Annotated in this window: 105 protein-coding genes, 4 tRNA genes and 1 pseudogene (2 of these 110 running past the window's edge); 52 read left to right on the top strand and 58 right to left on the bottom strand. The window is 38.4% G+C overall.

The window, feature by feature from the left end; all coding sequences use genetic code 11:
• The 3 genes from ACPF64_RS17380 to ACPF64_RS17370 form a co-directional block, all read left to right on the top strand.
• Positions 1-1232 carry the 3' portion of an MFS transporter gene (locus tag ACPF64_RS17380; protein ID WP_045125780.1) on the top strand. The gene continues 7 nt to the left of window position 1, outside the view, so the window shows 1232 of its 1239 coding nt (coding positions 8-1239); its start codon lies off the left edge, out of view; the stop codon is at positions 1230-1232.
• A gap of 214 nt (positions 1233-1446) precedes the next feature.
• Positions 1447-2301 (top strand): sugar phosphate isomerase/epimerase family protein, encoded by an 855-nt coding sequence (locus ACPF64_RS17375; protein WP_045125779.1) that lies wholly within the window; start codon positions 1447-1449, stop codon positions 2299-2301.
• A gap of 414 nt (positions 2302-2715) precedes the next feature.
• A complete protein-coding gene (locus tag ACPF64_RS17370) occupies positions 2716-3696 on the top strand; it encodes an LLM class flavin-dependent oxidoreductase (protein ID WP_045125778.1) in 981 nt (326 codons plus the stop codon).
• Here the strand turns inward: ACPF64_RS17370 and ACPF64_RS17365 are convergent.
• Complete coding sequence (locus ACPF64_RS17365; protein WP_424612103.1) at positions 3688-4617, bottom strand: LysR family transcriptional regulator; 930 nt, start codon at positions 4615-4617, stop codon at positions 3688-3690. The genes ACPF64_RS17370 and ACPF64_RS17365 overlap by 9 nt on opposite strands.
• 619 nt (positions 4618-5236) lie before the next feature.
• Here ACPF64_RS17365 and ACPF64_RS17360 point away from each other — a divergent pair.
• The 4 genes from ACPF64_RS17360 to ACPF64_RS17345 all read left to right on the top strand — a co-directional run bounded on the left by ACPF64_RS17360 (position 5237) and on the right by ACPF64_RS17345 (position 8144).
• Positions 5237-5716 carry a hypothetical protein gene (locus ACPF64_RS17360; RefSeq protein ID WP_426454796.1) on the top strand — a complete coding sequence of 160 codons (480 nt, stop codon included), beginning with the start codon at positions 5237-5239 and terminating at the stop codon, positions 5714-5716.
• Positions 5717-6108: 392 nt separating this feature from the next.
• On the top strand, positions 6109-6762 hold the full coding sequence (locus tag ACPF64_RS17355; RefSeq protein WP_426454794.1) for a hypothetical protein: 654 nt from the start codon (positions 6109-6111) through the stop codon (positions 6760-6762).
• On the top strand, positions 6746-7546 hold the full coding sequence (locus ACPF64_RS17350) for a hypothetical protein (protein ID WP_426454792.1): 801 nt from the start codon (positions 6746-6748) through the stop codon (positions 7544-7546). Before ACPF64_RS17355 ends, ACPF64_RS17350 begins: the two co-directional genes overlap by 17 nt.
• Positions 7547-7631: 85 nt before the next feature.
• Positions 7632-8144 (top strand): phage antirepressor KilAC domain-containing protein, encoded by a 513-nt coding sequence (locus ACPF64_RS17345; protein ID WP_426454790.1) that lies wholly within the window; start codon positions 7632-7634, stop codon positions 8142-8144.
• A gap of 122 nt (positions 8145-8266) precedes the next feature.
• Here the strand turns inward: ACPF64_RS17345 and ACPF64_RS17340 are convergent, their stop codons facing one another.
• Positions 8267-9130, bottom strand: coding sequence for a hypothetical protein (locus ACPF64_RS17340; protein WP_426454788.1), 864 nt, complete (start codon positions 9128-9130; stop codon positions 8267-8269).
• Positions 9131-9785: 655 nt separating this feature from the next.
• On the opposite strand from ACPF64_RS17340, the gene ACPF64_RS17335 reads away from it, so the two are divergent.
• The 4 genes from ACPF64_RS17335 to ACPF64_RS17320 all read left to right on the top strand — a co-directional run bounded on the left by ACPF64_RS17335 (position 9786) and on the right by ACPF64_RS17320 (position 11977).
• Positions 9786-10001 (top strand): cold-shock protein, encoded by a 216-nt coding sequence (locus ACPF64_RS17335; RefSeq protein ID WP_003650532.1) that lies wholly within the window; start codon positions 9786-9788, stop codon positions 9999-10001.
• Between the two features lie 107 nt (positions 10002-10108).
• Complete coding sequence (locus ACPF64_RS17330; protein ID WP_003650533.1) at positions 10109-10336, top strand: hypothetical protein; 228 nt, start codon at positions 10109-10111, stop codon at positions 10334-10336.
• Positions 10337-10404: 68 nt separating this feature from the next.
• Complete coding sequence (locus ACPF64_RS17325) at positions 10405-10611, top strand: hypothetical protein (RefSeq protein WP_004643550.1); 207 nt, start codon at positions 10405-10407, stop codon at positions 10609-10611.
• A gap of 805 nt (positions 10612-11416) precedes the next feature.
• Complete coding sequence (locus tag ACPF64_RS17320) at positions 11417-11977, top strand: TetR/AcrR family transcriptional regulator (protein WP_426454785.1); 561 nt, start codon at positions 11417-11419, stop codon at positions 11975-11977.
• 33 nt (positions 11978-12010) lie between these two features.
• Here ACPF64_RS17320 and ACPF64_RS17315 read toward each other — a convergent pair whose 3' ends face one another.
• On the bottom strand, positions 12011-12868 hold the full coding sequence (locus ACPF64_RS17315) for a LysR family transcriptional regulator (protein ID WP_426454783.1): 858 nt from the start codon (positions 12866-12868) through the stop codon (positions 12011-12013).
• Between the two features lie 329 nt (positions 12869-13197).
• Here ACPF64_RS17315 and ACPF64_RS17310 point away from each other — a divergent pair, with 329 nt between their 5' ends.
• The 4 genes from ACPF64_RS17310 (at position 13198) to ACPF64_RS17295 (ending at position 16779) form a co-directional block, all read left to right on the top strand.
• On the top strand, positions 13198-13629 hold the full coding sequence (locus ACPF64_RS17310) for a DoxX family protein (RefSeq protein WP_198079677.1): 432 nt from the start codon (positions 13198-13200) through the stop codon (positions 13627-13629).
• A gap of 32 nt (positions 13630-13661) precedes the next feature.
• A complete protein-coding gene (locus ACPF64_RS17305) occupies positions 13662-14576 on the top strand; it encodes a glyoxalase (protein WP_426454781.1) in 915 nt (304 codons plus the stop codon).
• 109 nt (positions 14577-14685) lie between these two features.
• Positions 14686-16146 carry an alginate export family protein gene (locus ACPF64_RS17300; protein WP_426454779.1) on the top strand — a complete coding sequence of 487 codons (1461 nt, stop codon included), beginning with the start codon at positions 14686-14688 and terminating at the stop codon, positions 16144-16146.
• An 18-nt stretch (positions 16147-16164) separates the two neighbouring features.
• Positions 16165-16779 (top strand): M17 family peptidase N-terminal domain-containing protein, encoded by a 615-nt coding sequence (locus ACPF64_RS17295; RefSeq protein ID WP_426454777.1) that lies wholly within the window; start codon positions 16165-16167, stop codon positions 16777-16779.
• A 95-nt stretch (positions 16780-16874) separates the two neighbouring features.
• Here ACPF64_RS17295 and ACPF64_RS17290 read toward each other — a convergent pair whose 3' ends face one another.
• Positions 16875-17786 carry an ornithine cyclodeaminase family protein gene (locus ACPF64_RS17290; protein ID WP_426454775.1) on the bottom strand — a complete coding sequence of 304 codons (912 nt, stop codon included), beginning with the start codon at positions 17784-17786 and terminating at the stop codon, positions 16875-16877.
• Between the two features lie 115 nt (positions 17787-17901).
• A complete protein-coding gene (locus tag ACPF64_RS17285; RefSeq protein ID WP_426454773.1) occupies positions 17902-18870 on the bottom strand; it encodes a threo-3-hydroxy-L-aspartate ammonia-lyase in 969 nt (322 codons plus the stop codon).
• Between the two features lie 255 nt (positions 18871-19125).
• Here ACPF64_RS17285 and ACPF64_RS17280 point away from each other — a divergent pair, with 255 nt between their 5' ends.
• Both ACPF64_RS17280 and ACPF64_RS17275 read left to right on the top strand, forming a co-directional pair.
• Complete coding sequence (locus ACPF64_RS17280) at positions 19126-19749, top strand: helix-turn-helix transcriptional regulator (RefSeq protein WP_004643545.1); 624 nt, start codon at positions 19126-19128, stop codon at positions 19747-19749.
• 47 nt (positions 19750-19796) lie between these two features.
• Entirely contained in the window at positions 19797-20039 is a 243-nt protein-coding gene (locus tag ACPF64_RS17275; RefSeq protein ID WP_005039096.1) for a hypothetical protein, read from the top strand.
• A 34-nt stretch (positions 20040-20073) separates the two neighbouring features.
• Here the strand turns inward: ACPF64_RS17275 and ACPF64_RS17270 are convergent, their stop codons facing one another.
• Entirely contained in the window at positions 20074-20760 is a 687-nt protein-coding gene (locus ACPF64_RS17270; RefSeq protein ID WP_426454770.1) for a pirin family protein, read from the bottom strand.
• Between the two features lie 189 nt (positions 20761-20949).
• Positions 20950-22188 carry a L,D-transpeptidase family protein gene (locus ACPF64_RS17265; protein WP_151743314.1) on the bottom strand — a complete coding sequence of 413 codons (1239 nt, stop codon included), beginning with the start codon at positions 22186-22188 and terminating at the stop codon, positions 20950-20952.
• 301 nt (positions 22189-22489) lie between these two features.
• Between ACPF64_RS17265 and hemE the strand changes: the two genes are divergently transcribed.
• The 4 genes from hemE to ACPF64_RS17245 all read left to right on the top strand — a co-directional run bounded on the left by hemE (position 22490) and on the right by ACPF64_RS17245 (position 26938).
• The gene (gene hemE / locus ACPF64_RS17260; RefSeq protein ID WP_003650543.1) at positions 22490-23563 is read left to right on the top strand and encodes a uroporphyrinogen decarboxylase; all 1074 of its coding nucleotides are present in this window, start codon (positions 22490-22492) and stop codon (positions 23561-23563) included.
• A gap of 5 nt (positions 23564-23568) precedes the next feature.
• The gene (locus tag ACPF64_RS17255; protein ID WP_005039105.1) at positions 23569-24363 is read left to right on the top strand and encodes a DUF817 domain-containing protein; all 795 of its coding nucleotides are present in this window, start codon (positions 23569-23571) and stop codon (positions 24361-24363) included.
• 150 nt (positions 24364-24513) lie between these two features.
• Positions 24514-24984 (top strand): DUF3015 family protein, encoded by a 471-nt coding sequence (locus ACPF64_RS17250; protein ID WP_005039106.1) that lies wholly within the window; start codon positions 24514-24516, stop codon positions 24982-24984.
• A 61-nt stretch (positions 24985-25045) separates the two neighbouring features.
• Entirely contained in the window at positions 25046-26938 is a 1893-nt protein-coding gene (locus tag ACPF64_RS17245; protein ID WP_426454766.1) for a DUF4105 domain-containing protein, read from the top strand.
• Positions 26939-27006: 68 nt separating this feature from the next.
• On the opposite strand, the gene blaADC is transcribed toward ACPF64_RS17245, so the two are convergent.
• Together blaADC and folE are read right to left on the bottom strand one after the other, a co-directional pair.
• Entirely contained in the window at positions 27007-28158 is a 1152-nt protein-coding gene (gene blaADC, locus ACPF64_RS17240; RefSeq protein ID WP_426454764.1) for an ADC family extended-spectrum class C beta-lactamase, read from the bottom strand.
• Positions 28159-28309: 151 nt separating this feature from the next.
• The gene (gene folE / locus ACPF64_RS17235) at positions 28310-28858 is read right to left on the bottom strand and encodes a GTP cyclohydrolase I FolE (RefSeq protein WP_005039113.1); all 549 of its coding nucleotides are present in this window, start codon (positions 28856-28858) and stop codon (positions 28310-28312) included.
• A gap of 261 nt (positions 28859-29119) precedes the next feature.
• Between folE and xdhA the strand changes: the two genes are divergently transcribed.
• From xdhA to xdhC, 3 genes are read left to right on the top strand one after another with little or no spacing between them, the layout of a single operon-like run.
• On the top strand, positions 29120-30619 hold the full coding sequence (gene xdhA / locus ACPF64_RS17230) for a xanthine dehydrogenase small subunit (protein ID WP_426454762.1): 1500 nt from the start codon (positions 29120-29122) through the stop codon (positions 30617-30619).
• Position 30620: 1 nt separating this feature from the next.
• Positions 30621-32996 (top strand): xanthine dehydrogenase molybdopterin binding subunit, encoded by a 2376-nt coding sequence (gene xdhB / locus ACPF64_RS17225; protein ID WP_426454760.1) that lies wholly within the window; start codon positions 30621-30623, stop codon positions 32994-32996.
• 6 nt (positions 32997-33002) lie between these two features.
• Positions 33003-33992, top strand: a complete 990-nt coding sequence (xdhC, locus tag ACPF64_RS17220; protein ID WP_426454758.1) for a xanthine dehydrogenase accessory protein XdhC — start codon at positions 33003-33005, stop codon at positions 33990-33992.
• 10 nt (positions 33993-34002) lie between these two features.
• Here xdhC and ACPF64_RS17215 read toward each other — a convergent pair whose 3' ends face one another.
• The 6 genes from ACPF64_RS17215 to ACPF64_RS17190 all read right to left on the bottom strand — a co-directional run bounded on the left by ACPF64_RS17215 (position 34003) and on the right by ACPF64_RS17190 (position 40829).
• A complete protein-coding gene (locus ACPF64_RS17215) occupies positions 34003-34698 on the bottom strand; it encodes a Smr/MutS family protein (RefSeq protein ID WP_426454756.1) in 696 nt (231 codons plus the stop codon).
• 10 nt (positions 34699-34708) lie between these two features.
• On the bottom strand, positions 34709-35515 hold the full coding sequence (gene trpC, locus ACPF64_RS17210; RefSeq protein ID WP_017387943.1) for an indole-3-glycerol phosphate synthase TrpC: 807 nt from the start codon (positions 35513-35515) through the stop codon (positions 34709-34711).
• A 9-nt stretch (positions 35516-35524) separates the two neighbouring features.
• Entirely contained in the window at positions 35525-36574 is a 1050-nt protein-coding gene (gene trpD, locus ACPF64_RS17205) for an anthranilate phosphoribosyltransferase (RefSeq protein WP_005039127.1), read from the bottom strand.
• A gap of 9 nt (positions 36575-36583) precedes the next feature.
• Positions 36584-37168 carry an anthranilate synthase component II gene (locus ACPF64_RS17200; protein ID WP_003650566.1) on the bottom strand — a complete coding sequence of 195 codons (585 nt, stop codon included), beginning with the start codon at positions 37166-37168 and terminating at the stop codon, positions 36584-36586.
• A gap of 302 nt (positions 37169-37470) precedes the next feature.
• Positions 37471-39273, bottom strand: a complete 1803-nt coding sequence (locus ACPF64_RS17195; RefSeq protein ID WP_426454752.1) for an aminopeptidase P family protein — start codon at positions 39271-39273, stop codon at positions 37471-37473.
• Positions 39270-40829: a peptide MFS transporter gene (locus tag ACPF64_RS17190; protein ID WP_426454750.1), complete on the bottom strand. Its 1560-nt coding sequence runs from the start codon at positions 40827-40829 to the stop codon at positions 39270-39272. The genes ACPF64_RS17195 and ACPF64_RS17190 overlap by 4 nt, the downstream gene beginning before the upstream one ends.
• Before the next feature lie 818 nt (positions 40830-41647).
• Between ACPF64_RS17190 and glnA the strand changes: the two genes are divergently transcribed.
• From glnA to ACPF64_RS17165, 5 genes are all read left to right on the top strand, one after another.
• A complete protein-coding gene (glnA, locus tag ACPF64_RS17185) occupies positions 41648-43063 on the top strand; it encodes a type I glutamate--ammonia ligase (protein WP_003650573.1) in 1416 nt (471 codons plus the stop codon).
• 126 nt (positions 43064-43189) lie between these two features.
• Positions 43190-43699, top strand: a complete 510-nt coding sequence (locus tag ACPF64_RS17180) for a chorismate--pyruvate lyase family protein (RefSeq protein ID WP_017387947.1) — start codon at positions 43190-43192, stop codon at positions 43697-43699.
• A complete protein-coding gene (gene ubiA, locus ACPF64_RS17175; protein WP_005039137.1) occupies positions 43696-44574 on the top strand; it encodes a 4-hydroxybenzoate octaprenyltransferase in 879 nt (292 codons plus the stop codon). Before ACPF64_RS17180 ends, ubiA begins: the two co-directional genes overlap by 4 nt.
• A 114-nt stretch (positions 44575-44688) precedes the next feature.
• Complete coding sequence (locus ACPF64_RS17170) at positions 44689-46026, top strand: alpha/beta hydrolase family protein (RefSeq protein WP_426454747.1); 1338 nt, start codon at positions 44689-44691, stop codon at positions 46024-46026.
• A 106-nt stretch (positions 46027-46132) separates the two neighbouring features.
• Positions 46133-46333: a hypothetical protein gene (locus ACPF64_RS17165; protein WP_426454745.1), complete on the top strand. Its 201-nt coding sequence runs from the start codon at positions 46133-46135 to the stop codon at positions 46331-46333.
• Positions 46334-46343: 10 nt separating this feature from the next.
• On the opposite strand, the gene ACPF64_RS17160 is transcribed toward ACPF64_RS17165, so the two are convergent.
• From ACPF64_RS17160 to ACPF64_RS17135, 6 genes are all read right to left on the bottom strand, one after another.
• Entirely contained in the window at positions 46344-46787 is a 444-nt protein-coding gene (locus tag ACPF64_RS17160; RefSeq protein WP_416658539.1) for a DUF2726 domain-containing protein, read from the bottom strand.
• Between the two features lie 56 nt (positions 46788-46843).
• Positions 46844-46919, bottom strand: a tRNA-Asn gene (locus ACPF64_RS17155).
• 181 nt (positions 46920-47100) lie between these two features.
• Positions 47101-47176 (bottom strand) — tRNA-Asn (locus tag ACPF64_RS17150).
• A gap of 8 nt (positions 47177-47184) precedes the next feature.
• Positions 47185-47260: transfer RNA gene (locus tag ACPF64_RS17145), tRNA-Asn, on the bottom strand.
• Positions 47261-47407: 147 nt separating this feature from the next.
• On the bottom strand, positions 47408-48034 hold the full coding sequence (locus ACPF64_RS17140; protein ID WP_003650584.1) for a superoxide dismutase: 627 nt from the start codon (positions 48032-48034) through the stop codon (positions 47408-47410).
• 145 nt (positions 48035-48179) lie between these two features.
• On the bottom strand, positions 48180-48938 hold the full coding sequence (locus ACPF64_RS17135) for a Nif3-like dinuclear metal center hexameric protein (protein ID WP_426454742.1): 759 nt from the start codon (positions 48936-48938) through the stop codon (positions 48180-48182).
• 194 nt (positions 48939-49132) lie between these two features.
• On the opposite strand from ACPF64_RS17135, the gene ACPF64_RS17130 reads away from it, so the two are divergent.
• Complete coding sequence (locus ACPF64_RS17130; RefSeq protein WP_003650588.1) at positions 49133-50308, top strand: S1C family serine protease; 1176 nt, start codon at positions 49133-49135, stop codon at positions 50306-50308.
• Between the two features lie 42 nt (positions 50309-50350).
• On the opposite strand, the gene ACPF64_RS17125 is transcribed toward ACPF64_RS17130, so the two are convergent.
• The 6 genes from ACPF64_RS17125 to ahcY form a co-directional block, all read right to left on the bottom strand.
• The gene (locus tag ACPF64_RS17125) at positions 50351-51589 is read right to left on the bottom strand and encodes a multifunctional CCA addition/repair protein (RefSeq protein ID WP_080027522.1); all 1239 of its coding nucleotides are present in this window, start codon (positions 51587-51589) and stop codon (positions 50351-50353) included.
• A 91-nt stretch (positions 51590-51680) separates the two neighbouring features.
• Positions 51681-53951, bottom strand: a complete 2271-nt coding sequence (locus ACPF64_RS17120; protein ID WP_017391939.1) for an NADP-dependent malic enzyme — start codon at positions 53949-53951, stop codon at positions 51681-51683.
• 237 nt (positions 53952-54188) lie between these two features.
• On the bottom strand, positions 54189-57041 hold the full coding sequence (locus ACPF64_RS17115) for a putative bifunctional diguanylate cyclase/phosphodiesterase (RefSeq protein ID WP_426454738.1): 2853 nt from the start codon (positions 57039-57041) through the stop codon (positions 54189-54191).
• A 134-nt stretch (positions 57042-57175) separates the two neighbouring features.
• Entirely contained in the window at positions 57176-57898 is a 723-nt protein-coding gene (locus ACPF64_RS17110) for a 16S rRNA (uracil(1498)-N(3))-methyltransferase (protein WP_056481200.1), read from the bottom strand.
• Between the two features lie 18 nt (positions 57899-57916).
• Positions 57917-58753 (bottom strand): methylenetetrahydrofolate reductase [NAD(P)H], encoded by an 837-nt coding sequence (gene metF / locus ACPF64_RS17105; RefSeq protein WP_426454736.1) that lies wholly within the window; start codon positions 58751-58753, stop codon positions 57917-57919.
• Between the two features lie 74 nt (positions 58754-58827).
• On the bottom strand, positions 58828-60210 hold the full coding sequence (gene ahcY, locus ACPF64_RS17100) for an adenosylhomocysteinase (RefSeq protein WP_209734059.1): 1383 nt from the start codon (positions 60208-60210) through the stop codon (positions 58828-58830).
• Between the two features lie 223 nt (positions 60211-60433).
• On the opposite strand from ahcY, the gene ACPF64_RS17095 reads away from it, so the two are divergent.
• Entirely contained in the window at positions 60434-60970 is a 537-nt protein-coding gene (locus ACPF64_RS17095; RefSeq protein WP_426454733.1) for a cysteine peptidase family C39 domain-containing protein, read from the top strand.
• A 38-nt stretch (positions 60971-61008) separates the two neighbouring features.
• On the opposite strand, the gene ACPF64_RS17090 is transcribed toward ACPF64_RS17095, so the two are convergent.
• The 3 genes from ACPF64_RS17090 to lipA form a co-directional block, all read right to left on the bottom strand.
• A complete protein-coding gene (locus tag ACPF64_RS17090; protein WP_003650604.1) occupies positions 61009-61392 on the bottom strand; it encodes a carboxymuconolactone decarboxylase family protein in 384 nt (127 codons plus the stop codon).
• Positions 61393-61498: 106 nt separating this feature from the next.
• The gene (locus ACPF64_RS17085; RefSeq protein WP_426454731.1) at positions 61499-63961 is read right to left on the bottom strand and encodes an acyl-CoA dehydrogenase; all 2463 of its coding nucleotides are present in this window, start codon (positions 63959-63961) and stop codon (positions 61499-61501) included.
• Between the two features lie 280 nt (positions 63962-64241).
• Positions 64242-65255 (bottom strand): lipoyl synthase, encoded by a 1014-nt coding sequence (gene lipA / locus ACPF64_RS17080; RefSeq protein ID WP_003650609.1) that lies wholly within the window; start codon positions 65253-65255, stop codon positions 64242-64244.
• A gap of 196 nt (positions 65256-65451) precedes the next feature.
• On the opposite strand from lipA, the gene sthA reads away from it, so the two are divergent.
• A complete protein-coding gene (gene sthA / locus ACPF64_RS17075) occupies positions 65452-66864 on the top strand; it encodes a Si-specific NAD(P)(+) transhydrogenase (protein WP_003650611.1) in 1413 nt (470 codons plus the stop codon).
• Positions 66865-67107: 243 nt separating this feature from the next.
• Here the strand turns inward: sthA and ACPF64_RS17070 are convergent, their stop codons facing one another.
• From ACPF64_RS17070 to map, 4 genes are all read right to left on the bottom strand, one after another.
• Positions 67108-68322, bottom strand: a complete 1215-nt coding sequence (locus tag ACPF64_RS17070; protein WP_151743295.1) for an MFS transporter — start codon at positions 68320-68322, stop codon at positions 67108-67110.
• Between the two features lie 171 nt (positions 68323-68493).
• Positions 68494-69840, bottom strand: coding sequence for an MFS transporter (locus ACPF64_RS17065; RefSeq protein ID WP_426454728.1), 1347 nt, complete (start codon positions 69838-69840; stop codon positions 68494-68496).
• 415 nt (positions 69841-70255) lie between these two features.
• On the bottom strand, positions 70256-71374 hold the full coding sequence (locus ACPF64_RS17060; RefSeq protein WP_426454726.1) for an OmpW/AlkL family protein: 1119 nt from the start codon (positions 71372-71374) through the stop codon (positions 70256-70258).
• A gap of 206 nt (positions 71375-71580) precedes the next feature.
• The gene (gene map, locus ACPF64_RS17055) at positions 71581-72405 is read right to left on the bottom strand and encodes a type I methionyl aminopeptidase (protein WP_004643502.1); all 825 of its coding nucleotides are present in this window, start codon (positions 72403-72405) and stop codon (positions 71581-71583) included.
• A 210-nt stretch (positions 72406-72615) separates the two neighbouring features.
• On the opposite strand from map, the gene rpsB reads away from it, so the two are divergent.
• The 6 genes from rpsB (at position 72616) to ACPF64_RS17025 (ending at position 76990) form a co-directional block, all read left to right on the top strand.
• A complete protein-coding gene (gene rpsB, locus ACPF64_RS17050; RefSeq protein WP_002118204.1) occupies positions 72616-73368 on the top strand; it encodes a 30S ribosomal protein S2 in 753 nt (250 codons plus the stop codon).
• A gap of 137 nt (positions 73369-73505) precedes the next feature.
• A complete protein-coding gene (gene tsf, locus ACPF64_RS17045) occupies positions 73506-74381 on the top strand; it encodes a translation elongation factor Ts (protein ID WP_151743292.1) in 876 nt (291 codons plus the stop codon).
• Between the two features lie 65 nt (positions 74382-74446).
• The gene (locus ACPF64_RS17040) at positions 74447-74932 is read left to right on the top strand and encodes a DUF3465 domain-containing protein (protein ID WP_426454722.1); all 486 of its coding nucleotides are present in this window, start codon (positions 74447-74449) and stop codon (positions 74930-74932) included.
• 104 nt (positions 74933-75036) lie between these two features.
• Positions 75037-75861 carry a helix-turn-helix domain-containing protein gene (locus tag ACPF64_RS17035; RefSeq protein WP_426454720.1) on the top strand — a complete coding sequence of 275 codons (825 nt, stop codon included), beginning with the start codon at positions 75037-75039 and terminating at the stop codon, positions 75859-75861.
• 93 nt (positions 75862-75954) lie between these two features.
• A complete protein-coding gene (locus ACPF64_RS17030; RefSeq protein WP_092706270.1) occupies positions 75955-76671 on the top strand; it encodes an AzlC family ABC transporter permease in 717 nt (238 codons plus the stop codon).
• Between the two features lies 1 nt (position 76672).
• Entirely contained in the window at positions 76673-76990 is a 318-nt protein-coding gene (locus ACPF64_RS17025; RefSeq protein WP_045430063.1) for an AzlD domain-containing protein, read from the top strand.
• A 44-nt stretch (positions 76991-77034) separates the two neighbouring features.
• On the opposite strand, the gene ACPF64_RS17020 is transcribed toward ACPF64_RS17025, so the two are convergent.
• From ACPF64_RS17020 to ACPF64_RS16970, 11 genes are all read right to left on the bottom strand, one after another.
• Entirely contained in the window at positions 77035-77484 is a 450-nt protein-coding gene (locus tag ACPF64_RS17020) for a DUF962 domain-containing protein (protein ID WP_004643497.1), read from the bottom strand.
• Positions 77485-78054: 570 nt separating this feature from the next.
• Positions 78055-78666: a septal ring lytic transglycosylase RlpA family protein gene (locus tag ACPF64_RS17015; protein WP_151743288.1), complete on the bottom strand. Its 612-nt coding sequence runs from the start codon at positions 78664-78666 to the stop codon at positions 78055-78057.
• 289 nt (positions 78667-78955) lie between these two features.
• Positions 78956-79957: a lytic murein transglycosylase B gene (mltB, locus tag ACPF64_RS17010; RefSeq protein ID WP_092706268.1), complete on the bottom strand. Its 1002-nt coding sequence runs from the start codon at positions 79955-79957 to the stop codon at positions 78956-78958.
• A 19-nt stretch (positions 79958-79976) separates the two neighbouring features.
• Positions 79977-81119: a rod shape-determining protein RodA gene (rodA, locus tag ACPF64_RS17005; RefSeq protein ID WP_045430082.1), complete on the bottom strand. Its 1143-nt coding sequence runs from the start codon at positions 81117-81119 to the stop codon at positions 79977-79979.
• A gap of 127 nt (positions 81120-81246) precedes the next feature.
• Entirely contained in the window at positions 81247-81897 is a 651-nt protein-coding gene (locus ACPF64_RS17000) for a hypothetical protein (protein WP_419297057.1), read from the bottom strand.
• 23 nt (positions 81898-81920) lie between these two features.
• Positions 81921-82733: an NADPH-dependent 7-cyano-7-deazaguanine reductase QueF gene (gene queF / locus ACPF64_RS16995; RefSeq protein ID WP_151743287.1), complete on the bottom strand. Its 813-nt coding sequence runs from the start codon at positions 82731-82733 to the stop codon at positions 81921-81923.
• Positions 82730-83503, bottom strand: a complete 774-nt coding sequence (locus tag ACPF64_RS16990) for an ABC transporter permease (RefSeq protein WP_004791025.1) — start codon at positions 83501-83503, stop codon at positions 82730-82732. The genes queF and ACPF64_RS16990 overlap by 4 nt, the downstream gene beginning before the upstream one ends.
• Positions 83500-84435 (bottom strand): ABC transporter ATP-binding protein, encoded by a 936-nt coding sequence (locus ACPF64_RS16985; protein ID WP_003650650.1) that lies wholly within the window; start codon positions 84433-84435, stop codon positions 83500-83502. The genes ACPF64_RS16990 and ACPF64_RS16985 overlap by 4 nt, the downstream gene beginning before the upstream one ends.
• A 116-nt stretch (positions 84436-84551) precedes the next feature.
• Positions 84552-84628, bottom strand: a tRNA-Arg gene (locus ACPF64_RS16980).
• A gap of 101 nt (positions 84629-84729) precedes the next feature.
• Positions 84730-85362 carry a hypothetical protein gene (locus ACPF64_RS16975; RefSeq protein ID WP_426454714.1) on the bottom strand — a complete coding sequence of 211 codons (633 nt, stop codon included), beginning with the start codon at positions 85360-85362 and terminating at the stop codon, positions 84730-84732.
• A gap of 148 nt (positions 85363-85510) precedes the next feature.
• The gene (locus ACPF64_RS16970; RefSeq protein ID WP_426454712.1) at positions 85511-86197 is read right to left on the bottom strand and encodes a 3'-5' exonuclease; all 687 of its coding nucleotides are present in this window, start codon (positions 86195-86197) and stop codon (positions 85511-85513) included.
• Positions 86198-86443: 246 nt separating this feature from the next.
• Here ACPF64_RS16970 and ACPF64_RS16965 point away from each other — a divergent pair, with 246 nt between their 5' ends.
• The gene (locus tag ACPF64_RS16965; RefSeq protein ID WP_426454710.1) at positions 86444-87673 is read left to right on the top strand and encodes an alpha/beta hydrolase; all 1230 of its coding nucleotides are present in this window, start codon (positions 86444-86446) and stop codon (positions 87671-87673) included.
• A gap of 92 nt (positions 87674-87765) precedes the next feature.
• Here ACPF64_RS16965 and ACPF64_RS16960 read toward each other — a convergent pair.
• Positions 87766-87858 (bottom strand): annotated as a pseudogene (locus ACPF64_RS16960) (hypothetical protein); the annotation flags it as partial.
• 61 nt (positions 87859-87919) lie between these two features.
• Between ACPF64_RS16960 and glyA the strand changes: the two are divergent.
• The gene (gene glyA, locus ACPF64_RS16955; RefSeq protein ID WP_426454708.1) at positions 87920-89173 is read left to right on the top strand and encodes a serine hydroxymethyltransferase; all 1254 of its coding nucleotides are present in this window, start codon (positions 87920-87922) and stop codon (positions 89171-89173) included.
• A gap of 62 nt (positions 89174-89235) precedes the next feature.
• On the opposite strand, the gene ACPF64_RS16950 is transcribed toward glyA, so the two are convergent.
• From ACPF64_RS16950 to adeF, 3 genes are read right to left on the bottom strand one after another with little or no spacing between them, the layout of a single operon-like run.
• Positions 89236-90711 carry an efflux transporter outer membrane subunit gene (locus ACPF64_RS16950; RefSeq protein ID WP_426454706.1) on the bottom strand — a complete coding sequence of 492 codons (1476 nt, stop codon included), beginning with the start codon at positions 90709-90711 and terminating at the stop codon, positions 89236-89238.
• A gap of 12 nt (positions 90712-90723) precedes the next feature.
• The gene (gene adeG, locus ACPF64_RS16945) at positions 90724-93903 is read right to left on the bottom strand and encodes a multidrug efflux RND transporter permease subunit AdeG (RefSeq protein WP_080027504.1); all 3180 of its coding nucleotides are present in this window, start codon (positions 93901-93903) and stop codon (positions 90724-90726) included.
• A gap of 6 nt (positions 93904-93909) precedes the next feature.
• A complete protein-coding gene (adeF, locus tag ACPF64_RS16940; RefSeq protein ID WP_426454704.1) occupies positions 93910-95130 on the bottom strand; it encodes a multidrug efflux RND transporter periplasmic adaptor subunit AdeF in 1221 nt (406 codons plus the stop codon).
• A gap of 197 nt (positions 95131-95327) precedes the next feature.
• Between adeF and ACPF64_RS16935 the strand changes: the two genes are divergently transcribed.
• The 5 genes from ACPF64_RS16935 (at position 95328) to ACPF64_RS16915 (ending at position 99596) form a co-directional block, all read left to right on the top strand.
• A complete protein-coding gene (locus tag ACPF64_RS16935) occupies positions 95328-96356 on the top strand; it encodes a LysR substrate-binding domain-containing protein (RefSeq protein WP_426454701.1) in 1029 nt (342 codons plus the stop codon).
• A 174-nt stretch (positions 96357-96530) separates the two neighbouring features.
• Entirely contained in the window at positions 96531-97316 is a 786-nt protein-coding gene (locus ACPF64_RS16930; RefSeq protein ID WP_005046083.1) for an ABC transporter substrate-binding protein, read from the top strand.
• 91 nt (positions 97317-97407) lie between these two features.
• Positions 97408-98097, top strand: a complete 690-nt coding sequence (locus ACPF64_RS16925; protein WP_005039343.1) for an ABC transporter permease — start codon at positions 97408-97410, stop codon at positions 98095-98097.
• On the top strand, positions 98094-98807 hold the full coding sequence (locus ACPF64_RS16920) for an ABC transporter permease (protein ID WP_017387975.1): 714 nt from the start codon (positions 98094-98096) through the stop codon (positions 98805-98807). The genes ACPF64_RS16925 and ACPF64_RS16920 overlap by 4 nt, the downstream gene beginning before the upstream one ends.
• Positions 98808-98819: 12 nt before the next feature.
• Positions 98820-99596, top strand: coding sequence for an ABC transporter ATP-binding protein (locus tag ACPF64_RS16915; RefSeq protein WP_003650668.1), 777 nt, complete (start codon positions 98820-98822; stop codon positions 99594-99596).
• A 74-nt stretch (positions 99597-99670) separates the two neighbouring features.
• Here ACPF64_RS16915 and abeS read toward each other — a convergent pair whose 3' ends face one another.
• The 4 genes from abeS to ACPF64_RS16895 all read right to left on the bottom strand — a co-directional run bounded on the left by abeS (position 99671) and on the right by ACPF64_RS16895 (position 103395).
• Complete coding sequence (abeS, locus tag ACPF64_RS16910) at positions 99671-100000, bottom strand: multidrug efflux SMR transporter AbeS (protein ID WP_426454697.1); 330 nt, start codon at positions 99998-100000, stop codon at positions 99671-99673.
• A 247-nt stretch (positions 100001-100247) separates the two neighbouring features.
• Entirely contained in the window at positions 100248-100499 is a 252-nt protein-coding gene (locus tag ACPF64_RS16905) for a YfhL family 4Fe-4S dicluster ferredoxin (RefSeq protein ID WP_426454695.1), read from the bottom strand.
• 2 nt (positions 100500-100501) lie between these two features.
• The gene (gene yegQ, locus ACPF64_RS16900; protein ID WP_426454693.1) at positions 100502-101872 is read right to left on the bottom strand and encodes a tRNA 5-hydroxyuridine modification protein YegQ; all 1371 of its coding nucleotides are present in this window, start codon (positions 101870-101872) and stop codon (positions 100502-100504) included.
• 56 nt (positions 101873-101928) lie between these two features.
• Positions 101929-103395: a PLP-dependent aminotransferase family protein gene (locus ACPF64_RS16895; RefSeq protein ID WP_426456168.1), complete on the bottom strand. Its 1467-nt coding sequence runs from the start codon at positions 103393-103395 to the stop codon at positions 101929-101931.
• Positions 103396-103627: 232 nt separating this feature from the next.
• Here ACPF64_RS16895 and ACPF64_RS16890 point away from each other — a divergent pair, with 232 nt between their 5' ends.
• The gene (locus tag ACPF64_RS16890; RefSeq protein WP_426454691.1) at positions 103628-104497 is read left to right on the top strand and encodes a PhzF family phenazine biosynthesis protein; all 870 of its coding nucleotides are present in this window, start codon (positions 103628-103630) and stop codon (positions 104495-104497) included.
• Positions 104498-104550: 53 nt separating this feature from the next.
• Here the strand turns inward: ACPF64_RS16890 and ACPF64_RS16885 are convergent, their stop codons facing one another.
• Entirely contained in the window at positions 104551-105330 is a 780-nt protein-coding gene (locus tag ACPF64_RS16885) for a ferredoxin--NADP reductase (RefSeq protein ID WP_080027497.1), read from the bottom strand.
• Between the two features lie 101 nt (positions 105331-105431).
• Between ACPF64_RS16885 and tsaA the strand changes: the two genes are divergently transcribed.
• Positions 105432-106163: a tRNA (N6-threonylcarbamoyladenosine(37)-N6)-methyltransferase TrmO gene (gene tsaA / locus ACPF64_RS16880; RefSeq protein ID WP_426454689.1), complete on the top strand. Its 732-nt coding sequence runs from the start codon at positions 105432-105434 to the stop codon at positions 106161-106163.
• An 8-nt stretch (positions 106164-106171) separates the two neighbouring features.
• Here the strand turns inward: tsaA and ACPF64_RS16875 are convergent, their stop codons facing one another.
• On the bottom strand, positions 106172-107443 hold the full coding sequence (locus ACPF64_RS16875) for an MgtC/SapB family protein (protein WP_151743276.1): 1272 nt from the start codon (positions 107441-107443) through the stop codon (positions 106172-106174).
• A gap of 288 nt (positions 107444-107731) precedes the next feature.
• Here ACPF64_RS16875 and ACPF64_RS16870 point away from each other — a divergent pair, with 288 nt between their 5' ends.
• The 4 genes from ACPF64_RS16870 (at position 107732) to ACPF64_RS16855 (ending at position 112031) form a co-directional block, all read left to right on the top strand.
• On the top strand, positions 107732-109489 hold the full coding sequence (locus ACPF64_RS16870) for a GspE/PulE family protein (RefSeq protein ID WP_426454686.1): 1758 nt from the start codon (positions 107732-107734) through the stop codon (positions 109487-109489).
• 75 nt (positions 109490-109564) lie between these two features.
• Positions 109565-109924, top strand: a complete 360-nt coding sequence (locus tag ACPF64_RS16865) for a NirD/YgiW/YdeI family stress tolerance protein (protein WP_426454684.1) — start codon at positions 109565-109567, stop codon at positions 109922-109924.
• A gap of 107 nt (positions 109925-110031) precedes the next feature.
• A complete protein-coding gene (locus ACPF64_RS16860; RefSeq protein ID WP_004643474.1) occupies positions 110032-110694 on the top strand; it encodes a response regulator transcription factor in 663 nt (220 codons plus the stop codon).
• Positions 110691-112031, top strand: coding sequence for a sensor histidine kinase (locus ACPF64_RS16855; protein ID WP_151826463.1), 1341 nt, complete (start codon positions 110691-110693; stop codon positions 112029-112031). The genes ACPF64_RS16860 and ACPF64_RS16855 overlap by 4 nt, the downstream gene beginning before the upstream one ends.
• 71 nt (positions 112032-112102) lie before the next feature.
• Here the strand turns inward: ACPF64_RS16855 and hemP are convergent, their stop codons facing one another.
• Positions 112103-112273, bottom strand: a complete 171-nt coding sequence (gene hemP / locus ACPF64_RS16850) for a hemin uptake protein HemP (RefSeq protein ID WP_004643472.1) — start codon at positions 112271-112273, stop codon at positions 112103-112105.
• Between the two features lie 136 nt (positions 112274-112409).
• Between hemP and ACPF64_RS16845 the strand changes: the two genes are divergently transcribed.
• Positions 112410-113312 carry an NUDIX domain-containing protein gene (locus ACPF64_RS16845; protein ID WP_426454681.1) on the top strand — a complete coding sequence of 301 codons (903 nt, stop codon included), beginning with the start codon at positions 112410-112412 and terminating at the stop codon, positions 113310-113312.
• Positions 113313-113337: 25 nt separating this feature from the next.
• Here ACPF64_RS16845 and ACPF64_RS16840 read toward each other — a convergent pair whose 3' ends face one another.
• The gene (locus ACPF64_RS16840) at positions 113338-113889 is read right to left on the bottom strand and encodes a tetratricopeptide repeat protein (protein ID WP_151826465.1); all 552 of its coding nucleotides are present in this window, start codon (positions 113887-113889) and stop codon (positions 113338-113340) included.
• 21 nt (positions 113890-113910) lie between these two features.
• A protein-coding gene (gene mrcB, locus ACPF64_RS16835; protein ID WP_426454679.1) for a penicillin-binding protein 1B crosses the window boundary here: on the bottom strand, positions 113911-115343 show its 3' portion. 964 nt of this gene lie beyond the right edge of the window; 1433 of the gene's 2397 nt are visible here — the last part of the coding sequence; its start codon lies beyond the right edge, outside the window — the gene reads right to left on this strand; it ends in the stop codon at positions 113911-113913.

Below are 115343 nucleotides of genomic sequence, written 5' to 3'. Positions count from 1 at the left end.
CAGATATCAGAACTTTTTCACAAATCGTGAAAGAGGAGAAGAAAGTCGTTTCAACAAAAATTGCTTTCTATCTTGTAACAAGCTTATTTTTTATGTGGGGGTTCTCACATAGTCTTTTAGATGTACTAAATAAACATTTTCAAGATCTATTGCATATTTCACATGGTGAATCAGCATTTATTCAAACAGCTTATTTTAGTGCATATTTTTTGATTGCTTTGCCGATCGGTATGTTTATGCAGCGTTTCGGATATAAGGCTGGTGTAATCGTAGGTTTGGCTTTATTTGCACTTGGCGCTCTATTATTTCTACCTGCTGGATATATTGGAACCTTTAGTGCATTTTTATCAGCTATTTTTGTTTTAGCTTGTGGTCTTGCCTGTTTGGAAGTTGGGGCAAATTTATATGCGGCAGAACTTGGTGATCCTTCTACTGCTGCTCAACGCCTGACGTTAGCCCAAGGGTTTAATGGTTTAGGAGGCTTTTTTGGACCAATCGTTGGTGGGGCAGTTTTCTTTGCTCCTACTGGCCATTTCTTGGGAATTGAACTGGAGCCAACTTCATTAACATATGTAGCTTTAGCAATTGTTGTTTTCATCTTATTACTAGTTTTTGTAAAAGCAAAACTTCCTGTAATTGAATACCAAAAAGATGAAACACAAATTAGTCCTACTTCTAACCTTCAATTATTTAAAGTTGGTAGTTTCCGAGGGGCATTGCTTGCACAATTCTGTTATGTAGGCGCTTATTTTGCGATTGGTGCATTCTTTATTAATTTCGCTCTTGATCATTGGCAAGGTTTAACTACCCAAAAAGCTGCCTATATTTTATCTATTGGAATGCTAGCTTATATGATTGGGCGTTTCGGTGGTTCATTAATAATGAGATTTATTGATGCACGTAAATTGATGGTCTTTAATTGCCTAATGAGTATTATCTTGTGTGGTATTGCAATGACTGGTACAGAAATGGTTTCTATATTCGCCGTTGTTTCAATCTACTTATTTATGTCGACCATGTATCCAACTATCTTTGCTATGGGAGTAAGAAACTTAGGAACTAAGACAAAGTTAGCAGGTTCAATTTTAGTAATGATGTTAATTGGTGGTGCTGTAATACCTGTTGTTATGGGATATATGTCAGATATGTTCGGTACAGCCATCGCATTTATTGTACCTCTTGTTTGCTTCTTAGTCATAGGTATGTATGGCATAAGCCAAAAAAGCAAATAATTACATTAAGTAAATTAGATAGTAAGGGCACTTTAATAAGTGCTCTTTTTATTTGACTAAAAAACATAAATTAATATGAGTTTTTATCTCTAGGAGAGCTATATATTTAAGCTTTTGTAGAATTTTTTTCTACAATTTGGCAATTTTTAGTGTGTTTATCCTACTCAAAAGTCTCCATACAATAACTTTATTCTAAATCTACATGGTGATAAAGATGAATACCCAAAATATTGAATTACTTGCTGCTTATTGGACAGTTGCTGGTGATATATACCCTATGGGACCAACAGAAGTTAGCCCATTTTCTTTTAAAGATCGTGTTGAGGCTGCTGCAAAAGCTGGTTTCAAAGGTATGGGGTTTGTGCATGGGGGGCTAATGCCGAATGTTGATGAATTGGGCTATGAGCAAATGCGTGAAATTTTAAGGCAGAATGGAATTCAACATATTGAATTAGAGTTTCTTGTCGATTGGTATCAAATAGGTGAGCGCCGTCGACAATCGGATAAAGTACGTAGAGAATTACTTGAAGCTGCAAAGAGTTTAGGTGCTCGTGCTATTAAAGTCGGCCCTGGGATTGGCGAAGATATTGCTGATGTAGAACTTATGGCACGTGAGTTAAAACAGTTAGCACAGGAAGCTGCTGAGCATAATACTTCTATCGTTTTAGAGATTATGCCTTTTAGTAATATTAGAACTATTGGAACTGCACTATCAATTATAGAGGCCACTAATGAACCAAACGCTGGACTTTTATTAGATATTTGGCACTTATCTCGTGGGGGGATTTCATATGATGAAATTGCAAATATTCCCCCACATTTTATTAAATCTATTGAATTGAATGATGCTGATCGTTATCCAATCCAACCATTATGGCAAGATACAATCCATCGAAGACGCTTACCAGGCGAAGGTTATTTAGATGTGCCTTCATTTATTAAGGCTGTACAGGCAACTGGTTATAATGGGCCTTGGGGCTTGGAAGTACTTTCGGAAGTACAACGTAAACTCCCACTAGATAAAATGGCAAATGATGCATTCAAAGCTACGATTGCTCAGTTCGGTTAGTTCTTAATAAAACTTAAGACGATATTACCTACTTTACTGGATTCCTTGATATCAAGATTTTGAGTACACAAAGAATAATTACCAGTGAATTTTTTATGTATTTAATATTTACCAATAGGAAAATTCATAAATATTGCTTTTATGAATTTTCCTTCGCGCCTGTAATGACCGTAATTTAAATGCAAAGATGCTAAAAGTTGTTAAGGCAACTTTTAGCAGAATAAATTAATATTAATAAAGTAGAAGTTTATTCTATTTATATATAATAAAAACAATGTGTTATGTCTTAATTATTTGCTTGGGAAAATAATATATTTATTGGTGAATTTTATTCTACAGATAGTCTACTTTAGGTTTGTTTATCAACTTTTATCTTAATAGTAGAGTTGTTTTTTTATTTTGTAGAACCTTCTTATGACTGCAATTTCGGTACTTGATCTGGTTATGATGGGAGAGGGCAAGAATTTTTCCGACTCATTAAATGATATTACTATGCTTGCTAAACATGTCGAGCAATGTGGCTACAATCGATTTTGGATTGCTGAACATCATAATATGCCTGGGATAGCTTCTTCTGCTACAACAATTATTATGAGCCATTTAGCTTCACAGACTTCTTCATTAAGAATTGGTTCGGGTGGCATTATGATGCCCAATCATTCACCGCTCATAATTGCTGAGCAATTTGCTACATTAAATACATTATTCCCCAATAGGATTGATCTAGGCTTAGGAAGAGCGCCTGGTACAAATAGCCTCACAGTCCAAGCGATTCGTGGAACAAATATAACTTCTCGTGAATTGCAAGATGACGTGGTTACTCTACAAGATTACTTATTAGACAATCGAGTGCAACCAGTGCGCTCAATTCCAGAAAAACAAAATATACCTATGTGGATATTAGGCTCTGGTTTATATGGTGCTGATCTGGCGGCCAAAATGGGATTGCCTTTTGCATTTGCTTCACATTTTGCACCCTTTTACCTTGAGCAGGCAATATCACATTATAAAGAAAACTTTAAACCAAGTGCTTACTTGGAAAAGCCTTATGTAATGGTTGGTGTTAATGTATTTGCAGCAGATACATATGAGGAAGCACAGTATATCGCTAGCTCGCATCGTCAGTGGGTAGTCAATCGTAATTCTGGACAATCAGGTTTATTACCTAAGCCAGTGGAAAACTATATAAGTAAAATATCAAAAGAACAGATCCACGCAATGGAAGCTGAACTTACCTATACAGCTATTGGTAATAAGGAAGAAGTAGGTGCTTGGTTACAGCGTTTCATTAATTTTACGGGGGCTGACGAATTGATGATTGATGCAAGAATTTATGATCCTGTTGCACGTTGTCGTTCGTATCAACTAGCTGCCGAGTCTATTAATTTAACGTAGAATTCCGAAATATCCTTCGGAAGCCTTTAGGATCAGTTCATCAACGATCATACGAACTTTAGGTATAAGATGCTTTGTTCTCGGCCAGAGAATATGAAGCTCTGAAGGTAGTGGACTATAGTCTTCTAATAATAGTTTTAGAGTACCATTAGCAAGATATGAATTGACCATGGTTTCTGGGAATTGGGCTATTCCTATGCTACCAATACATGATTGTAATAAAGCATCTCCATCACTCACCTGATGGGAGTTCTGCGAAATATATTTGATCTCATCACCAGTTGGAGAGCATAACTTCCAAGCTAAAGGGGAGCCTCTCCGATACCCCATAATACAATGATGATTTTTTAGATCATCAGGAGAAATAGGTTCTCCATATTTTTCTATGTATTCTGGGGTCGCACATAAATAAAGGCGTTGACTACTAAGATATCGAGAAATTAACTCATCTGTATCTTGTAGTTCACCTAAGCGCAGAACAAGATCAAGCCCTTCTTCAAGTGGATCAATAAAACGGTCATTGAAAGTAAGCGTAAAACGGAGATCTGGATATTTTTTTGCAATTTCAATTAATAGAGGCATCATAAGACCTCTACCAAATGATATCGGCATATCAATTCTTACTTCACCAGAAGGCTTATCTTGACGTCTACTCAAGCTGTTTTCAGCTGCATCAAGAATTTCTAAGGCAGAAAGACAACTGACTAAGTAGGCTTCTCCATCACTGGTTAAGCTAAGCTTTCTTGTTGAGCGATGGAATAGACGAGTACCAAGTCTATCTTCAAGGCGTGCGATACTTTTGCCTACAGCTGATTTGGTAATTCCAAGTTTATCTGCAGCCTCAGTGAAGCTTTTGGATTTAGCTGTAATAACAAAATTGGTAATCCCTTTTAAAGATTCAACTGAGACAAAATTAGACATATTGTTGACTCTTAATAGTTAAGTGAAGTTCTACCAATAAGAGCTTTATAGTACCAGTTCATATGTATTGAGGTTAATAACTAGCTTGTACATTCCGTCAAATATATGGTGATAAGATTGACATTGATATGTAACCTCAGAATTCTGTAACCTTTGCATTTTCTAAAAAGGTTACGCCTTGAAAGCCTTGCCCTGTAAGTTTGTAACCCCAGTAACCTTTGTAACCTCTAAAATTTAGCTGTTTCTTAAATTAAAGTGAGAAGATAGGTATTGATATAAAGCTACAACAAAGACAGTAGAAGTATTTTTGTATCATGGCTTGTATCATTAATATAATTTAATTTATTAAATAGTTGTTTATCAGTAAGTTATGATTATGTTTGGTATTGGATATACCTACCAAGACATTAAAGTCATATAAACTCGAATAGCTTTACATGACTGAAAAAGCCCTAAACTATAATGGTTTAGGGCTTTTTTTATTGGTTTGTATAAACTTATAAAAGCACTACAGGCATATTCAAGAAAGGTGTTAAAGGTGCTTAGAATAAAAGAGTGTATTTTGAATAGCGAATAGAGATAATACAGTGAACCGATGAGATTGATAGGATAGTTGAAAATGGCTAAAGACTGGATGTTCAAAGGTTTTCTTGGGGATGCTACACCGGATGACGAAATACGTGCTTGCATAAATCAGGGCAAGTTTATGATCGAAATTGCAGAAAAAATAAAAAATAATGAGTTGTTAACTGAGTGGGAAAGGGAGTGGGCTGTAGGTATTGTGAAGGCTAGAGGTAAGGACCAAATAATAAATCCAACAAAATATATTTCTAAAGAAGAGAATGGAGCTCCCGCAGATCCTAGGAGGTATGAGGCGGTTCTAAGATATTATTGCTATCTAAAAATTCTAAAGGTCCAAAGAAGAGCGATTGAATTAGTTTGTTATTCCTATGAAGATATAACACCAGATAATTTAAAAAGTTGGATAAAACAAGAACGAGAAGCTGGGCAGCCAATTAAAAGGCAAGCCGATGGTATGGTTATTAATAATCCAGAAAGTATCATCATTAGTTATGAAAAAATAAAAGGGAAAAAGTAAAAAAAGTTTTTCCCTATTTTCTAAAACTACTATGTGAATAATTAAGTACATCCCTGTTAAATTCTAAAGGATGTATTTAGATGTTGAATAAAATTAAACAACCCAGAAAAATTGCTTCAGACTCAGTAAAGCCAAACTTTAAAACACTGTTAGATTTGCTAAATTCAATTTTGAAAATCATTCGTATTTTGCTTGAACTCATCAACATTTTATTTCTTTGGATTTAAAATACTTTGCGACACAGTTAGACGTATTACTTAACTTAATATCTTTATATATGAACTATTTTAGTTTAAATTCAGGTAGCTAAGTCTAGGTTAGCTACCGAAAGTCAGATACCCAATCTGATTGACTTAGCTCTTTCTAAATGGGAATTTTGTGCTGTGGGAGGCATGATGTATAACGATCATAATAATTGTTCTAGCTATTCAGAATATGCTGAATGGCTAAGGCTATCTGATATTCTAAATGAATGGTGTAAAGCAGATAGAACATGCCGAGAAGTCAAGCAACTTGCTATTCTTGGGGCTTGTGAGAATGGTGAAATAGCGTATACAAGAAGTGATGGCAAAACCTTTGATGACCCAGTTATAGATCTTCAAGGACGTGGGATACTTTTAATTAATAAAAGCTCATTTAATGAGTGGAAAATGAAAATAGAACAAAAAGAAAAAGTACCAATTCAAAAAAAAGTTGGAACAAACTTATTAGATTTCATAAATAATTTAGATGATGAATATATAAGCGTCGGAGACACTATTGATGCTATACATAAACATATTGGTTTGGATCAAGATATTAGTAAAGCTGTACAAATTTTAAATCTTGCTATTGGACAAGCTTTTACTCCTCCAAGGATCTATAAAAAAGATGATTTTAAAGGATGGATGCCTGTAATTTTGAAAAATGAATACAGTGGTGATTTTTTAGAATCTCCTAATCCACATAACCAAGCTAAACTAGAAATTATCCATTATTTAGTTAATAAAAATATGGAAGAAAGGGAAAGAAATAAATGGGAGTTAGAAGATGATCTACTGTTCTAAAGGATTAAAAACAAAAGATAATAATACTTTTTCATTTAAGAAATCTGAATTATTAGTAGTGTTACAAGCAATTGATAGTAGCTTTAACTTTGATTGTGGGGAAAGTAATTATATTAAGGAGCCGGAGAGCAATAATTTATCGCTTAATAACCTGCCTCATCACATCAAAGTATTAGCAATGAATGACTATTTCACTGTTGTAGAGTCAGCTTGCTTTATATCATTGGATGAACCCGAGAAAATACAATCGTACCTTGATAATGATGATTACACATATAATGCATGGAACTATGGTGGGCATATTCAGGCTGTAAAAGTAATTGAAGGCGGTATTAAAGCAAAACAATTAATTATAGATAGTGACGGCTTGATACCAAGAGCTTTATTGCAAAAATTTCTATTTGATCGAGATTGTATTATTGATGGCTTTAATAAAGATTTAAAGGAAAGATCAAATACTAATTTTTCAGATCACAAAACTGAGGTGAAAAGTAATGAAATTCAAAGGCTCAAAGCAGAACTTAGTGAGAAAACTAAACAATTAGAATCAATTCTAATCCAAACTAATAAGGACGAATCCAAACTAAGCAGTACTAGAGCTGAGAATAATGTGGCTAAATTAATTCTTGTATTAGCAAAAATGGCTAATATTGATGTTAGTAAGCCTTATGCAAACTATGAATCATTAAAAGTCACTGCTGAATTGTTAGGTATTGAGCGATTTCCAAGTGATGAGAATGTTGCATCATGGCTAAAAAAGGCAAACGCTCAAAATCCTAACTAGGATATAACCTCATCCTAACTAGGATTAATAAATAAAATCATAAACATACTAGCTCTACAACATAAACCTATGTGGAGCTAAATAAATGCAATTAAACCGAGTTATCTGCCATCAAGTTGGTGAACTATCAAGTATTAAGCGTAATGCTTTAGGTAAGCCTATTTTAAATGATCCAATTTTCTCTAAAGGGGATAAAGTGGTGGTAGATATTTCAAACCCTCATGCTTTACGCCGTGCTCTTTTAGACTATACAGAACAAGTAATTCATCTTAAAACTCAGAATCAGTTTTTAGAGCGAACGATCGACACCATTACTCAAACACCTACAGGAGTGAAATTTCAGCAAGTATGCAAAATCTTGAATATTAAAAGACAAATATTAGCTAGCTGGCTGCGGGAACATAATTGGGATCGTCACCTTAACAATGTGCGTACTTCAACTTACTATAGTCAGTCACGTGGTTATTGTGAAACCAAATATGAGAAAGTTGTTCGGGTTCGCCCTAATGGTGATCAGTATACTTTCACTATGATAGAGTTTTTCATCCTTCCTAAGGGGATGAGTATCTTGGTTAAAGCTTTTAGTAAGGATGTCTAAGATAATGAGTTTTAAAGGTGCTTAATAATCAATATAAGGTACCGTGAATGAGTGGGAAACTCTTAAAAAAGAGTTTCCACCATTTAAAGATACGGAATAGCACTTTTGTCACAGCAATATTATTAATAAGAGTTAATTATTTCATTAAAATCATTAAAACTTTTTAATAGGGAGGTTTTTATCATATTAGCTTTTAAACCTTTTTCTTTATCAAAAATTCCTATAGCGTAATCTTGACCTATATAACCTTCTTCCTCATTGAGCAAAGAAATAATATAGTTTTTTGCTTTTTTAATCTGTTCAAATTGAAATATTTCTTTCATTTCAATAAATATTCTAGTTATTGAATTAATAAGTTCGTTCAATACCGTGAAAACACAAAATGTTTCCTCTTTTAAGGATAACCTTTCTTTAACGGGGCCCCAACTATCATAATTTTTAATTAGATCATCTCTATTGAAATGAAATTTTGAAGAAACAGTGGGTTCATCTGAATTATTCCTTGAATATTCTAAAGAGAATTTTAAGCTGGGTGTGCTGCAATGTTGAATATAGTTTCTTAATTTGTAGCAGAAAGAATATGAAAAATTATTATCGAATTCATCTTTCTGAATTTTTTTAAAGAAATTAATTTCATTTGATTCTTCACCAAACTCTCTTTTTATACTAGTTTCAAGATGTTCCAACATAGTTTTAAATGCCGCTAATATATTTATTAAACCTCTGTTAAATATCCTATTGATTTTTATAAAATTAATACTTGCAATGTGTGATTCCTCAATCTTTATATCTTTTACAAATGAAGAAAGATCATCATTAAAAGAATTATAATTTTCTTGAATGCAATAAAATAAAAAAAATCTTTCATCAAATTTTCTTAAAATATTTTCATAGTTTTCAATTAACTTGATACTTGTTGCATTTAGTTCTTTAATCTCACACATATCTTTATCTTTAAAACTATATAATTTTAAAGTTTTGTTCATGCCTAAACCCTTGTTTTAACGAATTTAAATTTATTATACATGATTTTTTATTGACATTATTCTTGTAATAGAATTTATAAATTTATTTATTTTTTCGAAATTTTTTATTAAAATGATTCCATCAACTCGATATCTTTAGAGAATATTAAAGAAAGTTTTAATATATCACTCAAAGTTTATATTATATTGGATAAAAGCAATTTATAAGACTAAATATCTTCAATCATCCCTTTAAAAAGAGCGAAATTTGTTCACTCATTTATAAATCCCTATTTAACAATCATTTATTCATTATTTATCCTTACTTTTTAATGATCTAATTTAAAACAAATTTCATTTGCTTGACTGCAAAAGGGTAGAGCACTGTCCTTTGCCTGCCTGCATTGAGCATCCCCCTTATAAACACCTAGAATCCAGAACTTCACCTTATTTTATAAATAAAATAAATATATATATTAGAAAACTTGATTAATTTTATTTTTCGTATACAATGAACTTAACTAGAAAAAGTCATGTTTGGTAAATCTTCTCTAAGTACCGCAGTATTAGTCATAATCCTTCGTTTTTTTCAGATTTTCAGCTCCATTCTTTATTATTTCGATGTTACTCATAACCAATAAAATGGTTTAAATTTTTAAAAAAACTAGGATGTATTATGTCTAATTCAAATATCATGAAAGGTACTGTTAAGTGGTTTAACGAAGCTAAAGGTTTCGGTTTTATCCAACCAGAATCAGGACCAGACGTTTTTGCTCATTTTAGCGAAATCGCTAACTCAGGTTTCAGAACTCTTGCTGAAGGTCAACGTGTTGAATTCAGTGTTGCACAAGGCCAAAAAGGCCCAAATGCTGTAAATATTGTTGCTCTATAAATAATTATAAGCAGTCATAAATGAAAAGCACTAATGAGTGCTTTTCACTTTAAATTAATTTTAAAATTATTTTAAGATTATAAGTAAATTTTAATTTAGGATATAAATTGTTAAAAATAAATGATTTAATTGCAAAATCTAAAAATGGTACAGAAATTTTAGTGTCTTTAATTCCTCTAAATAGAATACAAAATACACGTGAAGGTTTTAAAACTGTTGAAGTTGGTAAAAGAGTTCTTCTTTCCTCTGGAATTGAAGTTGATTTAAATTTAGATGGTCGCACCTTTTATGCGTCTATAAATCAACTATTTAAATTAGATTATAGAGTTAGTTAAAACTCAGCTTGCTATTGGATATTTAGGCGGGTCCATTATTTCTGCCATAATTTTATTAGGATATCGTCATGCTTAAACAAAATATCAGTGTCAAAGACCAGTTTGGAATTAAATACGTCATTCAGGCAACAGTAGATAATTATTTCGCTAATACTCAATGTTTTTCTAATTTAAAATACATTACAGTTGAAGGTGAAGATATACGACCGGGTTTTGAAATGTTTTTTCAAAGTACTCTAAGTGGTAAAATTTTTAAAATTGATAAAATAAATTAATCTATCAACGCAGTATATTTATCGTTGCAGGATAGCGTTCTTTTAAAAATAGAAAACCCTCATAGCTTTAGGGCATATTGCAAATACTCAATTACACAATAACTTTAATAATAAAGCGCAGGTGGCGGAAGCCGCACTAGCGCATTTCTAGTTTCCTAAACCCCTATATCTCAAAATTCCGCAACTTTATAAACCCCAATTTAACAATAACTTATTCATTATTTAACCTTACTTTTTAATGATCTAATTTAAAGCAAATGTCATTTTGTGTGCTTGACTGCAACAAATGTGAAGCTTATCCTTTGCCTGCTGGCCACATTGCCAGCCGGCTTTGACAGGCTGAATATTATCTCCCGCATCAGAGTTATTTCTTCTGAGGAATAGCCTTGTGTGGTGTACCACTCGTTCCCTCCCGTAGCGGTAGGACGGGAGAGGGACACTTTCGGGTGTGCTAGTTTGAGATAATACTAGTCTGTCAACCTTCTTCCGTTCTGCCACCATAATTCTATAAATGTCTGGCAGGACTCCCAATAAAAAGGAGTTGGCTTTGCACATTCTTAATTTCTTGGCAGCCTTTGCCAAAAGCTATAACGACACAACTTAAAAATTTAAAGCAGCTTGATGACCTTTAAGGTTCTCAGGCTTTAAGTCATTACGACTCAAAAAACTTGCATTAACAATAAAACTTGAGATGTGCCAAGCACAGTCTTTATGGCTTTGCTATGCCTTTTTTTCTCCCAAAAAAGGGTGGCGGATTTTGTATCTCATTCATATACAAAAAAATTTAATTTATAACGGTAAAACTATGCCAAATTTAGTTCTCCCAACGCGTGCTATTCAAGTCATTCATACGTCGATTCATTTATTTCACCATCACGGATTTCATACGGTTGGGGTCGACAGAATTGTGAAAGAGTCTGAAATTCCAAAAGCGACTTTTTATCATTATTTTCACTCTAAAGAGCGGTTTATTGAAATCTGTTTGACTGTGCAGAAAGAACGGCTAAAAGAAAAAGTGATTTCAATTGCTGAGTGCGCTAACCACACAAGCGCGATTGATAAACTCAAGGCACTTTATTTCTTACATACCGATTTAGAGGGGCACTACTATTTATTATTTAAAGCCATTTTTGAAACGAAACTGACCTATCCAAAAGCCTACCAAACCGCAGTGAGGTATAGAACTTGGCTAATCAATGAAATCTACAGTCAGCTTAGATTGCTAAAAACTGATGTTTCATTTCAAGATGCCAAACTATTTCTATATATGATTGAAGGCGCAATTATTCAGCTTTTAAGCTCAGATGTGGCAATCGAGCGAGAGAAGGTGCTAGATTGTTTTTTGATGGGGATGAAAAACGCATAGCAGCATGTGATTGAAAAACTAAATTATAAAGCTTCAGTGATCGTTAGAAAAATGTTGCTTTAACGAGTCTAAGAAAAGCTCAACCTTTTTTGGAATTTTTGATCCATAAGGGGTGGTTGCATAAAAATGAAGTTTTGATGAAAAGATGTCTTGTGAGCAATTAATAATAACTCCGTCGTCTTCATATTTCTTTGCTAAAAAATCAGGTATAAATAAAATACTTTGATTTTTCTTGCATAAATCTAACAGGATTTCGATATTGTTGCAGATCAGTTGAGGGTGTGAATTAATAATTTTGTTTTTTAAATCTGACCCTGAATATAATAATATATTATGTTTTCTTAATTCCTCTATACTTTTAGGTTTTCCATGCTTATTTAAAAAAGTAGATGTTGCATAGAAATTTCTTTTATAGGTGTCTAGAATAAAAATATTTTCTTCTTTAATGTCTTCTTCAATTTTTAAAACAATATCAAATTTACTTTCATTGATATCTATTGTTTTTTCTGAAAATAAGAGGTCAATTTCTATGTTCGGATATTGAATTAGAAAATTAGAAATAATATCTGAAAAGCAAGTTTGAATAAAAGCATGAGGAGCGTTGATTTTTAATATACCCTCAGGGTACTTTTGATCATATATAAAGTCATTAGCGGCTAAATCTAGCTCTTCAACAATGACTTTACAACGTTGATAGAACTTCTCTCCTGAGCGGGTGAGGTCCATTTTTCGGGTATTACGAGTAAACAATGATGTACTAAATAGACTTTCTAAATAAAAAATTCTTTTAGAAACCTGATCTCTGCTGATTCCTAAATTTCTAGAGGCATTACTAAAATTTCCATTTTCGACAACGCTGATAAAAGTATTAATACAGTCTAGTTTATCCATTAAATTTTGAAAGGCTAAGTTGGCGTGTCGCTAAACTATATTATGATCTTATGGTTATCAATCATTGTATCTTTTAAGGATACAGTTTGTATTTAAATAAATATCTAGTAGTTTACATTTATTTTTGATTTTATATAGCCTAATGGTTTGTTTTGTTTTTGGTGGTAAGTGATATAAATAATATTTTATATATTTAAATTAAAATTAACTATTCTTGAGAATATTAATATGCACTTTAAAGAGTTAATTTTATATTTTTTAATTGATATTTTTAGTGTTTTATAAATTCATTGGGTATTAGAAAATTGAAATATCAATGAGGTAAATAGATGAGTGACTTGATTAATAATAATCCTGTATGGGTGAAAAAGATTTTATCAATTCATGGGTTGCTTCCACTTCTAAGAGTTGCATTAGTTTCGGCTTATTTAGTGGGGGGGATTAATAAATTCATAGGGTTTCATCTGGCAATTGAGGAGCAAGCAAGTTTTGGTTTACAGCCTGCTTGGCTCTGGGCAGCTACAGCGATTGTTATTGAAATTGTTGGTTCGCTCTTGGTTATTTTTAATCGGTTTGTCTGGCTAGGGGCTGGAGCTTTAGGCTGTCTAACCGCAATAGCGATGCTTGTTGCAAACGATTTTTGGAATCATACAGGTCCAGCATTCTTTAGTACGTTTAATAGTTTCTTTGAACACCTTGGTCTCATCGCTGCATTGGTTATGGTCACCATTCTTTCTAATCAAAAAACGAAGTCACAATAAGTTATAGCACCCAAAATAAACAGGAGTCTTTTATGCGTAAATCCTTATCAGCCTTGCTTTTAAGCACAATGCTAGTGGGCACAAATGTTGCCTTTGTTCCTCAAGTTTTAGCCAAAACAACAACGAGTGTAAAAAGTGAAGCGCCCGGTGTAGCCCCTCAATACGATACAACGCATGTTTATGTGAACCCCGAAGACTTTGATAAATTTACCGATAGCTTAGTGGCGACTTTTGGGGGAACGAAATCTAAACAGGGCGTTTTTCAGGTGACTCCAACACCAAGCCAGACCATGTCTCAACTTGTCTTGACTCCAGTTGGAACACTGTCTGTATTTGGTTTTAAAACTCCGGTTCCATATCCTTTTGGTTTGGAGCGAACAGGCTATTTAGTCAAAGATATAGATGCAGCCGTACAAGCAGCTAAAGCAAACGGTGCAGATGTGATTGTAGATGCATTTCCAGACCCAATCGGGCGTGATGTGGTCATTCAATGGCCGGGTGGCGTGAATATGCAGCTTTATTGGCACACGACTAAACCTAACTATAACAAGTTAGAAACTGTTCCAGAAAATCGTATTTATATTTCAAAACAAAGTACTGACTCTTTTGTTAAAAAGTTCGTCAATTTCTCGCACGGTAAAGTGGTTTCAGATAATCCAAAGGCTGCTGGTGTAGAAATTGGACGACCAAATGAAACGTATAGACGTATTCGCGTTGAATCTGATTTTGGCAAAATGACAGTGTTGGTCACCGATGGTCATCTTCCTTATCCATATGGGCATGATATGACGGGTTATGAAGTCAAAAATTTATCTGAGACTTTAGATAAAGCGACAAAAGCTGGTGTGACAGTTCTGGTCAATGCCTATAAATCAGAGGGTCGTGAGGCAGCGATGGTGCAGTTCCCAGGTGGTTATATTGCCGAAATTCATGCACCCATAAAGTAATTTATTGGCTTAAATGTTGATAGAAAACAACGTTCATATTGTCCAAGGGCAATGTGAGCGAAAAAGACTAAGTCTCTGCAATGACCTATTTATTACCATGGATAACAAGATGGCCCCGCATATTTCTAATCATAGAAACTATCGAATTAAGTGCTCAGAAACTTACCTTAAAATAATTAAAATGAGTTTATTGCTAACGGGTAGTTTATTTCTTTATGAATTTGCTCATGCAGAAAATGAAGTTTCAAATACAAATGTATGTCCAACTCGTCCAAAAATCTCAAACAATCGTTGGCAAGAAAATTGGGATGTTTTAAAAAATCCGTGTGTACCAAAGAAAATAGGAGACGACTTCAAATATATACCTTTTGGCGATAATAATTATTTGTCATTGGGTGCAAATATTCGCGAGCGTTTTGAAGTCAATAATAATGCGAGATTTGGCAGTGGAAATAATCAAGCAGATCGTTATTTAATTCAAAGATTACAAGTTCATGCAGATGCACGTATTGGCGATCATTTACAATTATTTACTCAGCTAAGCGATGCACGAGCGTTTGATAAAAAGAATATTGCAAGTACAGATCAGAATAGACTTGATGTGGAACAAGCTTTTATTGCGTGGGTGAGTCCTCTAAATAATGGAACTTTTAAATTTAGAGTAGGGCGTCAAGAAATGGCTTTTGACTTACAGCGCTTTATTTCGAATCGAGAAGGTCCAAACGTTAGGCAAGCCTTTGATGGAATTTGGTCAGGTTATGAATATGGCGATTGGAGAGTTTTAGGTTATCTCACCAGACCCGTTCAAATTGAAAAAGATTCAAATTTTAATGACCACTCGAAACGAAATTTAAGTTTTAGCGGTTTTCGCGTTGATAAACAAAATGTGTGGGGCGGTGAGTTATCGGGTTACTACTCGCGTTATGAGCGAGATAATGCATCTTTTACAAGTGTTAAGGGTAATGAGATTCGAGACTTATATGATGTTCGTCATATGGGTAAACAGAACAATATCGATTGGGATGTTGAGGGTATGCTTCAACATGGAAGGATTGGAGCGCAATCTATTCAGGCATGGGGACTCAGTAGCATTACAGGATACACTTTTGCTGAGCAAGCTTGGTCGCCGCGTTTAGGCGTCCAGTTTGATATTGCCACAGGCGATAAAAGTGCCAACGATAATGAACTCAATACCTTTAACCAGCTTTTTGCAAATGGCTCATATTTTACTTTGGCGGGTTATAGTGGCTACAGCAATATTATTCATATCAAACCGTCTCTGACACTTAAGCCTTCCGATAAACTCACTCTGTTAAGTGCATTAGGTTTTCAATGGCGTGAAACCACCCACGATGCGATTTATTTCCAAGGTAATAACAGCATGGCGAACACCGCAGGACAAGGTTCAAGCTGGACGGGGGCATATATTCAACTAAGAGCAGATCAAAAAATAAATTCTAATTTGTCTGTGGCTGCCGAAGGAGTTCACTTTGAAGTTGGAGATACGATTAAGAGAGCAGGAGGCAAAGACTCAAATTATTTAGGACTTGAACTTAAATATGGCTGGTAAAACTAAAAGAGTAAAAATATGAGCACAGATTTAAAGCAAACTAAAATTGGACATTATCAAAATCTAGACATTGAACTCGTGACTTGGGATTGCACCACGGCCGAAGTTGATCTTTCTTGTGCTTGTATCTTTGAACATGAAATGAATAACCGTCCTTTTTCGGGCGGTTTGGCACATTTAGATGACGCTCTAAATGGAAGACTAAATGAAATACGGAAAAATAACTGGTTCAGCGCGAATTTGAATGATGCTCTTTTAATAAATCAAACTCCCTCAACAATACAAGCTTCTAAAGTTTTATTGATAGGAATGGGTGCGCCAGAAGATTTTACGTTAGAGAAAATAGGGGCTGCGATAAAAACTGCTGTGAAAACAGCGCATCAACTGGAACTAAAAAGTGTGGCATTTGCGCCGAGTATTTTAGATACAGGTCTTAACCCTCCCGCTGGTTTAAATGAACTCATGCTAAGAAGCTTAAAAGAAGAATTAGACAGACATAATCAGCTTTATTTGCAAAATTTAGTCAAAAAGTCTGAAATTGAAAGGTGGGTATTTGATGCGGGTTTTCAAAATTATGACGTTAAGGCTGAACAATATAGAACGTCTTTTGCCAAAATTTTTACTGAAGATTAATTCTTGTTTTTAAAGTGAATTCGGTAAAGAGGTATAAAAGAAACACGTTTTAACTTAACTGCATCAACCTGAATGATGCAGTTAAATGATAAATTTTAAGAAATTTCTAAAATTTTTTGGGCGATATATAAATCTTGTATAGATAACCCTGAGCTATCATAAATTGTGATTTGTTCCTGAGATTGCCTTCCTTGGGTGTTTGCTAAAAGTACATCACCGATATTTATTAAAGTTGCAGATTCAGGTGCATGCTGGAATTCACCAATGACTTTAGACTGAGTATTAAGATCACAGAATAAACCACTCTGTGAAAATAATTCTGGAGGAAGTTCTTGTTTGCCTTGTTTATCAGACCCCATCGATGAAATATGAGTACCAGCTTTGACCCATTCTGCTTTAAAAAGAGGGGTTTGAGAGGAAGTTGCTGTCACAATAATATCCGCTTGTTTACAGGCTTCTTTTGCACTCGTAATTTTAATCTCAATCCCTAACTTTTTTAGGTCTTCTGCCATTGTTTCAGCTTTATTTTGGTCGCGTCCTACAATCAAAACCTGATCGAAGTTTCTAATTCTCGCTAATGCCTCGCATTCATATTTGGCCTGATTTCCCGTACCAAATATGGCTAATACTTTTGAATCTTTTCTTGCTAGTAGATTGGTTGCAACAGCATTAGAAGCCGCTGTACGGAAGGCATTTACTTTGCCTGCTTCGATGGCTGCCGCCATTTTTCCATTGGCTTGATTAAATAATAAAATGAGCGCGTTATGGCGTGGTAAACCATTTTTAGGGTTATCTTCCCAAAAAGAACCGACTTTAAGACCAGCTAAGTGCTGATTAGCAGATGATTTAATACTAAAGGTATTTTTTGTATCAGACGCTTGACCATGAACCACAGGAAAACTTTTAGTGTCGGGTTGAGTTGCAGCAATTAAAGCTTCGTAAATTGCATCATAAGCGAGTTCATGATTGATGAGAGCAGAAGATTCAGACTCAGAAATAAATCTCATAGCCATCTCCAAAAGTTGATGTTTAAATTAAGACGTGAACAGTTCGAGAGACGAGTAGCTTGTAATGTCTATCCATGACGCTTTAACTGACATCATAGATAGACATCGACTTTTATTAAGCTGATAAAAACTCTACATATTTAGAAATATCGAGATTCCCACCACTAATAATGATGCCTATACGTTTGCCTTTTAACTCATGTTTCAAATTACGCGCAGCAGCAAATCCAAGGCATCCTGTCGGTTCAACCACCATCTTCATTCTTTCAGCAAAGAACTTCATACAGCTAATGAGGTCTTCATCTTCTACTGTCAAAATGTCATCTACATTCTTTTGAATAATAGGAAAAGTTAGTTTGCCTAAATATTGAGTTTGAGCACCGTCGGCAATGGTTTGGGGCGTATCAATATGAACAATTTCTCCTTTTCTAAAGGACATTTGCCCATCATTTCCTAGAGCAGGTTCAACACCATATATTTTACAGTTCGGAGAGAGTTGACGAGCAGATAAGGCAGAGCCAGCCAATAAGCCACCGCCACCTAAACATACAAAGAGGTAATCCAACTCACCAACCTCTTCAAATAGCTCTTTTGCAGCAGTTCCTTGACCTGCAATCACATGCGGATGGTCATAAGATGGAATTAATGTCAGACCATTTTTTTCGGCAATCTCTTTTCCAATTTGTTCTCGATCTTCTGTATAACGATCAAATTCAACAATATTGCCGCCGTATTCTCGTGTCGCTGCCATTTTTGCAGCAGGAGCATCTTTGGGCATGATGATTGTTGCAGGGATGCCAAGGATTTTTGCTGACAGTGCAATCGCTTGAGCATGATTTCCCGAAGAGAAAGCAACCACACCAGCTTTTTTTTGCGCCTCATCGAACTGTGCAAGCGCATTCATTGCACCACGAAATTTGAAAGCACCAACACGCTGAAAATTCTCACATTTAAAGAATACTTCTGCTTCAAATTCATTGTTAACAGTACGTGAAGTTAAAACAGGGGTTTTATTTGCAAAACCTTTAATACGCTCAGCAGCGGCTGCGACATCTTCATAAGTTGGAAGGGTTAAATTTTTCATAATTAAACCTAATTCTATTCAATGTTTTCGGATGCAAGATTTCGTATTGCTCAAGCAATTCACAATATATTGACCTTGTTTAGATAAAATATATATATTTAGATAAAATGTCTAATTTTATTTTCTGATGTTATAACAATGAGATATAAGATTTTGATTTACATTAAGTTTAAAATTAGATAAAAAGTCTAAATTACTATTACATACTTCACGCTAGGGTTTGAAATAGTAAGCAAGTCATTTGGAGGAAATACATTGGGAAATCGTGATAAACATTTACTCACTCAACTAGATACAATCGCGAAGGGGTTAAGTGAAACTCTATTTCCATTTTGCGAAGTTGTTGTCCATGACTTAACAAATCCTGAACATGCCATACTCTCAATACACAATAATTTATCTGGTCGAAAAATTGGAGATCCAGCAACAGAGTTAGGGCTGGCAAGAATTATGTCTCCAGAATTTCCAAATCTTATTTCAAACTATGCAAACCAGTTTGCAGATGGCCGCCCCGCAAAAAGTACTTCGATTGGTATTAAAGATGAAGAGGGCGAATATGTGGCCGCTTTATGTATGAATATTGATTTAACCCTATTTAGGGGCATGCAAAGCGCTTTAGACCAGTTTACTAAAATTGAAACTGACAACATTATTGAAAATTTGGAACCGAATGGGTCTGAAGCAATTCGAAGATATATCGATCAATTTGCATCAAAACATGCCACTACGCCGCGTATGTTAAAACTCAATGAGCGAAAACAATTAATACACGAGTTAAAGAATAATGGTTTATTAGACATTAAAAAGGCTGTAGAGACGGTTGCACAACATTTAGGTATATCAAGAGCGAGTGCCTATTTGTATGTGAAGGAAACTTAAAATAGTTTATTTTAATGTGTGTTTAGCTTGATCAAGGAGGTCATTATTTGAAGTTATTTATTATTGTGTTTATTGCGATTTTTTCCAGTATTGGTCTGATCTGTTTAATTGCACTGCTTAGAAATTTAAAAAATTCTTCGTCATCTGGCGAGCATGATTATTCATCTTCTTCAACCCATCATTTTCACGATAATAGCCCTAGTCATCATAGCTCTAGTTATTCAAATGACTGTTCATCATCATCTTCAGATTCGGGAGGATGTGATGGGGGCGGTGGTGGTGGAGATTAAAAAAGCCCTTTTGTTCAAAGGGCTTTTGATTAATTTAAGGTAAGTCGAACCAAATAAATTGACTATCTTCGTTTGCCTGAATCGTCGCTTTATCCTCAAATACGAAAGCATCGCCTGCTTTAACTTCTTGATCGCCAATGCGGATTACACCTGAAATAACGTGGATATAATTCACTTTTTTAACCGGATCAACACTTAACTCATGTCCTTTTTCCAATACGGCAGATTTTACTTCTGCATTTTGGCGAATATGCATTGGTGCATTTGCATCAGGTCCTGCAATTAAATGCCATTTATTTGGATCTTTACGTGGGTCAAGACTAATTTGTTGGTAATTGGGCTCTGCATCTCTTACATCTGGAATAATCCAGATCTGTAATAAATGTACAGGCGTATCAGTGTTGTTAACTTCACTGTGGGCAACACCTGTGCCAGCACTCATGAGTTGCCATTCACCTGCTTTAATTTGACCTTCATTTCCCATCGTGTCACGGTGTGAAATTGCACCATCTAGCACACAGGTTAAGATTTCCATATTGTCATGCGAGTGCGTACCGAAACCATTATGCGCATCAATTCTGTCGTCATTAATGACTCGTAAAGCACTGACACCCATATATTTAGGGTTGTACCAGCTACCAAATGAAAAGCTATGATATGACTCTAACCAACCCGCTTTTACATGACCTCGATCTTCACCACGATGTACGTAAGCATTCATGATCTAATCTCCCAAATTTTTATTTATCTCTTGAGAAATATATTAACGCTCTATATGGGGGAGAAAAATAGGATTACTGCAACATGTCGTTTCAAAATTGATATGATTCTTGGATTTTTTGTTTTAGTGTTGCATTTTTGATAATAAAAAAACCTGCCATAGAGGCAGGTCTTTTAAAGAATATATTGATTACTCAAGGAATTTAACAGTTACGCCAGAACGTACTTTATTTCCTAAATCGTTTGCATCCCAGTTTGTTAAACGGATACAACCGTGTGATGCTGTTTTAGAAATCAAAGATGGATTTGGTGTTCCGTGAATACCGAATGATTTTTTACTTAAACCAATCCAGATATTACCTACTGGAGCATTCGGGCCAGGTGGTAAAGAAAGAGGTTTTAAGTTTTTACCTTGTACGAAGTTCGAAGGTGAATAGCTGTACCAAGGGTTACGAGCCACACCAACTACCTTGTAAGTACCGGCCGGAGAAGGCGTATCAGTACTGCCAATTGTTGCAGGAAATGAGGCAATCATTTGGTTCCGGCTATTGAAGAGATACAATTGTTTTGCACCTTTATGGGCAATAATCAAATGAATGTCTTCTGGTAAATCATTGCGTACGTTTGGAACAATGATTTTTTCACCCGCTTTTTTGAATGTCGCAGTCGGGTTAATTTTCTTTAAGAAAGCTTCATCAATATGAAACTTCTCGCCCAACATTTCGGTTACACGGGTGTAGTACAAACCTTTCATTTTAGCTTGCAATGCGTAGTCAGAAGGAATCGACTCAGCATATGGGCCTTTTAGGTCAGCATCAGAAATTGTGTATTCAATAAATGCTGGCTTGGTTTGTTTAGCAACCAATGCATCCCAAGTTTCTTTGGTCAGGTCACCAGTAGGTGATAAACCATTCATTTGTTGGAATGAAGAAATTGCTTTTAATGTATTTTTACCGCTCATGCCGTCAATTGCACCAGGCGAAGCATGTGCATTATTGAGCATTACATGTGCACGCGCATAAACTGGAAGTTGGCCTTTACCAATATTTTCAGACCATTCTGCCGAGTTTAAGCTATCTAAAGTCCATGATGCAGCGGTTGTCGCAGGAGCCGTAGATGCAGCAGTGCTTTTAGCAACAGCTGGAGTAGACGCCGCGATGCCTGATTCAGCATTTGGATCTTCAGTTTTCTGTAAATTTTGTAATGTTGTTGACGCTCGATTTAAGTCGTTTTGTTCTTGAGCGGTAATTTGTGTCGAAGCTTGAGCTTTTACAGTTGAAGCTGCATCTACTGCTAAAGGATCAATCGGATCTTCTACAGGAGCTGATACCTTTTTAGGGTTCAGGGGTTGCTCAGTTGTTGAAGCAGCAAAAGCAACATTAGCAATAATACAACTTAAACTCATAGCGAGTAATGAGCGAACAAACATGTAATTCAACCTTAAGAATTTTCATATAAGCAATAGGGGATTGATCTAATCTCAAAGTGCATAAAACTACCAATAACTCATTTCTATGAGCCCAAGATTGGCAATTTAGTGATTAAAAGAATATCAATGACCCCAATGTAACATGTTGCAAGTATTGCAGAAAAGCCCACAGCTTGCAGTAGAGTTTTGTGTAAATATGCATTTTTTAGTAGATTGACGAGTTTTTTGTGTGAAATTGAAATTATAAAAATGTCTCTGTTTTTGATATGATGCTGCCACATAAAGAAGATAGAGATTGGTAATGACGACTTTGAAAAATGATCGTTTCCTCCGTGCTTTGTTACGCGAACCTGTAGATACCACTCCGGTATGGATGATGCGTCAAGCAGGGCGTTATTTGCCTGAATATCGTGAAACACGTTCAAAAGCAGGTGATTTCCTATCTTTATGTAAAAATACAGATTTTGCCTGTGAAGTGACCTTACAACCTTTGCGTCGCTATGATTTAGATGCAGCAATTTTATTTTCAGATATTCTAACAATTCCAGATGCACTGGGTTTAGGTCTTTATTTTGAAACAGGTGAAGGACCAAAATTTCATAAAACAGTGCGTACTGAACAAGATGTGGCGAATTTACCTAAGTTAAATGCAAAATCAGACCTTGATTATGTCATGAACGCTGTAAGTACAATTCGCTCTGCTTTAGGTGGTCAGGTTCCCCTGATTGGTTTTTCTGGTAGCCCTTGGACTCTAGCAACTTATATGGTTGAAGGTGGTTCAAGTAAAGAGTTCCGTTTTACCAAGCAAATGATGTACGCCCAACCTGAAGTTTTGCATGCTTTGCTTGATCATTTAGCAGACTCTGTAATTGACTATTTAAATGCTCAAATTGATGCAGGTGCTCAGGCGATCCAGATCTTTGATAGCTGGGGCGGGGCATTGGCACATCGTGAATATGTCGAATTCTCTTTAAACTATATGAATAAAATCATTGCTGGTTTGCAACGTGAAAAAGACGGTCGACGTATTCCTATCATTGTGTTCACTAAAGGTGGCGGTCAATGGTTGGAACCAATGATTAGCACAGGTGCAGATGCATTAGGTTTAGATTGGACTACGCGATTAGATACAGCTCGAACTACGGTGGCTGGACGCGTAGCTTTACAAGGGAATCTTGATCCGGCTGTTTTATATGGTTCGGCTGCTTCAATTGAAAAAGCAGTGAAAGCCATGTTGGATGACGCATACGCAAATGGTGAAAAGACGGGTTACATTGCTAACTTAGGCCATGGGATTACTCAGTGGGTAGACCCTGCACAACCAAAAATCTTTGTAGATACAGTGCATGAGTATAGTGCTAAATATCTAGGATAGTTTTTGTGCAATATCTAACTTTACCGTTTCAATTTATCGGCAAGGCTGTTTCGGCAGCCTTGTTTGGTATTTTGCTTTTAATTGCTTTTGCCTTAACAGCACCGATGGGAAGCCATGAATATATGGGGTTCTATCGTTATGATTATTTACTCATCTATGCTGTGCTGATCCAGATCTGTCTATTGTATTTAAAACTTGAATCATGGGCAGAAGCCAAAGTCATTGCTTTATTTCATGTCATGGCGATGGTCATGGAAATATTTTTGACTCATCCTGCAATTGCTTCATGGCAATATCCGCAGCCCGCCGTATTTAAAATTTTAACAGTGCCGTTATTTGCTGGTTTCATGTATTCGGCTGTAGGTAGCTTCTTCGCACGTTCAATACGACTGTTTCAAGTGTCTTTTGAAAAGCTTCCAAATTTTGGAACTATGCTATTACTGGCATTTTTCTCATATATAAATTTTATGAGTAAATTTTTTGTTCCCGATATTCGCTATATTTTATTCGCGATTAGTATTTTTATTTTCTGGAAAACAAAACTTTATTTTCAAATAAATGAACATAAATTTAAAATCCCGATGCTACCGATATTATTGACGCTCGCATTTATCATCTGGATTGCTGAAAATATAAGTACATTTTATAAAATTTGGCTCTATCCAAGTCAGGTTGATGCTTGGCATATGGTGGGGTGGGGCAAGCTTGGGTCGTGGTATTTATTATTACTTTTAAGCTTGGTATTGGTTCTTAAAATATTAGGTAATCGAGATAATCAAGGTAATTGGAATTTAAGGTAAATTTTTCTTTAGCACTTTTCATCATATTGTTTATTTTTTAATTGCTAAATCGTAGCCTTCTCGCTATCTTTAATATCGTGTAATAAAAATTACACATAACAATACAAGACATAAGAAACAATCAATAATGATTTTTGGAGATATACATCTATGTTAAAAAAAATAGCTTTAGCTGCATTGTTAGCAGCTGGTTCAAGTGTTGCAATGGCTGACAACGATGTGGGTTGTGGTGTGGGTACACAAGTATGGGCTGGCAAAAAAGGAGTAGCGCCTAAGATTCTTGCTGCAACAACAAACGGTATTTTTACTAACCAATTATTAGGGATCACTTTCGGTACTTTAGGCTGCCGTCAAGGCGGGACAGTAACAGCGCAAGTTGTAACATTCACAAATGAAAATGCAGAAGCTTTAGCACGTGATATGGCAGTAGGCCAAGGTGAAAGCCTGAACGTACTTGCTGAGTTAATGCAAATTAAACCTCAAGATAAAGACCGTTTCTTTAAAGTTTCAAAAGCAAACTTTGGTGAAATCTATTCAGCAAATAATCAAAATACCCTTCAAGTTTTAGCATCATTACAAACTGTAATGGCTAAAGACGACGTTTTAAAAGCTTACGTATAAGTTTGAAATTGAAAACCCTGTCGTATGGCAGGGTTTTTCTTATATTTAATGATAAAAATTGATGAGCTTAATGAAGTCAGTTGTTTTAGTTTTTGCCTCTTTGGCAGTTAATATTGCGTATTCAGCAGATATAAATCCATCTATTCAAAAATATTGGTCCATTGCAGAACAAAAAAATTTAGATCAAGACATCACATGGCAAAGGCTCATGTATGCGAATAAAAACCATAAAAGTGACGTCACTTATTCTGGTTATTTCATGTCAGAAAATGGGAAAAATAATTTAAAAGAAGAACTAAAAGCTGACATCTCGGCATTATTTATACCTGCTCAAGATAATCAGTCGATTCGTTGTAAGTTTCCGGCTCGAAGCCAATGGCTCATACAAAAAGTAGGTATTCAAGAAAATGAATTGCCTAAAGTTAAATGTTCAGAATTTGAAAACTGGATTGGACAGATTAAGCCTTATAAAGCCACATTAATTTATGCGACAGATTTTATGGGCAACCCTAGCTCAATGTTTGGTCATACTTTATTGCGTTTAGACCCCAAAGATCAGCAGCAATTAAATTTAGTCTCTTACGCCGTAAATTATGCAGCAACTGTGGCGGGGAATGACAACTGGTCATATGCATGGAAAGGTTTAACAGGGCAATATCCGGGTGAATATTCACTTATGCCTTATTATCGTAAGGTAAAAGAGTACGGTGATTTCGAAAGCCGTGATTTATGGGAATATGAGCTGAAACTTTCCCCTGAAGAAACGCGGTTTTTAGTAAGCCATATTTGGGAAATGCAGCATGTAAGTTTTCCTTATTATTTTGTCAGTGATAACTGTGCCTATAGGTTATTAGGCTTGGTCGATTTAGTAAAACCTGAGTCTAACTTACAAGAAAAGTTTACTTATGCATCTATTCCGATGGAAACCATTAAATCGATGCAACAGCAAGGGCTCACCAAAGCTCCTGTATATCGGCCTGCTTTAGAAACCCAGCTATTGGCCCAAGCTCATCAGCATGGTGCCTCACTCGCGAAGGTTGCACATCAAATTACGATGATGCCAATTAAGCAGTCTTCTGAGGTTTTGAAATCCTTTAGTGAGCAAGATCAGGCCAAAATTCTAGAGATGGCATATGATGATTTATATCTTCAATTTACCAGCCGTAAAATAGAAGAAAGCGTTGCTCAGCCACAGTTGCGCCAGCTTTTAGCACTCAGAAGCCAGATTGATTTAGACAAACAGCGTCAAGAACCTAAACGACCGACAAAAGAGCCCACTCAAGGCCATAATGCACGTAATATTTCAGTGAAAGTTGGTGAAGTCCAAGGCGATAAGTTTATCGAAATTGGTCATCGACAAGCCTATCACGACTTAATAGATCCTCAAGGGGGATACCGTGCTGGGACTCAATTACTTTTTTTAAATGGTAATGCGCAGTGGCGAGATGATCATTTAAAGCTAGAACGTCTTGATCTGTTAGAAGTAAATTCCTATAACCCGATTCAACCTTTTAAAGCACCGCTGAGTTGGGGATTTAACTTAGGCTGGCGTCAGGAAGCAATTCATGATGGAAGCTTTAGTGAAGAAAAACAACACGGTGTGGTAAATTTTAATGCTCAGGTTGGTTACAGTCTTGCAGACTATGAGCGCAAACATATTTGCTATGGGCAACTACAATCCTATCTACAAGCAGGCTCAAATCTAGATAAAGGATGGCGTGTGGGAATGGGCCCGACTTTAGGTTGTATGAATCAGTGGTTTGAACACTTCAACTCTGTGGTGCAAATTGAATTGCCTTATTGGGAAGACCAAAATCAATGGAATTTGAGAGTAAATACTCAATTGCAATATGTGATTAATAGCAATAATGCCGTTCGATTAAACTGGGATTATGAACAACAAAATCATCAAGACTGGATGAAATCTAGTTTAGGCTACGTTTGGTTCTTTTAAGTAGTATTAGCAAGAAAAAAGAGAAATGAGATTATTCATTTCTCTTTTTTGTTTTTCAGAAAAGACAATTATTTCTTAATCGCGTTTAGTACAGCATAAGCCGCTTTAATACGTTCTTCATTTGGAATGCGTTTATTGGTTAACATGACTAAACCAATATTTTCTTTGGGAATAAACACGACATAAGTTCCAAATCCGTTAGTTGAACCAGTTTTATGGAACATCTTGATTGAAGGTTCTTTTGAAATAGCAGTCACTTTATTAGGTTTCATCACGATTTGTTCAGAGTTACTGTCTAATAAAGTCTGTAAAGGTGCTGGATAAGAGAATTCTTCCCAGCCTAATGCTTGATACATCGTACCTACTTGGTAGAAACCTTGATGTGTCTCATTAATTGCCTGTTGAATATCAGTCGGATATTTTTGTGGATTTAGATTGGCACTAACGAAACTCAGCATATCAGGTAATGTAGATTTAACGCCGTATGCAGGAGCATCTAATGGTCCAGGGGTGACGCGAATCGGCTGATTTTCTTGGTTATAGCCAAATGCATAGTTTTGCATCTGGGTTTTAGGAACATTCACATAGCTATGTTTTAAGTGAAGAGACGGAAAAATTGTCTTTTCTAAAACCTGACTAAAAGGCTGGTTCATCGATAAGCCTACAACTTTTCCAAATAGGCCAATACTTGGGTTTGAATATTGTCTATATTCACCAATTTGGTTTTTAGGTTTCCAGTCTTTGAAAAAGGTTAAAACTTGTTGGTCTGTTTGAACTTCATCTGGAAACTGTAAGCCAAGGTTGCCACTCGTATAGGTTGCAAGTTGAAGTAGGTTCACTCGGTCAATCGGTGTATTTTTTAACTCTTTCCAGTATTTTCCTGGGGTGTCTTCAAAAGAGATTTTTCCTTTCGTTTTGGCATATCCACCTGCCGTGGCAGTAAATAATTTACTGACTGAACCTAGCTCAAAAATCGTATTGCTATTTACGGATTTTTTATCTTGAACCGATTGTAGGCCATAATACATTTCGTACTTTTTATTGTTTTGGATGATACCAACCGCCATACCGGGAACGTCATATTTTTCTAATAATGGTTTAAAGTTCTGATCAACAACTTTCTTGATATCTTGTTCTTTTGATGTGTTACCTGCATAAATTGAGGTATTAAAAATAAAAAGAGAAGGTAGAATTAAGTAAGAAACTTTTTTGAATCGCATTATCAACTCATCAAACATTTTAAAGTGAAGGGACGTACTTTTATAACAAAAATCACATAATTTAATTGTTATGTTTTATAGAATAAACGCTGTATTTAGATATAAAAAAACCCAACTAAGTTGGGCTTTTAAATTTATCACTAAAAAGAATTTAGTAACTTTCTGGTACTGCACTCAAGAACTCACGTCGTGATTCTTTATCGGTTTTAAAGTCTCCGATAAATGAAACTGTACGAGTAGTTGACTCTTGTTTGCCCACACCACGCATCATCATGCACATATGTGCTGAATCGATGACGACAGCAACACCTCGAGCACCAGTCACTTCAGCCACAGCTTCTGCGATTTGCTGAGTCAAGTTTTCCTGAATTTGCAAACGGCGTGCAAACATTTCAGTAATACGTGCAAATTTTGATAAGCCAAGAACCTTGCCTTCCGGTAGATAGGCAATATGAACACGGCCATAGAACGGGAGGAGATGATGTTCGCAAAGCGAATAGAATTCAATATTCTTCACCAATACCATTTCATGGTTATCTGATGGGAAAACAGCATTATTGGTGACTTCTTCTAAAGTTTTACTATAGCCAGAAGTTAAATATGAAAAAGCTTTAGCCGCACGCACAGGCGTATCTTTAAGGCCGGGACGATTAAGATCTTCACCGACGGCAGTCAGAATATTTGCGTACGATTGCTGCATTGACATAAGACGTATAAATTTACTCTATTAGACAAGCTCGGCATTGTATCAGAAACATAACCAGATGTTCATAACTCGACGCACTATATTTATTTTGGTTTTGCGCGCGTTTAATAAAAGATGAATAAATTTCATGTTTTTTATCGTTAATAGTCAAGAGTTTGAACATGAAATATGCATTTAATGTTGGTAAGTTCTAAATGAGCGCCTAGTGGCATCATATTTGCACAGATGCAGTGTTATAGAGCATAAGGATAAAACATGTCAGAACGTCCAATCACCTTTTTTTTCCGTGGTGGTCAGCAGCAAGTGGAAAATGTATTACCTACCATGACGGTTTTACAATTTCTGCGAGAATATACCCAAACTGGTAAGACTAGGCAGACCGGTACAAAAGAGGGCTGTGCTGAGGGCGATTGTGGTGCATGTACAGTCGTGATTGGTGAGTTGGTCAATGACAGCTTGCAATTGCGGAGTGTGAATGCCTGTATTCAGTTTTTACCGACTTTAGATGGTAAGGCCTTATTTACAGTAGAAGATCTTCATACGTTATTGCCTACTCAGGCTGGGACACTTCATCCAGTACAACAGGCGATGGTCGATTTGCATGGTTCACAATGCGGTTTTTGTACGCCCGGTTTTATCATGTCGTTATGGTCAATGTATGAAAATGAACAACATTCTCCGAGCAAAGATCAAATCAGCGATTATCTTTCTGGAAACTTGTGTCGATGTACAGGCTATCGACCTATTTTAGATGCAGCACAAAAAGCTTATGACTATCCACGTGTTGTATTAGAACGTCAAAAAGTACTTGATGTATTAAAAGAGATCAAAGCATTACCTGCATTGCATTTGAATGATCATGGCCAGCAATTTTTTGCACCAAAGACTTTACAGGATTTTGCCGCTTTACGTTTGCAATTGCCGCAAGCGCGTATTGTCGCTGGTAGCACAGATGTCGGTTTGTGGGTAACCAAGCAGGGCCGTGATTTAGGCGACATGCTTTATATCGGTCAGGTTGAAGAGCTGAAAAAGATTGTAGTTACCGAGCATGCTTTAACGATTGGGGCAAATGTAAGTTTGAGTGATGCACTTATCAAAATTTCAGATTTTTATCCTGACTTTCAAGAATTACAGCGCCGTTTTGCTTCTATGCCTATTAAAAATGCGGGAACCCTAGGTGGAAATATTGCTAATGGTTCACCTATTGGTGACTCAATGCCGGCATTAATTACGCTAGATACACGATTGATTTTACGTGTAGGTGAACAGACTCGTGAAATCGCCTTGGAAGATTTTTATCTAGATTATCAAAAAACAGCATTACAGCTTGGCGAGTTTGTTGAAGCGATTGTTATCCCACTTCGTGAAGGGCAGACACGCTTTAAATTTGCCAGCTATAAAATTGCCAAACGTTTTGAGCAAGATATTTCTGCGGTATGTGCGGCTATTTCATGCGAGTTAGATACTCATTACGTCGCTCACAATGTAAGAATTGCTTTTGGTGGCATGGCTGCTATTCCCAAACGTGCAAAATACGCAGAAGCCATATTGGAAGGTCGGCAACTTTCAGCGGAATTGATGGTTCAGGCACAGCAAGTGTTGTCGCAAGACTATCAGCCTCTAGATGATGGACGGGCTAGCTCGGCATATCGTTTACAAGTCGCGAAAAACTGTTTACAGCGGTTTTATGTAGAAAAAATCCTGTCTCAAGCGATCACTCGTGTGAATGACTTGATTGCTCTGGTGGAGATCTAACATGAATCAAACCATTGACTTAAGTGTTTCTAAAAAATCTGCTAAAGCAGGCGACTCGATTCCACACGAAAGTGCACATTTACATGTGACTGGGCAGGCAACCTATATCGACGATTTACCTGAGCTTGAAAATACATTACATCTAGCAGTCGGATTTTCAAGTTGTGCCAAAGGTAAAATCAGTAAGTTTGATTTGGATGCAGTACGTCAGGCCAATGGTGTCCATGCAGTTTTTTCAGCAAAGGATATTGAGGTTGAAAACAATTGGGGACCAATTGTTAAAGATGACCCGATTTTTGTTGAGGAGCAGGTCGAATTTTATGGACAAGCCTTGTTTGTGGTTGTTGCCGAGAGTTATCAGCAAGCCCGTCAGGCAGTTCGGTTGGCAAAAATTGAGTATGTGCCAGAAACCCCGATTTTAACAATTCAAGATGCGATTGAAAAAGAATCGTGGGTGTTACCGCCTGTTGAATTTAGTCATGGTGAAGTTGAACAGGCATTTCAAAATGCTGCACATCAACTTTCAGGTGCTATTGAGTTGGGTGGGCAAGAGCATTTTTACCTAGAGGGACAGATTTCCTATGCGATTCCACAAGAAAATCAGGGCCTAAAAGTCTATTGCTCGACACAACATCCAACAGAAATGCAGTTGCTGATTTGTCATGCATTAGGCATGAATATGCATCAGGTAAGTGTGGAAAGCCGCCGTATGGGTGGTGGTTTTGGCGGTAAAGAATCTCAGTCGGCACAATGGGCATGCATTGCATCATTGGCCGCAGAGAAAACAGGCCGTCCGTGTAAGTTACGTTTAGATCGTGATGATGACATGAGTGCCACAGGTAAACGTCACGGTTTTGCTTATGAGTGGTCTGTGGCTTTTGATGACACTGGTATTTTGCAAGCCTTAAAAGTGCAATTGGCTTCAAACTGCGGCTTTTCGGCTGATCTTTCTGGGCCAGTGAATGAACGAGCAATTTGCCATATTGGCAATGCCTATTATTTAAATGCAGTTGAGCTACGTAACTTACGTTGTAAAACCAACACTGTGTCCAATACCGCATATCGTGGTTTTGGTGGGCCGCAAGGCATGTTTGTCATTGAAAATATTATTGATGACATTGCTCGTTATTTAGATTGTGATCCGGTTGAAATTCGTCAGCGTAATTTCTTTGCCGAAGAGCCCGGTGCCGGACGTGATCGTATGCATTATGGGGCAGAAGTCCGTGATAATGTTGCTCCTCGACTGGTGGCCGAATTGTTGCAAAGTAGTGATTATGCGAAACGTAAACAGACCATTCATACCTTTAATCAGAATAATGACATCATTAAACGCGGTATTGCGTTAACACCATTAATGTTCGGTATTTCGTTTAACGCCGTGCATTACAATCAAGCTGGTGCATTGGTCTATGTGTATATGGATGGCACTGTCTCTATTACGCATGGCGGTACAGAAATGGGACAGGGGCTATATACCAAAGTACGGCAGATTGCTGCGCATGAGTTGGGTTTACCAATTGATAGTGTTCGCTTAATTGCAACCGATACTTCTCGTGTGCCAAATACTTCGGCAACTGCAGCATCGAGTGGAGCGGATTTAAATGGTAAAGCTGTGCAAAATGCCTGTATTAAAATTCGTGAGCGTCTGGCAAAACTTGCAGCAGAAATAAGTCAAAGTGATGCTGAGCAAGTCCAGTTTGAAGATAGTATGGTTTCAACAGCGAATGGACATTCATGGACATTTCCTGACTTAGTTCAACGGGCATATATGGCACGGGTGCAACTATGGGACAGTGGTTTTTATAAAACACCAGAAATTCACTACGATCAGGTCAACCATTTAGGGCGTCCATTTTTCTATTATGCCTATGGTGCAGCAGTCAGTGAGGTCGCAATAGATACCTTAACTGGGGAAATGAAAGTATTACGTGCTGACATTTTGCATGACGTTGGTCGGTCGATTAACCCTGCAATTGATATTGGGCAAATTGAAGGTGGCTTTGTTCAAGGGATGGGGTGGCTCACCACAGAAGAGTTGTATTGGCAGCCACAAGGCCCACATGTAGGACGCTTGTTTACGCATGCACCTTCAACTTACAAAATCCCGACCAGTTTTGATATTCCTCATATTTTTAACGTCAAACTGTTTAATAACCAAAATCAGGCAGACACCATCTATCGCTCCAAAGCGGTAGGTGAACCTCCATTTATGTTGGCATTATCTGTTTTCTCTGCAATTCGTCAGGCGGTACAGGCGGCTATTCCAGAAAATGCACCGCTCGTACTTAATGCGCCAGCAACTGCCGAAGAAATTTTAAGTGCAATTGCTATTGGACGGGGACAAACTTTGGCTGACCGCCCACAAGCTAAAATGTAGAAGATTATGCAACATTTACAATGGTGGACTGATTTTGTGGCGTGGCAAGCCGATGCTGTGCCTATGGTATTGGTCACAGTGGTACGCGCTGATGGGTCAACACCACGAGAAGTTGGTGCAACAATGTTATTGCGGCTCAATTTGCAACAACAATGGCAGCAGTCGGATACGATCGGGGGCGGGCATCTGGAGTTTCAGGCTATTGATATTGCGAAAGCAATGTTAAGAGAAACGGAAGCTTGTGTGAGGCGTGTTGAGCGATTTAACCTTAGTGCTCGGTTGGGGCAGTGTTGTGGTGGAGTAATGTGGTTATTGTTTGAAAAAATATCACCCGCTGTAATTACCTCAGATTTATCCAATTGTTTGCAAGCATGGCGAGCCGGACATCGTATATGGCGTACAGTCTCAGATCAACATGCATCCATTTGGCAGATTGTGGATATGAACAAGGAACAGCAACCATGTTTCGAGCTTCAGCCTGCCAGCAGTGACCAATGGCAATTTGACCAGCAGATTCAACCTTATCCCATGCAAGTGCTGATTTGTGGCGCGGGGCATGTGGGTGAAGCAATTGTCCGTTGTTTATTGCCTATTGGTGTTAGTGTGAAATGGATTGATCCGCGTGATGATATTTTCCCATCGGACTTACTGGAACAGGTGCAATGTTTAACGACAGATACATTGGATGTCGAGATTGAACATTTCGACCGTTCAGGTGCAGTTTTAATTTTAACCCATGATCATCAACTAGATCTGCAACTGTGCTTTGCAGCTTTAAAACCTGCGCCAAAGCCATTTGCTTATGTTGGGATGATTGGTTCAAAAAGTAAAAGGGCCATTTTTGAGAAACGTATGCTGACGCGTGGTTATACTTCAGAAGCATTACAATGTTTAGTTTGCCCGATCGGGATAGAAGGGATTTCATCGAAACAACCTGCAACGATCGCCGTTGCAGTGGTTGCTCAATTATTGCAGGTGTTTGATGTGAAGAAATGATCTTTTGGGATCATTTCTTTTGTTCGAACTTTGGATTTTTTTCTGCACGTTTAAGCAGTACGAGAACGGCACCTGTGCCGCCTTGATTTTCAGGTGCACTTACAAAAGCTAAAACATCGCGGTGCTGACGTAGCCATCCGTTGACATAGGTTTTTAAAACAGCTTCTGGGCCTTTACCATGTACAATCTTGACAACATTTTGATTTTCATCTTTTGCCATCTGGATAACTTGTAAAACTGCGTCACGTGCTTGCTCAATCGTACATCCGTGTAAATCTACAGCTTCAAACCAGCGCATTCTTCCAGCTTTTAAGTCTTCGAAAACTTTATGCTGAAGTGTGGCAATGCGATAGCTTAGCGTTGCTTGACTTGCTACAGGGTTTAGAGCGGCTTGAGTGTCTGATAACTCGGCATGTTCAGTTTCACGACCACCTTCTGCAGCTGCACGTTTAGCGAGTGTTTGAGCATCAATTTTTTTTGTGCGAGGCGTTCTTACATTAGCAATATTACTATTGTTGATGGGCTTAACGCCTGCTAGAGCACTTTGAAACAGGTTTGCATCTTCCAATTCTTCAGACTCAGCCTGAGGTTTTGGGGCCTCAGACTGACTTGCGATTTTGCTTGAATGAGGATTGGAGATTTGCTTTTTAAATTGCTTCAGTAACTTTTGTTGCTCTTTAGAAAGCGATGAATCTTTATTACTCATATATCTTCTATTAAACCGTTTGGGGTTGTCCAAAAAGGGCGGTAAAGGCTTGATCTGGTCTTGGTTGTTTCATAAAACTTTCGCCAACCAAGAAGGTGTGAATATCATTTTCTTGCATCATACGAACATCATCTGGAGTGGCAATACCACTTTCAGTCACAAGTAAACGTGATGATGGAAGCAAGTTTTTCAAACGAATTGAGGTATTTAAATCTACATCAAAGGTTTTTAAATTACGGTTATTCACACCTAATACACATTGCTCAGACAACTTTAAAGCACGTTCCAGTTCTTCTTCGTCGTGAACTTCAACCAATACATCAAGCTGATGTTCAAAAGCAGTTTTAGACATTTCTTCAAGTTGTTGATCTGACAAAGATGCAACAATCAATAAAATACAGTCAGCATGTAATGCACGTGCTTCAACTACATTATATGGATCAATCAGAAAGTCTTTACGTAAAGCAGGTAAAGCACAGTGGCTTCGTGCAATGGCAATATTCTCATCCGCACCTTGAAAAAAATCAACATCAGTTAAAACGGATAAACATGCTGCTCCAGCTTGTTCGTACTGCTCGGCAATTTCAGCAGGATTAAAATCTGCACGAATAATGCCTTTTGACGGAGACGCTTTTTTAATTTCAGCAATTACGGCAGGGCGTTTGTGCTGTAAAGCTTTTGCAAAGCCTCGTACCGGAGTTGCAGCTTTCGCTAGTTCTTCAACATCTTGCAAATTACGTTGTTTTAAACGTGCAGCAAGTTCCTCATGTTTACGGTCAACAATTTTACCTAAAATGGTATTTTGAATATTAATCATGAGAAGTCCTTAATCTGCCTGACATTGTTTTAATGTTTTGGTAAATTCCGCCAAAACACTCATTTTCTCTAATGCTTGTCCGCCATAGATAATATCTTGAGCGAATGTAACAGCTTGAGCATAGGTTTTGGTAATGCCTGAGACATAAATACCTGCACCCGCATTGAGAGCAATCATATTTGCTGCTTTTTCACCAATGTCAGATTTATTTTTACCTAATGCATCTTTAATCAGCTTTAAGCTTGCTGCGGCATCTGCTACCACTAAACCATTTAAGGTTTGTGATTCAATCCCGACATCTTCTGGATTAAGCGTCCATTCGGTAATTTCGCCGTCTTTAAGTTCAGCAATAGCAGTAGGAGCAGCAAGGCTAATTTCATCAAGTCCATCTCTTGAATGAACCACCATGACATGCTCAGCACCAAGTTGCTTCATAACCTCGGCAATTGGACGGCAAAGTTCATCTGAAAATACACCAATTACAAAGCGTTTTACGCCGGCCGGATTCGTAAGCGGGCCGAGTAAATTGAAAATGCTGCGAACACCAAGCTCACGACGTGGGCCAACTGCATATTTCATCGCTTTGTGATGGTTTGGGGCAAATAAAAAGCCTACACCCATCTCACGAATGCAGCGCTCAGTTTGTTCCATATCTAAATCAAGGTTAATACCTGCTTGTTCCAGTAGGTCAGATGAACCTGATTTACTTGAAACGCCTCGATTACCATGCTTTGCAATGGTTGCACCAGCTGCTGCAATCACAAAGCTTGAGGCTGTAGAGACGTTAAATAAATTTTGCCCATCGCCGCCAGTACCGACAATATCAACTAAATATTTGATATCGCTAACATCAATTTTAATAGCGAATTCACGCATAACACGCGCGGCAGCAGTAATTTCGTCAATACTTTCACCTTTCATGCGAAGGCCCATCATCAAAGCACCAATTTGTGCTTCGGTTGCCTCACCTTGCATGATGCTGCGCATAATGTCTTCCATTTGTGGCTGAGTCAGGTGAATATTTTTTGTAATATGGTTAAGTGCTTGTTGAATGTTCATAAATATCACTTATGCATAAATATCTAAAAAGTTTTTAAAGATTTGATGACCATGTTGGCTCAAGATTGATTCTGGATGGAACTGCACACCTTCAACAGGTAGTGTCTTATGTTTAACACCCATAATTTCTTCCATTGAGCCATCTGCTTCATTGGTCCAGCACGTTACTTCAAGGCAATCAGGCAGTGTTTGCTGATCTATGACCAATGAGTGATAACGGGTTGCTGAGAATGGGCTAGGGAGATTACTGAAAATACCTTTATTGCTATGGTACATATCAGATAAACGTCCGTGCATCACCGTTTTGGCTCTTACAATGTTTCCGCCAAAAGCTTGCCCAATACTTTGATGCCCTAAACACACGCCAAGCAAAGGAATTTTTCCGGCAAAGTGGTTAATTGCCGGAATAGAAATACCTGCTTCACTTGGAGAGCATGGGCCAGGACCAATAACCAGATATTTAGGTTGCCATCGTTCAATATCCTCTAATGTGACTTGATCATTGCGAACAACTTTTACTTCCTGATCCAACTCGCCAAAATACTGGACGATGTTGTAGGTAAAAGAGTCGTAATTGTCGATCATTAGAAGCATTTTGAGTCTAACCTCTTGATATATGATATTTATTTAAATAACTGTTTAAATTTTTACCTGTTTAATTACCCGTTTTGATTATCACACCAAAATCGTAGGCAAAAATAAAGCCGCTATCTAAGCGGCTAATATAACAAAAAATGAAGTGACCAGTTTAACTATTTCATTCGTTAGAAATTTGCTAAAAAAGTCAGCTTTAAATTGATATTAGATCTGTTAAGAAACAGAGATATGTGCAACTAGGGCAGAATCGGCTTTTTCATTAGAACTAAAAAGTATTCTGCCTTAGTTAGAAGAAAGGGTTAAATAGCTCTAGTGTTGTAAATTAGCCAGTCCAATACATCTCCAGATAAATGTTCAGCTAGTCTTTCTTGAACCATTTGGTGATAGGTATTTAGCCAGTCTTTCTCTTCATTAGTTAGCATATCAACAACAATACAATCTAAATGGATTGGGCAAAGCGTAAGTGTTTCGAACTCCAAAAATTCACCATAAGTTTTCTCAAACCCAGAGTGAAGACGGTTTGCCACCAGATTCTCAATGCGAATACCGTATTGTCTCTCATGGTATAAGCCCGGCTCGTTAGAAAGAATCATTCCTTCACGTAATTTGCTGTAAGCATGAACTGGCGCGTAATAAGAAAGTATTTGTGGCCCTTCATGTACGTTAAGCGCAAAGCCTACACCGTGACCTGTTCCGTGGCGATAATCTAAACCATGTTGCCATAAGGTATGGCGGCAAATTGAATCGAGTAGCGGTGCAGCTAAACCTTCTGGATAAATGGTTTTTGCCAAAGCAATATGACACTTTAAAACCAAGGTATAGTCACGTTTTTGTGGTTGCGTTGGCGTCCCTACAGGAACTACACGAGTAATATCTGTTGTTCCATTTACATATTGCCCACCCGAGTCAATCAGCAATAATCCATCGCCTTCAATAAATGAATAGTGCTCCTCAGTTGCGCGGTAGTGAGGTAGAGCGCCATTGGCATTAAAGCCAGCAATTGTAGAAAAACTTGGCCCTATAAACCCATCTTGCTGAGCACGGAAAGCTGTAATTTTTTCATCAATCGTTAGTTCTGAAATGTTTTCACGATGATGAAGTGCTTTTTCTAGCCAGTGGAAAAAGTGGCAAAGGGCAACACCATCTTTAACCATTGCATGTCGGATATGAGCTATTTCACTTTCATGCTTACGTGATTTAAATAGCGTACTTGGGTTGATGTCGTATACAACCTGAATATCTTTTGCGATGGCTTGTTCATGAAAAATCGATACTTTGGCTGGATCTAAAAGTATAGAGGCATCAGAAATATTCGCTAAAAATGTTGCTGTATCTTCGTAGTTGCGAATCTCAATACCATCAGCTTTAAAAGCTTGTTGAATGGCTATATCAACTTTGTCCGCATCAATGAAAAGAACAGCTTGTTTTTCACTAATATATAAATGAGACAGAAAAACAGGGTTGTATTCTACATCTTGTCCACGTGCATTTAGGACCCATGCAATATCATCTAAAGATGAAATGAAGTGACCCTTAATATTCTTGCTATGTAAAGTTTCACGAATAGCCTGAATTTTTTCTTTACGAGAGAGGGCGTTTAAACCTTCAGGCATTAAATGAATTTTATTTGATGGAAGCTCAGGGCGATCAGACCAGATGGCTCCAATTAAATCTTGTTGAGTTTCGAGTTTATAGTTGTTAAGTCTTGCAGTATGTTCGAGTGCCTTAAATTGTTGAATCGAAAGTGTTTGGCCGTTTACTGTAATTACTGAGGCTTTATTTAGATTTTTTTCAATCCAAGCTAGATGTGTTGATGATTCATCACTGGTCAGTTTTTGAAGTTCAAATCCCGTTCCGACAAGCTGTTGCTCGGCTTGTACCCAATAGCGTCCATCTGCCCATAGGCCTGCAAACTTTTGGGTTACCACAAGGGTACCAACAGAACCGCTAAAACCACTAAGCCATTGTCTTGCTTTCCAATAGTCTGGTAAATATTCTGACATGTGTGGATCGGCACTCATGATGACTAACGCATCAACATGCTGGTTAAGCATGAGTTCACGAAGTTTCTCTAGCTTTTCTTGAACAGTTAAATTGGTCATATGGTTTCCAAGTCAGGTTGAACTTTACTGGTACTTTTGTTCATTAATCTATAAATAGGTTTCTTTAATAAAAATAACACGATTGCGCCAATCACTAACGCCAAAACACATCTCATAAAGAGGGTAGGTAAATGATTAATGCCATCTGCCGATACATGTCCTCCAATCAACCCTGCTATCAGATTACCTAAAGCTGAACCAGTAAACCACAGACCCATAATTTGACTGCGGATGACATCAGGTGCAAGTTTAGTCATGGTTGATAAGCCAATCGGGCTTAGGCAAAGTTCACCTATGGTAAGAAAAAATAAAGTACCGACTAACCAAAATGGTGAAACTGCCCCGCCATTAATAGCAAAATGACTGGCAAGAGACATGAGCAAAAAGCCACCTGCTGCGAATAACAATGCAATAATAAATTTGCTGATATAGCTTGGGTCTTTATTTGATTTACCCAGTCTAGCCCATAGCCAAGCTGCAACTGGTGCAAAAACAATAATAAATAGGGCATTGATTGATTCAAACCATACAGTTGGGATCTCAAATCCGAAAACAATACGGTCCGTATAATCTTGTGCAAATAAAGTAAAAGTTGTGGGCTTTTGCTCAAAGGCAGACCAAAATAGCGCAGATGCTGCTAATAAAACAAAGCAAATAATAATTTTAAATTTGTCATGCTGCTCTAAATTCAGGAAAAGTAGTAAATATGCAAAATAAGCAATAATCCCAATACCAATCCCAACTGTTAAATAAGTTGCTACCGCGACTGGATTGATATGAATGACACCAAAGAAGGTCAGGGCAATAACGACTGCGACAGATAGTAAAAAGGAAAAAGCAATTTTTGGCGCATTTTTATTTTCAACAATTGGTTTATTCCAATTGTCATTTTCTTGACGCAACTGATTAAAAGCTTGTAGCTGTGGAATAGCGAATACACGAAAAATAAGTAATGCAACTAACATCCCAAGGCCACCTATGCCAAAACCTAAGTGCCAGTTATGATCACGTGCTAATAAGCCTGTAAGAAGAGGAGCAATAAAAGAACCTATATTAATTCCCATATAAAAAATGGAGAAGCCAGCATCGCGTCTATTATCTTGGGCTTTATATAATGTTCCGACAATCACTGAAATACAGGTTTTAAATAACCCCGAACCAATAACAATAAGAACTAAACCGAAATAAAAAAAGAATTGATCAAAGATAGGAGTAAGTGCAATCGATAAATGACCTAATGCAATAATGATGGAACCATACCAGACAGATCTTGCTTGGCCTAACCAGTTATCGGCAATCCAACCGCCTAAAACGGTCATTAAATACATAGAGCCGGCAAATAACCCTACAATTGCAGCTGCGGTAGGACGATCAAGCCCTAAACCACCATCATTGACCATCGCAACCATGTAAAGAACCAATAAGGGACGAATTCCATAGTAAGAAAACCGTTCCCACAGTTCAGTAAAAAATAAAGTTTTTAAGGGTTTTGGATGGCCGAAAAAAGCTGTGTCGCATTGTTCGAGTTCATGCTTCATTTCAAATCCTTTGAACATATTTGTAGTTAAATAAACCAAACTTTTAGTTTGTTTAATTATAAAAAAAAGTTATGTTTTATTTTTTAGTTTTTTTTAAATTGAAAAGCAAGTTGGTCATGTATAAAAAAGGTATATAACAAATGGTAAAAAATGAAAAAGTGAAAATTATATTGTGAAAAGCTAAGCTATCAGATTATTACGCACCAAAGCTGATCAAAACTTGCCTCATAGCAGAGAGCTCCATAAGGAAAATAAGAATTAAGTTGTTTTTAACGAGCCTTAAAAATAGAAGTGTTGTAAAAAAGAAAAATAATTTCAGAAAACCTCAGTATTTTAATGGGTAAGGTGTAACGTAAAAGATGACTTTTTTAATTTTTTTCAAAATTACTTTTCAAGGCAGTATTTACATTAAAACCTTTTTGGCAAAGGCATGAATAGGTGTGGGGTTCTGATCTAAAGGTTAGAATTTCATAAATCATCGTTTATTATTTTTTTATTCATTGTAATAAGAATGCCAGCTTGCTATATAAGAAAGTATTATGATCATGAATTACTGTTAGATATTGATGCGATGATTCATATTGGCGCAACAATTTTGCACTAAATTAGGGCGATTGCGGGCTATTCTTGTATGCCATAATTTGAAAATGTCTGAATATGGTGCATTTCACTATGCAAACAGTATAATGGGTTCAGGACAAGGGACCTAAATCATGGATAGTTATAAGCAATTCAATGTTTTAGGTAAGTCTTATAAAGTTGGTATGAGATTTGCTTTATAAATACCAGCAATTAACACGCACTTAACAAGTGCAACAAAATTTCATTGGAGCAAAATGAGCATGGCGAACAAGGTCCTTCAACTCATACAAGAAAGTGGCGCAAAATGGGTCGATTTTCGCTTTACTGATACTAAGGGTAAAGAACAGCACGTAACTTACCCAGCTGATTCTATTGATGAAGATACTTTTGAAGACGGTAAAATGTTTGATGGTTCTTCAATCGCTGGTTGGAAAGGCATTGAAGCATCTGACATGATTTTACGTCCAGATGCAGAAACTGGTTTTGTTGACCCGTTCTTTGCTGAACCAACTGTAGTTGTGACTTGTGACGTTATTGAACCTTCAACTGGTCAAGGTTATGAGCGTGACCCACGTTCGATTGCTCGCCGTGCAGAAGAATACTTAAAATCTACAGGTATCGGTGATACTGCATTCTTTGGTCCAGAACCAGAATTCTTTGTATTTGATGAAGTGAAGTGGGACATCGATATGTCTGGCGCTCGTCATACATTGATCGCTGAAGAAGCTGCTTGGTCTACTGGTAAAGATTACGAGTCTGGTAACTCTGGTCACCGTCCACGTGTTAAAGGCGGTTACTTCCCAGTTCCTCCAGTTGATTCTTCACAAGATATGCGTGCAGAAATGTGTGCAAAAATCGAAGACATCATGGGTCCTGGTCGTGTAGAAGTACACCACCATGAAGTTGCTTCTTGCCAATTAGAAATTGGTGTGAGCTTCAATACACTTGTACGTAAAGCTGACGAAGTTCAACAATTCAAATATGCTGTTTGGAACGTTGCGCACCAATATGCAAAAACTGCAACCTTTATGCCTAAACCAATGGTAGGCGATAATGGTTCAGGTATGCATGTTCATATGTCTATCTCTAAAGATGGCAAGAACTTGTTTGCTGGTGATGAATATGCAGGCCTTTCTGAAATGGCATTGTACTTCATCGGTGGTGTTATCAAGCACGCTCGTGCATTGAATGCGATCACAAACCCATCTACAAACTCATACAAGCGTTTGGTTCCTCATTTCGAAGCGCCAATCATGCTTGCTTACTCAGCGCGTAACCGCTCTGCGTCTATCCGTATTCCATACGTTTCTAGCCCTAAAGGTAAGCGTATCGAAGCTCGTTTCCCAGACCCAATGATGAACCCGTACTTAGGTTTCGCTGCATTGTTAATGGCTGGTATCGACGGTATCCAAAACAAGATCCATCCGGGCGAAGCTGCTGATAAGAACTTGTATGATCTTCCTCCAGAAGAAGAAGCAAAAATCCCAACAGTTGCTCATAGCTTAGATATGGCTCTTGAAGCACTTCAAGCAGATCACGAATTCTTGTTAAAAGGCGGCGTGTTCACTAAAGAAATGCTTGATGCATACATCGAACTTAAAACTGAAGATGTACGTCGTCTTAACACGACTACTCACCCAGTTGAGTTTGATATGTACTACAGCTTGTAATACGTATTTTCATAAAAAAGCCTGCTTATGCAGGCTTTTTTATTGCTTGGAATGTTGATTGAATTCTCTACGTTTTTTATCAAAAAATTGGGTTAAACTAAGTGCGAGTTTTCATGTGAGCAGATTATGCGTAAACGGCAACCAGTACTTAAACAGGAAAAGACTTTAAATCCTGAGTTGAAAAAATGGTTGTATGCGTCCGGTTCTCTGACTCAACAATTGACTGATCTTGGTGGTGGTCAATTCAGTGTAAAACCTTTTAAAGAACACTTTCAGCGTTTAACTTTTGCAGATAGCCAATGGATGAATATGCCTCATACTCACACCTCATGGGTGCGTGAGACTTATTTATATGGCAGTGAGGCAGAACCTTGGGTTAAAGCAAAAAGTATTTTCCCCATTCTAAGCCTACAAAAAAAAGCCCGCATATTTCAGCACATTGGTTCTACACCAATTGGATTTTTTCTATTTCAAAGAACGACACCTCTTTGTGACCGCCGTGTCATTCGTTTGCCAGAAGGGTGGACGCGACAAAGTTGCTATACTTGGCATGGGTGTAAATTTATAGTCCAAGAAACATTCTTACCAGCTTTCGAAGCTTTTCTACATCAGCAGCACGACAAGGAACTACTATGACGACTGCAACAGATACCACATGGCGTCAGCGTTTAGAAGCATACTATTATCTATGTCGATTTGATAAGCCAGTTGGAACAGAGCTGGTTTTTTGGCCAACTATGTGGGCACTTTGGGTTGCTGCAGAAGGAAGGCCACCATTGCATATTCTTTTGGCAATGGTCTTAGGTACAATTTTTATGCGTGCTGCTGGTTGTGCCATTAATGACTTTGCGGACCGTAAAGTAGATGCACATGTTGAACGCACTAAAACACGTCCATTAGCAACTGGGGTAATTCGTCCGAGAGAAGCAATATATGTATTTTTAGCTCTAGTATTTGCTAGCGCTTGTACCTTGTTCTTTTTACCTATAGCGACATTCTATTGTGCACTAGCTGGATTAGTTTTAGCGTTTATATATCCCTTTATGAAAAGATATACCCATTTACCACAAGTGGTTTTAGGTATGGCATTTTCTTGGGGAATTCCGATGTCATTTACTGCGATGGGTGAGCCTTTAGATATAACTTGCTGGCTTCTTTATTTTGGTAATCTAGCTTGGACAGTCGCTTATGACACTCAATACGCCATTACTGACCGTGAATATGATTTAAAGATTGGTGTGAAATCTACAGCTATTCTTTTTGGTCGATATGACATCCAGATTATTGCGCTTTTACAAGCAACCAGTCTTGTTTTGATTGGTTCGGCACTGTATTTAGAAAATATTTTATTTCCATGGGCGATCATTGCTTTGATTGTTGTTGCATTCGATTTTATATATCAAACAATTAAAACCAAAGACCGCAACCCTCAAGTCTGTTTTTGGGCATTCCGTCACAATCGCTGGGTTGGATTAATCATTTTTCTGGGAATATTTTTAAATTTCATATAGTAAAAATGACCGTAAGGTTGAAAAGTGTTCTATGCAGAGCACTTTTTTTATGTCTTAATATTTGTGCATAAAAATATGCGGAATAAATAACACATAACATAAAAAGGATATTTTATGAAACGGTCAAAAATTGCTTTAGCTATAACATTATCGGTTTCAACATTATTTCTTGCAGCATGTAATGACGATGATGATGACTATATTAGTGTGAACCCTAATAAAACTTATATTTCTGAAAAAGCCTATTCTAAGGATAGTTTAGACGGTGCTTCATCTATAAAAGTCATGACCTATAACATGGTCAATGTACAAGGGAAAACAGCAGAAGCAACCGCACTAGTAATGTTCCCTAAAATTGCTCAACCGAAAGATGGTTATCGCGTAGTGGTATGGGAACACGGCACTGTAGGTGTAGGAGACAGTTGTGCACCAAGCAATAATACGATTAATCCACGCTTCAAAATTTTAGCCGATACATTATTAGCTGCTGGATATGTGATTGTGGCACCAGATTACGAAGGTCTTGGTACAAAAGGAATCCATCCATATCTTAATTTAGCTAGTGAAGCTAAATCAGCATTAGCAGCTGTTAAAGCAGCAAAAGATCATTATGGTACTCAGTTAAATGGTGATTGGATGTCTGTAGGTCAGTCACAAGGAGGTCAGGCATCTATAGGTACTGCTGAATATGCAAATACAGATATAACATATAAAGGTGCGGTCGCAGGCGCACCTGCATCGAGCTTGGGTACAATTATTCTTGATGTGGCACCAAATGCATTAGCATTAATTGAGCAGCAAGAAATTGCAGGTAATGTAGCTTTAGATAAACGAGTATCTGTTGACTCTTATGCTACCCTGCTAGCTTATGCCGCTTTAACGGGTGTGGGTATTAAAGCGTATGAACCACGTTTTGAGTATAGAGATCTTTTCCAAACTAGAACAAAGTCTTTAGCTGAATTTGCGGAAGGAAGTACTGGAGAAAATGGTTTATGTTTAGATAGCGCTGATCCGAGTCTTAGTCTAATTAATAAATTTAAAGAAGATATTATTAGATTTATGACTGATAACCCAGATAAAAAAGTTATGGATTATCCTGGACTTGATGCTAATAGTTTTAAGTCAAATGAGACTGTTCAGAAATTTCTACTCGCAAGTCAGCCTGGTACAAAACGTTTAGATAAACCTGTATACATTGCTCAAGGTAAGCTTGATACCAATGTCCCTTATCCAATTACTCAAATGATGGTGGCTGGACTGGTAACTTTGGGTTCACCTAACATTAAACTAGATCTAGTAGAGAATGCGACACATACCCAAGCCATTGTTTGTAAAAATGCTGATATCTATCAATTTATACAAACGAATATGCCATCTAAGACAAATGCGGTTGTAGACCCATCGATAATTGATGCAAGTGGAAAACAAGAATGTACTGGAGTAGCACAATAATTTTTTGTATTTAAAATATTCAAGTTAAAAGGGTCCTAAAGAGGGCCCTTTTTTTGTTATATTGTTACACACCTTAAAATTGATGTCGTTCGAGTTTGAAGCATTTATGAGCCAGCAATCTGTTGAAAAAAAATCTGTTCCTTGGTTATTAATGGGATTAGGTTTACTTATTCCTTTTCTAATTATTGGTATTCTCTTCTTTGCTGCAAAAAGTGATGCTAAAACTAAAAAACAATATGAGCAGCAACGTCTAGAAATGGCAAAAAGAATAGCCGAGAAAGAAGTAGCAAATTCTGAAAAGAAATAACAGGAGCTTTTTAATGAATATCCTTTTGTAGCTGACGTACCGTTGGAATATTTGTGTAACGTCTTACAGTGTAACCTGCTTCTGTGAGCATTTGATCGCGAATACGATCTTCTTCCGCTTTTTCAAGATGAGAAGGGTCATCTAGTTCAATAATGGCAATCACTTCCATCTTGTCGTTGAGCACAACGAAGTCGGTAACTTTTCGGTTGAACTGACTACGAATTTTATAGTCCTTACTGGTAATTAAAGCGCTAAAAGCCACTTGTGCTAAAACATGATAACTTGGAAAACTTTGTTTTAAGCGGATAAACATTTGAGTTTCAAAGTTGGTAATGACAGGACGAGCAAAGAATTTTTGTTTTGGAAATAAATAAGGGCGTAAACAAACAGCAAGAAAAATGCAGGTGCTGATGCAACCTAAAACAATAAAAAATAAGTGACTCGATTCGAACATGTGAAGGCATCATACAAATAAAAACCCACTCATGATGAGTGGGTTTTTAAGAATCTTGGCTCTCCAACCTGGGCTCGAACCAGGGACCTGCGGATTAACAGTCCGTCGCTCTACCGACTGAGCTATTGGAGAATCTGGAAAAGGATTTTAGGCAGGAAAGGGGGCGGGGTCAAGTCTTAATAACGGAATTAGTGAGAATATCTAATCGTTTGGTTTAAAAATATTCGAAACATTGATTTTATTAACAATAATAGAAAATTATTAAATGATGAGAAAAGAAAAAACCCGCAATGAATGCGGGCTTTTAGAATCTTGGCTCTCCCACCTGGGCTCGAACCAGGGACCTGCGGATTAACAGTCCGTCGCTCTACCGACTGAGCTATGGGAGATTAGTAGATGGCTCTCCAACCTGGGCTCGAACCAGGGACCTGCGGATTAACAGTCCGTCGCTCTACCGACTGAGCTATTGGAGAATCTGATGCGCATTTTATGGATGAAATCTAAAGGCGTCAATAAGAATATTAAAGAAAATGAATCGTTTGCTTGATTAATATGCTTTTAAGGTACTAAAAATAAAAAAACCACCCAAAATAGGGTGGTTTTTTTATAAAGAAATAAAATTATTTCTCTACACCAGCTGGTTGGCCTGCAAGTTTTGCATTTGCATAGTCCCAGTTCACAAGGCTTTCTAAGAAAGTTGCGATGTATTTAGGACGTAGGTTACGGAAATCGATGTAGTAAGCATGTTCCCATACGTCAATTGTTAATACAGCAATTTGACCATGTGCAAGTGGAGTGTCTGCATTAGAAGTTTTAGTAATAGATAATTTACCGTTTACTTCATCAGCAACTAACCAAGCCCAGCCTGAACCGAATTGAGTTGTTGCAGCAGCAGCAAATTCTTCTGCAAATTTTTCGTAGCTACCAAAAGCTTCTTCAATTTTAGCAGCGATTGCGCCAGTAGGCTTACCACCACCATTTGGCTTCATAGAATTCCAATAGAATGTATGGTTCCAAACTTGAGCAGCGTTATTGAAAATACCAGCTTTAGATGCATCACCAGCAGTTGCTTTGATGATTTCTTCTAAAGTTTTACCTTCAAGGTCAGTCCCTTTGATTAAGTTGTTTAAGTTAACAACATAGGTATTGTGGTGTTTATCGTGATGGTATTCTAAAGTTTCTTTACTAATATGTGGCGCTAAATCATCATAGCCATATGGAAGTGCAGGTAAAGTAATGGTTGTCATGTTCCTATTCCTTGCATTTGCTGGGTTATACAATTAAGTGGCTCTATTGTAAATGATTCTGTTCACAATAGGGCATCGTTTTAAAGAACTATACACAATAAAGATCTAATTAATACGCATAACACAGATTGAAAAAAAGACTTAATTAAATCGGATTATTCAATTCAAAATATTCGGCTTCAATTGCAAACTGCTTTGAAATTGCTTGTGCTAAACGTTGAACTCCATAACGTTCAGTTGCATGATGACCACACGCAAAATAGTGAACTCCTAATTCTTTTGCTTCATAGAAAGTTCGTTCACTGACTTCGCCTGAAATATAAGCATCGCAATTTTGCAAAGCCGCTTTAGCAATAAAATCTTGAGCACCACCTGTACAAAAGCCTACTTTTTGAATGCTTTGTTTTCCTGCTGGTAAATGAATCACTTTAAAATCAAAGCTATCTTGTAATTTTGCTTTAAACTTTTCAACAGAAACAGCTTGCTCTAAATATCCAATATTTCCAATTGGATGTTTTTCGGCTAAATCGAGTGGTTCTAAATGGTGTAAGCCCAATTTTTCTGCAATGGCTACATTGTTACCCAAACTTGGATGTGCATCTAAAGGTAGGTGGTAAGCCACGAGTGAAATATTATTTTGAATGAGTTTTTTAATGCGGTTGCCTCGCATCCCTGTAATTGGGTACGGTTCGCCTTTCCAAAAATAACCATGATGTACGAGTAATAGATCGGCATCCTGAGCAATAGCTGCATCAATCGCATCTTCGGAAGCAGTAACGGCACAAACGATACGTTTTACTTCAGTTGAACCTTCAATTTGCAGGCCATTTGGTGCGTAATCTTTAAATTCTGCTGCTTTTAAGGTTTGGTCGCACCACTGAATAATTTCATGCAAATTCGCCATGATATTTCCTGAATTGAGTAGTAAATAATTGCTAAAGCTATAGAAACATATTTTGTTGTGTAACTAAAGCTAGACAAATCTTTTTTGAGTTTTTTATGTATATCGACATATTTAATTTAAAATGCTTAACTGAAAACTCTTTTTGTTCAATATATTAATTTAATTAAAAGCTTCTTTGCGTAGAGGATATGAACGTGCGCCGCACCTTTACATGGTTACCTTGGGTGTTACTTATTATTGTAATTGCCAGTTTTATTGCATGGCAAAAATACCATCAGCCGAAACCAACTGTTGCAGTTGATGGGGTGCAAATGCCTGCCGAAAAAGTTGAACCACTGGTTGATACTTCACGAGCGGGCGGGGTGGTGTCTTATAGTGCTGCGGTAAAAGTTGCAGCGCCGGCAGTTGTTAATATTTTTACGACCCAGAAAATTAAACAAAATCATCCATTGTTAAGTGATCCAGTATTCCGCGAATTTTTTGGAAATCAGGTTCCTGAACAACAACAGCAAAATGAAAATAGTTTAGGCTCTGGGGTTATTGTTCGTGCTGATGGTTATATTCTTACCAATAATCATGTGATTGCTCAGGCTGACCAAATTGTAGTTGCATTGCGTGACGGACGTCGTGCAGAAGCAACTATTGTTGGAACAGATCCTGATACGGATTTAGCCGTAATTAAAATCGATTTAGATAAATTACCCGTGTTGCCATTTAAGCTCAGCGGTAATGAAGTGGGTGATGTTGTCTTAGCGATTGGTAATCCATTTGGCGTAGGGCAAACGGTAACTCAAGGTATTATTTCTGCTACTGAGCGCTCTGATTTAGGCATCAATACCTATGAAGATTTCATTCAAACAGATGCTGCAATTAACCCAGGTAACTCAGGCGGAGCTTTAATTGATGTCGCTGGTAACCTAATTGGGGTAAATACCGCTATTTTCTCGCAGTCAGGCGGCTCTTTAGGTATTGGTTTCGCAATTCCAGCTAAAATTTGCCAACAAGTATTAAACTCGATTTTGAAAGATGGTCGTGTTGTACGTGGATGGTTGGGCATTAGTCTAGTACCGCCTACACAAGAAGATGTATTAGCACCAAAACAGCAAATTGGTGTAGTTGTTGCTGATGTTTTGAAAAACGGGCCAGCAGCATCTGCAGGAATTAAAGTTGGTGATAAAATTATTCAGGTGAATAATGAATCAATTACCTCAGCTTCTCATTTGATTAATTACGTTGCATTACAAGCGCCTAATAGCGAAATTAATGTGGTGGTTGAGCGAGCTGGGAAGCAAGAAAACTTTGTGGTAGCAGTTGGGGAAAGAAAAAACCAAAATACACAATCTCAATATATACCACTGCCTAAACAGTAAAAACAAAAAAGCCTCGTAATGAGGCTTTTTTATTGGCTTAAATTAAGAATGTGTGGGTGTTTGATGTTGATGTTTGAACTCAGTTAAAGCATCAATGCGACATTGAATTAACATTTCACCAATTTCAGCACCCTTAATGTTCTCGGGTAAGTCCTGAACTTTAATAGAGCGAACCACTTGCATTGCATCTAACATATACTGAGCTTGAGGATAGGGGCGATCTTCTAAACCTAGTCTTCCTCTAGCATCACACTCACACGCCTGTACAAAAGCTTCCACTCTCTCAGGGCGACGTAATACATCTAAACGCTGTAATAAACGCCATACCGTTCCGGGTTTTAACGACATAATCTGATGGCATTTTAGATGTTCTTTACAAACCGATAATGCCAACTGTCGAGTTTGAGTGGGAACCTTTAAACGTTCACATAATTCGGTAACGGGTTTCACTCCGCGTTCTTCATGCATGATATGGCGAGGAAGTTCGTTAACAGGCGTTAATGCTTTACCCAAATCATGTACTAAAACAGCAAACCGAACATCAAGCGAGTAGTTTGACTTACACGCTTGCTGTAAAGACATTAGGGTATGTATGCCGCAGTCTACTTCTGGGTGATATTCTGGGCGTTGTGGTACACCAAACAAGGCGTCAATTTCAGGGAAAAGATGTTTTAAGGCACCGCAATCACGTAGTGTCTGAAAATAAATATCTGCATGATCTTCTAAAAGCGCACGCGAAGTCTCTTTCCACACACGTTCTGGTGTTAATGCATCAAGTTCACCTGATTCAGCCATTGTTTGCATCAGTTGTAAGGTTTCAGATGCAATATGAAAACCATATGGAGAATATCGAGCTGCAAATCGCGCCACACGTAAAACACGTAAAGGATCTTCAGCAAAAGCTTCTGAAACATGTCGTAAGGTTTTATTTTCTAAATCAGTCTGACCACCATAGGGGTCATATATTTTGCCATCTTGATCCATTGCTATGGCATTGATGGTTAAATCACGGCGAATTAAATCTTCTTCTAAACTTACTGTGGTATCGGTAAAAAACTGGAAACCGTGATAGCCCTTACCGGACTTTCGCTCAGTACGTGCAAGTGCATATTCTTCTTTAGTTTTAGGATGAAGAAACACAGGAAAATCTTTGCCTACAGGTTGAAAACCTTGGGCGAGCATATGTTCAGGCGTTGCTCCGACCACAACATAATCTTTTTCTTGATAGGGATGCCCAAGTAGAGAATCTCGGACGGCACCGCCTACTAAATACACTTGCATGAAAAAACCTCTATTCTTCAAGCAATCATGCTACAGAATAGAGGTTTTCTCAAGTCATTAGACAGGCTTTTCGTAAAAAGCTCTTTCTAAATTACTTTTCTTGTTGTTGGATTTCCGCAACAGTTAAAGCAGTCATATTGATAAGACGACGAGTCGTTGCTGTCGGTGTCAAAATATGAACAGGTTTTGCTGCGCCAAGCAAAATTGGACCAATAGTAACGTTGTTACCAGAAGTCGCTTTCAACAAGTTAAATGAAATATTTGCTGCATCTAGGTTTGGCATAATGAGCAAGTTTGCAGAACCTTTAAAACGTGAACCAGGGAATGCAAATTGACGAATATTTTCGTCTAATGCTGCATCACCATGCATTTCACCTTCAACTTCAAGCTCAGGAGCTTGCTCAGATAAAATACGATAAACTTCACGCATTTTTTGAGCACTTGAATCAGTTTGGTCGCTACCAAAGCTTGAATGAGAAAGCAGTGCTACACGTGGAGTAATACCAAAACGACGTACTTCTTCAGCTGCCAAAATAGTCATTTCAGCAAGTTGTTCAGCAGTCGGGTTAGTGTTTACATAGGTATCTGCGATAAACAAGTTGCGATCTTCAAGCATTAATGCATTTAACGTGAAGAAGTTATTCATGCCTTCTTTAAGACCGATAACATTGCGTACAAAGTCAAGGTGAATGTTATAGCTACTGTAAGTACCACATAACATACCGTCTGCTTTACCGAATTTAACCAGTAGAGATGCAATTAACGTTGAACGGCGGCGAGCTTCACGTTGAGCATATTCAACAGTGATGCCTTTGCGTTGCATTGTTTGATAGTAATCTTTCCAAAACTCTTCATACATCGGGTTTTGTTCTTGATCTACAATCTCAATGTTTACGCCATGTTGTAAACGTAGGCCTAATTTTTTGATATTTGCTTCAATTACAGCAGTACGACCTACTAAAATTGGTTTAGCTAAATCTTCATCAACAGCAATTTGTACTGCACGTAATACGCGTTCGTCTTCACCTTCCGCATATGCAATGCGCTTTGGATCAGCTTTTGCTTGAGCAAAAATTGGCTTCATCAAGAATGCAGAGTTATATACAAACTCAGACAATTTTTGACGATACACAGCGAAATCTTCGATAGGACGAGTTGCTACACCTGAGTCCATTGCAGCTTTAGCAACAGCTGGTGCAATTTCTAAAATTAAACGTTGATCAAGTGGGCGTGGAATTAAATAGTCACGACCAAATGAAGCAGATTTTTCACCATATGTTGCGGCATCAGCTTCAACATGAGCCATACGTGCAATTGCATGTACACATGCAATTTTCATGTCTTCATTAATCGTAGTTGCGCCAACATCAAGTGCACCACGGAAAATGTATGGGAAACATAATGCGTTGTTTACTTGGTTTGGATAGTCAGAACGACCAGTTGCCATAATGACGTCAGAGCGTACTTCATGTGCATGTTCAGGTAAAATTTCTGGATCTGGGTTTGCCAAAGCAAAAATAATAGGGTTCTCAGCCATCTGTTTCACCATTTCTTTGGTGAGAATACCAGCAGCAGAAAGACCTAAGAACATATCAGCGCCAGCCATTACTTCATGAAGCTGAGATGCTGAAATATCTTGAACATAACGTTTTTTAGATTCGTCTAAGCCTTCACGTGAAGTGGTTAATAGACCACGAGAATCGGCAACAATGATATTTTCTTTTTTAGCACCAAGCGCACAAAGCAAGTCTAAACATGAAAGTGCTGCTGCACCTGCACCTGAAGCTACGATTTTGATTTCTTCAATTTTCTTATTTACAAGTTGCAATGCATTGAGCAAAGCTGAACCTACAATAATACTTGTACCATGTTGATCGTCATGGAATACAGGAATCTTCATACGTTCACGAAGTTTCTTTTCAATATAGAAACATTCAGGCGCTTTAATATCTTCGAGGTTGATACCACCGAAAGTTGGCTCAAGAGAGGCAACGATATCTACAATTTTATCTGGATCGTTTTCTGCAATTTCGATGTCAAATACATCTACACCAGCAAACTTCTTGAAGAGAACGCCTTTACCTTCCATTACAGGTTTAGAAGCCAATGGGCCAATATTACCTAAACCAAGAACAGCAGTACCGTTAGTGACTACAGCAACCAAGTTTCCGCGCGCTGTATATTTAGCAGCAGTTGATGGATCACGTTCAATCTCTAAACATGGCGCAGCAACTCCGGGTGAGTAGGCTAGAGCCAAATCTCGTTGGTTGACAAGTTGCTTACTTGGGGTGACGCTGATTTTCCCTGGGTTTGGATATTCATGGTAATTTAAAGCGGCCTGTTTTAAAGATTGATCGTCCATCTGAGTCTCTATTTGATACAAAAAAGCAAACTAGTCAAATCACTCATTCAGGGGAAGGCAACTCGGTTCTGTTACTATGCTTTAATTTTTATCAATTAAGAGAATAGTAGACGAATTGCCAATAGCCCTGTAGTGAGCTAAATGCTAAAGAATATAACACTACTTCTTTATTTCTCACAGTCAAAAACGCTCATTTTTGGAAAAAGCAGCATATGTAAAAATAGTCTGTGAGAACCATTAAGAAATAGGCGAATCTGTTTGTAGATAAGGGATAATCTGCTCAGCCGGGATAGGACGACTAAAGAAATAGCCTTGTAAAAAATCACATTGCTGTTTTTGTAGATAGGCAACTTGTTCCTCTGTTTCTACACCTTCGGCAACCAGTTTAAGACCCATACTTTTACCCATCGCAATCATGGCATTTACAATGGCTTCTTGCTTGTGATCACCAATTTTAGAAATAAAAGCACGGTCAATTTTTAATACATCAATTGGGTATTCTGTCAGATACGCTAAAGATGAATAGCCTGTACCAAAGTCATCAAGCGCAATTGAAATATCTCGTTGTTTTATTGCATGTAATAACGTTTTTACGTTATCGGTATTGTCCAAGAGGGCTGACTCAGTAATCTCAAGTTCAAGATCTGAACCTTGTATATTGTATTTCTGCAAAATTTCATCAATATCATTGAGTAATAAGCCTCGATGTATTTGCTGGGCAACAATATTTACAGAGACTTGAATGTTTGTATAGCCTTGGCTTTTCCATTCTTGTAATTGTTTTCCAACTTTATCTAAAACGACTTTACCAATATCCGAAATCAGGCTACTACGCTCAGCAAAAGGTATAAACATATTTGGCATGACTAATCCTTTTTCGGGATGTTGCCAGCGAATTAATGCTTCAAAACCTATAATTGATTGATCTTGTAGATTGATTTTTGGCTGGTAATAAATGACAAATTCATCATTTTGAATGGCTTTACGTAACTCTTGCTCTAAATCGGCAGATTTATACGAGTGAGTTGTTTGATTGCAATAGTAAGAAATGGTATTGCCTCCTAAGCGTTTTGCTTCTGAAAGTGCTTGTTCTGCATGATTGTTTAGATGATCAATTTGTCGTCCATGCTCAGGAAAGCATGCTACGCCAATAGATGCGGTAATGAAATATTCTTGATTATCAATATAAAAAGGGGCATTGAGTGCCTGCAAAATATTTTGGCAATATTGTTCAATATTTGGATGAATTGGGGAAATTTCATAAATAATTGCAAAATCGTCACTATTTAAATAGGCAACTAAAATTGCATTAATATTGATTAAGCGTAATCGTTGTGCAAACTGTTTAAGAAGTTCATCACCACTATCATTATTTAAAAATTCATTAAAAGCTCTGAAACGGTCAATGTTTACTCGTATTAATGCTAAGTTTTTAATGTTATATGATGGATTTACAAGGTATTGATGAAGTTGGTTATAATAGTAAAGACGATTAGGCAAGTGAGTGAGGCTATCGTAATTTTTTAAATAGGATAGATGCTGTTCCTGACGTTTTTGCTCAGAGAGGTCCCTTGCAAATCCAATATAATTTGTAATTTGATTGAACTCATCTTTGACTACATTGATGTGTAACCACAAATATACGCTTTTGCCAGAACTAAACTTTTCGTCAAATTGGCCCATATATTCTCCAGTTTCGAGGAGCTGTTGGGTAATTGAGCTATGAAATTGTTGTTGTAGTTCTTTTTGATTAATTGTAATGCTAAATAACTCTTTATTTAGGAGTTCTGATTTAGAAAATCCGGTTAATTTTTCGTAGTAAGGGTTAATATCAATATAGTTCAGGTGTTCATCTAAAATAAATATGCCTTCTGCAGCTTGCTCAAGCACAATTGCCGATAGTCTTAAGTGTTCTTGATCTTTTTTCTCTTGATGTATATCTCGGGTCATACCAACCATGCGAAGCGCTTTTTGTGTTTTAGGATCTCTTGTAATGACACGGCCTACATCATGAATCCATCGCCAAGAACCATCACGACGTAAAATTCGAAAATTGACATTAAAATGATCTGTAATTCCTTCCAAATGTTGTTTCAAGCGCTCGTCAAAAAGCTTTTTATCACTTGGATGTATGCGGTCTAAAATGGTATTGAGATGAATAATGGTCGTCTGAGTTTGTTTTTGTTGATCGAAAAACGTAATTTCTAATTTTTGATTTTCAATATCCCAGTCCCATGGCCGAATGCCAGCCGTTTCATGTGCAAAAGCTAAATTGTAGTGATGGCTTTCGAGTTGCTCATTCATTTTTGTGAGATCGTAAGTTCGTTCACGTACCTTTTGCTCAAGTAAATGGTTATTAAATTGGAGCTGGGCTTCAATATCTTTAGATTTATTCACTTCTTGTTGAAGTTGCACACATAATTCTTCAGCCCACTGAGTGTGTTGATCTGAAATTTGAACAAGCTGTTTATTTTTTAATAATAGTTTAGAAATCTTTTGATAGTTACGTTGAGTTGCGTATGCGCAGAGTACTGTAGCCACGAAAGCTATATTATAGGCGAAATAAAAAGGTAGCTGAGCAATGGGAGTATGTGTAAATTGAGCGATTAATAGGGGTAATGTACTGGGAATGAATAAAAGATAAAAGTATCGAGGTTGTTGCGTTAAAAAAGTCAGGCCAATGATATGGGCAGAAGTGATAAACAAAGCAATTAAAATATGAGCATCTGGTAACGAAACTAACTCTTGAGGAAGATAGAAGTGAATAACTGTAACGGTTATCCCTAATAAAATTCCTGAAATAAAACAAATACTTTGTAATATAAGATCAGCTTTTTTAATAAAATTAATAGTACGATAGTGGGTTAAAATATTTGGAACGAATAATAGACAGATAAAAGATGCAATAGTGAGGCCGATAGACCAGTTAAATATGGTTATTGAAGATGAAAAATAATAAGAAAAAATAGCATATGAGATCAGACATAACAGTATTAAGCTAATCAAATACCAGCGTATATATTGAATTGAAAGTTTTAGCTGCTCAATTTTTGTTTGATGCTGTAAATATTCTTCCTGAAGCCCGGACATAAGATTTTTCTATCCTATTTTTTTACATATATACAGAAAGAATCTGATTTATCAGTGATAAAGAATTTGAAATTTTATTCATACAATAAAAGTAAATTAACTTTAAATAACGATTTAATCAATGTTCAATGAACTTAGGTTGATAAAAACCGATAATTTAAAATAGATAAGGCAACGACAGGTGCGGTTTCTGTACGTAAGACACGGTCACCAATACACCAATTCATAAAACCAGCTTGATTGGCTTGAGTAATTTCATTTTCACTTAAACCGCCTTCTGGGCCAATCAATAAGGCAAGTTCAGGTTGTATGCCTGCTAATACATCTTTTTGTTCTTTTTCTGGCGCTAACACAAATTTTGAAGCGGGAAGCTGAGTAGAGCTTAACCATTCACTTAGAGAAATGGGCGCTAACACTTCTGGAACGATATTAAGACCACATTGTTCACAAGCAGCAATTGCAACAGCTTGCCAGTGATCTAATTTTTTTTGATCTCGGTCGTATTTTAAGCGCATTTCACAGCGCTCACTTGTAAGCAACTGAATTTGACTTACTCCAAGTTCAGTTGCTTTCTGAATGGCGTAATCCATTCGGTCACCTTTACTCATGACCTGACCCAGAACAGCTTTAAATGGGGCACTACGGTTAGTAGGGTTAAAACTCTCAATCGTGACAAACGCATTTTTTTTATTAATTTCGGTTAGTGTAGCGAGATATTCGCCATCTCGACCATTAAAGAGAGTGGCTTGTTCTTGTAATTGTGCACGTAAAACACGCACCCAATGATGAAATACTGTTTCTGTCAATTGAATTGTTGAGCCAACAGCAAGTTCAGTTTCGATAAAAAAACGATTCATTGGGTACGCCTTACAAAATTAATTTAAACCAAGATCAACGACGAGTTGACGAGTTGGTTCGACTTGATTCATTGAATAGAAATGTAAGCTTGGTGCACCACCTGCGATCAAGCGTTCACATAGCTTCACAACAACTTCATGACCAAAAGCTTTAATACTCTCACTGTCATCGCCATAGGCTTGTAATTGCTTACGGATCCAGCGAGGAATTTCTGCACCAGTACCATCAGCAAAGCGAATTAAGTTGCTGGCATTGGTAATAGGCATGATGCCAGGAGCTACCGGAATATTAACTCCAGCCTTTTCTAAGCGCTCAATAAAATAAAAGTATGAGTCTGGATTAAAGAAGAATTGAGTAATTCCTGCATTAGCACCAGCTTGTACTTTTTCGATAAAACGTTGGATATCTGAATCAAGGTTCTCAGCTTGAGGGTGCATTTCTGGATAAGCTGCAACTTCAATATGAAAATGATCACCTGAATGCTGACGAATGAAACGTACTAAATCTTGAGCATAAGGAAGTTCGCCAAGTCCGACTTGACCAGACGGCAAATCACCCCGTAAAGCGACAATACGGTTAATTCCTTGCGCTTTATAGAGGTCGAGTAACTCAGCAATACGCGCTTTATCATCACCAATGCACGAAAGGTGAGGTGCAACTGGCGTACCTTTGCCATTGAAATCGTCAATTGCAGCAAGAGTACGTTCGCGAGTAGAACCACCAGCACCATAAGTAATCGAGAAGAAATCTGGATTTAATAGTTGTAATTCTTGATGAACAATACGAAGTTTTTCAGCACCGGCATCAGTTTTTGGTGGGAAAAACTCAAAAGAAATGGGTATACATTTAGTCATGTCAAATCCTTGTAAACAGCGAAACAATATTTTTAGAAAAAAGGGCAGTCGGTTCACCGTCTGCCCTTAAGTTCTTAGTATTTGTAAGCGTCAGACTTGAATGGTCCCTCAACAGCAACACCTAAATAGCCAGCTTGCTCTTGAGTTAATTGAGTAAGTACACCACCAAAACCTGCAACCATTGCTGCAGCAACTTCTTCGTCAAGTTTCTTAGGAAGAACTTCTACACGAATTTTTGCAGCTTTTTCGTTTGCAGGAAGGTCAGCAAATTTCTCTTGGAATAAGTGAATTTGACCTAAAACTTGGTTAGCAAAAGAACCGTCCATCACGCGTGATGGGTGACCAGTTGCATTACCAAGATTTACAAGGCGACCTTCAGAAAGAAGAATGAGGTAGTTATTTTCATCTTCAGAACGATAAACTTGGTGAACTTGTGGCTTAACTTCAACCCACTTGTAACCACGTAAATAAGCAGTATCAATTTCTGTGTCGAAGTGACCGATGTTACATACAACTGCACCAGCTTTTAAGCTATCTAACATTGCAGCATCACATACGTGGTAGTTACCAGTAGTAGTTACAACAAGGTCAGTATTGCCAAGTAAGTCTTGGTTAATATCTTCTTTTTTGCCTGTTTGTACGCCGTTTTTGTATGGAGATACAACTTCATAGCCGTCCATACATGCTTGCATTGCACAAATTGGGTCAACTTCAGTTACACGAACGATCATGCCTTCTTGACGTAAAGATTGAGCTGAACCTTTACCAACGTCACCATAACCGATCACAAGCGCACGGCGGCCAGACAAAAGCATGTCAGTTGCGCGTTTGATTGCATCATTTAATGAGTGACGGCAACCATATTTGTTGTCGTTTTTAGACTTAGTAACAGAGTCATTTACGTTGATTGCAGGTACTTTCAAAGAACCGTCTTTCCACATTTCGATAAGACGTTGAACACCTGTTGTGGTTTCTTCAGTAATACCGTGAATACGTTCTAAAAGTGCAGGGTATTTGTCATGAACAAGAGCAGTTAAGTCACCGCCATCATCCAAGATCATGTTGGCATCCCAAGGTTGACCATTAACATTAATTTGTTGTTCAAGGCACCATACATATTCTTCTTCAGTTTCACCTTTCCAAGCGAAAACCGGAATACCACGAGCAGCAATTGCAGCAGCAGCATGGTCTTGAGTCGAGAAAATGTTACATGAAGTCCAACGAACTTCAGCACCTAATTCAATAAGCGTTTCAATAAGAACCGCTGTTTGAATGGTCATGTGGATACAACCAAGAATTTTTGCACCAGCAAGTGGTTTAGAGGCTGCATAACGTTTACGTAAACCAATTAGAGCTGGCATTTCTGCTTCAGCAAGTTTGATTTCTTTACGACCGTAGTCAGCAAGTGAGATGTCAGCAACTTTATAATCTGTAAATGAAGCATTAACCGCGTTCATCAGGATCTCCTAGGGAAAAAATAGTATGGATCGTTCTGTTCGCGGATGCCGTTGTTGGTTAAAAACGAGCGTTTAACCGATTGTCGAGCCTGGCAAATTGATCTTTAGTGCCGATCACTTGTCGCAGCATCCCTCGACTAGCGAAACATTGTACTTGGAAAAGCTTTTAGTGCCAATCGAGTTTTGTTTATTATCTGCTTAATTACGACTTTAGATTTAAATTATGGCCTTAAATATTCCCGAATCTTTGGCAAACCTCGAAGCGAATAGCGGTGTTTTTGCGGTTTGGATGGTACTTCGGCATCATGGGGTTCAAATTGATATTTCCGAGCTGATTCAAATTTGTCGATATGATGAAGACGGCACCTATACAATTGCCTTGGCTGTTGCTTTAAAAAAATTTGGGTTTGATGTGTCATTTTATTCGGATAAAGATCCAAATATTAGCCCAAGCGAACGTATGAGTTATAAAGAAGCAAATGTATTGAAAATACCAACGGGCCCAGCGTTAAGCTATCAGGATATTCAAGCTACAATTCAAAATGGAAAAATGGTGATTGTGTATTACGACACTTTAGAGGGTGTCGGAAATCAGTCACTCATTTATTCTATAGATCAAAATGAAATCTGCTTTTTTGATAGTTTTGAACCGATGTCAGCGGCAGTCTTTGAAAAACAACGTCAAGTGGAAGGAATTTGTCGTCAGGTTATCGTGATTGATGATCGTAATTTTCAGATGCATTCAATCAAATTGAATTAGATAAAAAAGAGCCAGTAGAGTGCTGGCTCATATTAAAGTTATTTTTGTTGGTATTCTTGGATCACTTCTAAAGCCGCTCGAAAGGCTTCTTGAGTAGCAGGGGCACCGCAATATGGCAGACTATGCAATAACGTTTCTTGAATTTCTTCAACTGTACAACCATTGTTGAGAGCACCACGAACATGGCCTTTGAGTTCAGTTGGTGACTTAAGTGCAGTTAACATTGCCAAAGTAATTAATGAACGATATTTACGCGGCAGCACACCTTCACGCTGCCAAGTAGAACCCCATGCATGTTCATTAATCCAGTCTTGTAAAGGCTGGGTAAAGGGTACGGTATTTTCTTGGGCACGTTTTACAAAAGATTCTCCCATCACTTCTGTGCGAACTTTTAATCCATTTTCGTAATCTTGCTTAGACATTAATTTCTCCTAAAAATAAAAGCGTCGATTGACGCTTTTATGGCTGTTTATTAATTAATGCGAATCAAAAGTGATTGCAATAGTGAATTAGTGGAGGCATCAGTCACTAAATTTGATGAGGGTTCGATAAAGGAAGATCTTTATTCAAATTTTCATCAAAAATATCTGTCAGCATGCTGTCGAATCGAATTGCGTTGTATTGCAATAATTGTTGAGCTTCGCTTTCAGAAATGAAACCTTCTTTTATCGCGTGTTCAATATTCTCTTCGAAAGTAAGTCCTTTAAATTTACCTTTAGATTCAGCTTTTTTAAACTTATCCCAAAGTGGTTCAAGGGTTCGTAGAATTTGGAATGTATGCTCTAAACGACCAGTCACATCATCGGCTTTGGTTGAATAAAATACGTGATGTTTAAGCTGTTCTCTAAAAGGATGCTCTTGCATCATGAGTTCAGCAACTTGCTGTTTTAACTCATCATCTGGTTTTGAAATGACACGACCAAAAGGGAAACAGATCCATTTCACAAATGCTGCGGGAAGTTTAGCTGGGAAGTTTTCAAATAAGCCCCAAAATGCTTCCTGAATATTCAAGAAAGCTTTTTGCAGAGCTAATTTAGCGTGAAGTTGTTCAGCTTCAGTTTTTTGACCAGCTTCATAAAACTTTAAAATTGCAGTAGAAATAAAAAGGTGAGCATGAATATCTGCCAAGCGTCCTGATAACATTTCTTTGCGTTTTAAGTCTCCTGCAAGTAAGCCAAGTGCCATATCTGCAACTAAAGCAAAGTTGGCACTAAAACGGTTAATCGTTTTATAGTAACTGGCAGTAAATTGATCTACTGACTGCGGAGCATCGCTTGAGCCACCTGTCCAACCATAAGCAAATGATTTTGCTCCGCGGTTAAAGGTATAGGCTAAATGTTTAAATAACAGATCATCGAATTTTTTGACTGAAGTGCTTTTATCTTCAGACTGAAGTAGTTGCAACTCTTCAAAAAGGTAAGGGTGACAACGCATTGAACCTTGACCAAAAATCATCAATGAACGGGTTAAAATATTTGCGCCTTCCACTGTAATTGCAATTGGAATTGCTTGATAGGTGAGTGCAAGGAAGTTACGTGGTCCAAGTTGAATTGCACGTCCTCCGGCAATATCCATTCCGTGATTAACCACTTTGCGCATCGTTTCAGTTGCATAATATTTTGCCATGGCGGTCATCACGGCGGGTGTTCCACCTTGATTTAGACCACACGTAACTAAATAACGGAATGCCTCAAGCATATAGGCATCACTTGCAATTTCACTCGTCGCTTCTTGTACACCTTCAAATTTGCCAACAGAGATATTAAATTGCTGGCGAATTTTCGCAAAAGCCCCTACGGTGAGATAGCTCATTTCACCTGCGGCTGTTGCTAAAGCTGGAAGTGAAATACCACGGCCAACACCTAAACATTCCATGAGCATACGCCAGCCTTTACCGGCATTTTCTTGTCCACCAATAATCCAGTCAATTGGAATAAAAACATCTTCTCCTTCTACGGTTCCATTCATAAATGGAGAACCTGGAAAATGACGCGCTCCTATTTTAATCCCCGTATGGCTTGCAGGAATGAGTGCACAGGTAATACCGTATTCTGTTTTATTTTTATCGCCGAGTAGACCCTCAGGGTCATACAGTTTAAATGCGAGGCCGACAACAGTGGCAATCGGAGCAAGGGTAATCCAGCGTTTAGAGAAATTCATGCGTAGACCAAGAACTTGAGCACCTTCATATTCGCCGTAACAAACAACCCCTGAATCTGGAATGGCACCTGCATCTGAACCCGCTTCTGGACTGGTTAAACCAAAACATGGAATCTCTTCACCTTTAGCAAGACCGGGTAAATATTGTTGTTTTTGAGCATCGGTACCGTAATGCATGAGCAGCTCACCCGGCCCCAATGAGTTAGGAACCATACAACTCACCGCGGTGGTGAGTGAGCGTGAAGCAATTTTGCTCATAATACGACTTTGTGCGAATGAGCTAAATTCTTTACCACCAAAAGACTTTGGAATAATGAGTCCTAAAAAACCTTTATCTTTAATAAATTGCCAAACTTCAGGGGGAAGATCTTTTAAGTGATGATGAATTTCCCATTCATTGAGCATGCTACAAAGTAGTTCAACTTCATTGTCTATAAAACTTTGCTCTTCTTCTGATAAAGTTGGGTAGGGATACTTTTCAAATTGAGACCAATCAGGTGCTCCCATGAATAACTCTTTTTCCCACCAACTGGTACCAGCCTCTAAAGCCTCTTGTTCTGTGGTACTAATGCTCGGCATTGAATTAGCTAAAGTCTTATAGGCTGGCTTGGTAATCAGGTTAAATCGTAATGGCTCAACTAAAATAATGATGCTGAGCGCAATAATTGGAATACCTAAAAGCAGAGACCATGGTGTTAGCAAGAATGCCGAAAGTATGGCAATAATAATGGCCACACCGCTACCAAGAACTTTATTTAAGTTAAAAAAGAAAATTGCCCATACTGCAATAAGCTGAATAATAAGACTTAATATAAAGAGTAGGAAAATCATACTTGCTCCTTGCTAGATAAGCCCTCAAGTTAGAAGTTACGAAAAAAGCGAGGAGAGATTTAAGGCTTAACTAGCTAATTTTAATGCTGTTTAAATTTAATTTTTTATATCGCAATTGATGTATATGCTAGAGCAGGGATATATCGTACTTTTAGGTATAAGATATTTTTGAGTGAAAGTGTAAGGGGTTATTTTATTGATTTGTCAAGAAATGTTATTGATTTTCTTATACAAATAAAAAGCCCTCTAATACAGAGGGCTTTTATAGATATTTAATTTATTAAGCTTCTACGACCTGAACAGCAATTTTCTTGGCAGGGTCTACTTTACGACGAACTTCTGGTACTGGTTCACCATGGTATTGACGATCAGCAAAGTAACTTGAACGAACCATTGGTGCAGACCAAATATTTCTAAAACCAAGTTTGCGGCCATGCTCTGCATAACGTTCAAACTCTTCTGGCGTTACAAAGCGGTCAATTGGTGCGTGTTGTTTAGAAGGCTGTAAATATTGACCAATAGTGACATAGTCAACATCGTGAGCGCGTAAGTCATCAAGTAATGCAATGACTTCTTCTTCAGTTTCACCAATACCCACCATCAAACCACATTTTGTTGGGATGTCAGGGCAATATTCTTTAAACATTTTGAGTAAGGTTAAAGAATGTTGATAGTCTGAACCTGGACGCATTGCTTTATATAAGCGAGGTACAGTCTCAATGTTGTGGTTAAATACGTCTGGCGGACATTCAGTCATAATGCGTAAAGCAATATCCATACGTCCACGGAAGTCAGGTACTAAAATCTCAAGCAATGTAGTTGGACTAAGCGCACGAGCTTCTTTAATACAGTCCACAAAGTGTTGTGCACCGCCGTCAAGCAAGTCATCACGGTCAACAGAAGTAATTACTGCGTACTTGAGTTTCAGATTGGAAATGGTTTCTGCCATGTGACGAGGTTCGTCAGCATCTAACGCATTTGGACGACCATGTGCAACATCACAGAAAGGACAACGGCGTGTACAAATATCGCCCATGATCATGAATGTTGCCGTACCGCCACCAAAACATTCTGGGAGGTTAGGACAAGCTGCTTCTTCACAAACGGTATGGAGTTTTTGAGCACGTAAAGTCGTTTTAATACGCTGAACTTCTTCTGGTGCCGTCATCTTGACACGAATCCAGTCAGGTTTACGCGGCACTTCAACCGTAGGTACAACTTTTACAGGAATTCTTGCGACTTTTTCTGCGCCACGAAGTTTTACACCCTGTTCAGGTTTACGGTGTTCTGACATATTTAACTTTTCCACTCGTTTATAGAGACATTGACATTGTATTATAGCGAAGTTCTTCAGTTAATAGCGGAAAATAACTATTCATATAATAAATGTGGTTATTCAGAAATATAGGGTTGAGAAATACATAAATTCACCGCATATTAGTCATAATCTATTATAAAATATGGTCATTCAAGAGAGGAAGGAGCTTTCAATGCCACGTAAAAAAGAGGTCGTTAGTGGGAATTTCGTTAAATACGATGCGGTAGTTCTCGGTTCTGGACCTGCAGGTGAAGGCGCGGCAATGAAGCTTGCAAAAGCGGGTAAGCGTGTTGCAATTGTAGATGTGCGTGATCAACTCGGTGGTAACTGTGCACATGTAGGAACAATTCCAAGTAAAGCATTACGTCAAACAGTTTCTAGTATCATTCGCTATCAGCGTGATCCAATGTTTCAAAAAGTAGGTGAATGGAAACAGTTCACCATGAAACAGGTTTTGCGTAATGCACATAAAGTGATTCAACAACAGGTTGATACACATACACGCTTTTATGACCGTAACAAGATTGGTGTATTCCACGGCCGTGCATATATTCAAGACAAAAATACAGTTTTAGTTTTTAGCCATGAAGGCATTAAAGAAACAATTATTTGTAAACAAGTTGTGATTGCTACAGGTAGTCGTCCTTATCATCCGCAAGGTCTCGACTTTGACCATCCTCGCGTATTTGATTCAGATAAAATTCTTGATCTTGATTACTCAATTCAAAAAATCATCATTTACGGCGCAGGTGTTATTGGTTGTGAATATGCCTCAATCTTTATTGGTCTAGACCATAAAGTTGACTTGATTAACACACAGCAAAAACTACTAAGCTATTTAGATGATGAAATTGCTGATGCTTTGTCTTATCACTTGCGTGAACAAGGTGTATTAATTCGTCACAATGAACAAATGGATCACCTAGAAACGTTTGATGACCATGTGGTTCTACATTTACAAAGTGGTAAAAAAATTAAAGCCGATGCCATTCTTTGGTGTAATGGCCGTTCTGGAAACACAGAAGGTTTAGGTCTTGAGAACGTTGGGTTAGTACCAAATAGCCGTGGTCAACTTTCAGTAAATGATCAGTACCAAACTGAAGTTGAAAATATCTATGCTGCTGGTGACGTGATTGGTTGGCCTTCATTAGCTTCGGCTGCTTATGACCAAGGGCGCTGTGCTGGCGCAAACATGAGTGGTGAAGATGCTAAACCAGTACGAGACATCCCAACTGGTATTTATACCATTCCGGAAATCTCATCAATTGGTAAAAATGAGCAGGAATTAACGGAAGAAAAAATTCCGTATGAAGTGGGTCAAGCTTCTTTCCGTCATTTAGCTCGTGCACAAATTACGGGTGATACAGTGGGTGAGTTAAAGATTCTTTTCCACCGTGACACTATGGAAATTTTAGGTATTCACTGTTTCGGTAATAACGCTGCTGAAATTATCCACATTGGGCAAGCAGTTATGCACAGCCCAAACAATACCTTGAAATATTTTGTTGAGACGACATTTAACTATCCAACAATGGCTGAAGCATATCGCGTAGCTGCGCTCAATGGTATGAATCGCTTGTTTTGATTTTAAATAAGTTTTCAATAAAAAAGCCCGCAAATCTGCGGGCTTTTTTATTTGCATTAGATCATACGATTTTTATATTTTTATGACAGTTCTGAGGAGTGATTTACGTGCTTTATATTTTAGTGGGTACAAAACGCTTGGTTAAAATATTCAAATAAATCTGGTGTTTGTTTCCATAAAATTATAGAAAGTACCAAAAACGCAGCTATGATAAAAGTCATAATTGTTTTCAATAGTAAGGCATTATGCGTCATGAATAACTGCCTCCTCATTAACAAAGAAGTGTACGATCACTCCTAGTATACTTAAGGCTATAGAACATAGCCAAATCGCATTGTAATTACCTGTTAAGTCATGGTTAACGCCGCCAAGCCATCCACCAAAGAAAGAACCGACTTGATGGGTGAAAAACACAATACCACTCAGCATCGATAGATATTTTACCCCAAACATATTTGCCACAATGCCATTTGTGAGCGGAACTGTAGAGAGCCATAAAAGGCCCATAATGACGCCAAAAGCATATACCGTATAAGTGCTTAAAGGTAATAGTAAAAAGGCAATGATCGCGATGCCACGGCTGCCGTAAAGTGCCATTAATAGTTTAGGCTTTGAGAAACGATCTCCTAACCAACCAGCACCGTAAGTTCCCACTACGTTAAATAGGCCCACCAATGCCAGAAATACAGTGCCAGTAGCCGCGTCAAATCCGTGGTCGATTAAATAGCCAGGCAAGTGAACGCCTAAGAAGACAACTTGGAATCCACAAACTAAAAAGCCTAAAGCTAACCACCAGAAGGGCTTATGTTTTCTGGCAATGTTAAGCACTTGTTTAAATGTGAGTTGAGGTTGAGCAATTGCTTTTGGTGTTTGATTGCTTGACCCTTTTAACATAAGCGCTAGCGGAATAATAAAAGCAATTAATAGCGCACTCACCATTAAGGCTGCTGACCATCCCACCGTTTTAAGTAAGAGCAGGGTAGATGGCAACATAATGAACTGACCGAAAGATCCAGCAGCACTCGCAATCCCCATTGCCATGCTTCTTTTTTCTGGTGGAGCAGCTCGACCTACTGCACTGAGTAAAACCGTAAATGAGGTTGCTGATAAAGCTAAGCCAATAATTAACCCCAGACTTAAATTTAAGATTAATACGCTTGAACTAAAAGCCATTAAGAGTAAGCCGAGGGCATAGAGCATGCCACCGACTGCGACAACAATTCGACTGCCATATTTGTCTGCGATTGCGCCGGTAAAAGGTTGAACGACTCCCCAGATCAGGTTTTGCATAGCAATAGCAAGGCTAAAAACATGTTGCCCCCAACCAAACTCATGACTCATCGGTACTAGATAGAGTCCGAAACCATGTCTGACTCCTAGAGAAAGAGCTAGAATAATTGCACTGCCAATCAACATATAGATGAGGGGCTGAGAAAATTGATTGCCAGTTTTAGTCATGATTAATGGAAAATTATAATAATGTGATGATTTATTGTAGAAGATATATCGAGTAATATCGATATATTTAGAGAGAATATTTAAGGCGAGCTAAAGAGTTAGTAGGGATTGTATTGCTTTATGCAAAAAGAGAAGAAGCAGAGCCAATTTGATCTCTGCTTCTTATAAAAATTAAGCTGCGGAATTACGTTCAAGTAATGCTTGTTCAAAAAGAACTTTTTCTTTTTCTTTATGTTCGGTGGTGAAGCGAATCAAAATTACACTACAGCCTGCGACCATAACCAGACCACCTAAAATAAACAGGCAAGTTTGAACATCAAGCAATCCTTTGAGTAAGAAACCAGCTGCGACAGCGCCAACGTTACCACCTGCACCAATAATTCCTGCAACGCCGCCTAATGCGTTACGGTCAATAAATGGTACGAGTGCATAAGTTGCACCACAAGCCATATGAGTAAACAATGCAAAAATGGTCATAGAGATGATTGCAAGAGCAACCACATTCATTTGTGAGAAGAGAATTAAGAATAAACCTTCACCTAAGATCATGAGTACGAGTACTTTTGTACGACCATCTAATCCTTTTTTGAGTGCAACTTTATCGGAGATGATCCCGCCAAGTGCACGAGCAAATAATGCCAGTAAACCAAATATCCCAGCAGTTAAACCAGCGGTTTTCAAATCCATTTTGAACTGATCGACATAGTACATTGCTGCAACGTTATGAATAAAAATTTCAATACCGAAGCATGCGCCGTAAGCTACAAATAAAATCCAGACACGGTAGTTGCGAGCGGCTTGCATTAAAATTGCTGTACCGCCTTTTTTACCACTACCAACATCCATGCCTTGCGCGCGAACTTCTTTAAAGTTCCCTTGAGGGCAATCTTGAGTTAATTTCCAGTAAAGGATGCCGACAATAACCATCATTATGCCGGGTACAATTAATGCCACACGCCATCCCATGGCTTGCTCAACACCAAACATCACAATGGCACCGAGCAATAAAGGCATTAATGCTTGAGTTGCACCCCCACCAGCATTTCCCCAACCAGCCGCCGCTGCATTTGCTGTGCCTACAACGTTAGGAGCAAACATAACGCTTGTATGGTATTGCGTAATTACGAAGCTTGCGCCAATTGCGCCAATGAGTAAGCGAAAGAACAGAAAAGATTCATAACTATTGGCAGCAGCTACACCAAATACTGGAATACTGCCAACTAATAGGAGGGTGGTGTACGTAATACGTGGACCATATTTGTCGCAGAGTGGCCCGACAATAAGCCGAACTAAAATCGTAATGGCAACAGCAGCAATATTAATATTGGCAATTTGATCTTTTGTTAAGCCAAACTCTCCTTTAATAACGGGCATTAATGGTGCACACGCAAACCATGCGAAGAAACATACAAAGAAAGCGAGCCATGTCATGTGGAAGGCACGCATTGCTGGAGTTGAAAAACTGAATAATTTAATCTCAGTTGCTTTTTTTGCATCTAGATTTACATTTGAAGACATACGCCGTCCCCCTGAACTGAACGAAATTTAATTTGCATGGCAATAAGTTGCCTATCTGCAGACCGATCAGAGCGGACATCGTTGGCCGTCTTGGTTTATTCATTGAATCAGCGTTGATTCATTATGCTATGAATAAAGCAAAGGGCGTGCCAAAAAATGAATTTTACTAAAAAGGAAAAATTACTTTCTAATTTTATTAAGTTAGTTTGTGAAGATAAAAATAACTAAAAAAAGAAGATCGAAACGAGAGGAGGGTTATAAGAGTATAGGGACTTAGTTTTATCTGTTGTGTTTATAAAAAATGCTCATTTTTTTAGCATTTTGATTTAAAAAGAAGCAATTTGTAGATGCTTATAGATTGAAAGAAAGCTATAAAAACGTGCATAAGTTTTTATAGCTTTATATAAAACAAAAGTTAGAAGCGGTAACCGACACCAACATATGAAATGAGTGGGTCAATATCAATTTTGGTATTCGCTTTAATTAGCTCTTTACCTGTATTTTGGTCAGTCACATAGATTTTTGCTTCACTATTCATTTTGGAATACGAAACTGAACCAACAGCAAACCAGTTTGGGTTAAAGTCATAAGTTGCACCTAAAGTTACAATAGGTGCAAAAGTATCCGTCGCCTCTAGTTTCACGATAGGATTCGCTGATGATGTTTTGCGATCTAATGCTGCCCCAGCTTTACCATCATGGATATTCTGGATCATGTGACCCGCTTGAATTAAATCAGCTTCAATACCGGAATTCATTTTTAAATCATTAAAGTATGCATACATCACGCCAGCTCCGATATAAGGACGGAACTTATTTACACCTGTTTTACCAAATTGATAATGTAGTTCAACGGCTGGTAACCATGCGCGTGCGGTCGCAGCCTTGCCTCCCTGAGAAAGATCAGTAATATGAAGGTCTTGTTTTAAAGGAATATCTCCACCCGCATTGGAAATTCCACCTCCTATGATTTCTCCAATCGAAGACCCATCTTTTAGTGGAGTCGCTTTTCCAGAAAGGGGAGCGTAAATATTACCTTTTCCATTAATATCTACTTTAGGGGGAATACCACCTTTAATTTCTAAAGATAAATTATCCGTAAAGTTGTAGTTAAACATAAGACCAACAGTATCAACATCACTAGCTTCTAAGCCAGAACCTTGTTGTTCCCATTGAGAAAGACCATTAACTTCTGCTGTACCTGCAAGTGAAGAGGGAAGAGTGTCTGTAAACTTATCAAGAAGGCTAATAGTGCTATACCAGAATTTTCCTGAAGTTTTACTTTGGTCGATTGCATCTAAAACGGCTTTTGTAGATACATCTCCAACTTTAGATTTTGTACCTTCTGCAACGCTAGTATTGATATTGACAGGGTTTCCTGAGCCTTGAGGCATTGCATGTAACCAGCCAGCGGAGACAGAAAAACGTTTGAAACCATCACCATCTTTTAAACTAAAATATGGGGAAGCGGCAGAGGTGATTGTTGGCAGAGCAAAAAAGGCAGCTGTCATACAAAATAATGACTTTTTCATCATAAAAGGACTCCATGTCCGGCATTTGTTTACTGATTTTTATTGAGCCCACCATACCGTGTTTTATTAAAAAGATTGTGTATTAAAAATTAATAATTGTAATTTTTTTGAAATAATTGTTTATATTTAGCAATATTTATTAATTAAAAATACATAATAAATAATAAAAGGCTACATAAAGTAGCCTTTTATTAAATGTAATTAAATGATTAGTTGAAGCGAGATAAGTCTTCTTCAGGGCGTGCAGTCAAGACTTCAATGCCCGTTTGAGTCACTAAAATAGTATGTTCATATTGAGCTGAAAGTTTATGGTCTTTCGTTACAACAGTCCATTTGTCGCCTAACAGTTTAGTTTGCCATACGCCTGCATTTACCATAGGTTCAATGGTAAAAGTCATACCTGCTTCCAGACGCATACCGGTACCAGCTTGACCATAATGTAATACTTGAGGCTCATCATGGAAAACAGTTCCAATACCGTGACCACAATATTCACGTACTACACTAAAACGTTCTGATTCGACATATTTTTGGATTGCATGGCCAATATCACCTAAATATGAACCATCTTTAACAGTTGCCATACCTCGGTACATGGCTTCTTGAGCAACCTTGCATAGACGGTTAGCTAAAATAGAAGTTTCGCCACCGATGACGTACATCATATTGGTATCACCGTGATAGCCATCTTTAATCACAGTTACGTCAATATTAAGAATGTCACCATTTTTTAAGATTTTATTTTCAGAGGGAATACCATGACAGACAACATGGTTAACCGAAGTACAAATAGAGTGCTGAAAAGCAGGGCGTCCAGGAGCGCCACCATAGCCGACACAGGCAGGAATAGCATGCTGTACATTTTCAATGTGGTTACGGCAAATGGTATCAAGTTCAAGTGTACTTACACCTGCCTTAATATAGGGCTTGATCATCTCTAGAACTTCAGCCGCCAGTCGTCCTGCAATGCGCATTTTTTCAATTTCATCTGGAGTTTTGATTAATCGACGTGGAGCTGTATAAGTACTGTTCATGATCTCTAAAAACTTTTGGTAATTTACAAGTGTCTATGGTATAAATAGCCGCCCATTTTATCAAATGCTTTTCGTGAATATCTTTTACGAACAATTTTGATAGATGGGGTAAAAAATCCGCACATATATCGTCACATTACTCTGGGTGCCTGTAAAAGGGTGGAGAATGCGGATATATGGAGGCCTAACCCAAACTTTAAGGTAAAGAAAATGGCAGATTACAACGTAAGCATGCGCGACCTTCTTCAAGCTGGCGCGCACTTTGGTCACCAAACACGTTTCTGGAACCCAAAAATGCGTCAATACATTTTTGGCGCGCGTAACAAAATTCACATCATCAACCTTGAGCACACTGTTCCTGCGTTAAATGATGCTTTGAACTTCGCTAACCAATTAGCAAGCAAAAAGAACAAAGTTTTGTTTGTTGGTACAAAACGTGCTGCTTCTAACATCATCCGTGAACAAGCTCAACGCGCTGGTCAACCATATGTAGATCACCGCTGGTTAGGTGGTATGTTGACGAACTGGAAAACACTTCGCCAATCTATCAACCGTTTAAAAGATCTTCAAACTCAATCTCAAGATGGTACTTTTGCTAAGCTTACTAAACGTGAAGCTTTAGAACGTGCTCGTGAGATGGAAAAACTTGAGCGCTCTTTAGGCGGCGTTAAAAACATGGGTGGTTTACCTGACGCATTATTTGTAATCGACGTTGATCACGAAGCGATTGCAATCAAAGAAGCGAAGAACTTAGGTATTCCTGTTATCGGTATCGTTGATACAAACTCTAACCCAGACAACGTTGATTATGTTATTCCGGGTAACGACGATGCGATCCGTGCAGTAACTCTATATGCTTCAGCTATGGCTGACGCAATTCTTGCTGGTAAAGAATACGCTCAATCTCAAGCGAACGCTCAAGCAAAAGGCGATGACGCTGCGAAAGACGCTTCTGAGGCTTAATGCGTTTTGACGCAGGCTTGTCATTTTTGCGACATGTAATGGTGGCAAATTAAGCGTCGAGAGTGCAAACGGCCCAGAGTTTCTTTGGGCCGTTTTTGTTTAAAAGATTTATTTTCTACCGATTTTAGGAGATCAACATGACTGCAATTACTGCAAGCATGGTAAAAGAATTACGTGACCGTACTGGTCTTGCAATGATGGAATGCAAAAAAGCATTAACAGAAGCGAACGGTGACATCGAGCTTGCTATTGATAACCTTCGTAAATCTGGTCAAGCTAAAGCTGCTAAAAAAGCAGGTAACATTGCTGCTGACGGTGCAATCACAATCGTTCAAGAAGGCAACAAAGCAATTTTAGTTGAAGTTAACTGTCAAACTGACTTCGTTGCTAAAGACGAAAACTTCTCTAACTTCTCAAAAGCTGTTGCTACTGCTGCATTAGCTGCTGGTGAAACTGATGCTGCTAAAATCGCTGAATTAAAATTAGCAGACGGTCAAACAGTTGAAGAAGCTCGTATTGCACTTGTTCAAAAAATCGGTGAAAACATCCAAGTTCGTCGCGCGAAAATCGTTGAAGGCGAAAACTTGGCTATCTACAAGCACGGTTTAAAAATTGGTGTTGTAGTTTCTTATACTGGTGATGCTGATACTGGTAAAGGTATTGCAATGCACGTTGCTGCATTCAACCCAGTAGCTGTAAATGCTGAAGCTGTTCCTGCTGACCTTATCGCTAAAGAAAAAGAAATTGCTGAAGCGAAAGCGTTAGAATCTGGCAAACCAGCTAATATCGTTGAAAAAATGGTAACTGGTTCTGTTGATAAATATTTGAACGAAGTTGCTCTTGATCGTCAAATGTACGTAATCGACAACGACAAAAAAGTTGCTGATGTATTAAAAGCAACTGGTACTACTGTTGCTAACTTCGTACGTTTCGAAGTTGGTGAAGGTATCGAGAAGAAAGTAGAACTTAGCTTCGCTGAAGAAGTTGCTGCTGCTCAAGCTGCTGCGAAGTAATTCGTATCACGATAAAAAAAGCCCCTTTGGGGCTTTTTTTATCTCAACTAAAATGAGGGCTTAGCATGATAAATAAAAAAAATCTTAGTATTGGCAGTGTCATTATTTTATTGGTTGCTGGATATTTTGGTCTAGATTTATCTGGGCATAAGCAAAATCAATTACCGTCAACAACCATACCCGAAGCCCAGCATACAGAAACTACATTACCAAGTAATGGAGTCGACAACATAAAAGCTGCTCATGAGCAGAGACAAAGTAATGTTCAAGTGCAGGGGAGTGGTCGGGTCAAAGCAATTTTAAGAGATGATAATGATGGGTCGAGACACCAGAAATTTATTCTTGTATTAAAAAATGGCCTTTCAATTTTAGTCGCACATAATATCGATTTAGCACCCAAAATTCCTAATTTAAAAAAAGGTGACGTGGTAGAGTTTTATGGCGAATATGAATACAACCCTAAAGGTGGTGTATTACACTGGACTCATCGTGATCCACAAAGTCGTCATGAAAGCGGTTGGCTCAAACATCATGGGCAAATCTATCAATAAAGCCGAATAAACGAATAAAGAGATTGTTTTTATAGAGCAATTTTATTCTATTCAGTTTTTTAAAACATGCTATGGTTTTTTTATTGAATGGATGAGACGTATTTATGCAGCGGGAGCAAGCCGATTATCTGCATGTGCGAGAGCTGGGCGGTTTAGAGTTATTAAAAGCACATTATCACCAAACGCAATTTTCGAAGCATACTCATGAAGGGTATTGTATTGGTGTGATTGAAGAGGGTGCACAGTCTTTTTTTAGGACAGGCCAGCTACATGTAGCTCCCAAAGGCGATATTATTTTAGTAAATGCTGACGAGATTCATACGGGTTCATCTGCTGTTGAGTCGGGTTGGCGATATCGGGCGATTTATCCCACACCTGAAATGTTGGCAGAAGTCAGTCAAGACTTTTTTGAAAATTCACGTGGGGCGCCGTGGTTTCCTCAAGCTGTGATTCATGACTTGGGTTTGGCCCAACAACTTTGTTTACTCTTTGATTTGTTAGAACAAAAAGATAATTTCTTACTCAAAGAAACAATGTATTTGTCTACTTTAGCCTGTCTAATGAAGCGACATGGTAAATCAAATCAGACTTTTTGTGAGCTGCCAGAGGCGTATTCAAAAATATTAAGAGTTAAAGAGTTACTGGTAGAAATGCCTGAAACGAATTTTTCTTTGCAAGATCTGGCTGACATGGTGGGCTTGAGCGCATGGCATTTCTTAAGACAATTTAAAAAATATGTGGGCTTGCCACCTCATGCTTGGCTTGTTCAAGCGCGCTTACAAAAAGCAAGACAATTATTAAAACAGGGTGACCAAATTGCGATGGTGGCACAGCAGTGTGGCTTTTCTGATCAAAGCCATTTTAATCGCCACTTTAAAAAAGCAATGGGAGTGACACCAACTCAATATGTAGCTAGTCTAAATAACTAAATTATTAAAAATTTATTTACAGCAATTTTATTCAATATAAGTCGGCTTTAATCAAGCATTTTATAGAGATGCTTCTTATATTGGATTCTATATATGAATATTCAGCTTAATCAGTCGGTTGAGTTTCCAAAAAATAAGCCATCCTATCTTTTTTTGCGCGGTGCAATGGATATTTTACCGTTGTCAATTTCTGTTATTCCATGGGCAATTTTAGCAGGCTCTATGGCAATTCATGCAGGTTTATCTTTCTATAAGGCGCTTGCGATGTCGGGAATTGTCTTTGCTGGAGCAGCGCAATTAGTTAGCTTAAGCATGGTAATGGAAGGTGCATCCACTTTTACAATTTATGTGACGATTTTCTTTTTAACAGCTCAGCATTTTATTTATGCATTAACTTTAAGAAATGACATTTCTATTTTGCCTCTTTCGAAACGATTAAGTTTGGGTTTTTTATTAACAGATGAATTATTTGCGGTGTGTGCATCCGGTGAAAAAAGGCAGCCAGAATATCTGTTGGGTGCAGGTCTATCTTTTTATTTATTCTGGGTAGTGTTTAGCTTGGTAGGAATACTTTTAGCAACAGTGATTCCTGATTTATTAAATTATCATTTAGATTTTTCAATTGTGGCTATTTTTGTTGCCATGATCGTACCGTTATGTAAGGGGTTGCCTGTACTTGCTGGTGTGCTAATGACCTGTTTTAGCGGATTTTTCTTTAAATTTTATCAGGTTGAAGGGGCGATTTTACTTTCAGGATTACTAGGGATGTTGGTTGCTGTGTTAACTGAAAAAATAGAGAAGGAGCGATAATATGTCCTGGTTCATGATTTTAGGCTTGGCAGCAATCATCTTTTTTAATCGTTATTATTTTTTAGAGCCTAACGTTAAAATTAAACTGCCTCTTATTATGAATAAGATGCTTAATTATTCTGCTCCCTGTTTATTAACAGCAATTTGTATTCCGGTTGTTTTTTTTGATGGCGATAATTTAAAAGGAGTTTTAGATAATTCTTATATTTATGCAGCAATCTTTTGTATTGTAATTTCCATTTATCTAAAAAGAGTACTTTTAAGTGTTATCGCTAGTTTAGTTTTTTTCTATTTTATAAATTTTCTAATAAATCAGTAAAATGTAAAAAGCTGAATCGAGATGATCCAGCTTTAATTTAATCATTAGGAAAGAGCGTGTTTTTGTCTGCTTTTCCATTTAGGTAAGATTTTTCCTAGATAGGCATCCATGCACCAAACTGGTCCAATCAGTAGAAATTGTAAATCTTTAAAGAAAGATGGCTTTTTGCCCTCGATTTTATGGCCATAAAACTGTCCGACCCAAGCAACTACAAAAATAGCGATATAAAATCCTACTCCTACAGGTAGGGTGTAAATAAGCCACGCCATAACCACCAGTAAAGCAGCCATTGCAACAGCAAGTACAAGATCTAAACGTGCATAAAATACGAGAGTCAGTACAAGTAATAGGGCTGTGAGTAAAGCGCTGAAATGGGCAATGATTCCAATAATAGAAAATAAAATAGCAGGAACGCAGAGCCAGTGAATTTGCTTGTTTGTTGGGTTTTGATGGCTTTCGCTATATTCATCAAACCATTCTGTAATGGATTTCATTAATGGCACACTCCTTGTTTTAGGTTTGATTTATTTTTTCTGAGTATATTTTATCCTGCTCTTAAGGTGGGCGACAAGAAACCGGTATTATTCAACTATAGGAACTTGGCAATAAAGATTTAAAAAGAACATGAGAAAAACGTAATGTCTGGGTGATAGAAAAAGTACTCAATGTAACCTTGAGAATGATGCAATATTTCAGAATATTTTTTATAGGTTGCTATATGATGAAATCATCAAAAAAAGTGTGATTTTGAGATAGGTGGGAAAATTGCATGAAAAAGCTCTAGTTATCTACTCTAAAAACGCCATAATTAGCCTTTATTTTATAAAAATGGTACTAGGGTAGCGGAAATTTAATAAAGTTGCTCTAAACGCAATTTAGAAGCAAAATAAGCTTGGATAAGATAAACGTACTTTTTTGTGTAAAAAATATTCAAATTTAAGGAGTGAGAAGGGCTAAAAAAGATAATTTTTTAAACCTAAGTTAGAAATTATTTTTATAGTTTAAAACATAAAAAAGCCGCAGAAAAAATTGCGGCTTTTTACATGAACTCTAGAGGCTATAACTTATGAAGTAGGACCATCAACACGTTCAATATTTACTTTTGCAGTTCCAGCATTGGTAATGCCAAGACGTTTAGCTGCACCGTATGATAGGTCAAGTACACGATTGCCATGGAAAGGACCACGGTCATTTACTTTTACAACCACACTTTTACCATTGTCTTTGTTGGTTACTCGGATGTAACAGTTCAATGGTAGGCTACGGTGAGCAGCAGTGAGAGCATTCATATCGAATGTTTCACCATTTGCTGTTTTACGACCATGGAATTGACGACCATACCATGAAGCCATGCCAGTTTGGCTAAACTTACGAACAGTGTTTGAAGCTACTGTGTTAAGTTTTTCAATCACTGAAGGCTCATCTTCAGGGATTTCAATTTTTGCTGCGATAGCTTGACGACGAATTTGGTCGCCAGAACGTTCAGTGATTGAAAGACTGTTAATATTAGAAAAACGAGAATTAAAATTTTGAGTATCTTTACTCAATACACGAGCTGCTAAATTAGAGCCATCTACATCACTATTTAATGATGAAGATTGCACCATTTCAGCGTGCAATGGGGCCATACTTAAACTAGCCGTCAGTGCAAGAACGTATTTCAGCGATAACTGCATTTGTATAAACTCCTGAGAACATGTACTTTTTTCTTTCAGCGATTGACTGAAATTTAAAGTGAACATGTCTGATTATTCACTTTTGCAATTGCTACATTGGGGTGGATAATATTCATCGCTTACGGAGAGTGTCTAGTCTTTAACGAGAAATCGTTACAAAAAGGGCAAAAACTTACAGTTCTGGGTTAAAAAATAATCAAAAGTGTAACAAAATATTAAATTTGTGCGTATTGTGATCTGTTTAACAAAAATATTTATTGACTTTTACATGACTCACAAAAAAGCTAGCCTATCGGCTAGCCACTTCAGTGCCTAATAACCATACAGCAGTCGCATACATACGGCTCTTATTATAGGTCGTAATCACTTGAAAATTCGGGTAAGTTAAATAGTAAATTGGACCGTTATAGTCTTGTAATTGAATAACATTCACCATATCCAGATCATCAATTTTAACTAAAGGATTTAATGGTGAGATGCCTAGTGTCTTTAATGCACCATATGGAAAAGGCTGAGTTAAATCTTTGGCAATAATACTTTCCGGATTTGACCCCGTGTAACGCGCCATAAATCCGATAGGCTGATCGCGTTGCCATCCTTGTTTTGCTAAGTAGTTTGCGATTGAACCAATTGCATCTTCTGCCGAGTTTCTTAAATCGATATGTCCATTACCGTCATAATCGACACCATATTTACTAATATTGCTCGGCATAAATTGTGGATAGCCAATTGCGCCTGCGTAGGAACCTACAATACTATTTGTTGGGTAGCCTTCTTTATAAGTCCATGCAATAAGGGCAGCTAACTCATCGCCAAAATATTCAGCACGGCGAGGGTAGCCAAAAGCAAGTGTAGCTAAGGCATCACGTGTAATAAAAGAACCTTTATTCGCGCCATAGCCTGTTTCAACACCCAAAATGCCCAAAATGACAGCTTGAGATACACCATATTGTTGTTCAGCGCGATTTAAAGCATCTGCATATTGGTTTTTGAAACGGACGCCACGTTGAATTGTCCCTTCAACCAAAAACATAGAACGGTAGTCATACCAAGGTTTGCTTTCCCCTGGACGAGTCATAATATTTAGAATGTTTGGTAAATTCTTTGCACCACTCATGGCTGCATCAACTTGATCGCCACTTAACCCATAAGCGCTCATCGTTTTTTGTTTAAAATTTACATAATCAGGATGTGTTGCAAAATCGTTGGCCTGAGCGAAGTGACTTGTACTGATTAAACCAGTACACAAAGCGAGCATTTTTAAAGTTTTATTTAAGTGTTGAGACAACATATCGTTTTAAAATTCCAGATTATCGATGTGTATGAATGGACATGACTAAACCAAAGGTGGCCATTAAAGTAATAATAGCTGTTCCGCCATAACTCATAAAAGGTAAAGGAACACCTACTACAGGTAAAATACCACTGACCATTCCCGCATTTACAAATACATAAACAAAAAAAGACAAACCAAAGGCGCCAGCAACTAAACGTCCATAGTTATGGAAGCTTTGTAAACCGATTTGGAATGTTCTAAAAATAATAGCAAAATAAAGAATAACTAAAATAAGTACACCGATGAGCCCAAATTCTTCGGAATACGCGGCAATAATAAAGTCGGTATGACCTTCGGGTAAAAAGTGCAAATGTGATTGGGTACCTTCAAGAAATCCTTTACCCGAAAAACCACCAGAACCAATCGCAGTTTTAGATTGAATAATATTCCAACCTGTACCGAGTGCATCCGCCTCTGGGTCAAGCAACGTTAAAACCCTTTGACGTTGATAGTCGTGTAAAAGAAATTCCCACGCAATTGGAATGATGACTGCAGCGCACGCTCCCGCAGCACCGATCATACGCCATGATAGTCCACTTAAAAATAAAACAAATATGCCACTTGCTAGCACTAACACTGATGTCCCTAAGTCGGGTTGTTCTGCAATTAGTAAAAAAGGAATACCAATTAACATTAAGGATAAAACAACTTGTGAAAAGCTAGGGGGAAGGGGTTTACGTGCTAAAAACCATGCAACCATCATGGGCATACCGATTTTCATGAACTCACTGGGTTGGACACTTCCGAAACCGGGAATATCAATCCAGCGCTGAGCACCCATTCGGACTTCGCCAAACACCATGACTGCCACAAGTGAAAATAAGCCAAACAAATAAAAATATGGAGAAAAAGCTTGATAGACCTTGGGCGGAATTTGGGCTAGACCAAACATAACTAAAAAGCCAATACCAAAACTCATGGCTTGTTTACTCACTAACCCCACATCCTGTGCAGAAGCACTATATAGTACGGTTAAACCTAATAAAGCATTTAAGAGCAGAAATAGGCATAACCAAGGGTCAACATGGAGTTGTTGCCACTTTGATGGTTGCATAGCGGTGCTAAGACCATCTCGCGGAGCTTGGCGTAAAAATTTATATTGTGGGCTAGGAGACATGCGGCGTTAACTAAGGTCAATCAGTGCTTGGCGCATGCTAACATAAACGTGGTGAATGGCAATGTATATCAATATTTTGCAATAAAAAAACCTAGCTCTCGCTAGGTTTCCGATAGTCTATTTTTTATTAGTTAAAGAATAAACCATCATGGTATTCAGCCATCGCTTTAAGTTCAGTGCGATTTAAGCTTGGAATCAGTTTGTCGATTGCAATGTGAACAGCTTTTGTTACAGCTGCTGCACCAATATCTGCTGCTTTACGCTTGATCATACCGAGATCTAATGTTTTATTAAAATCAGACATGAAGTGTTTGATCATCGCATCGCCGAACTGTTTATATAATTCAGCTAAAGCAGCTTTATTAATGTCATTTCCTGCTTCAAGCTCAGTAAAGTTATGCTTAAGGTTAGTCACTAAACCTGCATCTAAATTTACGCCTACTTTGTATTGACCTTGTGGGTCTTTAAATAAGCTTTTTTCAGAGAACTCAACTGACTGTTTAACTACATCGTTAGGTGCTTTGCTTAACAATTGCTTTAAAAGAACAGCAACGGTTGATTTGACATAACCTGCTAGTTTTTCGGCAGTATCGCGCTTTTCACTTGCAGGAAAATGCTGAACTAACTGAATCAAGACATTATCAATAATTTCTTCATTAAGTTGTAAAGCAATCTTATCGCGAAGTGGATATAAAGGTTCACTAGAATTTTTATTCGCAATTCCAGCCTGCATATCGTTCAATAAGCCTTCAGAAGGGGTAAAACCAAAAAACGGCATGGTATATCCTCAAATTATTCGTTTTATTGTCGTGCCAATCGAATCGGTTTTGGCATCCATGAAAGATCCGATACTCGGCAAGGGTTAATATCAAGTCCGCCGCGACGAGTATAAGTTGCATAAACCATCAGCTTTTCAGGCTGTAGATTTTGCCAAATATCGGCAAAGATCTGCTCAACACACTGTTCGTGAAAGCCGTTATGCTGACGGTACGAGATAATATAAGCTAAAACACTACGATAACAAGGTTTTTTGCCTTTAAAACGAATAAAAACTGTACCCCAATCCGGTTGTCCGGTGACTGGGCAGTTACTTCTTAAAAGATGAGAATACAATTCAACTTCGACTTCTTCACCAGAATCATCAAGTTTTAAAAGAGTGGCATCAGGATGCTGTTCTAAACGCTCTGGAGTGAGGTCATCAACACAAATGCCTTGAGGCTTAGAAATCTCTAAATCATCTACTTGAAATAGGGTTAACTCAACTTTTGCACCTGCCGCCGCCGAGAGGTCTTTTTCAACAGTTTCAATAAATGATTGTTTAGACTCAAACTGAGTGAAGTTAAGACTATTGAAGTAAAGTTTTAATGACTTAGATTCAATCAAATTCGGTGAAGATGCAGGTAGCGTAATTCTGCCAATAGCAACTTGCGGAATACCATGAGCGTTTAACCATGAAATTTCAAAAACATGCCACCAATCTTTACCTTGTGTGATGCCTTCAATATGCGAGTAGGCTTCACGAGACTGAGCACGAGCAATTGGAAATAAAACATCAGGTTGATAATTAGTTGGATATTGGGTTTCTTTACCCAACAAAGACTGTTCGACACTCATTCACGCATTCCTGAACCACGAGCAAGTAAATAGTAAGCAATTCCGTAAAGTACAACACAGCATGATGTCACAATGATTAAAGAGAATGAAACATTCACATCGCTATGACCTAAAATGCCAAAACGGAAAGCATTAACCATATAAACAATAGGGTTAATTAAAGAAAGTTTTTGCCAAAAAGGGCCAAGTGCACTAATGGCATAAAACACACCACCTAAATAAGTTAAGGGCGTAAGAACAAAGGTTGGAATAATAGAAATATCATCAAATGATTTTGCATAGACTGCATTAATAAAACCACCTAATGAGAAAAGAACCGAAGTAATTAAGACTGTATATATAGTTACGAACCAGTTGTGTATGAAAAGGTCAGTAAAGAACATGCTCATAGCAGTCACAATTGCACCTACTAATACACCACGGCAAATACCGCCAATTACATAGCCCCACAAAATAATATGTAGTGGCACAGGACTCATGATGAGTTCTTCAATGCTTTTTTGGAATTTTACACTAAAGAAACTTGAAGACACGTTGGCATAACTATTGGTAATGACAGCCATCATAATTAAGCCAGGCACAATAAATTGCATATAGCTCACGCCACCCATTTGTCCAATGCGTGAACCAACCAAATTACCAAAAATGACAAAGTACAAACTCATTGTAATTGCCGGTGGTAATAAAGTTTGTGGCCAAATGCGTAGAAAACGGCGTACTTCTTTACGAACGATGGTCCAGAGAGCAATTTGCAGTTGGCTAAAATTCATTTTGCCTCTCCTTCAAGATTTTTCTCGACCATTTTGACAAATAACTCTTCTAGACGATTCGATTTATTACGCATACTGTGAACACGAATACCTTGAGATTCTAATAACTGGAATAGGTCATTCAATGTATGCGCTCTATCCATCGTTACTTCTAAAGTATTACTATCAATTAAGTTGAACTTGACACCAATAATGTTTAACTGGAGCGGCCCAATCGGTTCGGCTAAATCGAAGATAAATGATTCTTCATTGAGCTGATTAAGGAAGCTCTTCATGCTGGTATCTTCTTTAATTACACCACGGTCAATGATCGCAATGCGACGACACAACATTTCTGCTTCTTCTAAATAGTGGGTCGTTAAAATAATAGAAGTACCGCTTTCGTTCATTTCGGTCAGAAAATCCCACATAGAACGGCGTAATTCAATATCTACACCCGCAGTAGGTTCATCTAGAATAAGAAGTTTAGGCTCATGCATCATGGCACGGGCAATCATCAGACGACGCTTCATACCGCCAGACAGCATACGTGCTTGTATATTACGTTTTTCCCACAAACCGAGTTTTTCTAAATAATGTTCGGCACGTTTTTCTGCAATCTTTTTATGGATACCGTAGTAGCCAGCTTGAGTGACTAAAATATCGAATGTTTTTTCAAACTGCCCGAAGTTAAATTCTTGAGGAACGACGCCAAGCTGCTGTTTTGCCAGAGAAGGATGGGTATCGAGGTTGTGCCCAAAAATCTCAACTGTTCCTGAGGTTTTTTTTGTGAGGGAGCTGATAATACCAATGGTTGTTGATTTGCCGGCACCATTTGGGCCTAACAACGCATAAAATTCACCTTCAGGCACAGTGAGGTTAATACCTTTTAACGCCTGAAAACCATTACGATATGTTTTGGACAAATCTCTTAAAACCAAAGCATCAGTCATGAAATTCTCACATTATGAAAGAGGGGTATATTTTGAGCGATAATGATTAATAAACCAAGTAAAATAGTCGGAATTTTATAAAATTAAGATAAATTGAGAAATTATTATATAAAAGCTGGTGCGCCCGGCGGGGATCGAACCCACGACCCCAGGTTTCGGAAACCTGTACTCTATCCAACTGAGCTACGAGCGCATGTGTGGGGCACATCATAGGAAAAAAACACTTGCAGGTAAAGCACGAAATACATGCCAAGTGATTTTAATGCTTAATTAAACAGCAAGTTGTTTAATATTTTATATGCTTTGTGAAAGAAGCTGAATTGAATAGTTAATTGTACGTAAAGCTCTTGCAAGTTCCTGAGGAGGAATACGTGATTCTTGCAAACTTGTAATCCATTGTACCTGACATAATTTAAGCTCTTGTATTGTTGTAGCTTTCTCTATTTTTTGAACAAGTGGTTTGGTCATTAGTCCGCAATAGCTGCTAAGTGTTTTTATCATTAACTGTTGTATTTCTTCGAAAGAAAGAGTCTGAGAAGGTATTAGTGGTTGAAAATATGTAGTACTGGGCTGATCTAAAGTTTTTTGCTCGGAAAGCTGGATTTCTCCAACAAGATGAGGGGAATGCAGTATAGAACTATCAACAGATTCTTTTTGATTTTCTTCTACTTTATTTATGGCTGATGTTTTTAAAATAATTTCTTCATTCGTAGATGTTTCGGTAGAGGCAATTGGGGCAATAAGTTCTAAGTCGATAAGCTGTTGAATCAGCTCTGGAGAAGCAATACGTTTTTTAAATTCACCATTTAAGTTTTGAAAATCTTCATGGTCTATTAAGAGTAATAAACGTCTTTGTTTTGCATTTAAAACAATATTGCGTTGTTGCAGCGCAAGTCTTCCCAAATTGGTTCTATAAAAACCAGCCATTGCTTTTCCCCAATATAAAAAATAAATCAGACTGTCCAATCTTCTGAGTCGAACAGTACTGTTTTTAATAAAATATAAATGGGGTTAATAATAAAACTTAAAAATGACAATATGATGAATAATCTATAAATATCATTTGGTTAAAATCTTAAAAGGCACTTTCTAATGCTTTGCGAAGATAGACATCAAGCTCATCTTGGCGTAATAGCCATTGAATATAGTCTTTAGGAAGTTCAGCAATTGCTGTGCCTTTATGCTTACCAAAGTTAACAGTAGTGGGGATACGTGCTTCTTCAGAAACTCGGTAGAGCTCTTCAATATTTTGAATATTTAAATGATAGACAATATGCATCAAGATATTAGCAGTCAAAATAATATCTGCATCGGCACGGTGAGCACCTTTAAGCATTTCTCGGGCTTTGCTGCTCCCTTGAGAAATCATATAGATCAGTGCTGAGATATTATGAGCCTCTGCATCTGCCCAAACTTTACGTGCCAAAGCCAAAGTACAAATCGGTTTAATATTTGATACATCAACACCGCAACGAGCAATCGCGGCAATATCGTAATCAATATTGTGACCAATAATATAAGTCGTACTCTCTGGTAATTTAAATGTTTTATAGTGAGGCTGGTTTTCTAAATCTGTTTCTAATATGTGGTGTACTGCCATCGCAGCATAAGAGATAGGCGCACCCACTTGATATAACTGATCAAACAATTTGCTTTTATCTAAGGTGAGTTTGCCTTCATTAAGTTCGATCGGAGCATACGCAATTTCAATAGGCAAACCATTTAGTGTATGAGTTTCTGTATCTAAAATAATGGCTTGCATATCTGGCCCTTTAAACAATCACGAGTAGCTATGAATGTTAACAGTTGACTATCTACTTTAAAACATGAAGTGAGGCTATAAAGTAGCTAGAACGTCAATTTATATTAAAAATAAAGTTTTCATAGATTAATTTCATCCAATAGAACTTGCGAAAAATAAAGATTAGGCGTAATTGTTTTTAAGACATTAGAAAATGTTGATTAAAAAACTAAAGCAAAATAAAAATGGAATTTAAGGGATATAGCAATGAAAATGAAACTGTTCATGACCAGTGTTCTTAGCACGAGTTTATTTTTAGTCGCTTGTGGAGGAGGGAGTAGTGATGATAACTCAGCCATTGTCGACCCATCAGGTACTCCAACCAATAATATTAAAAATCCAGTTGTTAAGGTAGATGCTTACACGAGCACCGACTTAGGATCAGTTGCTGCTGAAAGTAGTATTTTGACCTATAAAATGTTAGGTCAAAGTGACCAAGAAGTACAGGCAACCAGTTTGGTATTCACACCAAATACACCACCACCAGCAGGCGGTTGGCCAATTGTCGTTTGGGCACATGGCACTACGGGTGTGGCAGATGCCTGTGCGCCAAGTAAGGCAGCTTTAACAGACAGTACAAAAGATTTAATTAGTAAGTTACTTGCAGCTGGTTATGTTGTTGTCGCACCTGACTATGAAGGTTTAGGTACTCCAGGCATACATCCATTTTTAAATGTTAAAAGTGAGGCTTTCTCAATTACGGATGCTGTAGTTGCAACACGTAACTATTTATTACAGCGTAATTTATTAACTTCAAAAAAATGGCTTACAGTCGGACATTCCCAAGGGGGGAATGCTGCGTTAGGTGCTGCACAATATGCGAGTCGTGCGCAGCTAGACTATAAAGGTACGGTAGCGGTAGCACCTGCTTCTAATTTAGGGAATATTTTAGTGGCTGGAGAGGCACAAGTTGCGAATGCACCGATAGACATTAAAATTGGAGCCTATGCACAGCTTGATACATATACAGCTTTGGTTACAGCCGGTATTCGCAACACAAAGCCAAGCTTTGATTATGGACAAGTATTTACTTCACAAATTTCAGGTATTGCCGCACAAGCAGAAACAATTTGTGCTGGGCCTTTGGAAGATGCTTTTATAAAAGCTATGGATGATTATAAAAAAGCTAATGGTGGGACACTTGATGGTTACACACGTACACAACCTAACTTTATGGCAGTGCCGCTAGTTAAGACGTTTTTGGAAAAAGATTCACAGCCGTTACAAGTAAAAGTCACTACACCAATCATCATTTATCAAGGGATAGCTGATCCTACAGTACCTAAATTAGCAACTGATCTATTGATATTTAATGCCACTACCTTAGGCACTAAAATTAATAGTTATGTGACTGGTAACTGGGACCATAATACGGCAATGAGTAGTAATGTAGACAACATTGTTGGAAATGTTCAGACTTTGCTAACAGCACAATAGAGTTATTGATATTTAAAGTATTTTTAACCGCATTGTAAGCTAAAGTTAACGATGGAAAATTTTAAAATATAAGCTTTAAACCAGCTTTTTTATTGATTTATAAACAATGGCTCATTTTTTATAAAACTTGAGCCATTTTTATTTAAAACTGAGCTAACTTCATTCTGTTTAATTATAAAGTTCATGCTACAATATGTCGCAATCTTAGCACGGCTTAAAAGCCCTAATTTTATAGGACCCCCGCTAATGTTTGCCAATATTTCCATTTCTGAATTTGATCCAGAATTAGCTCAAGCAATTGCTTCTGAAGGTGAGCGTCAAGAAGCACATATCGAGTTAATTGCTTCTGAAAACTATTGCTCTCCTGCTGTGATGGAAGCGCAAGGATCAAAACTTACGAATAAATATGCAGAAGGTTATCCAGGTAAACGCTATTATGGCGGTTGCGAATATGTGGATATCATTGAGCAAATGGCGATTGATCGTGCTAAAGAACTTTTTGGTGCAGATTACGCAAACGTTCAACCACACGCTGGCTCACAAGCTAACTCTGCTGTTTATCTAGCGCTTCTTAATCCAGGCGATACTGTTTTAGGTATGAGCTTGGCTCACGGTGGTCACTTGACTCACGGTGCAAAAGTAAGCTTCTCTGGTAAAACTTATAATGCAGTTCAATACGGTTTAAACGCTGAAACTGGCGAGATCGATTATGAAGAAGTTGAACGCTTAGCATTAGAGCACAAGCCACGTATGATCGTTGCTGGTTTCTCTGCTTACAGCCGTGTTGTAGATTGGCAACGTTTCCGTGATATCGCGGACAAAGTTGGCGCTTACCTTTTTGTTGATATGGCTCACGTTGCAGGTTTAGTTGCTGCTGGTGTATATCCAAACCCAGTTCAAATTGCTGACGTAACCACAACTACGACTCACAAAACACTTCGTGGTCCACGTTCTGGTTTAATCCTTGCGAAAGCGAATGAAGAAATCGAGAAAAAACTTCAATCAGCTGTATTCCCTGGTAACCAAGGTGGTCCATTGATGCATGCGATTGCTGCTAAAGCAATCTGCTTCAAAGAAGCAATGTCTGATGACTTCAAAGCTTACCAACAACAAGTTGTGAAAAATGCTCAAGCTATGGCTGAAGTATTAATCGCTCGTGGTTATGATGTTGTTTCTGGTGGTACAGAAAATCACTTATTCTTGTTATCTTTAATTAAACAAGACGTAACTGGTAAAGAAGCAGATGCTTGGTTAGGTGCTGCTCACATTACTGTTAATAAAAACTCAGTTCCAAATGATCCACGCTCTCCATTTGTGACTTCTGGTATCCGTATCGGTACTCCAGCAGTAACAACTCGTGGTTTCGGTGAAGCTGAAGTACGTGAACTTGCTGGTTGGATCGCTGATGTGATTGACAGCAAAGGTGACGAAAAAGTTATTGCTGACGTAAAAGCGAAAGTTGAAACTGTTTGTGCAAAATTCCCTGTATACGCACAATAAGTTGTAGATATAAAAAAAGCGCCATATGGCGCTTTTTTTATATCTAGTTAATTACGTAAGAATTAACTTTTAGTTTTTACCGATGAATCTGCATCATGCCATCCACCACCCAATGCCCGAATTAAATCTACACTAGCCATCATTCTGCTGCCGTTAAGCTGAGCAGAAAGTTGCTCTTGTTGCAAAATAGTGCGGTCAGAATCAATTACATCAAGATAGCTAATAGCACCTTCTCGATAACGTAGATGAGAAAGCTGATTTGCGTGACGAGAAGAAGAGAGTGCTTGGTTTTGAGCTTGTATTTGTTGATCGAGAATACGTTGATCGGACAAACCATTTTCAACTTCACGGAATGCATTCAGCACTGTTTGGCGATAATTCGCAACGCTTTCTTCATAGGCAGCTCGCGCTTGAGCGACTCCTGCTTTACGTTGCCCACCATCAAACAAGGGTAAAGATAAAATAGTGCCTGCGACTGGACCAAGTAAGAATGTACGGCTCGACCATTTACCTAAATCACCTAAAGTTGATGATTCATAACCGAGTGCACCTGTCAGGTCTAGTTTCGGGAAGAAAGCAGCGCGTGCAATTCCAATACGTGCATTATCTGCTGCCATAGCACGCTCGGCGGCAGCAATATCAGGTCGTCTTTCAAGTAAAGCTGAAGGTAAGCCTGCTGGCAGACGGAGGCGGTGTGCAGTTAATGGTTGAGCTGCTAGATTGAAGTCAGCTGGCGTTTTTCCAAGTAAAACAGCAAGTGCATGTTCTGCACTGGCCCGATTGCGGGCAATCGTTAGTGCATTGGTTTGGGCTGTAGCCAGTTCAGTCTGTGCGCGAGAAACATCTAATTCACTGACTAAACCATTACGAAATCGAGTTTGAACTAGATCTCGAGTCTCACCAAGTAATTTAATAGTGCGATTATAAATTACTTGTTCAGCATCAAGCTGGCGAATTAGAAAATAGCCTTGTGCAACATCTGCTTGCAATGCTAAAAGTGCCGACTGGTATAGCGCTTCTTGTTGCTGTACATCGGCTGTTGCTGCATTGACACTACTAGCAATACGACCAAATAAATCGAGCTCATATGAAACACTAGCTTGAGCACGCCATAAGGTTTGTGCAGATGTATGGGCATTTTCATCTAAACCCAATGAAGCTGGAGAGGGTTTTTGACGAGTTGGGCCAAAGCCAGCATTAATACTTGGTAAACGTTCTGCTTGCGCTGCTGAACGTAATGCACGTGAAGCCTGAATATTGGCAGCAGCAGCTTTAAGGTTTTGATTACCAGCAATTGCTTGTTGCTCTAGTTCGTTTAACAGTGGGTCATTAAAAACACGCCACCATTCGCCACGTGATTGTGCATCGGCAGGTTGGGCAATTTTCCAGTTATTGTCCTCAAATTTAGGGTCAGACTCTTTAAATTTGACTGGAACTATTACCTTTGCAGGTTGATATTCCGGCGCCAAAGAGCAGCCTGCAAGCAGCAGGCTTCCCATGAGTGAGGACACTAACCATTTTTGTTTTGATGATGTCATCAAATGTCCTCCTTAGTGATCATGTGGGTTAGCTAATGGAGCTTCATGAACGGCTGCCGAATGCAGTTTATGTTTGCTGTTGAGAGTACGAATCAGGACATAAAAGGCAGGGGTGAGGAATAAACCAAACAACGTTACACCGATCATGCCGAAGAACACTGCAATACCCATGGCATGACGCATTTCAGAACCTGCACCTGTTGAGGTAACCAGTGGGACTACACCCATAATAAATGCAATTGATGTCATTAAAATTGGGCGTAAACGCAGGCGACTCGCTTCAACTGCGGCATTAAATGCAGTTGCGCCTTGCATTTCAAGTTCCCTTGCAAATTCGACAATTAAGATGGCATTTTTACAGGCCAGCCCGACTAGTACCATCAGACCAATTTGGGTAAAGATATTGTTATCTCCACCTGTCAGCCAAACACCGGTTAGAGCTGCCAGAATTCCCATTGGCACAATTAGAATTACAGCTAAAGGCAGAGTTAAGCTTTCGTATTGTGCTGCCAATACCAAGAACACCAGTAGTACACTGATTGGGAATACCCAGAGTCCTGCATTACCAGCCAAGATTTTTTGGTAGGTTAAATCAGTCCATTCAAACTTAATGCCGCGTGGTAAGGTTTGAGCAGCAATACGTTCAACAGCAGCTTCCGCTTGGCTAGATGAATAGCCCGGTGCAGGGCCGCCGTTAATGTCCGCTGAGGTATAGCCGTTATAACGCACCACCATTTCTGGACCATAGGTTTGAGTCACGTTCACCAATGAAGATAACGGCACCATTTGTCCGGCACTGTTGCGGGTTTTTAGCTGCAAAATATCTTCAGGGTTAGCACGGAAAGGTGCATCGGCTTGCGCTCGAACCTGATAAACACGTCCAAAGCGGTTAAAGTCGTTAACGTACTGAGAGCCTAAATAAATCTGCATGGTGTTGAAGACATCGGTTACAGCGACACCTTGCTGTTTAGCTTTTACACGGTCCAGATCTACGTTCAGTTGAGGTACATTAATTTGATAACTTGAGAACATTGGCCCTAGTTCAGGGGCTGACTGAGCTGCTTTCATAAAGTTTTGTGCAGCATCATTCAAGGCTGAATAGCCTAAGGCACCTCGGTCTTCAAGTTGGAGTTTAAAGCCGCCCATCGTACCTAAGCCCATCACTGGTGGTGGTGGGAAAACTGCAATATAGGCATCTTGAATGGCTGAATATTTCTGGTTGAGAGCCCCTGCAATTGCATTGGCAGATAAGTCTTTGGCCTTTCGTTCATCGAATGGCTTTAACGTCACAAAGACAATACCGGCGCTTGAGCTGTTGGTAAAACCGTTAATGGATAGGCCAGGGAAGGCAACCGCACTTTCTACACCAGGCTGTTTAAGCGCAGTGTCACTCATTTTACGAATGACTGCCTCGGTACGATCTAATGAAGCGCCGTTTGGTAATTGAGCAAAGCTAATTAAATATTGTTTGTCTTGGGCAGGAACGAAGCCACCCGGAACAATATAAGAAATACCAACGGTTAAGCCGAGAAGTGCTGCATAGACACCCATTGCCGATGCTTTATGAGATATGACACGACTTACGCCTTTACCATAGTTGTCTGACGCACGTGTAAATACGCGGTTAAACAGCGCAAAGAAACGTCCAAATATGCGGTTCATAATGCGTGTTAATGCATCAGGTTTAGCGTCATGTCCTTTCAGTAACATGGCTGCCAAAGCAGGAGATAGCGTAAGGGAATTAAATGCCGAAATAACAGTTGAAATGGCAATGGTCATGGCAAATTGTTTATAAAATTGCCCTGTTAAGCCCGTCATAAAGGCTAGCGGTACGAAGACCGCAACGAGAGTTAAGGCAATCGCAATAATTGGACCACTCACTTCTCGCATGGCGCGATAAGTTGCGTCTCTTGGGCTTAAACCTGCTTCAATATTCCTCTCGACATTTTCGACGACGACAATTGCGTCATCGACCACAATGCCGATGGCAAGTACCATCCCAAACAGTGATAGCGCATTGATGGAATACCCAAAGGCAAGCATAAGTGCAAATGTACCAATAATAGAAACCGGTACTGCAAGTAATGGAATAATCGACGCACGCCATGTTTGTAAGAATAAAATAACAACCACAACAACCAGTGCAATTGCTTCAAGTAAGGTATGAACGACTGCTTTAATACTAGAACGTACGAATTGAGTTGGGTCGTAAACAATGTCGTATTTAATTGAAGATGGGAAATCTTTTGAAAGCTCCTTCATTGTGCTACGCACTTGATCGGAAACTTGCAAAGCATTGGCACCCGGTGCTTGGAAAATTGGAATCGCTACAGCTTGTTTATTGTCAAGCAATGAACGTAGCCCATATTGTGAGGCTGCAAGTTCAACACGTGCAACATCGCCCAATCGGGTGACCGCGCCATCGGGTGCAGTTTTTAAAATAATGTCTGCAAATTCTTGCTCAGTCGTTAAACGACCTTGAGCATTCACTGAAAGTTGTACAGGTGAATTAGTTGGTGATGCACCAATTGTACCTGCCGCAACCTGAATATTTTGTTCACGGATTGCATTCACAATTTCAGTGGCTGTGAGGTTACGTTGCGCTACTTTTTGTGGGTCGAGCCACACCCGCATAGCGTAGTCGCCAGAACCAAATAAACCGACTTCACCTACACCTTGTAAACGTGCCAAACGATCTTTTACGTTCAGTACAGCGTAGTTACGTAAGTAAGTCATGTCATAGCGGTTATCTGGTGAAGTCAGATGTACCACCATGGTTAAAGTGGGAGAACTTTTTAAGGTGGTGACACCTAAACGCTGTACATCTTCAGGTAAACGAGGCATTGCCTGAGACACACGGTTTTGAACCAATTGTTGAGCTTTATCTGGGTCAATACCGAGTTTGAAGTTTACTGTAATGGTTAAGTTACCGTCGCTGTTTGCTTGAGATTGCATATACAGCATGTCTTCTACGCCGTTGATCGATTCTTCAAGCGGAGAGGCAACAGTTTCAGCAATTACTTTGGGGTTTGCACCCGGATATTGAGCACGCACAACCACAGATGGCGGTACAACTTCTGGATATTCGGAAATAGGTAACTGGAATACCGACAGTAGACCAGCGAGTAAAATCAGTACTGATAAAACACCAGCAAAGATTGGCCGATCAATAAAGAATTTAGAAATATTCATATGTGATTAACCTTTTGCCGGAGTTGACGTTTTTTCTGTTGGCTGAGGTTGAGGTGTGTTAGTACTTGCAGTGATTTGTGCATTCGGCATCGGGACGAGGTGTGGCGTAACGGGATCACCCGGACGAATACGCTGTAAACCATTCACCACAATACGGTCGCCCGCTTGTAATCCGCTATTCACGATTTGCAAGCCATCTTGTTGTGCCCCGATTTTTATTTCGCGGTAAGCAGTCTGATTTTTAGCATCGACAACAACGACAAAACGCTTATCTTGATCGACCCCAATGGCTGTTGGGCTAATGAGAATGGCTGAACGTGGTTGGCCGCCACCAAGACGAATTCGAGCATATAAACCCGGTAATAAAACTCCGTTTGGATTGTCGAAAGTCGCTCGAACACGAATCGTACCTGAGGTTGTATCTAGGTTATTGTCGATTGAGTTGATGGTTCCCTCACGAGAAAAACCAGTTTCATTGGCAAGTCCCATATAGACAGGAACCTGTGCTGAATTGCGCTGATTACTGATGTATTTGAGATAAGTTTGTTCATCAACATCAAAAGATGCATAGAGACGCGATACAGACACTAAACTCGTTAAAACTTGTGCTCCGTTACCCGCAGAAACCACATTACCCACGGTCACTTCAGCACGAGAAATTCTGCCGCTAACTGGTGCAGTAATACGGGTATATTCCAGATTTAAGCGTGCAGATTGAACGGCTGCTCTGGCTGCTTGTAGGTTGGCACTAGCTGAGCGTGCATCATTTTCTGCCAGATCAAGTTCTTGGCGTGATACAGCATTACTTTGAATTAGACGTTGAATACGGGAAAGATTGGTTGCGGTATAGGTGACTTGCGCTTCGGCTGAAGCAAGTTGAGCCTTGGCACGGTTGAGTTCTGCTTCAAATGGTCGAGGGTCAATTGTGAAAAGCAAATCACCTTTTTGAATTAGACTACCATCTTTAAAATGAACGGCAATTAACTTGCCCGAAACTTGAGGCCGAATGTCGACCTGATCAATCGCCTCTAGGCGACCGGAATATTCTTGCCAGTCGGTAATAGTTTTGCTGACGACAGGAGAGACATCAACAGTAGCAGCTTGTTGGGCTTGGGTCGGTGCAGCTTTTGCATCGGCATTTTCATGTAAGAAGATAAAACTGCCACCCGTTGCCAAAATGGCGACAAAGATAGCAGACAGTGCGAACTGTTTGCGGGAAAATGACATGTTGTGCTCCTACTTATTTGGATACCTGTTTTCAGACTTTTAGTTATGGTCCGTATGGGAGAAACAGGGTTTAGGCAATGTACGGAGCATAAAAGTTTGTCAATCACGAATAAATATATTAAATTTGATAACACTATTCGTATTTTTATAACAATTGATGTGTTTGAATTAGAAAATGCATTGATAGGAGTTTGCGTGTGGATCTATTTCATGCCATGAAAGTATTTAACAAAGTTGTCGAAACAAATAGTTTCAGTTTAGCGGCTGACAGTTTAGGCCTACCGCGTGCTTCTGTGACCACAACCATTCAGGGTTTAGAGAAACATTTACAAGTTCGCTTATTGAATCGAACCACCCGTAAACTCAGTTTGACACCCGATGGTGCGGTTTATTATGAACGTACTTCGCGAATTTTAGCCGATGTTGAAGATGTTGAATCGAATTTTCATGATTCGGAACGTGGACCAAGAGGCCGACTACGTATTGATGTTAAAGCCTCGATTGGGCGGCTGATCCTGATTCCGATGCTTTGTGATTTTCATGCCAAGTATCCCGATATTGATTTGGTGATTGGGATGAGTGATCGTCCAGTCGATTTGGTACAAGATGCAGTGGACTGTGTGATTCGTATTGGTCAGCTGAAAGATTCAAGTTTGGTTGCGCGTCGTATCGGAACAATTCAGTGCGTGACGGTTGCTGCACCTCGTTACTTGGCGGAACATGGCGAACCGGAAACTATTGATGACTTAAAAAAACATCAGGTCGTGCATTACTTTAATAGTCGTACCGGACGTAATATCGACTGGGATTTTATGGTTGATGGTGAGATTCATAGCGTTGGCGTGAAAGGGCGCGTTTCTGTCAACGATGGTGATTCATATGTTGATTTGGCTGTACAGGGTTTTGGCTTAATTCAATGCCCATATTATATGGTGGCAAAACATCTGGAGGATGGCTCACTTAAGGAAGTGCTGACTGAATGGTTGCCAGCACCCATGCCAATATCAGTCGTATATCTACAAAACCGTCATTTATCGCCTAAAGTTCGTGTGTTTGTTGATTGGGTGGCCGAATTATTTGCAGGTTGTCCATTGTTGAGTGGTTGCTCAATGGTATGGGATCAGAAATGTGAATTTGCCAGTGCCAAAGAACATAACCATGAATACACCATTCGGACATTGGTCGAAAATGAAAATATGGCAGAGGCTTACACACTCAAGAATTAACTTGTCAATTTGATTGATTTTTCAACATTTAATCAGTTAATACGATCTGCTGTTTTGACATCTTCCTGATTCTTTAACTTATGGTATAAAAATTGCAATTATTTCGGCAGAAGAGTAAGTTTGAAATACTCAAGTTTTTATCACCTTATTTTGATTTCAAGGAGAAGCTTCAAGATGGCAAGCTTTATGAAAAAAATGTTCGTTTCAACAACCTTAGTTCTGGCTGCTGTTGCGACTAATGTGCAAGCAAAGGATTGGAAGGTGATTCGTTTTGGTACTGAGTCCTCTTATGCACCGTTTGAATATAAAACACCGGATGGTAAGTTAACTGGTTTTGATGTTGATTTGGGTAATGCCATTTGTGCAAAACTCAAAGCCAAATGTGTTTGGGTTGAAAACTCTTTTGATGGGATGATTCCAGCACTTAAAGCGAAAAAATTTGACGGCATTCTTTCATCAATGACGGTCACTGATGAACGCGCAAAACAAATTTTGTTTAGTAGCAAAATCTACAACACACCAACACGTATGGTTGCAAAAAAAGGCTCACCGTTATTGCCTACAGCTGCCTCTTTGAAAGGTAAACGTGTAGGTGTACAACAGGGCACAATTCAAGAAACTTATGCTAAAACCTATTGGGCAACAAAAGGTGTAACCGTTGTACCTTATCCAGTCCAAGATTTGATTTATCAAGACATGATGTCAGGTCGTTTAGATGCAACTTTACAAGATGCAATCATGGTTGATGGTGCTTTCTTAAAACAACCAAAAGGCAAAAACTTCGCTTTTGTCGGTGGCAATGTAGTTGATGCAAAAACACTGGGTGTAGGCGCGGCTATTGGTTTACGCAAAGAAGATGCAGATTTGAAAGCGAATATTGACAAAGCACTCGCAGCAATCATTGCGGATGGTACATACAAGAAACTCGAGAAAAAATATTTCTCCTTTAACATTTACTAATGATGTGAAAAATGTCGGCTTAGTGCCGACATTTTTAAATCTATTCTCATCTCATCAATATTAGATATTGTTTTTAAGGAGAAGATGAGTCATGTTTTTATCTGGCTATGGGCCACTCCTTCTCAGCGGGACATGGATGACCCTCCAGCTTGCGCTGTTGTCACTTTTGCTTTCTGTCATTATTGGCTTAATTGGTGCGAGCTCAAAACTCTCTAGTTTTAAAGCCTTACGCTATATTGCGACCGCCTATACCACACTCATCCGTAGTGTGCCTGACTTGGTCATTATGCTGTTGTTATTTTATAGCTTGCAGTTGGGTCTAAACCAAATTACTGAATCACTGCAAATGGATCAAATTGATATCAATCCATTTGTGGCGGGTGTGATTACTTTAGCGTTCATTTATGGTGCATATTTTACCGAGACCTTTCGTGGTGCATTTCAATCGGTTCCAACGGGTCAAATTGAAGCAGCAATGGCCTATGGTATGACCCCTTGGCAGGTTTTTCGACGTGTATTATTCCCTCAAATGATGCGTTTTGCATTGCCAGGCATTGGTAACAACTGGCAAGTCTTGATTAAGGCAACCGCACTGGTTTCTATTATTGGCCTGACTGATATTGTAAAAATTACGCAAGATGCGGGTAGAAGTACCATGCAACTGTTCTTTTTCAGCATCGTGGCTGCCGCGATTTATTTGGCAATTACCACTGTGTCGAACCTCATTTTAATGTGGCTTGAGCGTCGTTATTCTGCCGGTGTGAGGAAGGGACAATTATGATTGAAATCCTTCAACAATATTGGCAGGCATACCTTTGGACCGATGGTTTGCAAATGACTGGAGTCGCGATGACTGCTTGGTTATTGGTGCTTTCTATTGGTATTGGCTTTGTGCTTGCTGTGCCTTTATCACTTGCACGAGTATCAGAAAATCTTTGGTTGCGTGGCCCAGTTTGGTTGTATACATATGTTTTTCGTGGCACACCACTGTACATCCAATTGCTGATTATTTACTCAGGCATTTACAGCTTTGATTACATCCATGAACATCAGACGCTTGATGCATTTTTTCGAGAGGGCATAAATTGCACCATTTTGGCATTCGCGCTCAATACTGGTGCATATACGACTGAAATCTTCGCTGGGGCGATCCGTTCTATTCCACATGGCGAGATTGAAGCTGCACAAGCTTTTGGAATGTCAAAATGGAAACGCTATACCCGCATTATTATTCCGTCGATGTTGCGCCGTGCTTTACCATTTTACGGTAATGAAGTCATTTTAATGTTGCACGCGACAACCATTGCATTTACAGCAACTGTTCCTGACATTTTAAAAATTGCGCGTGATGTAAATGCGGCAACCTATGACACCTTCAATGCTTTTGGAATTGCCGCGGTGTTGTATGCGATGCTGGCATTTATTTTGATTTGGCTATTTCGTAAGTTGGAAAAACGTTGGTTGGCATTTTTAAAGCCATCGAATCATTAGGAGACATAAATAATGGAACAAGTTGCAAAACTAGTGATTCGTGATTTACATAAGACATTTGGCGATCATGAAGTACTTAAAGGGATATCACTTGATGCAAATGCTGGCGATGTAATTAGTATCATCGGTTCATCTGGTTCAGGTAAAAGTACCTTGCTACGTTGTATTAACTTTTTAGAACAACCAAGCAATGGCACTATTAAACTTAATGGTGAAAAACTACGCACAGTCTTTGATAAAAAAGGCAATTTAAAAGTGGTTGAACCAAAGCAACTACAAAAAATGCGTACCCAGCTCATGATGGTGTTTCAGCATTTTAATTTATGGTCACACATGACAGTACTGGAAAATGTGATTGAAGGACCAATACATGTACTTGGGGTAAAACGTGCTGAGGCAGAAGAGCGTGCACGGAAATATCTACGCAAAGTTGGTTTGCCTGAAAGCGTTGAAAGTAAATATCCTGCATTTTTATCTGGTGGTCAGCAGCAACGTGTAGCGATTGCTCGTGCTTTGGCTATGGAACCAGAAGTTATGTTGTTTGATGAACCAACCAGCGCGCTTGATCCAGAGTTGGTGGGTGAAGTACTAAAAGTAATGCAGGGTTTGGCTGAAGAAGGGCGCACCATGATTGTGGTGACACATGAAATGGGCTTTGCGCGTCATGTGTCTAATCAAGTAATTTTTTTGCATCAAGGGAAAATTGAGGAGCAGGGCCATCCTGATGAAGTACTCAATAACCCGAAAAGTGAACGTTTAAAGCAGTTTTTAACGGGCAGTTTAAAATAAGCTGCTCATACCGAGTAGGGTGAAATTTTTTATAAAAGATTCTCACCATACTTGGTTGTTTTTTTAATTATATTTTATAGGTGAGTATTTTTAGAAAACACATTAATAATGATAATGCCTGCGATCATTAAAGTAAGACCAATGCAGGCTGCCAAGTCTAAATGCTGTTTGTAAAATATCCAGCCAATTGCAGAAATTAAAATAATACCTGCACCCGACCAAATAGCATATGCAATTCCGATCGGAATTGTTTTTAGCGTCAGAGACAATAAATAGAAAGCAATTGCATAACCCACAACAGTAATAATCGAAGGAATTGGAACAGTAAAACCTTGAGATGCTTTTAAAGCTGAAGTTGCAATGACTTCACAAGTAATCGCAATTGCTAAATAAAGATAAGACATGGGGAGCTACGCCAGAATGAGTTTTAATCAATCTATATGAAATGTTGAAATGGTTAGATCAGTTTTAACGATTGTTCAATTTCTTTGGTACACAAATACAAGTAAATTAAACTGAACTGATCATTTGATTTTATCACTTGCAAAGTGGTCTCAGCTATTTATTCGTTTATTTAATCATTGATCCGTGCAGTCATTTAGAGGATCAGCGACTTTAGCTTGATCCTCTATAAACTTTTTAAAAGATAGATTAGCCGAGCAAATTTAATCCCTTAAATTTCTCTAATAGTTGATCTTGGGTTTCAATATGTGCTGGATCTTGTTTTATACAATCGATTGGACAAACCGCCTTACATGTTGGCGCATCGTAAAAGCCTACACACTCGGTACAACGAAGTGGATCAATTTCATAAACTTTGCTCCCTTCAAAAATAGCGATGTTGGGGCATTCTGGTAAGCACATATCACAATTGATACAGTCATTCGTAATCAAAAGCGCCATTTTCAACTCGCTGAATAAGCTAATGTAGAGGCAGTAATGTTTTCCTTCGCGTGTGGTAAGTTGCGTACGAGTAGTGCATAACTGATATCAACATCTTGTGAAAGCGGAATTTCAACGAAATGGCCTGAACCTTTGGCATCTATAATTGGGTTACCTTTTAAATCGCGCATCTCGGTTAAGCTAAAGGTAATATTGCCTTGCGGTGTCATGAGTTCAAGTGAGTCCCCAACCACAAAACGGTTTTTAACCTCAATGCGAATATAGTCGCCGTGACGTTCTAAAACCTCTCCACAAAATTGTTGATAGTCAAAATGTGATGAGCCATCGGCATAGTTTTGATATTCACTGTGCACATGACGTCTTAAAAAGCCTTCGGTATAACCACGGTTTGCCAAACCTTCAAGCTGAGACATTAAGTTTGGGTCAAATGGTTTTCCTGCTAATGCATCATCAATCGCTTTTCGATAAATTTGAGCAGTACGGGCACAGTAAAAATATGATTTAGTACGGCCTTCAATTTTAAGCGAGGCTATGCCCATTTTTGTTAAACGATCTACATGTTGTACAGCACGTAAATCTTTCGAGTTCATAAAATAGGTACCGTGTTCATCTTCTTCGGCAGCAAACATTTCTTCATCATTACGTTGTACTAATAGGGTTTGAGCCGAGGCTGTTTCTGATTGTGCTGATGAGCAGCAAGACTTTTCTGACTCATTGAGCTGAGTGATTGGAATTACATCGCCGTTTGAATCTTCTTGAGCTTCATGCAGCTTATAGTCCCAACGGCAAGCATTGGTACAAGCACCTTGGTTGGCATCACGTTTGTTCATATATCCTGAAAGTAAGCAGCGACCTGAGTAGGCCATGCATAGTGCGCCATGCACAAAAACTTCAAGTTCAATATCGGGCACATTTTGCTGGATTTCTTCTATCTCTTCTAAAGATAACTCACGTGACAAAATGACTCGGCTTAAACCGTAATCTTTCCAGAATTTAACAGTGGCCCAGTTAATGGCGTTGGCTTGAACCGATAGATGAATTTGTACATCAGGAAAATGTTCACGCACCATCATAATTAAGCCCGGATCAGACATAATGAGTGCGTCTGGTTGCATAGCCACAATCGGTTCAAGGTCACGAATAAAGTTTTTTAATTTGCTGTTATGTGGCTGAATATTCACCACAACATAAAACTTTTTACCTAAAGCATGAGCTTCATCAATTCCGATTTTTAAGTTGTCATGATCAAAAGCATTATTACGCACACGTAAACTGTAACGTGGTTGGCCTGCATATACGGCATCTGCACCATAGGCAAATGCATAGCGCATGTTTTTAAGTGAACCTGCGGGAGAGAGAAGTTCAGTATTCATAAAATAAAAGGCATAAAAAATATATGGTTTTATTTTATTAACTCTGCATTTTTGATTCAACCTACTGAATTAGTAGGAATTTGGCCTATATCTTTTTGTACGGGTAGCATATTTTTTGCCAACTCTCCTAAACGCATCAAAGCATTTAACATTTTGGGATTTAACTCAAAACACGCTGCAATACGTAAACAATGACTAAAACGTTTATCAGCCGAACATAAAATTCCCGGCATACACAAGATTTTTTCATCCATTGCTTGATGAAACAGTTCTAATGTGTCGATAGATTCGGGTAACTCTAACCATAAAATAAACCCTGCTTGTGGGCGACTGACTCGAGTACCAAGTGGGAAATAACGACAAATATAAGATTTGATAGTATCAATTTGTTGTTGATAGCGTTTTTTGAGCTGCCGTAAATGCAGGTCATAACCACCATTTTCCAAGAAAAGTCCTAAGGTTTCAGTGAGCAAAGCAGGCTCGGCTACCGTTGTCGTAAATTTTAGTTGCTGCACAATATTACGGAAGCGTCCAGCTTCTAACCAACCGATTCGATAGTCCGGTGCTACAGTCTTGGTGTAGCTACTACATACCAACACCCATCCATTTTGATCAAATGCCTTAATGTTGGGTAAGAGAGGTTCGGCTAGTTGCAATTCGGCATACATCGCATCTTCAATAACAGGAACTTGAAAATGATTGGCTAGCTCTGCCAAGCGACGGCGGCTGTTTTCAGGCATGCTGAAACCGAGGGGATTATGTCCTGTCGGAATCGTTAATATGGCTTGTACACTTTGAGATTTTAAGAGTTCTTCAAGTGTATCTAGACACATGCCTGTATGTGGCGAAGTGGGAACTTCTACAATTTTTCGGCCTAAATTATGAAGGAGTGGGTACAAATTATGAAAAGTCGGGATCTCAAGGGCGATGGTGTCACCTGCTTGAGTTGTTGCCATAATTGCGAGACTTAAAGCCTCCATGGTGCCATGAGTGAGTACAATATCATCTGCTGAAAGAAACATGCCCAGTTGCAAGCTTCGTCTAGCAATTTGTGTGCGTAGTCGTACTGACCCAGGTGGTAAAGTATAGCTTTTAAAAATATCTGGTTGTGTCCGTAAAACTTGAGCAGTTAAGCGTTTTAGACGTTCAATTGGGTAGAAATTTTCTCCTGAGGGGCAAGCTAGGGCCAAATTAATATAGTTTGGGTCCATTTGCTTTTTAACGATTTGAGCGAGGAAGCAGCTAATGCCAGAAAGGGGAACTTTTTCTTCACTGACATAACGTTCTTCGAGTTCTAGCAAGTTTGAAGGTGCATGACAAACATAGTAACCAGATTGAGGACGAACGGAAATCAAACCTTGATCTTCAAGCTGACGATACGCTTCTTTTACGGTGTTAATGCTGACTTGATAATGGTTTGCACAGTCTCGTATTGAAGGTAGACGCGAACCAATAGGTTGCCTTCCATTATGGATTTGAAGTGTTAAGTCATCACTCACTTTTTTATATTTGTACATATCAATTCATTAAAAAGCCAAAGCAATGGGTACACTTTATAGTGATCTTCTATTTATCTCAAATATTGTGATTACTTTAGCTTGGTCCATTTAATCGAGTTTTACACTTAAGAACTGTGTCTATTATTTTTAATAAAAACTGATACTGTAACCATTAAAGATATCTCAGTAAGATCAAAAGCATGGTGAGGATTTAAAACCATAATTTTTTAATATCAAAATGAGTAGGAGTGGGTCTATGTCCGTTGTAGCATTTAAACAAGTTGATGTTTTTACTTCACAAGCATTTAAAGGAAATCCTGTCGCGGTGATTATAGACGCTAGTACCTTAACATCTGAGCAAATGCAGGCGATTGCCAATTGGACCAATCTCTCTGAAACTACATTTGTACTGCCTGCCACAGATTCGCAAGCCGATTATCAGGTTCGAATTTTTACTCCGCAAAATGAATTACCATTTGCCGGCCATCCTACAATCGGCACAGCCCATGCTTTACTTGAAGCTGGTCTAATTACTGCTAAAGAAGGAAAATTGGTACAGCAATGTGGTGCAGGTTTGGTTGCTCTTACGGTAAGTGAATTGAATCATATTTCTTTTGAACTACCACAACCTAAAATTACGCCATTAGATACTAAACAGACTCAAAAGTTGGCAGAGATTTTAAAATGTCAGATTGACACTCAATGGAATACTGCATTGGTTGATGTTGGGGCGCGTTGGGTTGTATTACAAGCTGTCAATGCCGAAGCTGTTTTAGCGACTCAACCAGACTTCGCTGCTTTAAAACAACATGATTTAGAGATGAAAGTTGGTGGAGCGACGGTTTATGGTTTTTATGAAAATAATGATGAACAAAAACACATAGAAGTCCGCTCATTTGCTCCTTCAATTGGAATAAATGAAGATCCAGTTTGTGGTAGTGGTAATGGTAGCGTAGCGTCTTTTATTCGTTACCATGGTATTTTGCCCGCACAAAATGATCAGGTACTTTCTTCACAAGGTCGCGTTTTAGGACGTGACGGACAGCTTCAACTAAATTTATATCAAGATAAAATTTTAGTGGGTGGAAGCGCTGTTACCTGTATCGATGGCACAATCAAGTTATAAAACAGATATAAAAAAACCGAGGACTTGGCCTCGGTTTTTTTAATTAGAAAAACTTATTTTTCTACGAACGCACGTTCAATTACGTAGTCGCCCATGACACCCATACGAGGTGATTCAACTAAACCGTGTTGGTCAAGTAACGCAGCAACATCTTTCAAGAAAGCAGGGCTACCGCAAAGCATTGCGCGGTCAGTTTCACGGTTAAATCGTGGTAAACCAACTTTTTCGAATAAAGCACCAGTTTCAATTGCAGTGGTAACACGGCCTTGAGTGTGGAAAGGTTCACGAGTTACAGTAGGGTAGTAAACAAGTTTGTCTTTAATGCCTAATTCTTCAAAGAACTCATGGTTTGGTAATTCGTTCAAGATAAGGTCTTGATAAGCTAATTCAGAAATATAACGTGTACCATGAACAACGATTACTTTTTCAAAACGTTCGTAAGTTTCTGGGTCACGAATAATTGATAAGAATGGTGCAAGGCCAGTACCAGAAGATAAAAGGTACAAGTTTTTACCTGGTAAAAGGTCATCATGAACCAATGTACCTGTCGGTTTTTTAGAAATTAAAATTTCATCGCCAACTTGTACTTTTTGCAAAATCGAAGTTAAAGGACCATCTTGTACTTTAATTGAGAAGAATTCTAACTCTTCTTCGTAGTTTGCACTTGCAATCGAATACGCACGCATTAACGGTTTGCCATTCACTTCAAGTCCGATCATTACGAACTGACCATTTTTAAAACGTAAGCTAGTGTCGCGTGTAGTTTTAAAACTGAAAAGGGTGTCATTCCAGTGGTGAACATGAGTAATGCGTTCGACGTTAAAAGCAGCCATTAAAGGTCTCGATCACGATTAAAAGAAAACAGATTGCTATTCTAATCTAAATTCATTCCCGATAAACTGAATATATTTAATTGTGTTTATAAGAAAAAGTGATGATCAATTCTGTCACCTTCCCGATAATCGGCCACATGTGCTCTCCATATCGAGAAAAATTCGGTATTCCACGCCAGCCAAATTTGGTAAATATCGAGTCATATATCGACATGGTAGAACCTTATAATGACTTGTTGGCTTTTGAGGGAATTGAACAATTTAGTCATCTCTGGCTAGTCTGGCAGTTTCATGACAATAAAAATCAGGGCAGTGCAGATAAATTCCGTCCGCAAGTTCGTCCTCCACGCTTAGGTGGCAATGAAAAAATTGGCGTATTTGCTACACGTAGCATGTATCGACCAGCACCGGTGGGCTTGTCCGTAGTGCGTTTAAAGAAAATTGAAAAAGTTGGAAAGTCAGTCCGAGTGTACGTCACTGGTAGCGATTTACTGAATGGAACTCCAATTCTAGATATCAAACCCTATATTCAATATTCTGATGCGATTGCTGATGCACAAAGTGGTTATGCACATGCAGAACCAGAGCGTAAATCAGTCCTTTGGTCTGAACCTGCTCTCACTGCTCAAAAATATTTTTTAAAAAACAAAGAAATGAATGATCAATACCTTGATGAGCTTGAGCAGGTATTGGCTTTAGACCCACGGCCTGCCTATCAAGAAGATCCAGACAGAATCTATAAAATGAAATTTTCAAACTTTGATATTCATTTTAAAGTCGGTCAGATTGAAGTTACTGTAGTGGATATGGTCAAAGCTTCTGCTGCGCAATAAATTCTATTTTAGAACCAATGGATGTTGAGCCAAAGTAAAGTAATGAATATAGCCATATGAATCAGTTGGGCGGGAACGAAAGCAAGTGCATAGGGCAGCCCGCCCGAAATTGCAGAGTTTATACTTTTGGCAATGGCATGCACTGCAAAGCCCCCCATAAAAGCAATTAATAAAGGGGACATATGAGCACTATCAGGTTCACCTTGTACAATTACTGCGATAATAGCCGCATGTATTTCAAATAAAGATGCGAGTAGGGTTCCCGCAATTAATCCGGCATCCCCTAAATATAAATTTAAGCCATAGACTCCCGACTGAATGATAGCGAGTGTTGACGCAATAATAATGGCTTCTTTAAGACTAAACATTCTTGAATCTAATTCTGGAGTCGAAGTGCTAGGTTCGGCTTTTCGTAATAAAATGAAGGCCCAGACAGCTAAAACAACTAATGCAATAAGTGTAGGAAATATAATTAGCTTAAACCAAGCAAAGCTAATACCGATCACAATAATTAAAGTTTGAATAAGCGTTGAAACGCAAGACATCAGAGCTGCCCCCGCGTTTGTTGTTGCATTTGCTCGACCAGAGCGTACTTCTAAACCTAAAGTGGCAATGGCCACTGTACTGGAAACAAAGCCTGAAGCCAAAGACGAAAGTAATAGCGCATTTTTAGAAGATAATAATCGTTTAGCAATATGAGCTAGTGCCTGTACAAATAAAATTAAAGTGAGCAATTTTAAAATAACATGAGGATTTAAAACTGGTCCCCAAAACGGCTTATTCGGGACTAAAGGTAAAGCAATTAAAAGTAGGGCGAGTAGAAAAATTCCATCGCGCAATTCTGCCTCGGTAATCCATTGGCTAGCAATACCATGCATAGACTGCTTAGCTATTAAGATAGCGGTCATGATGACTGCTAAACTTGCTGCTAATGAAATATTCCAAATACAGAGTGCTCCGATGAAATAAGTCATGATAAATGCAAGTTCGGTAGTAACGCCCGGATCATTTGGCTGGTTTTTGAGGGAAACGATGCTGATTGCACCGATGATTAAAGCTCCAACAATCCCAATTGAAATGCCGAATAAAAAACAGATCGCGCCTAATAAAGCACTAATTGCAAAAGATCTGAAACCAGCGAAAGTTTTATATTCGTGTTTGAGTTTACTGCGCTCTCGTTCTAAACCAATTAATAAGCCACAGCCAAGGGCAGCAGCAATTATAGTAATGAATTCCTCAAAGGATGCAGTTTGTAATGACATTGTCATTGGAAGTTCCATGTTACTTCCTCTTATGCTTATCGTTATATGTGGATTTTAATCATTTTAAAATCATGTGTTCGTTTCCAGTTTATGCTTTTTATTATAGTCAGCATAGTATCTTTTTTAGGCATAGCAACATACAGAATATTTTTATAAACATGACCTATGACGCAAAAAAATATCAAGTTGAGAATTGGTTTAATTATTTGAAGTTGAAGGATATTTAAATAATGGATTTAAAGATTTTGGGGTGAGCTAAATCTAAAACATCTCTGCTATATTATGAAAATATATTGGGGATAACGCATGAATGCACATGTAGAAATAGATACCTATTGGTGTCTAGAACAACTATTACAAGAAGGCCGTATCACAGAACGAGATAAATTACTGGTACAGTCAAGCCACCGCCAAAAAGATCAGTTGAAGTGGCATCCTTTACAGTGGATTGCACATTTTAATTTAAAAGATCAGCAGCACACACAGGCCCATTTAAGTTTAAACCGTTTGTGTTTATGGTTTGCAGATCGGGTTCAGCTACCTTTATTTGTCATTGATCCTTTAAAGGCAGATGTGAGTGCTTTAACTCAGGTAATGTCGCAAGAATTTGCTATTCGTAATCATATTTTAGCTGTTGAAATCCATGCCGATCGAATTGTGATTGGAACAGACCAGCCATTTCAAACAGATTGGCTCAATAATCTTGAACGAAGTCTAGCTCCTAAAAAAATTGAGCGGGTATTACTTAATCCCGAACAGTTGCAACGTTATTTACGAGAATATTATCAGGTCAGTCGAGCGGTAAACTCAGCTCAAAAAGATGCATCTCATGATCGTGATAATAAAAATGTTGAGGCTCTTTTACAACTTGGGGATAGTCAAAACCCAGATGCCAATGATCAGCATATTGTGAAATTAGTCGACTGGATTTTACAGTTTGCGTTTGAGCAGAGTGCCAGTGACATTCATATGGAACCGCGTAAGGACAATGGCAAAGTCAGGTTCCGTATCGATGGTGTTTTGCACACCATTTACAACATGCCTTCAAATACGCTAACCGCAGTGATTGCTCGTATTAAAATTTTAGGACGTTTAAATGTCGCCGAAAAGCGCAAACCGCAAGATGGTCGATTAAAAACTCGGACGCCAAAGGGGCAAGAAACAGAGCTACGTTTATCAACCTTGCCAACAGCCTTTGGTGAAAAACTGGTTATGCGTATTTTCGATCCCGATGTGCTGGTACGTTCTTTTCATCAACTGGGTTTTGAAGAGAGTTTATTACAACAGTGGCAACAGCTAACAAAAAATAGCCATGGCATTATTTTAGTCACTGGTCCTACAGGTTCAGGTAAAACGACCACGCTATATTCTTCGTTAAAGCAGCTCGCAACTGATCAGGTCAATGTCTGTACCATTGAAGATCCAATTGAAATGTTAGAGCCTAGTTTTAACCAGATGCAGGTCAACAATGCAATTGAATTAGGCTTTGCAGATGGTGTTCGTGCGCTCATGCGTCAAGACCCCGATATTATTATGATTGGGGAAATTCGTGATCAAGATACAGCGAATATGGCCATTCAGGCTGCATTAACAGGTCATTTGGTATTATCAACTTTACATACCAATGATGCGCCGTCTAGTTTAACTCGCTTGCATGATTTAGGCGTGCAGCCATTTTTAACAGCAGCCACAATTTTGGGTGTTCTCGCACAGCGTTTAGTACGACAGCTTTGTCCGCACTGCAAACAGCAAACTCATATTAATGAGGACGAGTGGCAACACCTCACATTCGATTACATTATGGACATGCCAGAAAAAGTTTATCAGGCAGTAGGTTGTGAACAATGTCGTCATACAGGCTATAAAGGGCGAGTCGGTATTTATGAATTTATGCCAGTCAGTCTTGAGCTTAAGCATCTGATTAGTAGCCATATGACCTTAAATGATTTAAGGACACAAACTAAAAAAGAAGGTATAGAACCCTTGAGAATTGCGGGTGCACGCAAAGTCATTGATGGTCTTACGACATTAGAAGAGGTATTACGGGTTGTGCCATTAAATTAACTTTTTCTTAAGATTCACCTCATTTATGCATGATGTACTTATGTTATTCCAAGATGTGATTAAAAAGGTAATCTTATGAAAATGCTTAAAGCAATGATAATAACTACAGGTCTAACAGCTGCTAGTGTCGCTATGGCGAATACACCTGTGAATCAGGCAGCAATTGCTCCAGTAGCTGTAACAACTGTTAAGCATGCATTAACGGCTAAAGATAATACACCGGTCAAAGTACATGGTCAGGTTGTAAAATCTTTAGGCGATGAAAAATACCAATTTCGTGACAAGACAGGTAGCATTACGGTTGATGTAGATGATGAACTTTGGCAAGGTCGTCCTATTTCACCAAATACAAATGTAACCTTAATTGGTGAAGTAGATATCGACTATAAGCCTTTAAAACGTGTAGAAATTGATGTGGATCAAGTTCAGTTCTAATGAATTGATCTCTAGATATACTACTTTTAGCCGCATTTAAATGATGCGGCTTTGCTTTTTTTATAAAGACTTGGCAAGATCAAATTAGGATATAACAGGAAAAATAGATGAGAATTTTGCTTGCAGAAGATGATCGCTCTCAAGCTGAAAGTATTCAATCGTGGTTAGAGTTAGACGGTTATCAGGTAGATTGGGTTGAAAGAGGTGATTATGCGCTTACAGCAATTGAACAGCATGATTATGACTGTATTTTGCTTGATCGGGGGTTACCTCAACTGGCTGGTGAAAAAGTTTTAACAACGATCCGCCATAAACAAAAAAATGTTCCTGTTATTTTCATTACAGCACGTGACAGTATTCATGACCGAGTAGAAGGACTAGATTTAGGTGCAAATGATTATTTGGTTAAGCCTTTTAGCTTAGAAGAGCTATCTGCTCGAATCCGCGCTCAATTACGCAAGCAAACGTTGAGTCAGCAATCGGTTTTAACATGGGGCGATCTGCAACTCGATACACAAGCAAAAGTTGTATCATGTGCTGGCAAGTCTATTGATTTAACAGCTAAAGAGTTCCAAATTTTACGTAAGCTTATGGTTCATCCTGAGCATATTATTACCCGTGATCAATTAGAAGAAGCGCTCTATGCATGGGGTGAAGAAATTGAAAGTAACGCGATAGAAGTATTTATTTATCAGCTCCGAAAAAAAATCGGAAGTAGCAGCATTAAAACCATACGGGGGTTAGGCTACCGTATGGGAGATTTAAAATGAAATCTAATCGCTCATCCTTGCAGTCGCAACTGGTTAAAACCACGATGTGGAGTAGTGTCGTGGTGGGCTTGCTGGCTTTAAGCTTACTCACCATATTTTCTGTTTATCACAACATGTCAGTGCAAGACGAAATCATGGATGAAATTTCAGATACTTTGCTGGTTTCTGATCTTTCTCAACACTCTATGAAACAGTTTGATGAGCTCAGTGACGAATTTGATATTCAGTATGAATTATTAAGTTCTGGGCAATTACTTACTCACTCTCATAGCTATCAGCACGAGCTTTTTGAACAAGGTAATTTATCAGAAGGTTTTTCATATTTTTGGTTTGATGGTCAATTATGGCGTAGTCTGGCTGCACAACAAGAAGACTCTCAACTACAGGTTGAAGTCTTTCAGCCAATCAGTACACGTATCGAAGAAGTACTTAAAGCACTTGCTGGGTATAGCGGCCTTATGGTGTTGTTCTGGCTATTGCAATGGGTCATTGTAAGTTGGCGTACCGAGCAACAATTGGCTGCGTTAAATTTACTCTCTAAACGTATTGCCCAAAAAACAGCATCAAATTTAGAACCTATTCAAGACCCAGATGTCATTACAGAAATTCAACCTGTGATTGATGCGCTAAACCAATTACTTGCAAGGTTGCAAAGGGCTCTCGTTGCTGAACAGCGTTTTACCGCAGATGCTTCACATGAGTTACGATCTCCATTATCTGCTATACAAATGCGTCTTCAGGTTTTACAGCGTAAATATCAACATGTTCCAGAGCTTCATCAGGACTTTGAGCGCATACAAGAAGACGTTTCAAGAAGTACAAAAATACTTGAAAACCTTCTCCTTCTGGCTCGCTTAGAACCCAATGAAGCAGAGCAGCCACAACTTCCCAAGACGATTATCGATTTAAATTATTTATTGGCTAGAGTCATTGAAACTGTAACTTTAGATGCGCAAGCTAAACAAATGTTGATAGAAACAAATACCTTGTCGACAGAAACTAAAACCCTTGCGAATGAAGAATTACTATTTATTGCTTTTAGAAATTTATTCGATAATGCCATTCGTTATAGCCCGACTTTAGGCTCTATTCATGTTGAGATTGGTCAGGATGAACAGCAAATTAAGGTCGCTATAGAAGATACAGGAAATGGTGTAGATGATGAGGTATTGCAACGTTTAGGACAGCGTTTTTTTCGAGTATTAGGTACTCAGCAGCAAGGTTCAGGGTTGGGAATTTCGATTACACGAAAAATTATTGAATTGCATAATGGTGAATTACATTTTATGCATGCTGAACAGGGTGGTTTGAGGGTGGAGGTTAATCTACCTTTATAAAAAATAGCATGGTTACCCATGCTATCCATTTTTTGTTTTCCCACGAATATTATTGAAACGCGAGTGTATTTTTATTTAGTTAAAATCAGACGATTATTGCGAGTGAGGCGTAAACGATATTCCTCGCCAGCATGCATAATGCGGATTTCACGGCCTAATGCAAAGAGGTTGTTAGAATGTAACATTGGTAAGGCATGAGCTGTTTCATTGTTACGAGTAAATAAGCTAAAAGGTGCGTTCATTTGTTGTGCTCCGTGGTATGTTCTTGAACGATTTAAATGATAATCATTATCGAATAGATCTGTCAATGAGATTTTTAAAATTTTATAAAATGATAAAATTTGCTTACACTTGAGAAAAGTTTTAGAGAGTAAAAAGATGCCCAAACCAATAGTCGATGTCGCTATAGCAATCTTGATCCATCGTGGAAAAATATTAGTAGGATGGCGCGAAGAGCAGCAGCATCAAGGTGGAAAGCATGAGTTTCCTGGAGGAAAGGTTGAGCAGGATGAAACACCAGAAGAAGCCTGCCGCCGTGAAATCTATGAAGAAGTGGGTATTGGTTTAAAAGATTGGCATCAATTTGATTATATTCACCATGAATATGATGACATTATTGTCAATTTACATTTATTCCATAGTTATGTGCCTGATGAACTATTAAATCTTATTCATCAGCCATGGGCATGGTACACAAGGGAACAATTACTTCACTTAAACTTTCCAAAAGCCAATAAAGACATCATAAAAAGATTGTATTGGCCTCATCTCATCAAAATCAGCAATATGCTTACACTTGTAGAAGGCAGTGATACTTTATTGTATTGGCGTATAGAAGAAGCTGATGCTGATCAGAGGTATTTAGAACAATTAAGTGCTTTAGATGAAAATCAGTTATCAAACTTAATTATTAATACAGATATTTGGCAGCAGTTGAGTCCTGAGTTAAAGAAACAGATTAAGACCGTTCATTTAAAACAATCTCAGCTCATGAACTTGCATAAGGGCGATTTAACAGTAGGCTTACGTTTTATTGCTGCTTGCCACGATGCAGTTTCTTTACAGCATGCTCAGCAAATTGGCTGTGATGCTGTTTTTATTAGTCCTGTAAAACCGACAACCACCCATCCAGAAGCCTTAGCATTAGGTTGGGAACGTTTTGCTGATCTAGCCCAAAAAAGCCAGATTCCGGTTTTTGCATTGGGAGGAGTGCATCCTGATGATTTAGCTACTGCACAAAAGCATGGTGCATATGGCTTAGCAGGTATTCGTAATTTCTAATAAGAAAATAGAAAAGCATTAAAAGCTAGAGGGCTTTTAATGCTTGTTGCGCTTCTTGAACAGTTTTTTGATTATTGCGTTGTTGTCCAGCTTTTAAGATGGTCAACCAAAGCTGCTTTTTCATGGCCTGACTTTGGGCAAAACTTAAACCACGTCGCGCTAGAGATTCGGCATTAGAATATTGCTGCTTATGATTTGCCGTAAGGGCAAGAAATAGATATGTTTCTGCGGCTTGAGGAGCTAAACGCTGTGCTTGAAGCGCATAGCGTTCAGCTTCTGACCATTGCTGGTTTTTGTAAGCCTGTTGGGTTTTTTGCATTAAGACTTTAAATGCAGGTAATTGACTTCCATCATCACTAAAATGTTGAGGCTTTTTTTGCTGCGGAACAATAACCTGTAAATTTTTGCGTTGAATTTCCGGATGTTCATAAGGTGTAATTTTTACACCCGATGGAGTTTCCGTATTCTTCTTCACTGGTGGGGCCGGTGTTTTTTCTTTGGAGTCGGAATGATCAGGCAAAGTTGTACAGCCGACCATAAGTACAGCACCAATATAAAAAACACCTTTCTTCAACATATCCTACTTTCCTGTTAACGCTTAGTTGTTATAACTACCACTTGAAATCACACGTGAGTTATTTGACAGATCTTGTTGCATCTGGCTTTCACTTTCACGAATATAACTGTCGGTATTATCATCCTGAGAGTCTGGAGTTGTGTTATCACTTTGTGGCGTATATGTTGGATCAACTTGATAATACGGTGCTGCACATGGCGTAGCACGATGTGGAACCGTATGCGTTAGCATCGGAATATACATAGCACCATCACAAGCCTGAGCAGATAAATCACCCGTTGCACGGTCAATCCACTGCCACTGTACAGTGTCTGGTTGACGTATATTCACAGGAGTTTGGCGTAACTGTTTCATCACGTTAGTCCATACTGGCAATGCACCAGATGAACCTGTTAGGCCAGTCACTTTGTTGTCATCTAAACCTAACCAAACTACAGCAACGTGATTACCTGAGTAACCCGCAAACCATGAGTCACGTGTATCGTTAGTCGTACCTGATTTACCAGCCAATTTTAAAGCTGGAGATAAGCTGCTATAGGCTGAACGACCAGTACCCGAAGACATGACCTGTTGTAAACCATAATTCATGATATAGCCAACAGCCGGATCAATCGTTTGTTGAACATTCAGGCCATAACGGTCAAGCAGACGACCATTGGCATCTACGACAGATCGAATCGCACGAGTTGGATATTTAAAACCGCCTGTAGCGAAGTTTTCATAAATTCCAAGTACTTCCATTGGTGACATATTGACTGCCCCAAGGAAAATAGAAGGGTAGGCAGGAATCGTTGACTCAACACCAAACTTTCTTAAATTATTGCTAAATGTAGATAGACCAAATTCTTGACCCAAGCGTACAGCAGATAGGTTGTATGAGTTTGCTAATGCCTCACTCAGACTGACTACACCATGTCCACCACCGCTATAGTTTTTAGGTGTCCAGCTCTTACCACCATCTACAGGAACACTGATCTGCGCATCTTCAATTTGGCTTGCCCAGTTATAACGTCCAGATTCAATAGCACTTAAATAAATCACAGGTTTCAATAAAGAACCGACTTGACGTTTCGCATCTAAAGCACGGTTAAAACCAGTAAAGTCTTGTGTAGAACCAACCGCTGCAACTAACTCACCATTTTCAGGATGTGCGATCAGTACAGCACCTTGTAGATTTTTCAAACGTGCTGGGTTGCTGTTGGCTAAGCGATCTACTGAAGCTTTAAACGCATTTTGAACTTGAGTTTGAGTAATTGGATCTAAGGTCGTAAAAATACGTAATCCCTGATTGGTTAAATCACTTTCTTGATACTCTGTACGTAATTGACGACGTACAATATCTAAAAAGTCTGGGAATTTTGCAGGGCCTAAACTTGGTTTACTTAACACATTTAAAGGACGTGCAATTTCATCTTCATATTCGGCTTGAGTTAAATAACCCATCACACGCATGT

The organism is Acinetobacter sp. KB005 (genome assembly GCF_049949095.1).
GTDB lineage: Bacteria > Pseudomonadota > Gammaproteobacteria > Pseudomonadales > Moraxellaceae > Acinetobacter > Acinetobacter calcoaceticus.
Note: the sequence above shows the minus strand (reverse complement) of the source record. Positions and strands in the feature narration are given on the sequence as shown.

Excerpts from the sequence above, each read along its gene's own strand:
- ACPF64_RS17375 (WP_045125779.1), top strand. The coding sequence starts at position 1,447 with ATGAATACCCAAAATATTGAATTACTTGCTGCTTATTGGACAGTTGCT.
- ACPF64_RS17370 (WP_045125778.1), top strand. The coding sequence starts at position 2,716 with ATGACTGCAATTTCGGTACTTGATCTGGTTATGATGGGAGAGGGCAAG.
- ACPF64_RS17365 (WP_424612103.1), bottom strand. The coding sequence starts at position 4,617 with ATGTCTAATTTTGTCTCAGTTGAATCTTTAAAAGGGATTACCAATTTT.
- ACPF64_RS17360 (WP_426454796.1), top strand. The coding sequence starts at position 5,237 with ATGGCTAAAGACTGGATGTTCAAAGGTTTTCTTGGGGATGCTACACCG.
- ACPF64_RS17355 (WP_426454794.1), top strand. The coding sequence starts at position 6,109 with ATGATGTATAACGATCATAATAATTGTTCTAGCTATTCAGAATATGCT.
- ACPF64_RS17350 (WP_426454792.1), top strand. The coding sequence starts at position 6,746 with ATGATCTACTGTTCTAAAGGATTAAAAACAAAAGATAATAATACTTTT.
- ACPF64_RS17345 (WP_426454790.1), top strand. The coding sequence starts at position 7,632 with ATGCAATTAAACCGAGTTATCTGCCATCAAGTTGGTGAACTATCAAGT.
- ACPF64_RS17340 (WP_426454788.1), bottom strand. The coding sequence starts at position 9,130 with ATGAACAAAACTTTAAAATTATATAGTTTTAAAGATAAAGATATGTGT.
- ACPF64_RS17335 (WP_003650532.1), top strand. The coding sequence starts at position 9,786 with ATGTCTAATTCAAATATCATGAAAGGTACTGTTAAGTGGTTTAACGAA.
- ACPF64_RS17325 (WP_004643550.1), top strand. The coding sequence starts at position 10,405 with ATGCTTAAACAAAATATCAGTGTCAAAGACCAGTTTGGAATTAAATAC.
- ACPF64_RS17320 (WP_426454785.1), top strand. The coding sequence starts at position 11,417 with ATGCCAAATTTAGTTCTCCCAACGCGTGCTATTCAAGTCATTCATACG.
- ACPF64_RS17315 (WP_426454783.1), bottom strand. The coding sequence starts at position 12,868 with ATGGATAAACTAGACTGTATTAATACTTTTATCAGCGTTGTCGAAAAT.
- ACPF64_RS17310 (WP_198079677.1), top strand. The coding sequence starts at position 13,198 with ATGAGTGACTTGATTAATAATAATCCTGTATGGGTGAAAAAGATTTTA.
- ACPF64_RS17305 (WP_426454781.1), top strand. The coding sequence starts at position 13,662 with ATGCGTAAATCCTTATCAGCCTTGCTTTTAAGCACAATGCTAGTGGGC.
- ACPF64_RS17300 (WP_426454779.1), top strand. The coding sequence starts at position 14,686 with ATGGCCCCGCATATTTCTAATCATAGAAACTATCGAATTAAGTGCTCA.
- ACPF64_RS17295 (WP_426454777.1), top strand. The coding sequence starts at position 16,165 with ATGAGCACAGATTTAAAGCAAACTAAAATTGGACATTATCAAAATCTA.
- ACPF64_RS17290 (WP_426454775.1), bottom strand. The coding sequence starts at position 17,786 with ATGAGATTTATTTCTGAGTCTGAATCTTCTGCTCTCATCAATCATGAA.
- ACPF64_RS17285 (WP_426454773.1), bottom strand. The coding sequence starts at position 18,870 with ATGAAAAATTTAACCCTTCCAACTTATGAAGATGTCGCAGCCGCTGCT.
- ACPF64_RS17270 (WP_426454770.1), bottom strand. The coding sequence starts at position 20,760 with ATGAATGCTTACGTACATCGTGGTGAAGATCGAGGTCATGTAAAAGCG.
- ACPF64_RS17265 (WP_151743314.1), bottom strand. The coding sequence starts at position 22,188 with ATGTTTGTTCGCTCATTACTCGCTATGAGTTTAAGTTGTATTATTGCT.
- hemE (WP_003650543.1), top strand. The coding sequence starts at position 22,490 with ATGACGACTTTGAAAAATGATCGTTTCCTCCGTGCTTTGTTACGCGAA.
- ACPF64_RS17250 (WP_005039106.1), top strand. The coding sequence starts at position 24,514 with ATGTTAAAAAAAATAGCTTTAGCTGCATTGTTAGCAGCTGGTTCAAGT.
- ACPF64_RS17245 (WP_426454766.1), top strand. The coding sequence starts at position 25,046 with ATGAGCTTAATGAAGTCAGTTGTTTTAGTTTTTGCCTCTTTGGCAGTT.
- blaADC (WP_426454764.1), bottom strand. The coding sequence starts at position 28,158 with ATGCGATTCAAAAAAGTTTCTTACTTAATTCTACCTTCTCTTTTTATT.
- folE (WP_005039113.1), bottom strand. The coding sequence starts at position 28,858 with ATGCAGCAATCGTACGCAAATATTCTGACTGCCGTCGGTGAAGATCTT.
- xdhA (WP_426454762.1), top strand. The coding sequence starts at position 29,120 with ATGTCAGAACGTCCAATCACCTTTTTTTTCCGTGGTGGTCAGCAGCAA.
- xdhB (WP_426454760.1), top strand. The coding sequence starts at position 30,621 with ATGAATCAAACCATTGACTTAAGTGTTTCTAAAAAATCTGCTAAAGCA.
- xdhC (WP_426454758.1), top strand. The coding sequence starts at position 33,003 with ATGCAACATTTACAATGGTGGACTGATTTTGTGGCGTGGCAAGCCGAT.
- ACPF64_RS17215 (WP_426454756.1), bottom strand. The coding sequence starts at position 34,698 with ATGAGTAATAAAGATTCATCGCTTTCTAAAGAGCAACAAAAGTTACTG.
- trpC (WP_017387943.1), bottom strand. The coding sequence starts at position 35,515 with ATGATTAATATTCAAAATACCATTTTAGGTAAAATTGTTGACCGTAAA.
- trpD (WP_005039127.1), bottom strand. The coding sequence starts at position 36,574 with ATGAACATTCAACAAGCACTTAACCATATTACAAAAAATATTCACCTG.
- ACPF64_RS17200 (WP_003650566.1), bottom strand. The coding sequence starts at position 37,168 with ATGCTTCTAATGATCGACAATTACGACTCTTTTACCTACAACATCGTC.
- ACPF64_RS17195 (WP_426454752.1), bottom strand. The coding sequence starts at position 39,273 with ATGACCAATTTAACTGTTCAAGAAAAGCTAGAGAAACTTCGTGAACTC.
- ACPF64_RS17190 (WP_426454750.1), bottom strand. The coding sequence starts at position 40,829 with ATGTTCAAAGGATTTGAAATGAAGCATGAACTCGAACAATGCGACACA.
- glnA (WP_003650573.1), top strand. The coding sequence starts at position 41,648 with ATGAGCATGGCGAACAAGGTCCTTCAACTCATACAAGAAAGTGGCGCA.
- ACPF64_RS17180 (WP_017387947.1), top strand. The coding sequence starts at position 43,190 with ATGCGTAAACGGCAACCAGTACTTAAACAGGAAAAGACTTTAAATCCT.
- ubiA (WP_005039137.1), top strand. The coding sequence starts at position 43,696 with ATGACGACTGCAACAGATACCACATGGCGTCAGCGTTTAGAAGCATAC.
- ACPF64_RS17170 (WP_426454747.1), top strand. The coding sequence starts at position 44,689 with ATGAAACGGTCAAAAATTGCTTTAGCTATAACATTATCGGTTTCAACA.
- ACPF64_RS17165 (WP_426454745.1), top strand. The coding sequence starts at position 46,133 with ATGAGCCAGCAATCTGTTGAAAAAAAATCTGTTCCTTGGTTATTAATG.
- ACPF64_RS17160 (WP_416658539.1), bottom strand. The coding sequence starts at position 46,787 with ATGTTCGAATCGAGTCACTTATTTTTTATTGTTTTAGGTTGCATCAGC.
- ACPF64_RS17140 (WP_003650584.1), bottom strand. The coding sequence starts at position 48,034 with ATGACAACCATTACTTTACCTGCACTTCCATATGGCTATGATGATTTA.
- ACPF64_RS17135 (WP_426454742.1), bottom strand. The coding sequence starts at position 48,938 with ATGGCGAATTTGCATGAAATTATTCAGTGGTGCGACCAAACCTTAAAA.
- ACPF64_RS17125 (WP_080027522.1), bottom strand. The coding sequence starts at position 51,589 with ATGCAAGTGTATTTAGTAGGCGGTGCCGTCCGAGATTCTCTACTTGGG.
- ACPF64_RS17120 (WP_017391939.1), bottom strand. The coding sequence starts at position 53,951 with ATGGACGATCAATCTTTAAAACAGGCCGCTTTAAATTACCATGAATAT.
- ACPF64_RS17115 (WP_426454738.1), bottom strand. The coding sequence starts at position 57,041 with ATGTCCGGGCTTCAGGAAGAATATTTACAGCATCAAACAAAAATTGAG.
- ACPF64_RS17110 (WP_056481200.1), bottom strand. The coding sequence starts at position 57,898 with ATGAATCGTTTTTTTATCGAAACTGAACTTGCTGTTGGCTCAACAATT.
- metF (WP_426454736.1), bottom strand. The coding sequence starts at position 58,753 with ATGACTAAATGTATACCCATTTCTTTTGAGTTTTTCCCACCAAAAACT.
- ahcY (WP_209734059.1), bottom strand. The coding sequence starts at position 60,210 with ATGAACGCGGTTAATGCTTCATTTACAGATTATAAAGTTGCTGACATC.
- ACPF64_RS17095 (WP_426454733.1), top strand. The coding sequence starts at position 60,434 with ATGGCCTTAAATATTCCCGAATCTTTGGCAAACCTCGAAGCGAATAGC.
- ACPF64_RS17090 (WP_003650604.1), bottom strand. The coding sequence starts at position 61,392 with ATGTCTAAGCAAGATTACGAAAATGGATTAAAAGTTCGCACAGAAGTG.
- ACPF64_RS17085 (WP_426454731.1), bottom strand. The coding sequence starts at position 63,961 with ATGATTTTCCTACTCTTTATATTAAGTCTTATTATTCAGCTTATTGCA.
- lipA (WP_003650609.1), bottom strand. The coding sequence starts at position 65,255 with ATGTCAGAACACCGTAAACCTGAACAGGGTGTAAAACTTCGTGGCGCA.
- sthA (WP_003650611.1), top strand. The coding sequence starts at position 65,452 with ATGCCACGTAAAAAAGAGGTCGTTAGTGGGAATTTCGTTAAATACGAT.
- ACPF64_RS17070 (WP_151743295.1), bottom strand. The coding sequence starts at position 68,322 with ATGACTAAAACTGGCAATCAATTTTCTCAGCCCCTCATCTATATGTTG.
- ACPF64_RS17065 (WP_426454728.1), bottom strand. The coding sequence starts at position 69,840 with ATGTCTTCAAATGTAAATCTAGATGCAAAAAAAGCAACTGAGATTAAA.
- ACPF64_RS17060 (WP_426454726.1), bottom strand. The coding sequence starts at position 71,374 with ATGATGAAAAAGTCATTATTTTGTATGACAGCTGCCTTTTTTGCTCTG.
- map (WP_004643502.1), bottom strand. The coding sequence starts at position 72,405 with ATGAACAGTACTTATACAGCTCCACGTCGATTAATCAAAACTCCAGAT.
- rpsB (WP_002118204.1), top strand. The coding sequence starts at position 72,616 with ATGGCAGATTACAACGTAAGCATGCGCGACCTTCTTCAAGCTGGCGCG.
- tsf (WP_151743292.1), top strand. The coding sequence starts at position 73,506 with ATGACTGCAATTACTGCAAGCATGGTAAAAGAATTACGTGACCGTACT.
- ACPF64_RS17040 (WP_426454722.1), top strand. The coding sequence starts at position 74,447 with ATGATAAATAAAAAAAATCTTAGTATTGGCAGTGTCATTATTTTATTG.
- ACPF64_RS17035 (WP_426454720.1), top strand. The coding sequence starts at position 75,037 with ATGCAGCGGGAGCAAGCCGATTATCTGCATGTGCGAGAGCTGGGCGGT.
- ACPF64_RS17030 (WP_092706270.1), top strand. The coding sequence starts at position 75,955 with ATGAATATTCAGCTTAATCAGTCGGTTGAGTTTCCAAAAAATAAGCCA.
- ACPF64_RS17025 (WP_045430063.1), top strand. The coding sequence starts at position 76,673 with ATGTCCTGGTTCATGATTTTAGGCTTGGCAGCAATCATCTTTTTTAAT.
- ACPF64_RS17020 (WP_004643497.1), bottom strand. The coding sequence starts at position 77,484 with ATGAAATCCATTACAGAATGGTTTGATGAATATAGCGAAAGCCATCAA.
- ACPF64_RS17015 (WP_151743288.1), bottom strand. The coding sequence starts at position 78,666 with ATGCAGTTATCGCTGAAATACGTTCTTGCACTGACGGCTAGTTTAAGT.
- mltB (WP_092706268.1), bottom strand. The coding sequence starts at position 79,957 with ATGTTGTCTCAACACTTAAATAAAACTTTAAAAATGCTCGCTTTGTGT.
- rodA (WP_045430082.1), bottom strand. The coding sequence starts at position 81,119 with ATGTCTCCTAGCCCACAATATAAATTTTTACGCCAAGCTCCGCGAGAT.
- ACPF64_RS17000 (WP_419297057.1), bottom strand. The coding sequence starts at position 81,897 with ATGCCGTTTTTTGGTTTTACCCCTTCTGAAGGCTTATTGAACGATATG.
- queF (WP_151743287.1), bottom strand. The coding sequence starts at position 82,733 with ATGAGTGTCGAACAGTCTTTGTTGGGTAAAGAAACCCAATATCCAACT.
- ACPF64_RS16990 (WP_004791025.1), bottom strand. The coding sequence starts at position 83,503 with ATGAATTTTAGCCAACTGCAAATTGCTCTCTGGACCATCGTTCGTAAA.
- ACPF64_RS16985 (WP_003650650.1), bottom strand. The coding sequence starts at position 84,435 with ATGACTGATGCTTTGGTTTTAAGAGATTTGTCCAAAACATATCGTAAT.
- ACPF64_RS16975 (WP_426454714.1), bottom strand. The coding sequence starts at position 85,362 with ATGGCTGGTTTTTATAGAACCAATTTGGGAAGACTTGCGCTGCAACAA.
- ACPF64_RS16970 (WP_426454712.1), bottom strand. The coding sequence starts at position 86,197 with ATGCAAGCCATTATTTTAGATACAGAAACTCATACACTAAATGGTTTG.
- ACPF64_RS16965 (WP_426454710.1), top strand. The coding sequence starts at position 86,444 with ATGAAAATGAAACTGTTCATGACCAGTGTTCTTAGCACGAGTTTATTT.
- glyA (WP_426454708.1), top strand. The coding sequence starts at position 87,920 with ATGTTTGCCAATATTTCCATTTCTGAATTTGATCCAGAATTAGCTCAA.
- ACPF64_RS16950 (WP_426454706.1), bottom strand. The coding sequence starts at position 90,711 with ATGACATCATCAAAACAAAAATGGTTAGTGTCCTCACTCATGGGAAGC.
- adeG (WP_080027504.1), bottom strand. The coding sequence starts at position 93,903 with ATGAATATTTCTAAATTCTTTATTGATCGGCCAATCTTTGCTGGTGTT.
- adeF (WP_426454704.1), bottom strand. The coding sequence starts at position 95,130 with ATGTCATTTTCCCGCAAACAGTTCGCACTGTCTGCTATCTTTGTCGCC.
- ACPF64_RS16930 (WP_005046083.1), top strand. The coding sequence starts at position 96,531 with ATGGCAAGCTTTATGAAAAAAATGTTCGTTTCAACAACCTTAGTTCTG.
- ACPF64_RS16925 (WP_005039343.1), top strand. The coding sequence starts at position 97,408 with ATGTTTTTATCTGGCTATGGGCCACTCCTTCTCAGCGGGACATGGATG.
- ACPF64_RS16920 (WP_017387975.1), top strand. The coding sequence starts at position 98,094 with ATGATTGAAATCCTTCAACAATATTGGCAGGCATACCTTTGGACCGAT.
- ACPF64_RS16915 (WP_003650668.1), top strand. The coding sequence starts at position 98,820 with ATGGAACAAGTTGCAAAACTAGTGATTCGTGATTTACATAAGACATTT.
- abeS (WP_426454697.1), bottom strand. The coding sequence starts at position 100,000 with ATGTCTTATCTTTATTTAGCAATTGCGATTACTTGTGAAGTCATTGCA.
- ACPF64_RS16905 (WP_426454695.1), bottom strand. The coding sequence starts at position 100,499 with ATGGCGCTTTTGATTACGAATGACTGTATCAATTGTGATATGTGCTTA.
- yegQ (WP_426454693.1), bottom strand. The coding sequence starts at position 101,872 with ATGAATACTGAACTTCTCTCTCCCGCAGGTTCACTTAAAAACATGCGC.
- ACPF64_RS16890 (WP_426454691.1), top strand. The coding sequence starts at position 103,628 with ATGTCCGTTGTAGCATTTAAACAAGTTGATGTTTTTACTTCACAAGCA.
- ACPF64_RS16885 (WP_080027497.1), bottom strand. The coding sequence starts at position 105,330 with ATGGCTGCTTTTAACGTCGAACGCATTACTCATGTTCACCACTGGAAT.
- tsaA (WP_426454689.1), top strand. The coding sequence starts at position 105,432 with ATGATCAATTCTGTCACCTTCCCGATAATCGGCCACATGTGCTCTCCA.
- ACPF64_RS16875 (WP_151743276.1), bottom strand. The coding sequence starts at position 107,443 with ATGGAACTTCCAATGACAATGTCATTACAAACTGCATCCTTTGAGGAA.
- ACPF64_RS16870 (WP_426454686.1), top strand. The coding sequence starts at position 107,732 with ATGAATGCACATGTAGAAATAGATACCTATTGGTGTCTAGAACAACTA.
- ACPF64_RS16865 (WP_426454684.1), top strand. The coding sequence starts at position 109,565 with ATGAAAATGCTTAAAGCAATGATAATAACTACAGGTCTAACAGCTGCT.
- ACPF64_RS16860 (WP_004643474.1), top strand. The coding sequence starts at position 110,032 with ATGAGAATTTTGCTTGCAGAAGATGATCGCTCTCAAGCTGAAAGTATT.
- ACPF64_RS16855 (WP_151826463.1), top strand. The coding sequence starts at position 110,691 with ATGAAATCTAATCGCTCATCCTTGCAGTCGCAACTGGTTAAAACCACG.
- hemP (WP_004643472.1), bottom strand. The coding sequence starts at position 112,273 with ATGAACGCACCTTTTAGCTTATTTACTCGTAACAATGAAACAGCTCAT.
- ACPF64_RS16845 (WP_426454681.1), top strand. The coding sequence starts at position 112,410 with ATGCCCAAACCAATAGTCGATGTCGCTATAGCAATCTTGATCCATCGT.
- ACPF64_RS16840 (WP_151826465.1), bottom strand. The coding sequence starts at position 113,889 with ATGTTGAAGAAAGGTGTTTTTTATATTGGTGCTGTACTTATGGTCGGC.